This window comes from Amycolatopsis sp. cmx-4-83, from assembly GCF_046548815.1.
In the GTDB taxonomy this organism is placed as follows: Bacteria; Actinomycetota; Actinomycetes; order Mycobacteriales; family Pseudonocardiaceae; genus Amycolatopsis; species Amycolatopsis pretoriensis_A.
The window spans coordinates 227,044-342,386 of record NZ_JAEBEF010000006.1 but is presented as its reverse complement, the minus strand read 5'-3'; the positions used below and the strand labels follow the sequence as shown (position 1 = coordinate 342,386).

Sequence of the window (115,343 nt, the reverse complement as noted above, 5' to 3'; positions counted from 1 at the left end):
CGCCGATCTGCTTGCCGCCGAGCCGGGCGGGGTCGTCTTCGGGCGCAGCATGACCCAGCTGACCTACGACTTCTCCCGCGCGCTGGCCAAGAACTGGGGCGACGGGGACGAAATCGTCATCACCCGCCTCGACCACGACGCCAACATCCGGCCGTGGGTCCAGGCCGCGGCGGCCGCCGGTGCGACCGTCCGGTGGGCGGACTTCGACCCCGCCACCGGCGAACTCGCCACCGGGGCGATCACCGCCCTCCTTTCGGAGCGCACCAGGCTGGTCGCGGTCACGGCGGCGTCGAACCTGCTCGGCACCCGGCCGGACGTCCCCGCGATCGCCGCGGCGGTGCACGACGCCGGCGCGCTGCTGTACGTCGACGGCGTCCACCTGACCCCGCACGCGGCCGTCGACGTCACGGCGCTCGGCGCGGACTTCTACGCGTGCTCGCCGTACAAGTTCCTCGGCCCGCACCTCGGACTCGTCGCGGCGGCGCCGGCGCTGCTCGAGACCCTGCACCCGGACAAGCTGCTGCCCTCGACCGACGCCGTCCCGGAGCGCTTCGAGCTGGGGACGCTGCCGTACGAACTCCTCGCGGGCACCACGGCGGCCATCGACTTCCTCGCCGGGCTCGTGCCGGGAACGGGCGACCGCCGGTCGCGGCTGCTCGCGTCGCTGGAAGCCTTGGAGGAGCACGAAAACGCGCTGCTCGCCCGGCTCGACGCGGGCCTGGCCGCGATCCCCGGCGTGACCCGGTACGGCGCACCCGGACGCCACCGCACCCCGACGACCCTGTTCTCGGTCGACGGGGTGCGGTCGCAGGCGGTGTACGAGCACCTCGGCGCGCAGGGGGTCAACGCCCCGGCCAGCAGCTTCTACGCGATCGAGTGCTCGCGGCACCTCGGGCTGGGTGACACCGGCGCCGTCCGGGCCGGGATCGCGCCCTACACCACGGAGGCCGACGTCGACCGGCTGCTCGCCGGGCTGACGTCGCTCCCCCGCTGACTCACGGGTCTACTTGGGGTCCTGGTCCAGCTGGGTGGCCTTCACCGCGTTGCCGACCTGGGTGCAGTCGTCCGTCGTGATGCCGGCGGTGCCCGCCTTCGCGAGCGCCGCGCACGAGGAGTTCAGCGCCTCGCCGACGTCCTTGAAGGTCGCGCTCTGGGTGAGCGTGTTCTCGACGCCCCACCAGACCTGGACGGCCTTGTCGAGGCCGAGGCCGCGAACGGTCTGCCCGTTGAACGTGTCGCCGTCGGTGATGAGGTAGTCGGCCTTGTTCACGACGCCGTCGTTGATGTGCTCGTCCGGGTTGTTCGTGTCCCAGCCCGGGCCGTTGACCATGTCCGGCTGCGGGGACAGCGACGAGCGCGGGTCCTTCATGTTCCGGATCGCGCCGAGCGACGAGCCCGCGCCGAGCAGCCAGCGGTTGCCGCCGGTGTCGTTGGGGTCGTTCGACGTGATGCCGATGAACTTGCCGAAGACGTCCGACAGTCCCTCGTTGATCGAGTCGGCCTGGCCGCCGCTGAGCCCGGACGTGTGCTGCGTGACGCCGTGGGTGAGCTCGTGGCCGGTGATGTCGTCGGTGGTGACGCCCTCGCCGAACGCCATCTGCTCGCCGTCCCAGAAGGCGTTGGCGAACGGGCATTCGCCGTCGACGCAGATCCGGACGGTGCCGCGCAGCGCCTGGCCGGTGCCGTCGGAGTAGTCCGCGCCGATCAGCTTCGTGAGGTCGACGTTGACGTACTTCTGGTAGAAGTCCGACGCCTGCCCGAAGAAGGTGTAGACGTTGTTGACGTCCGCGACGCCCGACTCGGCGCCGCCTTCCTTGCGGGTGACGTCGAAGGCGGTGCCGCAGCGGACCGAATCGCTGCTGCCGCTGACCACCTTGTGGTTCGCGTCGCAGACGTCGCGGTTGGCCTCGCGGACCTCCGACCACGACGTGACGACGTCCTGCGTGCCGGCCTTGACGACCTCGGTCCACTTGTCGTCGAGCTTCTTGCCGTGCACGGTGACCTGGTAGGTCGGCACCGCGACGCCGTCGCCCTTCGCGCCGCCGAGGGTGGCGTCGTACCAGTACGCGCGGGGCGCGTCGGCCTTCAGCGTGTTCGCGGCCAGCCCGGTGCGCTTGGCGACGTCCGCGATGGCGGCGTCGGTGGCCCCCGCGGCGCTCGCCGGGAAGGACCCGGTGGTCTTCTTCGTGGTGCGGCCGTGCGTGGCGAGCACCGCGCCCGCCTTGTCGCGGACCTGGATCAGCTGGCCGCCGAACACCGGCACCCCGCCGATCTCCTGCTGGGACCGCAGCACGCTGCCGAACGGCATCGCGAGGGGGTTCAGCGCGTGCATCGACGGCTGGGCGATGGTCGCGTAGGCGGGCGAACCCGTCGTGAGCAGCGACACCGCGACGACGGTCGCGCTCACTGCCGCCGTCCCTGCGATGACCCGTTTGCGTGACACCCGGTACACCTCCGTGGAAGCTTGATCACCTGACGTGAAGTCCGAGCAGGCTCACATGCCCCGAAGGGGTCGCACACCGGTCGAAAGTAGGTAACTGACCAAGTCCAGCCGAGTTTCCGGTAGTTAATCACCGACAATTCGGACGATCAGGAACCAGCGGCGTCAGGGCCGGGCCGGTGGTGACGCGGGCGGGGCCACCACCCGCAGCTGCAGCATCGCCGCGAACCGGGCCTCCGGGTCCGTCATGTCGAACCCGCCCACTTCCGCCAGCCGCCGCAGGCGGTACCGGAACGTGTTGGGGTGCACGTGGACCGCGGCCGACGCGGCGATCACGTCGCCGAACGCGTCGAGCCAGGCCCGCAGCGTCTCGACCAGGTGCGCGTGGTGCTGCTCGTCGTATTCGATCAGCCGCGCGACCGGCCCGGTCGGGCGGTCGCCGCGGACGGCGACCAGGTCCTGCAGCTCCAGCAGCAACGCCTCGACGTGGACGTCGGCCAGCAACGCCACCCGGCGGCCCGCGCGGCTGCCCGACCGCAGTACCCGCAGCGCGCGGTCCGCGCTCGCACGGGCTTCCGGGAGTTCGGCCGCACTGCGCGCCACCGGACCGATGCCGACCACCGCCCGGACGCGGTCGCCCACCCGGTCCAGGAAGTCCTTCGCGATCCGGAGGGCGCGCCGCTCGCCGTCGGCGTCGCGGGTCACCGGGACCAGGCCGTACGCGGTGTCGCCGACGAGGGCCGCCGCGCAGCGTGGGTGCACCGCGCTCAGGTGCATCGCCAGGCCGTCGGCCAGCCGCTGCCGCTCGGTCGCGATTTCGGCGTCCTCGGCGCCGTTCTCCGACACCGCCAGCGCCAGCACGACGACCGGCTGGTCGGCCAGCCCCAGCCGGCTCAGCGCCTCGCGCGCGGCGGCCCCGCCCTCCAGTGCCGTGCTGAGCAGGTCCGCGCGCAGCCGCCGTTCGACGTCGGCGCCCGCCCGCACGCGCAGCAGGTGCAGCGCCACCAGGCGGGCCGCGTCGCAAAGGGCCTGGGTGCGGTCGGGCGTCAGCGGTTCGCGCACGGCGGCCCAGATCGAGCCGAGGATCTCGTCGCCCGCCCGCACCGCGACCGCCACCCGCGGGATCATGAAACCGTCGGGGCTTTCCGCCGGCCGGTCGACGAACACCGGCTGGTCGCTGCGGTAGAGCTCGCGGAACACCCCGCGGTCGGCCAGCATCCGCGAAAACCGCTCCGGCACCTGCCGCCCCAGGATGGTCTCGACCCGCGACGGGTCGGCCTCGTCCTGGTGGCCGGAGAACGCGAGCACGCGCGAGCGGCGGTCCTCGATCGTCACCGGCGCGTCGATGAGCGCCCCGATCGCGTTGGCCACCGCGAAGAGGTCGCCCGACGGCAGCCCGGCCAGCGTCTCCGGTTCGGCGTCGCCGACGTCGCCCTCGGCCAGCAGCGACCGCAGCATCGCGGCGAGCTGGGCCCAGGACGCACCGCGCGCCAGGCCCAGCAGGGCGACGCCGGTCTCCTCGACGGCGGCGGTGATCGCCGCGGTGACCGTGACCGGGGCGCGCAGCACGAGCCCGGCCGCGTCGTGGCGCGCCAGCGAGCGCAGCTGCCGCACGACTTCGCCGGGCTCGGCCAGACCGACCCCGAGCACCAGGGCGTGCTGCGGCAGCGCGGGTTCGTCGAGCGGGTCGTGGATGGCGACGCCGCCGATGCCGCCCGGGCGGTCGGGGTCGCCGAGGACCAGGTCCAGGAGGGTGCCGCCCAGGTCGTCGAGGACGCGGCCGAGGCTGGCGTGCGGGCGCAGGTTCACCGAAACGAGCACCTCCCGAAGCTAGGCGGGACGGCGCCAGCCTAGTTCGTCGGAGGGCACGAAATCAGCACCCGTTTTCGTCGGCGGGCACTAACTCGCGGTTTCGCGGCGCCGCGAGGAGTTGCCGGCCGCCGCCGCGGCGTAGAGCCACGCGAACGCGGCCCACATCCCGGCGAAGATCAGCCCGACCGCGACGTAGGCGACCGTCCACAGCACGAGCGGGGTGTCGGTCTTGCGTTCCCGCTGCAGGAACGAGATCTCCGAGACGAAGTCGCGCTTGCCGGACCCGGCCGTGATGGCCTGCGCGTTCGCCGCCGGGTCGGCGGGTGCGTAGATCGGCGCGAGCGCCATCAGCCGGTCGGCGACGTGCAGCCGGATCCCCGCCTTCCACTGCCCGAACACCGGCAGCGGCTCGGCCGTGCGGTAGACGCCGGGGCCGAGCTTCTCCAGCGGCGCGGAGTAGAAGTCCCCGCCCTGCCAGGCGAAGCCGGTGAGCCAGACGGCGTCGTCGGCGAGGTCGGGCCGGCTGATCGTCACGGTGGCGTCCACCCAGCGGGGCGTCCCGCCGCCGTGCGGGTTGGAGATCTCCTGGCCCGCCGCGGCTTCGGTCAGCCGGACGTCGGCGGCGAGCCCGGGCGGCGGGGCGAGCGGCGCCGCGACCGCCGCCATCAGCGCGACGACGCCGAGGGCGCCCACCAGCCCGGCGGCGTGCCGGGCCCCGAACCCCCGCCGGAGGCGGGAACCCGCGGCGACGTCCTCGATCCGCTGGTACTGCCACGCGCCGATCAGCGCGCCGCCGATGCTCGCGGCCGCACCGAAGGCGAGGAAGAGACCGAGGTCCGCGGCAGGCCACGGGTCCGGCATCAGCCACCGCGAGAACGCCCACTCGCCGAGCAGGCCGAGGGTGCCGCTCGCCAGCCCGGCCACGACCGGGAACAGCGGCCCACGCACGAGCAGCGCGACGACCTCGATCACGACGGCTTCGGCGGCGTACGGCAGCAGCGAAGCGACGTGCAGGTCGGCGACGAGCGGGATGATCGAGAACACGGCGCGGGAGACCAGCAGCACGGCGACCACGATGAGCGCGCCGCCCGGTCCCCACGAGAGGCGGCCGCAGACGAGCGTCCAGCTGCCGATCAGCCCGACCAGCACCACCTGCGCGAGCATCGGGAACTGCGGCACGCCGAGGTCGAACTCCATCAGGAACGCCGACGCGCCCATCATCCAGGCGCCGGCCAGCACCGGCCCGAGCAGCCGGACGAGCGGGCCGGTGGCGCCGGCCTGGCGGGCTTCGGCCAGCAGCAGCTGCAGGCCGATCACCACGCCGACGCCGCCGCCGATCATCAGCACGTGGGTGGGTCCCCACTCGGTGACGTCCTGGCCGAAGAGCCGGTGCCAGACGTCGTCGAGCGGGAAGCCGGCGATGCCGACCAGGCCGGTCAGCATCATCTGGACGCTGCCCATCGGCACCCGCCAGTGCGGGCCGAGCTTGAAGGTGCGCTTGGGCAGTTTCCCCTTGGCCAGCGCGGCGCTGAGCACGCCGCTGGCGAAGATGCCCATCAGGCCGAAGTAGATCGGGTAGTGCGACGGGTTGGCGAGCGGGCCTTCGTCGCGGCCGAGCTCCATGTGGATCGGGACGTCCCAGTAGACGCCGATCAGCGCGGACATCCCGGAGAGGAAGGCGACGAACATCGGCAGCGCGGCCCAGCGCGGCAGGCCGGACAGCTCGCCCGACCAGTCGGCGAGACGGCCCACGAGCGTCCGTTTGCCGGCCCGCTTCCGCAGGACGAAGATCGCCAGCGGGATGAAGACCAGCAGGAACATCAGCAGCGCGACGACGATCTGGCCGAATTGCGCGCCCCCGGCCGGGGGGCTGTTCTCCTGCGCCAGCAGCATCGCGTGCGCCTTCCTGATTCCGTGAACTGAAGTAACTGTTACTGTTCGTCACACGATAAGCCGGGCGAACCGCACCGGCAAGCCCGGGGTGGCCGCAACCGGACATCCCGCACGAGGAGAAGGACAACGATGCGGCGGATCCTGGTGCCGGTGACAACACTCGCGCTGCTGGCCGGCTGCGGCACTCCCGCGCCCCCGGCCCCGGCGGGCGAGCAGGTCGCGCAGTTCACCGTGCGGGGCGGCAAGCGGGTCGCCGGGCCCGACCGCGTCGAGGTCGCCCCCGGCCGCGCCGTCCGGCTCGAAGTCACCTCCGACACCGCCGACGAGCTGCACGTCCACGGGTACGACAAGGAGGTCGAGCTGACCGCGGGGCAGCCCGGCTCGGTGTCGTTCACCGCCGACGTCCCCGGCCTGTTCGAGGTCGAGCTACACCACAGCGGGGCGAAGCTGACCCAGCTGCGGGTCGGCGCGTGAGGATCGTCCTGACCCACGGGCTCGGCGGGCGCTCCGACCTGCCGGTCCCGCTCTGGCTCGCGCTGTACGCGGGCGCGGCGGCCGTGCTCGCGTCGTTCGTCGCACTGACCCTGTTGTGGAAGACGCCGCGGCTGCGGGGTGCCGAAGCCGGCCGTCCGCTGCCGTTCGCGCGCTTCCTCGACTCCCGGGCGCTTTCGTTCGTCCTCAAAGGACTCGGGCTGGTTTTCCTCGCCGGGTTCCTGGCGATGGCGTGGTTCGGGCCGGGTACGTCCGCGGCCAACCCGGCGCCCGCGTGGTTCTACGTGTGGTTCTGGGTGGGGCTGGTGCCGCTGTCGCTGCTGTTCGGCCCGGTCTGGCGGCGGATGAACCCGGTGCGCACCTTGGCGTCGCCGTTCCCGGGCCGGCGTCCGCTGCCCGCCCGGCTCGCTTACTGGCCCGCCGTCGTGAGCCTGCTCGCGTTCCTCTGGCTGGAGCTGGCTTCCGGCCACTCGGACTCGCCTCGGCTGATCGCCGGGTTCGTCACCCTGTACGTCGTTATACACGTGACCTGCGGCGCGGTGTTCGGGCCGCGGTGGTTCGATCGCGGCGACGGGTTCGAGGTCTACGCGGTGCTGATCGCCGGACTGTCCCCGGTCGGCCGCCGCGCCGACGGCCGCCTGGTCGTGCGCTCCCCGCTCGACGGGCTGCTTGCCCTCGGCGGCTCCCCCGGCCTGACGCCGCTGGTCCTGGTCGTCCTCGGCTCGACGGCGTTCGACGGCCTGACCCGGCTCCCGTTCTGGAGCGACCTGACCCCGTCGATCCCGCTCGCCACGGCCGGTTTGCTCGCGGCCATCGCCCTCACCGCGCTGGCGTACGCGGGCGGCATCCGGCTGACGCGGCCGTACCTGCGCAAGGGCACCGAGCCGTACGCGGGGTTCGCGCACACGCTGGTGCCGATCATGGTGGGCTACACGGTGGCCCACTACTTCTCGTTCGCCCTCTTCGAAGGCCAGCGCGGCTTCGACCCCGCGGTCGTCGACTACACGCTGGTGTCGACGGCGGTCATCGCCGTGGTCCAGGTGGGCGCGATCGTGCTGGGGCACGTGCTGGCGGTCGGCTCGGCGCACGACCGCGCGCTCGGCGTGCTGCGCGGCGGCTACCGGACGGTGGGCCAGTACCCGCTGCTGGCCCTGATGGTCGGCTACACCGCGGTCGGCATCTACCTGGTGTCGGGCGCATGACCACAGTGGACACCGCGGCGCGGGTGGTGATGATGCACCAGGGCGGCTGGGACGAGATCGCCCTGTTCACCGGCCCGGTCGCGATCATCGGCCTGCTGGTCTTCCTCGCCCGGCGGCAGGTGCCCCCACCGGACGAGGAAGACGACGACGAAGTCAGCTAGTCAGCTTCGCCGCCACGTTGTACGCCTCCACCAGCAGTTTCGCGTTCGGCACCCGGCGCCGCGGCTCGACGCGGATCGTGCGGGTCTCCCCCGGCAGCAGCCAGAAGTAGTTGTCGCCGTAGCGGGTCGGCAGGACGCGGTCGGTGCCGTTCTTCTCGCGCAGCGACAGCCGGATCATCGCCGCCACCGTGCGGCCGTCGTTGCGGACCGTCGCGGTGAACGCGTCGCCGTCCGGGCGCAGGGACGTCGTCAGGCGCGCGCCCGGGAGCTGGTTCAGCGCGCGCATCGCCGTGTCCGTCCGGTAGCGCCAGTACGTGTTCTCCGACAGCACCGCACCGTGGGCGTCGGTCAGGGTCAGCCGCAGCAGGTGCAGGTCGGGCTGCCCGTCGGCGAACGGGACCGTGAACGCCGCCGCGGCCGAAATCGGGGCCACGTCGAGCTTCTGCTGCTGCGCCGGGCCCAGCGCCGCGCCGTCGAGGCCGAACAGGCGGGCGGTGGCGGTCACCCCGCTCAGCGCGCCCGGCGTGTGGTTGACCACGCGGACCTGCCACGTCGTCAGGTCGGCCTGCACGTGGTGGTGCTCGCACCCCTTGCGCGCGCCGTAGTAGCTGCCGTTGACGTCGAGGTCGTAGTCGTAGGTCTGCCAGACCGTGCTGTGCCACGCCGGGTGCGACATCCACAGCAGCACGCCGGTGGCGTCGTCCCAGAGTTTCGCGTTCCACGCCTCGAAGATCGCGCGCATGCTCTCGTAGTTGACGAACTGCGCCTTGCGGCAGAACTCCGCCAGGCTCGTCGACGGCGCCAGCCGCGCGTCGATCGCCGCGAGGTAGCTCTGCGGCGACTGGTTGCCGCCGGTGGACCAGTCGTGCAGGAACCAGGGTGCGCCGATCGGCCAGCCCGGGTCGTCCTTCCCGACCAGGTTGCGCATGCTCTCGACGACCGACACCGTCGGCAGCCCGATCTCGCTCCAGAACCCGGCCTTGCCGCCGGTCGCCTCGCCGGTGAAGTACCGCTTCGGGTCCTGCCAGTAGTACGGGCCGTCGCCGGTGATCACGCCGCCCGCGGAGTTGCCCTGGTAGAGCAGGTCGGTGCTGGAGTGGACGATGTCGCGCAGGGCGTTGTCGATGACGGGCGGGGGTGTGCCTTCGTTGCAGCCGAACCAGACCGTCGCGCACGCGTGGTGGCGGTAGCGCAGCACGGTGTCCTTCGCCTGCGCCAGGAAGATGTCGTTGTTGGCCGGGTCGGTCGACCAGCCGTCCCAGAACTCGTTCCACAGCAGGATCCCGTACTTGTCGCAGGCGTCGAACAGCTCCCGCCTATACGACGAGCCCACCCAGTTGCGGATCAGCGTGAAGTTCATGTCCCGGTGCATCGCGACGACCGCGTCGGTGCGCTCGGCCGGCATCCGGCGCAGCAGCTCGTCCCAGCCCCAGCTGCCGCCGCGGGCGAAGATCTTGACGCCGTTGACCAGGAAGGTCAGCGGCTTCGGGCTGTTGTCGACCGAGGCCGCGTCGGTCCAGGTGCCGCCGTCCTGCGAGACCTGGATCTTGAAGGTCGCGGCGTACGCGGTTTCCCAGGTGAGCACGACCTTGTCGAACGCCGTCGCGGCGCCGAGGTCGACCTGCAGCCACTGGTTGTCGTCGTAGGCCGACGTCCAGCGGGTGTTCGGATCGCCGTCGAACGCGCGCTCGGGCGGGTTGCCGTCGGCCACCGACAGCGAGCTCGACGGCTTGCCCCGCGCGACGTCGGCGCCCGAGCTGTCGAGCACCGACATCGTCCAGAGCGAGAAGCCCCAGCTGGTCGCGCGCTTGAGCCCCTGCATCCGGACGAACCGGGCGGTCTGCGGAGCGAGGTCGACGGTCTGCGTGGCGCGGCCGTCGGCGATGACGATCGGCAGGTCGTACTGGTAGCCGATCTCGCGCAGGCCGATCTTGACGGTCCGGCGGTCGCTGGTGGCGGCGCCGATCGCCGCGGTGAGCGTCAGGTCGTACAGGTTCGGGTCGCCGTACCCGTTGGGCCACCACAGCTTCGGGTTCTTCACCACCTGTTTCGGGAAGACGACGTCGGTGGTCTGCCCGGCCGGGACGGTGACCGTGCTCGACACGCTGACCGGGCCGAACGCGGCGCTGACCTTGACGCGCTGGGCGGTCGCGGCGGCGTTGCGGACCGGGACGGTGAGCGTCACCTCGGCGGTGCCGGCGTCGGGCACCTTGGTGTCGGCGCGGACGTCACCGAGCACGGCGGCGCCGGTCGAGCGCAGGCGGACGTGGTCCCAGATGCCCGAAGCGCGGTCGCGGACCGCGGGCATCCAGTCCCAGCCGGACACCGCGAGGTAGGTCGGCGAGTTGTCGAACATGGTGCCGCCGGCGTCGACCCAGGAGCTGCCGTCGGCGCCCTTGTCCCCCGGGCTGCCCGGGCGCGGCATCGGCGAGATCTTGACGGCGAGGGCCTGGTCGCCGGAGCGGCGCAGCGCCGCGGTGACGTCGAAGGCGCCCCGGCCGAACGGGTGGCTCTGCGTGCCGATTTCGGCGCCGTTGAGCCAGATCCGCGCTTCGTGGTTGACGCCGTCGAACTCGAGCCAGACGTGCCGGCCGGGCGAGGTGTCGAGGCCGCGCGGGAGGCCGAACTGGCGGCGGTACCACCAGGCGTGCCGGGAAAGCGCTTCCGGGACGTGCAGGTTGTTCAGGCCGGACACCGGGTCGGGCAGCTGGCCCTGCTCGACGAGCGAGGCCAGCACGGTGCCGGGAACCGTGGCGGGCAGCCAGCCCCGGGTGTCCACGGTGGACGCGGAAAGCGCCTTGCCGTCGCCGGTCGGCGCCCAGTCGTCCATCGTGAGCACCCAGCCGGAGTCGAGCGGCACGGTGCCGTCGGGCGCCACGGCGAGCGCGGGCGGGTCGGCGTGCGGGCGGAGCGGGAAGCTGGTCCAGCCGTGCACCGCCGGGCGGTTCTGCGGGCCGCTGCCGAAGACCTGGAAGCCGTTGAGGCCCAGCGGGTTCGTGGTCGAGCGGCGGCTCGCGGTGAAGCGGACCCAGCGCGCGGTGACCGACAGCGGGATCGTCACGACACCGCCGGTGCCGGCGTCGGTGTGGTGGACGGTGCGCCAGGCCCGGCCGTCACCCGAGACGTCGAGGTCGAAGGCGGTGGCGTAGCTCGACTGGACCTCGGCGCCGCTGGTGCGGCTGCGGGACGCGGCGGCGTCGAAAGCCGGGTCGCCGGGCTGCGCCTCGAAGGTGAGGACGACGGAGTCGATGCGGCAGGCGGCCTGCAGGTCGACGACGATCCACTGCCCGTCTCCTTGGGCGGCGCGCCAGCCGGAGCCGCGGACGCCGACCTGCGCGAGGCCGTCGACGGCGAACTCGGCCGGGGTGGCGGCGTAGGCGGTCGAGGAGACCTGGACGGGCCGGAAGAGCGCGAGGTCGGTCTTCGGCGCCACCGCGGCGGGCGCGGCCGAGGCGACCCCGGGCAGCACGGCCGCGAGCCCGAACCCGGCGAGCAGCCCGGTCCCGGCCGCGAGAACGTGCCGCCGCGAGACAGCGGCGACTTCCGCGCGCTCGACATCCGGGGCGATGCCGTACTCCTCCGCCATTGCGAACTCCGTTTCCGGTGGGCTGACAACGTTGCCAGGAAGCTTCCGCCGAGCCCGTCGGCAGGGTCAAGAAGACAAGGTGGACAAGAATTAGGAAGAATGACATCGATGTCGGCGAACCGGTCAGCATGCCCCGCTGAGCGGTGCTGGGTACGGTTGCATCGAACCCGCACCGATCTTCCAGGAGGCGTCGTGGTCGAGGTCGAACGAACGCTCACGGTGCCCGTCCCGGTCGAGGCCGTCGCGGGTTACCTGCAGGACTTCGCGCACACGGAGGAGTGGGACCCGGGCACGAAGTCGTGCACCCGAACCGACGCGGGCCCCATCGAGGTCGGCGCGCGGTGGCACAACGTGTCGGAGTTCCGCGGCCGCGAGACGGAGCTGGACTACCGGTTGACGCGCCGCGAGCCCGGCCGGGTGACGTTCGTGGGCTCGAACAAGACGGCGACGTCGACGGACGACTTCACGCTGACGGCGGACGGCGGTGGGACGAAGGTGCGCTACCAGGCGAAGATCGAGTTCCACGGGCTGGCGAAGCTGGCGGGGCCGCTGTTGAAGCGCGAGTTCGAGCGGCTGGGTGACGAGGTGGTGCCGGAGCTGACGCGGGCGCTCGGGAAGCTGGCCTGACGCCTGCAGGGGTGGCGAGGAATCGCCTGGACCGGGCGGCGACGCTGGACCGGCTCGACGACCTTGCGGCGGCGGTCGCGAGGGGGCGACTCGCCCCGGCTGAGCCGGCCGCGATTTCGTCGGGGATCCGAACCTCGCTCACGGTGGCACCCACCGAGCCCGATCTGATCGGCCGGCTCCCGACCCCTGCTCGAGGCGACTTCCGCGGACCCGCTCCCGGCCGCCGGGCCGCGATCCCCTCAGCCGCTCCCCGGCTCACCCGCGAGACGGATTCCGCCGATCGGCTGCCGGCGGCCGGGCCGCGATCCCATGGGCCGGCTTCCGGCTCCGCCTGCGAGGCGAATTCCGCCGACCCGCTCCCGCCAGCCGGGCCACGATTCCATCGGGCCACCCGCACCCGCCACCTCGGCGAGCCACGCTTCCGGCAAGTCGCCCGCCTCTGCCGACCGGCAAGCCGCGACCCCACTGGCCCACCTGCAACCCGCTACCTCGGCGAGCGGCGCTACCGGCAAGTCGCCCGCCTCTCCCGACCGGCAAGCCGCGACCCCATTGACCCACCTGCAACCCGCCACCTCGGCGAGCCACGCTTCCGGCAGGTCGCCCGCATCGGCCAGCCGGCAAGCGGCGGCCCCACTGGCCCACTTGCAAACCCGCCACCTCGGCGAGCCACGCTTCCGGCAGGTCGCCCACATCGGCCGACCGGCAAGCGGCGACCCCACTGACCAGCTGCAAGCCCGCCACCTCTGCGAGCCGCGATTCCACCGCCGGCCGACTAGCCAGGCGAGGTGCCACGCCCGCCTACGGCCGAGCAGCGAGCCGACCGGGCTACACCTCGGCGTACTCCGCTGCCAGCTCCACCGCCGACTCGAGGTCGTTCACCCTCGGGTAGCCGCGGTCGCCCAGGTTGTCCCAGCCCGGGCCTGCCGTGCCGACCGGGCGGCCCAGCGCGCTCACCCGGGCCGCCAGGAGGTCGTCGGCTGTCGGTGGGCTCATCGACCACAGGACCACCAGCACCGGGTCCAGGCGGGCCGCCAGGTCCGCCAGTGCCTCCGCCGGGACCAGCTGGCCCAGGTACGCCACCGGGATGCCCGCCTCCGCCAGCGTCGCCCGCAGTGCCTCCATCGGCAGGGAATGCCGCTCGGCCGGACAGCACGCCAGCAGCACCGGCCGGCCCGGGACCGCCGCCGGGAAGCGGACGCTGAAGCGCTCGTACGCCAGGGAGATCTGCGTCGTCAGCGCCCACTCCGAGCCGAAGCACACGTCGCCGCGCTGCCAGCGGTCTCCCAATCCGCGCAGGACCGGGGCGAAGACGTCCGTCCAGGCCGCCGCCGGGCCGAGGGTGCCGAGGGTTTCGTCCAGGAGGCCGGCCATCGTCGCCGAGTGGAGTTCCTCCGCCGCGTCCGCGAGCTCGCGGGCCCGGTCGGCCGCCGGGATCTCGGGTGCGCCCGCTTCGCCGCCGAAGGCCGCGGCCGCCGCTTCGCGCACCGGCATTCCGCGCGCGACCAGGCGTTGCATCTGCTGGAGGCGGCGGACGTCGGCGTCGGAATAGCGGCGGTGGCGGCCTGCGCCGGCCGGGGGGCCGATCCCGTACCGCGCGCTCCAGCTCCGCAAAGTCACGGGCGACACGCCCAGCAGCTCGGCGACTTTGCCGGGTGCCCAGGCTCCTGCGTCGACGTTCTTGGCTTCCACCGCTTCCTTTCGCCTCACGGACGGCGAACCGCCGAAGCTTAGCGACGCCCGGCGCGCAGGGGGACGCGGCGGCGGGGCGAAGGCCTGCCGCGTCCCCCTGTCGGCGCCGCGGGGGCGCCGGTGATCCGGCCCGCGTCAGCCGGATCCGGCCGGCCGCGGGGCGTGGCATCCGACGCGACCGGCGAGGTGCCGGGGAAACGGTGGTGCTGCCCGAATACGGTATACCCGCGCGCAACGCTTGTGCATCGTTAACCCTCGAATGTCGTAGCGACCCGCCCCGGACGAGTGATTTCACGCCGACCGGGGTACCACTCGCCGCAAGGGGCGACTGGAGGGAACCGATGACCGAGCACCGCACCGCGCCCGAGCTCTCCACCAGGACGGACGCCGGGATCGTCACGGTCCGCTGCACCGGCGAAGTCGACCTGGGCACGGCGTGCCGCCTCCGCGACCGGCTGCTGGCCCCGATCCGCGCGGGGGCCCGAGGGGTCGTCGCGGACCTCACCGAGACGACCTTCTGCGACTCGACGGTCTTCAGCGTCCTGGTCGAGGCCCAGCGCGACGCCGACGAGCGCAACGTCGCCTTCGCGATCGCCCCGGGCGACACGGCGGTCTTCCGTCCCCTGCACATCCTCGGTCTGGACCGGACGCTGCCGCTGCACCGGGGACGCGCGGCCGCCCAGGCGGCGGTGGCGGAGGCGCCGGTCGTGAGCCGCCGGGTGTCCTGACTCGCGAAGTCGGTCGGCCGCCGAGGGAAGCCGCGGCGAAGGAGCCAGCAGGCCGCGCGGGATCGGCGGCCCCCCGGGCGACTGGCGCATGGCCGGGGCAAGGCGCGCGGGATCGGCGGGCCCATGTGCGACGGGCGCCGTGGCTTGGCAGGCGATGGCCGCACCGGCGGGCACCCGGGCGGCTGGCGCATGGCCCGGCAGGGCGCGCGGGATCGGCGGGCGCCGTCTGGCACGCCGCTTGGCAGGCGATGGCCGCACCGGCGGGCCCGCAGGCGGCTGGCACATGGCAGACAGGCCTCGCAGGATGGGCGGGCGCCGTCTGGCGCGGATTCGGAGGCTGGGCCGCACCGGCCGACCCCGGGCGGAGAGCGCGCCACTGAATAGCGGGCTGCGAGCGCACCACTAAAAAAACAGCGGCCCCAGTCGGCGGCGAGAGCAACTCCGGCGTCGCCCGGCAAGCCGTGTCACAACGGCCGGCCGCACCCGCGGACCCGACGACTGCGGACGCAAGTCGCCCAGCAGGCCACGGCCCACGCGCACCGACCGTGGCGGGCCACCCGCACAAGTCACCGATCGCGACACTCCCCGATCGGGTGGATAGCCGGGCACCCGTCCTGACCTGCCACTATCGTCCGGCACGGAAAGTCCACTGTGGACAGGGGGAGGTCCCGTGCGCGTGACCCATGCCGCCCTCGCGGCGCTGGCGGCCTGCGGGCTCGTGGTCCTTTCGATCCCGATCGGCCTGTCCGCGGCCGCCGATCCGCTGCCCGGCGGGCTCGGGCCGTGCGTGCCCGGGTCGTGTCCCGGGACTTTCCCGCCGGTCGGGAACGGGGCCTTCGCCGGGCGGGACAACGCCATCAACGTCTTCGCCGGCGGTGACATGCGCGTCACCGGGAGCGCCGCCGAGGCCGAAGGGCGGGTGGTCGTCGGCGGGGACTTCACGCTGCGGAAGACCTCCGGCTCGTCGATCTACAACGTCGGGGTCGCCGGGGTCGGCTCGCGCGTCCCGCCGCCGGACGGGGCCGACTTCCTGACCGTCGGCGGGGACCTCTCCGTGGCCGGTGGGCAGCGGCTCGACGCCGTGGGTGACTCCGGTGGCGGGGTCGTCCGGCACGCCGGGAACGTCAGCGGCACCGTGATCGGGACCGTCGTGCACGACACCGCCGCGATGAAGCCGTACGCGGGGCTGCGCGCCGAACTCACCGCCGCCAGCGAGTGCTACGCCCGGGCCGCGGCCACCGGGACCGTCGTGAACCAGAACTACCAGACGCTCTTCACCGGCGACGGGAAGTCCGCGCTGCAGGTCTTCACCGTCACCCAGGACATCGCCGGCCCGGGCGGTGCCACCCAGGGCATCGCGTTCGAGGGCATCCCGGCCGGGGCCACGGTGCTGGTCAACCTCACCGGCTCGGCCCGGGTGATCAACACCTACAGCGGCAGCCTCGACGACAACGACCCGCTCAACCGCCTGCGCCCCCGTCTGCTGTGGAACTTCCCCGACGCCCACGTGGTCCGCCTCACCGGCAGCGGCATGTTCCAGGGCAGCGTGCTCGCGGGCCGCCCGGACGGCACCACGACGGTCACCCTCCCCGGCACCAACGGCCGCTTCTTCACGGCGGGGAACCTGGTCCACGGCTCCGGGGCCGGCCAGGGCAGCGGGCAGGAATTCCACGCGTACCCGTTCACCGGCGACCTGCCCTCGTGCGCGAAGCCGCCCGAGCCGACCACCACGACCACGGTCACCACGACCTCGACGGCGCCCACGACCACGCCGACCAGCACCACCACACCCACCAGCACCACCACGACGCCGACCACCTCGACCACCGAGCCCTCCACCACCGAGCCGTCAACCACGACCCCGACCACACCCACGAGCACCACCGAGCCGTCGACCACCACCCCGAACACGGCCACCAGCACCACGACCCCGTCGGGCACCACCACGGTCACCTCGACCACGGTCACCACGCCCACCGGCACCGCGACGACCACCACCCCGACCAGCACGGAGACCTCCAGCACCACCCCGCCCGGCCCGAACCCGGCCCCGACCACCCCGGGCGGGCACGGACGGCTCCCGGGCACCGGCACCGACCTGGGTCCCGTCCTCGGCCTCGGCGCCCTGCTGCTCGCCGCCGGCATCGCGCTCGTCTTCCTCTCCTCCCGCCGCCGGACGCGCTGACGCTCCACAGTGGAGCGCGGCCACACTGCGGGCCGACACGAGCCGTGTCACGATCGGGTGACCTCCGGACGGGCCCGGCCCCCGGAGGGCATTCGATCGGGACGAGGCGGATCCCGCGCCGTCGGCGCGTCCGCGAGGTGGACAGGGTGCTGGCGGAGACTGACGCGGACAGAAGGACCGAAGAGCGGACGAGCACGCGCGGCCGGTGGCTGCCCGCCTACGGGGCGGTTCTGGGTGCCGTCGTCTTCCTCGTGGTGCGCGGGAGCCTCACCGACGACGCCTACATCACCCTCGCCTACGCCAAGAACCTCGCCGTCCACGGCGAGTGGGGCATCATCCCCGGCTCGCCCGCGAACTCCGCGACGTCGCCGCTGAACGTCCTGCTCCTCGGCGCGCTGACCCTTCTCACCCGGGTGGCCGGCGGGCCGCACCCGGTCGTCGCGCTCGGCGTGCTGACCATCGCCTGCGGCGCCGCGCTCGGGTGGGCGTGGCTGCGGCTCGGCCGGCGGCTGGCGCTGCCGCCCGCGGCCGGGGTGCTCGGGGTCGCGCTCGTGCTGCTGAACCCGTTCGTGCTGTCCGCCGTCGGCCTGGAGGTGCTGCTGATCCCGGCCGTGCTGCTGGTGCTCACGGTCCTCGCGCTCGAAGCCCGGCCGCTCTGGTTCGGCGTGGTGGCCGGCCTGGCCGTCCTCACCCGGATCGACCTCGGCGTGTTCGTGGTGGTCATCGCGCTCAGCGCGCCCGAGATCCGGCGGAAGCTGCTGCCCGCGGCCGGCGTCGCGGTGCTCACCTCGGCGCCGTGGTTCCTGGTCAGCTGGATCGCCTTCGGTTCGTTCGTGCCCGACACGCTCGCCATCAAGCAGACGCAGGCGGGGCTGTTCGCGCCGTGGAGCTACAGCACCGGCCCGGTGATGTACTACCTCGGCTGGCCGGTCACCGTGCTCGTGTCGTTCCTGCCCGCCCTGCTCGGCGTGGTCGCGCTCGCCGCGTGGGCGGCGGCGCGGTTCGCGGTCCGGTGGCCGCTCTTCCCCGCGCTCGGCCCGGTCGCGGCGCTGGCCGGCGGCGGGGTCCTCTACTACCTCGCCTACTCGTTCATCGGGGTCGGCCCGTTCCACTGGTACTACGTGGCGCCGGTGACCGCGGGGAGCGCTTTCGCGGTCGCCGCGTTCGGCACCTGGTACGCCCAGGCGCGCGAACGGCCGGAGCTGCGGACCGGGCCGCCGGTGCTCGCGCTCGGGCTCACCGGCGTGCTCGTGCTGAGCGGTGCCGCGGTCGACGGCGCCCAGGGCCTGCCGTGGCCGTCGCCGGTGGTGTTCGGGAACTGGGCCAGCGCCGACGACTACGCGCGCGTCGGCACCGAGCTCGGCGCGCGGCTCGACGGCGCCAGTGTGGCCAGCCCGGGTGAGATCGGCACCCTGGCCTACTTCTGCGAGTGCGCCATCCTCGACGAGTTCTCCGACCGCGGCGAGGCGGTGAAGCTGGTCGAGAAGCGGATCGCGACGGCGAACCCGCTGATGAGCCTGGCGCTGCGGGTGAACTACCACTGGCTGGACACCTCGGTGGCGCCGCGCAAACCGGACTTCCGGATGCAGTACGCGTCGGGCCCGGCGACCGGACCGGACGACTGGCAGGTCCGGTCCGCGGCGAAAGGTGTCGGCCACTTCGTCTTCACCCGGGAGCCGTGAGCACGCCGCTCATCTGAGCAGTGACGGAAAACTCTGGTATTTCCCCTGGACGCCAGACTGCGCGAAACCCCCGTGAGGCCATAGGGTTTCGGCATGAAGGTCGGCCTGCTCACCCGGGAGTACCCGCCGGAGGTCTACGGCGGCGCCGGGGTCCACGTGGAGTTCCTCGCCCGGGAGTTGCGGCCGCTGGTCGAGCTCGACGTGCACTGCTGGGGCGCGGACCGCGCCGACGCCACCGGGCACACGGATCCCCACGGCTACCGCCAGCCCGCGTTCACGACCATGGACATCGCGGTGTCCATGGCGAACGCCCTCGAAGGCCACGACCTCGCGCACAGCCACACCTGGTACGCGAACCTGGCCGGGCACCTGGCGAAGCTGACCCACGGCATCCCGCACGTCGTCACCGCGCACTCGCTGGAGCCGCTGCGGCCGTGGAAGGCCGAGCAGCTCGGCGGCGGCTACCGCGTCTCGTCGTGGATCGAGCGCGAGGCCTACGAGGCCGCGGACGCGATCGTCGCGGTCAGCGGCGGCATGCGCCGGGACGTCCTCGCCGCCTACCCCGCGGTGCCGCCCGAGCGCGTGCACGTGATCCACAACGGCATCGACACGGCGCTCTACCGCCCCGACCCCGGCACCGACGCGCTCGCGAAGCACGGCATCGACCCGGACCGGCCGTACGTGCTGTTCGTCGGCCGGATCACCCGCCAGAAGGGCGTCCCGCACCTGGTGCGGGCCGCGGCGAAGCTCGACCCGGGCGTCCAGCTGGTGCTGTGCGCGGGCGGCGCGGACACCCCCGAGCTGGACGCGGAGTTCCGCGGGCTGGTCGCCGAGCTGGAGCGGACGCGCACCGGGGTCCGCTGGATCCCCGAGATGCTGCCGCGCCCCGAGGTCGTGCAGCTGCTCACCCACGCGACGGTGTTCGCCTGCCCGTCGGTCTACGAGCCGCTCGGGATCGTGAACCTCGAGGCGATGGCGTGCGGCACCCCGGTGGTGGCCAGCGACGTCGGCGGCATCCCGGAGGTCGTCGACGACGGCCGGACCGGGCTGCTCGTGCACTACGACGAGCGTGACCCGGACGGGTTCGAGGCGGGCCTCGCGGCCGCGCTGAACGAGGTGGTGGGCGCCCCGGACCGGGCCGCCGCGATGGGTACGGCCGGCCGCGAGCGCGCGGTCGGCGAGTTCGGCTGGAGGGCGATCGCCGAGCGGACGGTCGCCCTCTACGAAGCGTGCGGGAGGTCGTCGTGAACACTGGAGCCGACGTGCTGGGCATCGTGCTCGCGGGCGGCGAGGGCAAACGGCTGATGCCGCTCACCGCCGACCGCGCCAAACCCGCCGTGCCCTTCGGGGGTGTGCACCGGCTGGTCGACTTCGTGCTGTCGAACCTGGTGCACGGCGGGTTCCGGCGGCTGTGCGTGCTGACGCAGTACAAGTCGCACTCGCTCGACCGGCACATCTCGACGACGTGGCGGCTCTCGGCGCTGACCGGCGAGTACGTGACGCCGGTGCCGGCGCAGCAGCGGCTGGGGCCGCGCTGGTACCAGGGCAGCGCCGACGCCATCCACCAGAGCCTCAACCTGGTCTACGACGAGGACCCCGAGTACATCGCGGTGTTCGGCGCGGACAACATCTACCGGATGGACCCCCGGCAGATGCTGGACGCCCACATCGCCTCCGGTGCCGGCGTGACGGTGGCCGGGATCCGCGTGCCGCGGTCGGAGGCGAGCTCGTTCGGCGTCATCCGGACCACCGACGGGCTGATGATCGACGCGTTCATGGAGAAGCCCGAAGACCCGCCGGGCCTGCCGGACTCCCCTGAGGAGTCGTACGTGTCGATGGGCAACTACATCTTCACGACCAAGGTGATGCTCGAGGCGCTGCACGCGGACGCCGACAACGCGGCCTCGCACCACGACATGGGCCGCGACATCATCCCGGCGCTGGTCAAGTCGGGTGAAGCGGCCGTGTACAACTTCAACGGCAACGTCGTGCCCGGTGAGACCGAGCGCGACCACGGCTACTGGCGCGACGTCGGGACCATCGACAGCTACTACGACGCGCACACCGACCTGATTTCGACGCACCCGATCTTCAACCTCTACAACCGGAAGTGGCCGATCCTCGCCCACCCCGGCCAGCGCGCGGCGGCGAAGTTCGTCGAAGGCGGCTCGGCGAACCAGTCGATCGTCAGCAACGGCTGCATCATCTCCGGGGCCCAGGTCGTGGACTCGGTGCTCTCCCCCGACGTGCTCGTCGAGCAGGGCGCCGTGGTGCAGGGTTCGGTGCTGCTCGACGGCGCCCGCGTCGGCCGCGGCGCGGTGGTGCGGCGGGCGATCCTGGACAAGAACGTCGTGGTGCCGCCGGGGGCGCACATCGGTGTCGACCTGGCCCGCGACCGCGGGCACTACCACGTCAGCGAAGGCGGGATCGTCGTGCTCGGCAAGGGCGAACGCGCGATCTGAGGAGCTCAGGAGCCGGCGGCGGCCGAAATCCGCTCGACCACCTGGCGGGGGTCGATCCCCCAGCGCTCGGCGAGCTCGGAGATGGTGGCGCCCGCAGCGTACTCGGCGGCGATCAAGCTGTTGACGACGCCTGCCACGGCTCACTCCTCGACTACCGGGTGCACGAGCACCCGAGATGCTACATGTTCACTGCGGACGTCGAACAAAGTGCCACACGTCCGGCGGGCCGGCGTCCGCTCACCGCCCGGCTTTGTCCGGTTCCTGCGCCGGATTACCCGTATTCGCCTTCGCGCGCGTGGCACTGAAGACCGCGTCGAAGATCGGTGTCGGTTCTCGTTCGTCGCGCTTCGGCCGTTCGTCGTTCGGCGCGCGCTTTTCCTCTCCCACGCGCCCAGTTTCTGCGACGGCGGCCGGTTTCGCTCGGGCAACACCGAAAATCGCCCGGCCGGGGGATCACCCGCGTGGCGCCGATTTCCGCTTTTCCCGGCGGGGAAAAACCGATTTCCCGTCGCGCGATTTCCGGGTGCGCGGGGAATAACCGCGGGTCGGGCGGGATTGCACCGGACATGAAAGCAGTCGTCTACCGCCGTCACGGCGGACCCGAGGTGCTGGCACTGACCGAGCGGGCCGCGGCGGACCCGGGTCCCGGTGAAGTCCGCGTCCGGATCGTGGTGTCCGCGGTCAACCCCACCGACTGGAAGGCCCGCGGCGGCGCCCGCGCCGAACCGGGTGCCGAGGTACCCGAGACGGTGCCCAACCAGGACGGCGCCGGCGTGGTCGACGCCGTCGGCCCGGACGTCACCGGCTTCGCGCCGGGCGACCGCGTGTGGGTGGTCATCGCCGGCGCGTACGGGCCCGGGTCGGGCACCGCGCAGGAGTACACGGTGCTGCCGGCGGCCAAACTGGTCCGGCTGCCCGATGGTGCGGGCTTCGACGAGGGTGCCGGGCTCGGCATCCCGGCGCTGACCGCGCACCGGGCGCTCACCGTCGCCGAAGACGGGCCGTCCCGGCTCGCCCCCGGCGCCCTCGACGGCCGCACGGTGCTGGTCAGCGGCGGCGCGGGCGCGGTCGGCAACGCGGCGATCCAGCTCGGCCGCTGGGCCGGGGCGACGGTGATCGCGACGGTCAGCAGCGACGAGAAGGCCGCCCTCGCCCGCGCGGCCGGCGCCCACCACGTGCTGCGCTACCCCGATCCTTCGCTGGGCGCCCGGATCCGCGAAGCCGCTCCCGACGGCGTCGACCTGGTGGTCGAGGTCGCGGCCGGGGTCAACGCGAAGCTGCACACCGAGGTGCTGCGCCCGCGCGGCACGGTCGCGATGTACGGCGACGACCGCGGCACGGGGACGGTGACCCTCGAGTTCGGCGCGAACGTGTGGCTGAACGCGCGGTACCAGTTCCTGGTGCTGTACACGGTGGGCGAGGACAAGCTGCGCGCCGGCACGGAGGACGTCACGGCGGCGCTGGCCGACGGCGCCCTGCGCGTGGGCGAGGACCGCGGCGTACCGGTCCACCGCTTTTCCCTTGCCGACACGGCGAAGGCGCACGCGGTCTCGGAGGACGGCGTCACGGGCAAGGTCCTGATCGACGTCACCGCTCCCTGACCCGCCGCTCGTGCGCGACCACGGCCGGTGGCAGGTGGTCGAGGACACGGTCACCGACGTCGTGGCCTGACCTGCGGGTGCGCCGGGCCGGGGGTCCCGGCGCACCCGGAGTGCGCGTTCCGTCCTTGCCCCGCGGTCCGACGTTCTACCATCGCCCGCGGAGGTGGGTGTGGAGCCGTTGGGACCGGGTGAACCGGCGCGGGCCGGGCGGTACCGGCTGCTCGCCGCGGTCGGCGCGGGCGGGATGGGACGGGTGCTGCTCGGCGTCGGCCCGGACGGCAGGCTCGCCGCCGTCAAGCGGGTCCACCGGCAGTTCGCGCACGACCCGGGCTTCCGCGAGCGGTTCCGCCGCGAGGTCGAGGTCTCGCGGCTGGTCTCGGGTGCCTACACCGCGGCGGTGCTGGACGCCGACCCGTTCGCGCCGGCGCCGTGGCTCGCCTCGGTCTTCGTCGCCGGGCCGTCGCTGCAGGAAGCCGTCGACGCGACCGGGCCGCTGCCGCCCGCCGCGGTCCGGCACCTCGCCGCCGGGCTCGCGGCCGCGCTGACCGGCATCCACCGCGCCGGGCTGGTGCACCGGGACCTGAAGCCGGGCAACGTCCTGCTCGCCGAGGACGGGCCCCGCGTCATCGACTTCGGCATCGCCCGCGCCGCGGAAGGCGCCACCGACCTGACGCACACCGGCGTCATCCTGGGTTCGCCGGCGTTCATGTCGCCGGAGCAGGCGGACGGGCGGCCGCTGACCCCGGCGAGCGACGTCTTCTCCCTGGGTGCCCTGCTCGTGCTCGCCGCCACCGGGCGCAGCCCCTTCGCCGGGGCGTCGGCGCCGCAGTCGCTCTACAACGTCGTCCACACGCACCCGGATCTGCGGGCCCTGCCGCCGGACCTGCGCGCGCTCGCCGAGTCGTGCCTCGCCAAGGACCCGGCCCGGCGGCCCACACCCGCGCAGCTGCTCGAACTGCTCGGACCGCTGCCGCCGGTGCAGCGCCCCTGGCCGCCCGCCGTGCACGCGCTGATCGCCCGCCGCCAGGCCGAGGTCTCGGCCGTCGTGGCCAAGCCGCCGAAGCCGCGCCGACGCCTGCGGGTCGCGCTCGCCGCCACCGCGGCCGCCGTCGTCCTCGGCGGCACGATCACCGCCGTCGCCCTGCTGAACGGCGACGACGGCGCGACCGCCGCCCCGGCGAACAGCACCCCGCCAGCACCGGCCACGACGACGTCCGCGCCGAACCCCGACCCGCTCGGCCCGGACAAGCTGCGCGGGGCCGACCCCTGCGCGGTGCTGCCGTCGGTGCCCGGGACCGGGAAGCTCACGCCGAAGATCGGCGTCCACTTCTTCGCCTGCACCTACGAGACGGCGCAGGGCCAGTGGCTGGAGCTGACGATCGGTGGCCCGGTCGCGGCCAAGGGGACGCCCGCCGGAGAGCTCGACGGCCGGCCGCTGAGCGTCGAGGACGAGACGACCCGCTGCACCGCGGCCTTGCCCGTCGTGGACCGCCCGGCCGCCACCATCGGCGTCGAGGCGAGTGACGCGGCCGGGAAGTTCGCCAAGCCGTGCGACACGGCGAAGGCCGCCCTCGGCGAAGCGGTGAAGCGGCTCCGGAGCTTCGATTCCCCTGTGCCGCAGGGAAGTCTCGCGCCGGTCGACCCGTGCGGGCTCGTCCCGGCGGCGACCGCCCAGCGGATCCTCGGCCCGGTCACCAAGGTCGAACCGACCGGGCTGCACGAATGCCACTGGCAGGTCGGCGGCGAAGTGACGCTGACGCTCGAACGCGGCAGCCGGCCGTTCGTGTCGAAGGATTCCTACTACGACTCGGCGGGCACCGTCGACCTCGACGGCGTCACCGCCTTCTTCACCACCAAGCGGTTCAACCCGGCGAAGGTGCTCTGCAGCCTGACCTGGCTGCACCGGCCGATCGACGAACGGATGTCGGAGAACGTGACCGTCGCCTACAGCACGTCCGCGGGCTCGCTGGGTCCCGACGAGACCTGCCGCCGCACGCGGGACTTCGCCAAGGCGGCCCGGCCGGGGCTGCCGAAGCCGTGAAGCCACTCGAAGCGGGCGAGGCCCGCACCGCCGGGAAGTACCGCCTGATCGCCGAACTCGGCGAGGGCGGCATGGGCCGCGTCCTGCTGGGCGTGGCCCCCGACGGGCGGCTCGTCGCGCTCAAGCAGGTGCACGCCGAGTTCGCGCGCGACCCGCACTTCCGCGGCCGGTTCCGGCAGGAAGTCGTGGCCTCGCAACGGGTCTCGGGAGCGTTCACGGCGGCCGTCATGGACGCCGATCCCGACGCCGAAACGCCGTGGCTGGCGTCGGTGTTCGTCACCGGGCCGTCGCTGAAGGAAGCCGTCGAAGCGACCGGGCCGCTGCCGGTCGAGGCCGTGCGCAGGCTCGCCGTCGGGCTGGCGACCGCGTTGACCGAGATCCACCGCGTGGGCCTGATCCACCGCGACCTCAAGCCCGGCAACGTGTTGCTCACCGGCGACGGGCCACGCGTCATCGACTTCGGCATCGCGCGCGCCGCCGAGGGCGGGGCGGACCTCACCGGGACCGGCGGCATCGTGGGCTCCCCCGCGTTCATGTCGCCGGAGCAGGCCGAAAGCCGGCCGCTGACCCCGGCGAGCGACGTCTTCTCCCTCGGCGGCCTGCTCGTCATGGCGGCCACCGGACGCGGGCCCTTCACCGGTTCGACGACGGCGCAGCTGCTCTACAACGTCGTGCACGCCGTACCGGACCTGACCGCGGTGCCGCCCGGGCTGCGGGCGCTGGTCGAGCCGTGCCTGGCCAAGGACCCGGCGCGGCGGCCGTCGCCGGCGCAGCTCCTCGACTTCCTCGGCTCGGTGCCGCCGGGGCCGTGGCCACCGCCGGTGCACCGGCTGATCGAGGCGCAGGACACCGCGGTCCGCACCGCGCTCGCGTGGCCGGCGCCCGAGCCGCTGCCCGCCCCGCCACGGCGGCGCCGCTGGGTGCCGCTCGTCGCGGTGGCGGCCGCCCTCGTCGCGCTCGCCACCGGCAGCCTGGTGGCGGTCGAGGTGTTCGGTGCCGATCCGCCGCCGCCGAGTCAGCACCTGGACCCGGTGAGCCTGGAAACGCTGCGGCGCACCGATCCCTGCCGGGTGCTCGACGGCGTCTCGGTCGCGGACGTCGGCAAGCTGCGGGCCGAGCCGGACCCGCTGTACTTCGACCGCTGCGACTTCAAGAACCGGTCCGGCGCCAGGATCGGCGTCAAACTGGGCGATCGGATCTACGTCGAGGGCGGCCGGCCCACCGAGGACCTCGACGGCCGGCCGGTGCTGTTCAGCGAGATCAGCGGCAGCACGTGCGACGCGAGCGTCCAGCTCCCCGCCCAGCCCGAACTCGGCGTGACGGCGCTGGCGAAGACGTGCGCGCTGGCGAAAACCGCGCTCGGGACGGTGCTCCAGCGCCTCCGCGACGGCGGGATCGGGTACGCCCTGCCGCCGGGCACGCTGCTCGCGCTGGACCCGTGCCAGGTGCCCGAGAAGCCCGAGGCGGTGCTGGGCCCGGTCCGCCAGGTCACGCTCAACCGCCTCCGCGAGTGCGAGTGGACGGCCACGACGTCGCTGCAGCTGACGTTCGAAAAGCTGACCGTGGTCCCGGAGGAGGGCACACCGGTCGACCTCGGCGGGGTGCCGGCCACCCGCCGCGAAACCGGCGACAGCTGCACGGTGACGTGGAACCACCGCCGGTTCGACGCGACGCAGGCGGAGCACGTCCGGCTCTTCGCGACGAAGCCGGGCGGCGGCGCCTGCGACGCGGCGGTGGCGTTCGGCAAAGCGCTGGTGGGCAAGCTGCCCCGGCCGTGAGTCAGCCGCGCAGCCCGCGGCGCAGGGCCTCGACCTCGTCGGCGAACATCCGGCGCGAGATCCCGGCCGCCTCGACCATGCCGGAGCCGTGGAACGTACCCGGGTAGTGGCGGAGCTCGACCGCGACACCCGCGTGGGCCAGGCGCTGGGCGTACTCGATGCCTTCGTCGCGCAGCGGGTCGAACTGGCACGTCGTCACGAACGCGGGCGGCAGGCCGGCCAGGTCGGTGGCGCGGGCCGGGGCCGCGTACGGGGAAACGCCGTCGCCGCCCGGTTCCGCGCCGAGGTAGCTCGTCCAGCTGAAGATCGCGTTCGGGCGGTTCCAGACCGGGGTGTCGACGTACGCCCGCATCGACGGGGTGGTGAGCCGGTCGTCCAGTTCCGGGATGCCGAGGTACTGGAAGGCGAGCGCGGGGCCGCCGCGGTCGCGGGCCAGCAGCGCGACCGCCGCGGAGAGGCCGCCGCCCGCGCTCTCGCCGGCGACGCCGAGACGGGCCGGGTCGACGCCCAGCTCGTCGGCCTTGGCTTCGAGCCAGGTCAGGGCCGCGTAGCAGTCTTCGACCGGCGCCGGGAACGGGTGCTCGGGCGCGAGCCGGTAGTCGACCGAGACGATCACGATGCCGAGCTCGTCGACCAGGCGGAGCAGGGAGGTGTGGAACATGTCGAGGTCGCCGAGGACGAACCCGCCACCGTGGATGTAGAGCAGTCCGGGCACGGCTTCGGTGCGCCCGGCCGGGGTGTAGACGCGCACCGGCACGTCCGGGGCGTCGGACGGGCCGGGCACCGCGGTGTCCCGGACGTCGATCGGGTCGGCCGGCTCGTAGCTCGGGAGGACTTCTCCCAGCTGCGACATCGAAGACCGCGCGGCCAGCAGGGATTCGTGGTCGGTCAGGGCCACCGCCGGCAGCATGTCCAGCCAGGGCAGCAGCTCGGGGTCGATCGCGTAGGTCATGCCCCCGATCATCGGCCGCCCGCCCGGCCCGGGCCACCGCCACGCGGCGGGCGTTGGTGCCGCGGAACTCGCCATCCGGCGGCGAGCGCGCCTATCGTGACGGCATGAAGGGGCTGCTGCTGCGGCTGTCCGGCCTCGACGCCGACGCCGAGAACGCCGTGCGGGTGATCGGGTTCTTCGACCGCTTGATCACCGCGCGAGCGGACCTCGACACCCTGGTCCGCACGACGGCCGACCTCGCGGGCTGCCCGGTCGGCGTGCACGCGCCGGGCCGCGGCCTGTCCCTGCGCGCGGCCCCGGGCGGCGAGGTTTCGGCGCCGGGGACGGCACCGACCGGGTCGGCGGTCCGCTCGCTGGAGGGCGGGGTGGCCGTGTGGGTGGCTCGCGCGGGCGCGCCGCTGCCGCTGGACGACATGCTGCTGGAGCGGTTCGCGATCGCGACGGCGATCTTGCTGGAGCACTCCGGCGTGCCGACGCCGGAACTCGGGGATCCGGCGCTGGTGGAGCTGGCCCTCACGGAGGACGCCGGGACGGCGGAGCGCTCCCGGGCACTGCACCTGCTGGGGTTCGGCCCGTCGGCCCGGCTGCGGGTGCTGGCCACGGTGGGCGGGGAGGTACCCGCGGGCCGGTCGGCGCTGCTCGGGAACGTGCGGGCGGTGCTGGTCGCGGATGCCCCGCGGTCGCCCGCCGGCTCCGGTGCGCAGGCGACCGCGACCCCGGCCGGTCACCGCGTGGGCGTCGGCCCCGTCGTACCCGCCATCGAGGTCGCTCGCTCCTGGGCCGCCGCGCGGACCGCGCTCAAGTTCACCTCCGACGGCGACCCCGTCGTCTCGTGGGAGCGGCTCGGCAGCCTCGCCGCCTTCGAGGGCGCGCTCTCCCCCGCCGGCCTCGCCGAACTCGCCGACGTCCGCGCGCTCGACCGGCTCGCCGCCGAGACCCACGGGGAAGACACCCTCGCCGCGCTCGAGGCCCTGTGCGCCACCGGGTCGGCTCGCAAGGCGGCCGCGGTGCTGCACCGGCACCACAGCACCATGCCGGCGCGGCTCGCGCGGGCCGAGGCCGTGCTCGGGTTCGACGTCGACTCCCCCGCCGGCCGCTTCCGGTTGCACCTCGCCTTGATGCTGCGGCGGTTGCGGGACAACGCCGAACTCAGCCGACCGTCCTGAGTGGACCGCGCACCAGGTCCGCCGCCGCGGCGGGCCAGGACGGGAAGGCGAACTCGAAACCGGCCTCCAGCAGCCGTCCCGGTACCACGAAACGGCTCTTCAGCAGCAGCTCCGGGTCGCTGCGCAGCACGAACGCGCCGAGCGCGGCCATCCACCTCGTCGCCGGCAGTCCGAACGGGACACCCGCGGCCGTGCGCAGTGACCGCAGGAACTCCTTGTACGGCAACGGTTCCGGGGCCGCCAGGTTCACCGGGCCGCTCAGCTCCTCGTGCTCGACGAGGAAGTCGATCGCCCGGAGCAGGTCGGCCTCGTGGATCCACGACATGTACTGCCCGCCGCCGGCGACCGGGCCACCGAGGCCGAGCCGCGTCAGGCGGAGCAGCATCTCGAACGCCCCGCCCGGTTCCGGGCTCATCACCATCGACGTCCGCAGCGCGACCTTGCGCGTGTGCGGCGTGTCGGCGAGCTCCTGCTCGCGCTCCCACGCCCGCGCGATGTCGACGCTGGAGGACCAGTACGCCGGCACGTCCGGCTCGGCGCCACCCAGGACGCCGGTGGCCTCGTCGTTCGGGGTGTCGTGGCGGTGCGCGTAGATCGTCGCCGTGCTCATCTGCAGCCAGAGCCGCGGCGGCCGCGCGGCGCGTTCGATCGCGCCGCCGACGACCCGCGCGGAGTCGACGCGGGAGTTCCACATCTCCCGCAGGTTCGCCCGGGTGTAGCGGCAGTTCACCGATCGGCCCGCCAGGTTGACGACCACGTCGCTGCCGTCGATCTCCGCCGTCCACGGCCCCGCGCTCCGCCCGTCCCAACCGGCGGTGCGCACGCCCGGCTCCGCGGCGGCCGACCCGCGCGTCAGGACGACGACCTCGTGCCCGCCGCCCGCCAGCGCCCGGCTCAGCACGCGCCCCAAGTGTCCGGTCCCGCCCGGTATCACGACCTTCATGACCCCACCGTACCGAAAGAGTTGAACGCGTTCAAATACTCTTCTCGACGAGGTCGAGCAGCGTCCGCAGCGCCCGGCTCGGCGGCTTGGCCGCGGCGGTGACCAGGTTGAGCGGCCAGTCCAGCCCGGCGCCGGCCAGCGGCCGGACCACGACGTCCGCGTCGGCCGGCGCGGGCGTGTCCGGGACGACCGCGACGCCGAGCCCGGCGCGCACGTACCCCGGGACCGGGCGCAGGTCGGCGACCTCGACGGTGACCCGCCGCGGCGAGCCGAGCGCGTCGAAGGCCCGGTCCAGCAGGACCCGGTTGCCGAACCCGCGCGGGGTGTCGATGAACGCCTCGCCGGCGAGGTCGGCCAGCCGGACGGCCTTCCGGGCGGCGAGCCGGTGCGTGGCCGGCAGCACCACGACGAACGGGCGCGTGTCGACCAGCAGCACGTCCAGCCCGGCGAGGTCGGTCTCGGGCAGGCCCACCAGAGCGACGTCGAGCCGGCCCTGGCGGACCTCGTCGGCCAGCCCGGTGGAGCCGGTGATCGACACCGTCACGTGGATGTCCACCAGCGGGTAGCGCCGGTGGAACGCGCCGAGCAGCGCGGGCAGGTCGACGCCGCCGATCGACGTCAGCGTGCCGATGCGCAGGCTGCCGCGCAGGCCCTCCGAGGCCTCCTGGACGGTCGCGCGCGCCCGTTCGAGGGCCTCGATCGCCGCTTTGGCCTCGGGCAGGAACGCGGCACCCGCGGCCGACAGCGCGACCCGGCGGGTGGACCGGTCGAACAGCCGCGTGCCGAGCTCGGCTTCGAGGGACCGCACGGCGGCGGACACGGTGGACTGCACCGCGAACACCCGCTGGGCGGCCCGGGTGAAGCTGAGTTCCTCGGCGACGGCGACGAAGTACTCGAGCTGACGCGTCTCCATCCACCCAATCTATCGGCTTGACCGATAACTGGGACCAGCACTTTTCGTTGGACTTGCTGAGTCGGCGGGGTGATCGTGGACAGCGGAAGATCCACTGGCGTTCTGGAAGGTCCCGATGTCCGTCACCCTGTCCCCCGCCCGGCTCCGCGTGAGCCACGGGCTGGGTTTCCGCGTCGTCGCGGTCGCGTTCGCGACGGCGCTCGCGTTCTCCACCCTGCCGACCCCGCTCTACGCGCTTTACCAGCAGCGGGACGGCTTCCCCGCTTTCCTCGTCACGGTGATCTTCGCCGCCTACGCGGTCGGCGTGATGCTCAGCCTTTACCTCGCCGGGCACGTCAGCGACTGGCTCGGGCGCCGCCGCGTCCTGCTCGCCGGGCTGCTCGCGGAAGCCCTCGCCGCCGCGCTCTTCCTGCTGTGGCCGGACGTTCCCGGCCTGATCGTCGCGCGGCTCCTCAGCGGCGCGGGGATCGGCGTCATCACCGCGACGGCCACCGCGCACCTGTCCGAGCTGCGGGCCCCCGCGCTCACCGCGACCGTCGTGAACGCCGGTGGTCTGGCCCTCGGCCCGCTCGTGGGCGGGGTGTTCGCGCGGTTCGCCGTCCACCCGCTGAGCACGCCGTTCGCGGTGTTCCTGGTCGTGCTCCTGCTCGAAGCGATCGCGGTGAGCCTGGTGCCGGAGACGGTCGAACGCCGGGAAGAGCGCCCGGCCTACCGCCCGCAGCGGCTCTCGCTGCCGCCTTCGGCCCGGCGCGAGTTCACCGGCGCCGCGATCGGCGCGTTCGCGGCGTTCGCGCTGAGCGGCCTGTTCATGGCACTCGCCCCGGCTTTGCTGGCGCACGAACTGCACGAGCCGTCCCGCCTGCTCGCCGGGCTCGCGCCGTTCACCATGCTGGGCAGCGCGACGCTCGCCCAGATCGCGTTCTCACGCCTCGGCACGCGCGCGCAGCTGCGGTCCGGCTACGTGCTGATGGGCACCGGCCTGGTGCTGCTGACGGCGTCGGCGTTCGCGGCCTCGCTCCCGCTGTTCTTCGCCGCCAGCGTGCTCGCGGGCGCCGGGTTCGGGCTGGGCTTCCGCGCGTCGGTCGGCACGGAGGCGGCGCTCGCGGACGACCTCACCCGCGGCGAAGTGCTGGCGGCGCTGTTCCTCGTGGCGTACGCGGGTCTGGTGCTGCCGGTGCTGCTCGTCGGGCTGGCGCTGCTCCTGGCGCCGGGTTCGGTGGCGCTGGCCGGGTTCGCGGTGCTGGAACTCGCGCTGCTCGCCTGGTCCGTTCACCGCTCGGTGTAGACGAACCCGATCTTGTCGACCTCGCCGCCGGCGCGCCCGTGGAAGCCGGCGAGCTGCCAGCCCGCCGGCGCCACGCGGGTCACGCAGTCCGCCGTCGCCGAGCCGCCGGCCAGGGTGCGGCCGGTGCTGGTCGTGAACGCCGCGGAGAAGATCCGCGTGTGGCCCTGGTAGCTGCCCTGGCACAAGGTCGCTCGCGTGACGTATTCGCCGGCGCCGAGGGTCAGCGCGGCCGCCGTCCCGCCGGTCCCGCCGTGGGTCAGCACCGTGCCGTTCTCGAGCGTGACGCCGAGCTGGTCCACCCGCGAGCCCGCGCGCAGCGAGAGCGTCCGGACGCGGGCGCCCGCTCCGACGGCGCCGACGTCGGTGAAGTAGTCGCCGTGGGGGCCGCCGAACTGCTCGGACAGGCGCAGCGCCGGGTTGCGCGTCCAGCCGAACCCGACGGTGACCGGGTCGTGGTCGGACAGCATCCGGCCTTGGTCGTCGAGGAACTTCGCGTGCTCGTTGTGGTAGGCCGTCGCGTCGAGGGAGACGAGCGGGCTGCCGCGGTAGAGGACCTTGTCGACGACTTCGCAGTCGTCGGTGACGTGCTGCGGGTCGCACACCAGCGCGGGACTGCCCGGCGCGGGCGCGGACCCGCCGCGGATGAGCTGCACCCAGGCGTCGGTGAGACCGTTGTCGGCGGCGAACGCCGCGATCGTGTCCGCCGCGCGGGTGTAGCGCGTGTTGGTGTCGCCCATGACGAGCACCGGGTTGCCCGCCGAGTGGGTGCGGATGAACGCGGTCAGCTGCGCCAGGTTCGACGCGCGCGACTCCTCGTCGCCGTCGTTCGTGCCCGCGTTGGTGTGCACGTTGTACGCGTCGACGTAGACGCCCTCGGCGAGCCTCAGCCGCATGAAGGTGAATCCCTTGGGCGTCAGGCAGTCCCCGGAGTCGAACTGGCACGAGTTCCAGCGCACGCGCTCGAAGTCGCCGGTGTCGTAGGGCAGCGACGACAGCGTGTTCAGGCCGCTGCCGATCCCCGCGCCGCCGCTCGTCGGGGTGCGGTACGGGTGGTGGTCGGCCGCGTAGAGCGTGGCGTGGTAGTTGAAGTCCTCCTCGACGTGCACCACGTCGTAGGGGCCCAGCCGCTGCCCGATGGCCGTCGTGGCCGGCTCGCGGGGAGTCGGCGCGCTCGAAATGCCTTCGGGCAGCCCGGCGACGTTGTAGCTCAGCACGGAGAAGGTGCCGCCGTCGGCGGAATCGGCGTGCGCGGCGGCCGGCACCAGCGCGGTGGCCGCGCACAGCAGGACCACGACGGCGAGGCGGATCTTCACGGAGTACCTCGTTCTCCCGGGGACGAGCGACCGGAATGATCGGGCGGCGCCGGGACGCGCGTCAAGGGCCCGCGGAGGAATTCGGCCGAAAGCCGGACCGTTCTTTTCGCCGCCACCGTGAATTCGTCGAATTCGACCGCCGCTCGCTGATTCCGGGACATCGCCGCACGGGTCCTCGCGGCGGCCTACAGTCTTGAGGATGACCGGACCGCCGATCGTCGCCGGGGTGGATGGGTCGGCCGAGTCGCTCGATGCCGTCCGCTGGGCCGCGCGGGCCGCGCGTTTGCGGGGCGCGCCGCTCGAAGTCGTGCATGCCCTCGATGTGCCCGCGCTGCTCGCCGGTGGGGTCGTGCCGCCGCCGGACGAGCTGGTGGACGGCCTGCGGGCGCGGGGCCGGCGGGCGTTGCGGATCGCGCGGGAGCTCGCCGCCGCGCAGGGTGTCGATGATGCGGCCACGCGGCTCGATCCCGATCGGGCGGCGCAGGCGCTGATCGACGCGTCGAGGTCCGCCGCATTGCTCGTCGTCGGCTCGGCCGGGCACGGGCGGCTCACCAGCCTGCTCGCCGGCTCGGTCGCCGCGGCCGTCGGGACGCACGCCCGGTGCGACACCGTCGTCGTCCGCGGGGACGGCTGGGACGAGCCGGACGCGGCGCAGCGCCCGGTCGTCACCGGGATCGACGGCAGCGAAGCCGGCAGCCGGGTCCTCGAAGCCGCGCTGGCCGAAGCGCGCACCCGCGGCGCCCCCCTCGTCGTGCTGCACGCCTGGGCGGACACGCCACCGCCGCGCGCGGATCCCCGGTGCGTCACCGAAGCCGGGCACCGGCTGCTCGGCGCGGGGGTGCTGGCCCACGACACCGGCGACGTCGAAGTCGAGCGCGTCCTGGTGCACGCCCACCCGCGGCGGGAGCTGATCGAGCGCAGCGGCGACGCCCAGCTCGTCGTCCTCGGCGACCGCGGCCGCGGCGGCTTCCCCGGTCTCCTGCTCGGTTCGACCGGCCAGGCCCTGCTGCACCACGCCGCCTGCCCGGTCCTGCTGGTCCGCACCGCCGGGTGAGGAGAAGTGAAACGGAAGTGCCGCCGTCCAGGATGGGGGCATGAAGACTGCGATCCGAGCCGGACTGGTGGCCGCGCTGGCGGGCGCCACGGTGCTGGCGGCCCCGGCCCAGGCGGCCACGATCACCCAGAAGACCGCCGTCTGCCATTCCGGCGACTTCGGCGGCTCGTTCACCCTGCGCTACGAAACCTCCGGCGGCTACCACCACATGCTCGGGGCGACGACGTCGTCCGGGCCGTACATCGGCGACGCGGGCAACCTGCTGCTGCGGATCTCCTACCGCGACGGCTTCACCACGCACACGATCTACACCCGGTCCGTGCCGACGTCCGGGACCACGAGCCTGACGCTGCCCCCGGGCGTCGACGTGCCGGCGACCGCGCTGGGGACGGCGTCGACGACCTTCAGCAACGGCACCGACTCCTGCATCGCGACGGTGCCGATCACGTAACCGGGTCGAGCGCCGCCCGCAGGATGGCCCGCGCGGAACCCGCCAGCACCTCGGCGGCCCGCGCGCGGTCGAGGCCGCCGATGTCGGTCAGCCAGACCAGCGACTCGATGCCGGACGCCGAGCGGATCGCCGTGGCCAGGCCGTGGACGTCCAGGTGCGGGTGCGTGTCCGCGAGCGGGACGAGGGCCTCCTCGATCCAGCGGATCGCCCGGCCCCGGCGCAGCACCGGCTGCCGGGCGCCGGGTTCCAGGGACAGCCGGAGCTGCGCGCGCAGCTGCGGCTCCCAGCGCAGGGTGAAGGCGATGAACTCCCGCATCACGAGCTCGAGCCGCGCGACGGGATCGGCGGGCGCGTCCGCGGGCAGCAGGCCGGCGTCGTCCTGGATCTCCGGGTAGGCGGCGAGCAGCAGCTCGCGCTGGTTGGGGAAGTACCGGTAGGCGGTGGTACGCGAAATCCCGGCCGCCGCGGCAGCGTCCTCGACGGTCGGCGACCCACCATCGGCGAGCAGCGCGTGCGCGGCCTCGACCAGCGCGGCCCGGGTCCGGCCCTTCTGCCGCTGCCTGCCGGTGGACTCGTATGGGACTGCCATGCCATCATGGTACTCACGTCCCACGAAGGAGGCGGCCATGACCGGTGACCCGGCCGAAACGAACCCCGAGCTGTACCAGGTGGTTTTCGAGAACGAGCGGGTGCGGGTGCTGGAGTACCGCGACCGGCCGGGCGATCGGACCGAGCCCCACCGGCACCCCGACACGGTGATGGTCACGTTGAGCGCCTTCAGCCGCCGCATCTCGTCGGGCGGCCGCGAGGTGGCGGTGGACTTGCCTGCGGGGGCGGTGCGCTGGGTGGGGGCGCAGGAGCATTCGGGCGAGAACGTCGGCACCACGCCTACGCACTCGCTGTTCGTGGAGTTGAAGGAACCCGGTGGGGCGGTGGCGGGCTCCGCGCTGGGGCCGGCCCCGGCTGGCGGGTAGGGAGTTTTGCGTGCGGGCAGCACGGTCGGGCTTGGGAGGCGTTTGTTGCGGTGCGCGGCTGGCTCGAGGCTGCCGCGAGTGAGGGCGCCGGGGGAGCTCGGCAGTTGCGGTGACAGGCCAGTGCAGTGAGGCCGCGGCTGAAGGGCCGCCACAGGAAGCCCAGCAGTTGCGGCGAACAGCCAGTCCAGTGACCCAGCGACAGAGGACCACCGCGGAAAGCTCGCCAGCTGAGCGAACGGCCAGCACAGCGATACCGCGACTGAAGGGCCGCCCTCGAGAAGCTCGGCAGTTGCGGCAAATGGCCAGTCCAGTGACCCAGCGAGGGAGGACTGCCGCGGAAAGCTCAGCAATTACGATGAACGGCCAGCGCAGCGATGCCCCGAGCGAAGGACCGCTGCAGGAAGCTCGGCAGTTGCGTGGAAAGGCCAGTGCAGTGAGGCCGCGGGTGAGGGGCCACCGCGGGGAGGCTGGGTGCCGCCGGTGCCAGGATTGGTGCGGGTCCGGGGATTGCTTGCGGCGGGTTCGCCGACCGATCGGGCGTCGGAGGATGGCGGGCTTCGTCGATCATGCGAGTGGTGTCGTGGGTGTAGGCCCGTAGCCGGTGGCTGCGGGCCTTTCCCGTGTTCGGTTGTGTCAGGCTGCGAATGGGAGTGGCTGGTGGATGTTATTGCGCCTGGGTTTTCGGTGCTTGTCCAGGAAGCGTGGAGGTAGGAATTCGGGGTGGCCGTCGGAGGCGAGGCGGACCTGCCAACCCGAGCGATGCATCAGCCGGTGATGATGAGCGCAGAGCAGCACCAGGTTGGCCAGGTCCGTGGGGCCGCCGTTGGCCCAGTGGCGGATGTGGTGGCCTTGGCAGTGCCGGGGTGGGCGGTGGCAGCCGGGGAAGGCGCAGCCTCGGTCACGGAGGAACAGGGCTCGGCGGAGGCCGGGTGAGATCAGGCGGCGAGCTCGGCCCAGGTCCAGGGGTTCGCTGGTGGCGCCGAGGACGGTGGGGATCAGTTTGCAGTCGCAGGCGTGGATGCGGGCTTCGACCGCGGAGATCAGGCCGGTGTCGCCCAGGGTCGCCTGGCCGAGGCCGGATTGCAGGTCCGACAGGGAGACGGCGACGAGGACGTGGGCGCGTTCACCGGCCTGGGTCGGGAGCTCTGGGGAGTTCAGGGCCAGGTCGATGGCGTCGGAGAAGGCGTCGCCGTAGCGTTCCTGTGGGGAACGGAAGTCTCCGCCGTCGTCGGCGGTGCGGCGTTCGGCCAGGGCGTCGAGCAGGGCGCTGGCTCGGGTGCCGGTTTCGTCGTCGAAGCGGCCGGTGAGTTCCCAGGTTCCGGTGCGCCTGCGGCGTAACGAGAGTTCGCGGGTCGGGGTGGCGGGCTCGACATCGACCGGCTCGGCGCCGTCGGGGTCGAGGTGGGACAGGATCCGGGTGCCGAGGGCGGCGACTTGTTTGTGGCCTGCGTCGGCGGCGAAGGCGAGCAGGTTCTGTTCGGCGGTGTCGCGGTGTTCGAGGGGGATGGGGGTGAGGGCGGTGATGATGGTGTCGATCATCGGGGTGCTCAGGGAGCCCGTCAGAGCGGCAGCGCCGGTGGCGGGGGCGACAGCGGGCGTGGCGTCGAGGGTGTGAGCAGAGGTGAGGGAGAGGGCTCGGGTGACGGTGCGTTGGGCAGCCGCGTGGGGAATGTCGGCGAGGTGCTCCAGTAAGCGGGAAGTGGAGCGGTAGCCGAACAGTTCCATGACCCCGCGGGATTCGATTTCCACCAGCAGAGTCCCGATTTCCGCCTCGGCAGACCGCACGACGGTGAGCAGCCCGCGGAGGCGGTCGGCCAAGGCCTCCGCGTCTGTCTGCCACACCGCTTCTCTGTCCACACAACAAGATTACCCGACACCCGAACATCTGTTCATCACTCGATCAGGCGAACAAAACCGGAGCGAGAATCGGAGCCAACCGGTCGGCGACCTTCGTGTGGCCCCCGTCGTTCGGGTGGCCGTCGCCGTCCGCGTAGTCCGTTCCCGTTGTCAGCCAGCCTTCCGTGGTGATGAACCGGACCTTCGGGTCGCCCGTCGCCGCGACCGCGTTCTTCGTCTCCGTCACGTACCGCTTCTTCAACGTCTCGAACGCGAACAGTGTCGCGTTCGGGTACTTCGCCCTGATGTCCCGCAGAAGCTTCGTGTACGCCGCCTGGAAAGCCGGTCCGCTGACACCGTGCCCGGCGTCGTTGGTGCCGAGGTTGATCACCACCGCCGTCGCCTGGTAGCGCGTGAAGTCCCAGGCCGTGTCGCCCGTGCTGTCCGTGCGGAAGAACTGCGCCGCCTGCCCGACACAGCCCGACGCCGCCACCAGGCAGTAGCCGGAACGCGCGATCTGCGTGTGGCGCACCCCGAGCCGCTCCCCCACCTGCCAGCCGTACGCGGAAAGCGCCAGTTTGCTCGTCAGCGCGCCGTACGTGATCGAGTCGCCGACGAACTCCAGCAGCTTCGGCGGCGGTGTCACCGGCGCCGTCGACGCTCCCGCGTCCAGGACCAGGCCCTGGAAGATCGTGTCGCCGGACCGGTAGGACAGCCGCAGTGAATGCGTGCCGGCGGGCAGTGCCGACGGCGTCAGCGGGACCGTCCCCTTCACCCCGGCGAAGAACACGTCGGGGCCGTTGTCGATGCTCGCGTAGAAGTTCACCGCCGCCCGGGCCTTCACCTTCACCGTCGTGCCGGTGACCTTCGCGGTGACGTACGCGCCGGCCCAGTGCGGGACCGCGCCGGCGGACTCGGTGGTCCACCGGCCGGTGTAGGCGAGGTTCGCGTCGGTGACCGGGACGTCCGCGGCCGCCGCCGGGGCGAGCGACACCGACGCCACCGCGGCGATCGTCAGGAACAGGCGCATGACGGGGACTCCCGAATTCAGTAGACGTAGGGCCAGCCGGCGCTGTCGTAGCCGATGAGGTTGATGCCGAGCTTGCCCGTCTGCGGCGTCGCGTCGGAGTAGTAATAGTGGTAGACCAGCACGTCCGCGTCGGTGTCGTGCAGCACAGCCACGTGGCCGGGGCCGTGGACGTCGCCGTGGCTCGCCAGGATCTGCGTGCCGCCGCCCGCGGTCAGCCGGACGCCGTTGCGGTCGGTGTACGGGCCGGTGATCGACGTCGACCGGCCGGCCATCACGCGGTACGTGCTCTTCGTGCCCTGGCAGCACGAGTCCCACGAAACGAACAGGTAGAAGTAGCTCCCATGCTGCACGATGTACGGCGCTTCCTCGGCCGTCGTGCTGCCCGTGCGCTGCGCGATGCTGCGCAACGCGGTGTCCGTCGTGCTGCGCTTCCCGGTCGCCGGGTCCAGCCGGTACACCTTGATGCCCGTCCACCACGAGCCGAAGCTCAGCCACCAGCGGCCGCCCGAATCGACGAACAGGTTCGGGTCGATCGCGTTGTAGTCGTCGCTGGTGCTCGTCTGTGTGACGATGCCCTGGTTGGTCCAGCTGCCCGGCAACCCCGTCGGGCTGGTGGCCAGGAAGATCGCCGAATTGCGCGAGCCGAACGTCGAAGCCGCGTAGTACAGGTAGTACCGGCCGTTGTGGAACGAGATGTCCGGCGCCCACAGGTAACCCGGGTGGGCCGGGTCGGTGAAGGGTGCCGTCCACGGCGCGCCGCCCGGCCACACCGAGCCGATCTTCGTGAAGTGGATGCGGTCGGTCGAACGGCGGATCTGCAAGTACTGATCGGTCGAGTAGAGCAGGTAGCTGCCGTCCGCCGCGCGGATCATCGACGGGTCGTGGACCGCCGTGACGTCCCCGGTGACGTACCCCGGGTCCGGGTAGGTGGCGGCCTGGGCGGCGGGTGCGCTCAGCAGGGCGGCGGCCAGGACGGCGAGCAGGCGGGGCAGGCGCATGAGGTGTCCTCGCAGTCGATGGGGTTTCCGGGTCAGTGCACGGGGTTCCACCCGTCGCCGCCCGCGAGGTAGCGCTGCGCGGTGAAGTTCGCGACCTGCGCGGCGGGGAGCTGCGGCCGGTCGGTGCCGGTGCCCGCGCCGGGTCCCGTGTTGCGGTATTCGAAGAACCGGGCGTCCTTCCACGAGAAGCCCGACATGTCCGTCCACGGCGTCGCCTTGATCGCCGCCGGCAGGGCGGTCTCGCGGATGACGACCTGCGCGATCGCGTCGACGTCGCCGCTCGGGTGCCACGGCCGCCCCAGGTAGAAGCTGGCGTTCGCGGCCGGGCTGAGCACCCGGCTGCCCACGATCAGGAAGCCGTACGGGTTGGTCCGGCGGGTGCTGGCCGCGGTCAGGTAGCCGTTCGGGTTCGAACCGCGGTCGAGCGCGGTGATCGTCGCCCGGTCGAACACCGCGGTCGCGCGCCCGAAGAGGAAGTCGACGTCGCCGCTGATCGAGCAGTTCCGGTAGTACTGGCGGCCGGTCGTGCCCACGGCCGCGGTGTCGGCGTAGAGCGTGTCCTGGTGCCCGAGGAAGGTGACGTTGTCGAAGACCATCCGGTCGCCGGTGGTCTTGACCGCGACGGCCTGGGTGGCGGTGATCTCCGGGTGGGCCTTGCGGTCGAAGGAGTTGCGGAAGGTCAGCGCCGTCGCGGTGAAGCCGTTCGCGGCGAGCGTCGCGGTCGCGCTGCCCGTCGTGCCGTAGGTCGAGCCGTCCGGCTTCTTCGTCCCGCTGGCGTTGTCGTAGTCGACGACGACGTCCGACGCCTTGCCGGTGGTGCCCCGCAGGGTCACCCCGGTCTTGGCCGCGGGCACGGTGATCACCTCGCGGTAGGTGCCGGGTTTCACCGACACGGTGCCGCCGGCCGATACGGCGTCGATCCCGGCCTGGACGGTGCTGTGCGTGCCGGTGCCGTCCTTGGCCACGACGACGTTGACGACCGCGGCCCCGGCCGGCGGGGCGGCCAGCGCCGCCCCCGCGAGCGCCGAAGCGACGAGCAGGGTCTTGAGCATGACGCCTCCCTGGGAGCGCCGCGGGTGCCGGACGGCGGCCGGCACCCGCGGCGCGGCTCGGACTACCGGTAGGTGATGTTGGCGCTGGTGTAGAGGCAGTTCGTCGCATCGGGGCCGCTGCCGGTCTTCGTCGGCTCGCCGCTGGTGACGCCCTTGTACTTCTGGCAGGGCTCGATCTTGCGGCTCGAGTCGCCGACGATGGTGATCCGCGTCAGCTTCGCGGTGTCGCCGTAGTTCGTGTTGATGCCGACCAGCGCCTTGCCCGGCACGGTGGCCGTGACGTTGTCGACGACGACGTTGCGCTTGTACTGCGTCTTGCAGTTGCCGCAGGAGCGGTACAGCTTGCCGAAGTCGTTGACCTCGAAGTTCCGGATGTACATGGTGCCCGGGCCGTTGTGCTGGAAGACCTTGTCCGACGCCTTGCGGGCACCGCCGCCGTCGATCGTCATGGTCTGCGAGGCGGAGGTGCCCTTGAAGGTCGCCGAGTCCTCGCCGACGTCCTCCCACCAGACGTTGAGCAGCGTGCAGGTGCCGAGGCAGTGCACGCCGTCGGCGGCCGGGCTGCCCAGGACGACGTTCTTCAGCGTGGTGCCGTTGGCGAGCTGGAACAACGGGTCCTGGCCCTCGTCCTGGCCGCCGGACCCGAGGTCGCCGGTGCCGTAGAACCGCTTGAGCCCGCCGTCGTAGGTGCCGCTGGTGACCTTGATCGTCGCGCCGACCGGCACGTTCGTGCTGGGGCTCGGCCAGGTGGCGGCCGACGCGGTCGCGCCGGTGCCGGCCGCCGCCGAAACCACGAGCGCGGCCACGGCGGCCACCCGGATCATCCGGGAAATCACTGGGGAAACCATTCATCACTCCCTGGTCTGATTCTTCAATCGGCGCTGACGAAACGTCCGACCGGGTTGTGAAAGCGCTTTCTCGCCACTGAGTTTCGGGTTGCGGACAGTCCGTGTCAATGTCGTTCGCCGCTGCGCCGGGCAAGTCGCCCGGATGGTCGCCGCCCGCGCGGGTTTTCAGAAAACACCGAAAGTGTCGAACGGTCAGCGCGCGGGCCCGGCGCCGGTGAGCACCCGCGCCGGGACCTGCCACGCCGGGTCGAGCCGGTCCACCAGGGCCGGCGTCCACCCGACGTCGGAGCCGAGGTCCGGGTCGTTGGCCGCGTTATACTCGGCCAGCAGGTCCACCGGCCGCGGCCACGCGGTACCCGTCGCGACCAGGGTGCCGGTCGCGTGCAGCACCGTGCCCTTCCAGTACTCGACGAGCGCGCCCAGCGGTACCGACGCCGGGATCCGGAAGAAGTTGTCCTCCGCGTAGATCCGGGATTCCACGCCGACCCCGAGCGAATACGTGTAGGCCGCCGCGTCCCGCACCGCGTACAGGTTGTCGTAGACGTGCACCTGCCCGTACCGGACCCGCGGCGCGCGCTGCCCGATCTCGGAAAAGAGGTTGTGGTGCACCGTGACGCGCAGCTTGCCCACGTCGTGGGTGGGCTTGTCGGTGTTGCCGATCAGCATCGTCTTGTCGTGGTCGTGCAGCCGGTTGTACGACACGGTCACCAGGTCCGACCCGTTCACGATGTCGAGCAGGCCGTCGTGGACCTCGTACTCGCGCCCGAAGTAGGTCGGCTGCCGGTCGTTCCCGCCGTCGCCGAAGTCGTTGTGGTCCACCCAGACGTGCGTCGCACCGACCAGGTCGACGTTGTCGTACTCGGAGTTCCAGTTGCCGTCGGCGCCGTCGAGCGGGTCCCACTGCGGGAAGCAGTCGTGCGCGTCGGCGAAGCCCAGGTTCCGCAGGATCACGTTGTCGCCGGTCACGCGCAGCGTCAGCCCGTGCAGTGTGGCGTGGTCGCCGATGATCGTCGTGTTCGGCCCGACGTCGAGGACCACCTGCGCCGCCTGGTTGGCCTGGGACCGGGCGCGTGCCTCCTCCAGGGGCCCGGACGGCTCGACCTTGCCCCAGGTGGCCGGGTCGTACGCCGCCAGGTACGCGGGCAGGGTGTAGCCGGGGTCGGCGAAATCGGTGCAGCTCATCGGCCGGTCCCGGTCGTCCACGTTGCCCTCGATCGTGCCGCGGACGCGGATGATCTTCGGCGCGCCCGGATCGGCCGCCAGCGCGGCGACGAGTTCGGAGCGCTTGGTCACCGTGCGGATGCCGGCGGCGGCCGCTCCCCCGGTCGTCCCGGTGGTCGCCGCGGCCCAGCCGTCGCGCGCGCCGAGCACGACGCGGCCGGGGTCGTGCCCGTGCGCGGACGCGGGCGCGGCCGCGCAGGTGAGTCCGATCAGGGCGAGGCACCCCGCGAAAGCTTTCCAGCGCATGGCAGTCCTTTCACTCGGCCGCCCGGGCCGCGAGCTCGGACAGCCGGGCGGGGTCCGGATCGCCGTCGACGACGACGAGGTGGTGGGTCAGCGTCAGTTCGCCGCCGGGTTCGAACAGCCACGGCCGGTGGTAGGTGGCGGCGAAGCTGACCACCGGGAACGGCTCGGCCCGGACGTACCAGGCCGTCGGGTACGCGGGGTTCGCCGGGCTGTCGGCGAACAGCAGCGTCGAGGTCCGCAGGCTGACGTCGTGCCGTCCGGTGAAGGCGAGCCACGGCGCCCGGTGCCCCATCGCGCCGGCCGCGCTCCGGCCGTCCGGGGTCCGGACTTCGCCGCCGACGAACGAGCGCGGCCCGCGCCAGAACAGCCCGCCGTAGCCGGCCGTGTCCCGCCCTTCGGTGACCGGGCTGCCCCAGCGCAGTTCGCGGCCGCTGGTGTTGCGCAGCCGGCTGGTCCAGGTGAGCGTCCAGTGCCCGCCGTCGACGTCGACGTCCCCGAAGCGCAGCGTGCGGTGCTCGGTGAGCCAGCGACGGCCGGCCGCGGTGCGCCAGGCCAGCTCGTGCCGCAGTTCGCAGTGCCCGGGCGCGGACACCCGGCTCTCCCAGCGGACGTGACCGACGGTGCCGTTGTTGTCGAGCGGGGTGTACCCGCGGCCGCGCACGTAGGTGCGCCCGCCCCAGAAGTTCTCGCCCGAGAGGTGGGCCATCGTGAACTGCAGGCCGTTGTGCCAGGTGTGGTCGTGCGGCCGGACCGCGGTCACGACCTCGCCCGCGGTGGTGCGCAGCGGGTGCAGGTACGGCTTCGGCGAGTCCCCCGCCGGGGTCGGCGGCGCGACCACGTACTCGGCGAGGTCGAGCTCGCCGAGGCGGACCCGCACCCGGCCGTCGCCGGCTTCGGCCGGCGCGAGCGTCCCGTCCCCGACCACCGCCCGGCTCACGCCGGGTCCCCGAGCTCGGCGAGCAGTTCCGCGACGGCGACCGGCCGTCCGGTCGCCAGTGACCGGTTGGCGGCCAGCCCGGTGAGCAGCGCCGCCAGCCCGGCGTCGTGGCCGGCCGCGCAGCCGAGCGCGTCCGGCTCGGCGTCCCCGAGCAGCTCGGCGAGCATCCGCTCGTCCCCGCCACCGTGCCCGTCGCCGAGGACCTGGTCGAGCACGACTTCGGGCGGTGCCCAGAGCCGTTGCAGCGTCAGCCGGGCGCGGCCGGGTTCGGGCACCACGCCGGGCGGGAGGTCCGCGACGGATTTGGCCGCGCCCACGGCGTGCTCGTTCTCGCGGACGTCGAGTTCCAGCCGTCCCTCGCTGCCGGCGAAGGCGACCCGGTAGCCCTCGCGGGGTGAATACGCGTGGAGGTGGTAGTTCAGCACCGCACCGCCCTGGTGGCGGACGAGCACCGACAGGTCGTCCTCGATCGTGATGCCGGGCGCGAAGACCGTGCGGTCGCGGAGATAGCCGTCCTCGGCCTCGGCGTCGCGGTAGAGCGCGCGCAGCCGGGGCGAGCGGTCGAGGTCGAGCGCGAACGGGTCGCCGGTGGTCCCGGTGCCCCGCGCGTAGTCCGTCCGCTGTCCGTGCCGCCGCCCGTTTTCCTCGCCGTAGAAGAACAGCCCGCCCAGTGCGAAGACCGTCTCGGGCCCGCGGCCGAGCCACCAGTTGACGAGGTCGAAGTGGTGCCCGGACTTGTGCACGAGCAGGCCGCCGGAGTTCGCCTTGTCGCGGTGCCAGCGGCGGAAGTAGTCGGCGCCGTGCGCGGTGTCGAGCAGCCAGCTGAACTCGACCGAGCCGATCTCCCCGATCGCGCCCGCCACCAGGAGTTCCCGGACCCGGCGGTGCACCGGGTTGTAGCGGTAGTTGAAGGTGACGCGCACCGAACGCCCCGTTTCGCGCCGGGCATCGAGGATCCGGCGGGCGCCGTCGACGTCGGTGGTCATCGGCTTTTCGGTGACGACGTCGCAGCCTGCCTCGAGCGCGGCGACGACGTAGTCCGCGTGCGTGTGGTCCGGGGTGCACACCACGACGATGTCGATGCGCTCCTTCGCGAGCATCGCGGTGAAGTCGCCGGGCCGGTAGCCGGGCACCGCCGTGCCCAGCCAGCCGTTGTGGACGCGCATGCGGGTCTCGTTGGTGTCGCAGAAGGCGGCGAGTTCCGCCCGCGGCGACCCGGCCAGCGCACCGGCGAACAGCCCGGCCCGCGAGCCCAGGCCGACGATCGCGTACCTACGCACCACCATCACCTCTCTTCCCGGCGCGGGTCCCGGCGCCGGTCCAGGGCAGAGCGAGTTCGGAGAAGAGGGCGAGCCGCCCGGCGGCGGCGTCGACCGCGGCGTCGACGCCCGGGACGACGTAGTGCCGGTCGGGGCCGGTGCCGGCGGTCCGGACCCACTCGGCCGGCAGCGGCCGCGGTTCGGGTGCGTCGCGGACCGCCTCGACCAGCGCGGTGAAGGCGCGGGTCGCGGCCAAGGGCGCCCGCAGGGCAACGCCGTCGCGCAGGTGCTCGACGAGGTTGACCAGGAGGTCTTCGGGCGGCTCCACCGGCACCGGGGTGCCGCGGATCTCGACGACGTCGGTCTTGTAGTCCCAGCGGATCCGCCCTTCGGTGCCGTGCACGAGGACGTAGGGCTGGTGGTCGGCCTCGGCGGCGAGCGTGGCCGCGACGACGACGTCCGGCGCGCCGGCGAAGGCGAGCCGCGCGCAGGCGGTGTCGTCGGATTCGATGGCGCGGGCCCGGTACAGCTCGACGCCGAGGTGGTCCGGGAGCAGTCCGGCGGTGCCGTTGAGCAGCAGAGCGGTCGCCACGGCGTGCGCGAAGGGGTTGGTCAGGGAGCCGTCCACGACCGGCTGCCCGCCGACGCGCCGCCGTCCCGCCCACTCGGCCCGCCCGAAGTACCGGTCCCGCCGGATCCACGCCCCGGCGGCGGCGATCCCGGTGACCGTCCCGATCTCACCGCGCCCGATCGCCGCGCGGATCAGCGGGACGGCGGCCGAGCCGAAGCTCTGGAACCCGGTCTGGCAGGCGAGGCCGCGGTCACGCGTGAGCCGCTCGAGCTCGCCGAAGCCCGCGAGGTCGAGCACCGGGGGCTTCTCGACCAGCAGGTGACAGCCTGCTGCGAGCGCACGCCGGGCGAGGGCGAGGTGGGTGTGCGGCGGCGTGGCCACGACGGCGATGTCCGCCCCCGCGACGAGGTCCCCGGGATCGGTGGTCAGCTTCGCGTGGTCCGGGAGCAGCGCGCGGGCTTCGTCGGGCGGTTCCCGGACGTCGCAGGCCCCGGCGAGGACGATCTCGCCGCGGTCGTGGAGCGCGCGGGCCCGGCGCAGGTGGGTGAGTGCGTGCCCGGCGGTCCCGAAGACGACGACGGCGGGGATCACGATCGCCTGCCGGTCGCGACGGCGGCGAGGCACAGCGGCCCGGGGACGACGAACGCGAGGATGGGGAGCATCCAGACGAGGACCGCGGAGAGGAGGATCGCCCCGGCGAGGAGCGCGGCGCTGCCGGGAGCGGCCAGGGTTTCCCGCGCGGCGGCGAGGCCGGCGCGGAGCCAGGACACGGACCCGCGCCGAGCCGCGGCCGGGCCATTCGCGCCCGCCTCTCCCGGCGCCGGGGCACCGGCCATCGCCGGCGAGACCGCTGCCGAGTCGCGGGTGGCCACCACCTCACAGGTCCGCACCGCGATCACCAGCGCCACGCCGGCCAGCACCCCCAGTACCGGCCGGAGCACGCGCCCTCCCGGCAGCGAGCCCGCCACCTCCAGGTCCACCGCGAACAGCACGGCCGCCAGCACCGCGAGCCCGCCGAACACCACCCCGCCGCGGGCGGCCGCGCGGAAGTCGGCCCAGAACGTCGTCCACAGTGGACCGCCCACGCCGCGCCCGGACCGCTCGATCGCGCGGCAGCCCGCCGCCAGGGCCGGGGCCGCCGTCACCACCGGCACGGACGCCAGTGCCACCAGCACCCCCGCCAGGAGGCAGTCCGAGAACTCCCCCAGTCCACCCCGCCAAGTCGCTTCGCGCATCCTCACCCCTTCAGGCCGCTCGTGCTCACGCCCTCCACCAGCAGGCGCTGGAAGGCGAGGAAGAAGAGCACGATGGGGACCAGCGCGAGCGCGGACATCGCGAACATCGCGCCGAAGTCGGACTGGCTGCTGGTGTCCACGAACAGCCGCAGCCCCAGCGGAACCGTGAACTTCTCCGTGTCGTTCAGGTACACCATCTGCGTGAAGAAGTCGTTCCACGTCCAGATGAACGTGAAGATCGACGTCGTCACCAGCGCCGGTTTCGACAGCGGCAGCACCACGTGCCAGAACGTCCGGTACACCGAACAGCCGTCGATGATCGCGGCTTCGTCGAGCTCCCGCGGGATGCCGCGCATGAACTGCACGATCAGGAACACGAAGAACGCCTCGGTCGCCAGCAGCTTCGGCAGAATCAGCGGGACGAACGTGTTGACCAGGCCGGCCTGCTGGAAGATCACGTACTGCGGGATCAGCGTCACGTGGTAGGGCAGCATCAACGTCGTGATCATGAACGCGAACAGCGCGCCGCGGAACCGGAAGTTCAACCGGGCGAAGGCGTACGCCGCCAGCGAGCACGAAAGCACGTTGGCCACCACCGACAACCCGGCCACCAGGAAGGAGTTCAGGAAGAAGCGGCCGAACCCGACGTCCGCCGCGCCCTCCCAGCCCTTCGTGTAGCCGTCGAAGACGAAGCGGGTCGGCAGCAGCGCCAGCCTCGAGAGGATCTCGTCCGGCGGCTTGACCGACGCGAACGCCAGCCACACCAGCGGGTACAGCACCACGGCCACGATCACCAGGCACAGCACGTGCCGGCCGAACGAGCGGGCCGGGCGGGGCAGTGTGGTCATCGGCGCTCCCCCGTGCCTTCCGCGTCGTCGTAGAACACCCACAGCTTCGCGGTGCGGAACACGATCGCCGTGACGATCGCGATCACCACCAGCAGCACCCACGCCATCGCCGACGCGTAACCCATCCGGAAGTCCTGGAAGCCGACCTCGAACAGGTAGAGGGTGTAGAACAGGTCCGCGTCGGCCGGGCCGCCGCGGCCGCCGCCGATGACGAACGCCGGGGTGAACGCCTGGAACGCGTGGATGGCCTCCATCACCAGGTTGAAGAAGATCACCGGCGAGAGCATCGGCAGCGTGATGTGCCGGAAGCGGCGGAACGCGCCCGCGCCGTCGATCGCCGCCGCCTCGTGCAGCTCCGCCGGGATCTGCTTGAGCCCGGCCAGGAAGATCACCATCGGCGCGCCGAACTGCCACACCCCGAGCAGCACGATCGACGCCAGGCTGAACTGCGGGTCGTCGACCCAGCTCGGCGTGTGCCAGCCGAAGAACGCCAGCGCCTCGTTCACCGGGCCGCCGCCCATGAACAGCGCCCGCCACACGAGCGCCGCCGCGACGCTCGCGCCGAGCAGCGACGGTGCGTAGAACGCGGCCCGGTAGAAGCCGTTGGCCCCGCGGCGGGTGTTGAGCAGCATCGCCACCAGCAGCGACACCGTCAGCTTCAGCGGCACCGAGACCAGGACGTAGATCAGCGTGACCTTCACCGACTGCAGGTAGCGGTCGTCGTCGGTGAACATGTGCGTGAAGTTGCCGAAGCCGACCCAGTCCGGTGCGGTGAACATGTCGTAGTCGGTGAACGACAGGTACAGCGAGACGACCATCGGGCCGACGGTGAGCGCCACCGCGCCGAGCAGCCACGGCGTCAGGAACGCGAAGGCCTCCGGCTGGCTCTTGCGACGTCGGCCCGGCCGGTCCCGGCGCCGGGGGCGCACGGTCGCCGGGGCGAGCGGCGGGTCCGGGGTGCGCACGGTCGTCATCGGTTAGGACAGCCCCTTCTCGGCTTCGGTCATGAACCGGTTCACGGCGTCGTCGATGCTCATCCGCCCGAACGCGACCTCTTCGTAGGTGCGCTGGAGGAGCTTCTGGATCGCGCCGGCACCCTTCGGCGGCACCGGCGGTGCGGCCCCGAGCTTCGGTTCGAGCGCGGCTTCGAAGTCGTAGAGGGTCTTGTCGTTGCCGGTCGCCGACCCCGCCAGCTGCGCGCGGACCTTGAGGTTCGGGGCCAGCCCGCGGTCGGTGCCGACGATCTTGCCCACCTCGGCGTCGTTCACCAGGAAGTCGACGAGCTTCGCGGCCGCCTCCTGCTGCGCGCTGCGGGCCGAGACGGCCAGGAACATCGACGGCCGCCGGTACTGCCCGGTGTCGCCGGCCTTGTCGCTCGGGTACGGCGCGACGTTCAGCGGCTTGCCGTTCGCCTTCTGGTACGCGGGCAGCAGGTTGTCGTAGGCGAACTCCGAGCTGGTCAGCTTCTTGCCGAGCGGGGCCTGCTCGGGCGAGGTGTTGTACGACGCCGTGACGTCCGCGGGCGAGGCGCCCTTGGCGTCGCGGAACCCGCTCGCGAGCTGCCAGTAGCGGCGCAGGTCGTCGGCGGCGAAGCCGAGCTTGCCCGCCGGGGTGTAGAACTGCTTGCCCTGCTGGCGCAGCCAGATCTCCAGCGTCGTGTCGAGGATGCCGAAGTCGGTGGTCCCCCGTGCGGAGAACCCGCTCGCGGCGCTCACCTTCCGCGTCGCGTCGGCGTACTGCTGCCAGGTCAGGCCCTTGGCCGGGTCCGCGCCCGCCGCGGTGAACGCGGCCGGGTCGTAGATCATCGCCGGGGTGTTCTGCGCCCACGGCACGGCGTACCGCTTGCCCTGGTACACCCCGGTCGCGGCCAGCTCCGGGTTGACGTCGGCGAGCGAAACCGCCTTGCCCGCGCCCTGGTTCAGGTCGGCCAGCACGCCCCGGCCGCCGTACTCGGCCAGGTAGCGCGTGTCGACGTTGAGCACGTCCGGCGGCTTGCCACCGGCCGTCTGCGTCGCCAGCTTCTCCCAGTAGGCCGCGTACGCCGAGAACGACGTCTGCACCTTGATCTTCGGGTTCTTCTGCTGGAACAGCTCCACGGCCTTCTTCGTCAGGTTCGCGCGCCCGTCGCTGCCCCACCAGACGAAGGTGATGGTCACGTCCCCGTCGCCGGTCCCGGAGCCCGAGCCGCACGCGGCCACCCCGGTCAGCAGCAGGGGAACCACCACGGCCAGCGCGGCGACCCCGCGCCCGGTCCTACGCACCGTTGTCCGCACCATCGAATTCTCCGTCCTCAGCCGGTCAGCACTTTCTGAAAACGCTGTCAGCGCGCTCACGGTAGGCAGTGCGCGACACCGGTGTCAACGGTCGATTCGCAACCACAACCCTTGTGCCGCAACGGTTCCGACGATTGGCGGGCACGCTGAGAAAGCGCTTACAGCAACCGGGTGAAGGTCCGGGCCGCCAGCGCGATGGGCACCGGCGCGGGTTATCCGGTGCGTTGGGCGGTCCCCGCGGCGCTCGCCCACGGGACACCGATTTCCGAGAACAGCGCCAGCCGGTCCGCGGCCACGGCGACCTCTTCGCCGATCCCCCGCACCACCGGGTGCCGGCTCGCGCCTTCGCCCGCCGTGCGGATCCAGCCCGCCGGGATCCGCGCCGGCGACGGCGCGTCCCGGACCGCTTCGACCACCGAGGCGAACGCCCGGGTCCGCGCCAGCGGCGCGAGCAGCGGCACCCCGGCCGGGTCCCGGTGGTGGGCGACCAGGTTGCGCAGCAGGTCGGCCGGCTCCCCGAGGTGGACGCGCTCGTCGTCGACCTCCAGCCGGTGGCTCTTGTACCAGAACTTCGCGCGCCCCTTCGTGCCGTGCACGACGACGTAGGGCTCGTGGTCCTGCTCCGCGCACAGCGACGCGGCGACGACGATCTCGGGCCCGCCGTCGAACCGGATGCGCAGGCACGCGGTGTCGTCGGCTTCGATGTCGCGCGTGCCGTAGAGCTCGAGCGCGATCTCCGCCGGGTCGAGGGCGGCGACCCCGCCGACGAGCAGTGCGGTGGCCACCGCGTGGGAAAAGGGGTTGGTCAGCGCGCCGTCGACGACGGCCTCGCCGTCGAGCCACCGGCGGCCCGCCCACGGGTTGCGGCGGTAGTAGGCGTCGGTGCGGATCCACGCCCCGGCCGCGCCGACGCCCGCGACCGCCCCGAGCCGGCCGGCGGCGATCGCCGCGCGGAGGACGGGCAGGGCCGGGGAGCCGAAGCTCTGAAACCCGGTCTGGCAGGCCGCGCCGGACTCAGCGGCCAGCCGGGTCAGCGTGGTGAACCCGGCGAGGTCGAGCACCGGCGGGGTTTCCAGGAGCAGGTCGCCGCCCGCCCGCAGCACCGCGCCGGCGACCTGGACGTGCGCGTGCGGCGGGGTCGCGACCACGGTGATGTCGGGACGGCAGCGGCGGAGCAGGTCGTCGACGCCGAGGTGCGCGGTGGCCCCCTCGGGCAGCAGCGCGACCGCGGCGGCCGAGGGCACCCGGACGTCGGCCATGCCCGCGAACCGCACCAGGCCCTCGTCGTGCAGGATGCGCGCGCGGTGCAGGTAGCTGAACGCGTAGCCGGACGTGCCGACGACGGCCAGCCTCGGCGGGTCCGCGGCGGTGCGGCTCCGGCTCCCCGACATGGGTCTCCGATCGGCGGGGCCCGGCCGGGCCCCGCGGAAGGTGACGAACTGGGTCAGGCGTTCGGGAGAAACTTCAGGTCGTCACGGTAAGGCGTTCCCGACAAGGGTGTCAATGTTCGTCGAATTCATCGAAACAAAGGTACTCCGAACGGCGGCGAGCGATTCGAGATAGCGCTTACTGGAAACGTGGCACGGGTTTGCAGCATTTGTTGACAACACTGCCGGGCGTTTTCATCATGGTGCAGGAGCCCGAGGAGTTGCCGTGACCGTCACGATTCACGACGTCGCCCGCCGCGCCAACGTGTCGATCTCGACGGTGTCGCGGGCGTTCACGTCACCGGATCTGGTCCGCCGGCAGACCCGCACCCGGGTACTGGCCGCGGCGACCGAACTGGGCTACCACGCCGCGGGCGCGCCCCAGCCGGTGCCCGCCGCCCGCACCGGGCACATCGGCATCGTCGTCTCGGACCTGGGCAACCCGTTCTTCACCGGCGTGCTCAACGGCGTCCAGGCCCGCGCGCGCCAGGACGACATCGCCGTGCTCTTCGCCAACAGCGACGAGGACCCGGCGACCGAGCAGAACCTCGTCCGCCGGATGGCGAAGCAGGTCGACGGCGTCGTGCTGTGCAGCCCGAGCATGACCGACGACCAGCTGCGCGCGCTCGCCGGGCAGACCACGCTGGTGCTGCTCAACCGGGAGGTGGAAGGGATCCCGTCGATCGTGATGGACGCCGCCGACGGGATGCGGCAGGCGGTCCAGCACCTGGCCGCGCTGGGGCACCGCCGGTGCGCCTACCTGGGCGGGCCGCGGGCGTCCTGGGCGAACCGCGCCCGGCGCCAGGGCCTGGCGGAGGCGGCCGAGCGGCACGGCACCGACGTGGTCGAGTTCGGCCCGTTCCCGCCGGTGTTCGAGGGCGGGCTGCAGGGCGCGGACCTGGCGCTGGCCGCGGACGTGACGGCGATCGTCGCCTACAACGACCTCGTCGCGTTCGGCGCGCTCGCGCGGCTCAACGCCCGCGGCGTGCCGGTGCCGGACGAGATCAGCCTGGTCGGCTTCGACGACCTGGTCTTCGCGGCCATCTCCGCGCCGCCGCTGACGACGATCGCGATGCCGACCGAGGCGGCGGGCCGCGCGGCGGTGACGATCCTGCTGGGCCTGCTCGAGGGCGAGGCCGACGAGCGCACGGCGCAGGTGCTCGACACCTACCTCATCGTGCGCGCCACGACGGCTCCTCCCGCCGCGGCCGGTCGTGAGTGAGAAACAGTGTTCTGAGCCTGTTTCCCCCTCACGACCGCTTGTCGGCCGGGCCGAAGACGTGGCGGTCGAGGAACGGGTTCCGGAACTTGCCGCCGGGGTCGAGGCTCGCCGCGAGCTCCCGGAAGCCGGCCAGCCGTGGGTAGTCGCCGCGGACGGCGTGGAAGAGCTTGCCCCAGTGCGGCCGCGCGCCGAAGGGCGCCAGGCGCTCCTCGATGACCGGCAGGAGCGCCTCGACCTCGGGCTGGCGCGGCTGCCAGGTGAAGTGCAGCGCGACGCGGTCGCCGCCGTGGCACGGGCTGAGCCACAGCTCGTCGCCCGCGATCGCGCGGATCTCGGACACCAGCAGCAGCGGCGCGATCCGGCCGGCGAGCTCGCGGATCGCCGCGATCGCCGCCGTCGCGTGCTCGTACGGCACGAAGTACTCCGACTGCAGCTCGTCCCCGACGCTCGGGGTGAACGCGAGTGCGAAGTGCGGCAGCCGCTCGTGCCAGGGGCCCGGAACCCCCTGCTGCGGCGTGCAGTTGCCCGCCGTGATCCCGGCGGCGTGCGCCGGGTGCCGCGGCCCGTCGGCGGGGACCGCGCCGAACAGCTCGCGCCGCTCGGTGAAGGCGTCCGCGCGGCTCTTGACCCACGCCAGGTCGATCGTGTCGTTCGCCCAGTTCGTGAACAGGCTGACGCTGTAGCCGGCGTCTTCGATCTCGTCGAAGTGCCGGTCCGCCGCTTCCCACGGCAGGTGGTCGAAGACGTCCTGGCGGACGTCGAACGCGGGCACGACGTCGAGCGTCAGCCGGGTGACGATCCCGGTCGCGCCGAGCCCGACGACCAGGCCGGGGAACTCGGCGTCGGCGCGGGTGAACGTCCGCAGGCCGCCGTCGGCGGTGACCAGCTCGATCGCCGAGACGGCCGAGGCCAGTCCCGGCTGGCGGCGCCCGGAGCCGTGGGTGCCGGTCGCGACGCTGCCGGCCACCGTGATGTGCGGGAGCGACGCGAGGTTCGGCAACGCGAACCCGGCGGCGTGCAGCTGTTCGGCGAAGTCGCCGTAGCGCGCGGCCCCGCCGACGGTCACCGTGCCCTCGCCGATCTCGACGCCGGCGTCGAGCGCGCTCAGGTCCAGCAGGGTGCCGCCCGGGGAGTCCGCGATGTCGTTGAAGCAGTGGCGGCTGCCGAGGGCCTTGACGCGGCTCGCGCCGGCCACGGCTTCGCGCACCTCGTCGACCGTGCGCGGGGTGTGGACGGCGGACGCGGCGTAGGTGTGGTTGCCCGCCCAGTTCGATTCGCCCACCCGTACGTCCTTCCACCGCGCCGGAAATCCCGTCTCCGACCCTACGCTCAGCGGGCGGGGATGATCGCCTGGTGGGTGCCGCCGAGGCCGTGCGGGCTCAGCAGGCGGCCCATCCGCTTCGGCATCCGCAGCGTGATCGCGCGGTCGACCACGCGCGAGCCGGGCGCCGCGGTGGCGAGCGCCGACTCGTAGGCCGTGCAGCCGGCCGGTTCGCGCAGCCAGGCCGACACGACCAGGTTGCCCTCCCCCACGACCGCCGCCGAGAGGCGGGTTTCCGGGAGGTGCGCGATCGCCGTGCCGGCCCGGTCGAGGTCCACCGCGGGGATGTCGAGGCGGTAGCCCGCGATCACCGGCCAGCCCGCCGGGACGTGCGCGAGGTCGCAGCGGAAGTCGAGTTCGTGGTTGCGCACCATCCGCGCCAGTGCCCGCCGGACCGCCGACTCGCTCATCCGGCAATCACGGGCCAGCTCGGCGTAGCTGCGCCGCCCGTCCTCGCCGAGGGACTCCACGAGCGCGCGCAGGTCGCGGTCGTTCCACTGCTGCGGGACGACCAGCCGGGCCTGCTCCGCGGTGTCGTCCAGCACCGCCCGCTGCTCCGGGGCCAGCGCGTTGACCAGCCACCCGCTGCCCTCGCGGTAGACGCGGGTGGCGACGGCGAACCGCACCTCCACGACGCCGGGCAGCGCGCCGATGCGGCCGGTGACCAGCGCGTCCAGCGCGTCGAGGTCGCGCGCGGCCAAGGACAGGAACAGCCCGAAGCGGCTGGTCGTGCGCTCGACGCTGAACACCGCCGGCCAGCCGCAGAGCTCCTGGGTGAGCGCGCTCAGCGCGTCCGGACGGCAGGCGACGTCGACGTAGCCGACCGTCGTGGTCGGGGCGGTGACGTACGCGGTCAGCCAGGCGAGCCCGGCCGCCTGCAGCCGGTCCCAGCGGCGGGCCGCCGTCGTGGCGTCGGTGCCCACGGCGGCGGCGATCCGGGTCCACGGCGCCCGCGGGTCGCGCTGCAGCGCCTCCACCAGCGCGAGGTCCGAACCACTCGGCCGCGCCGGTTCCGGCGGGGCCGAAGGAACGGGCATGGCGCATTGTGCCCCGATCATGATCACCTGCCAAGGGCCGCCGGTCCGGACGTCATGAACGAGTCGTTCACCGCGTCCGGCGTGGTGAACGACTCGTTCATGACGTTGCGGGCCGTCCTACTGGCGCCGCAGCCGCGGGGCCACGACCGCGCCGGCCGCCAGCAGGAGGACACCGCCGAGCGCGAACGGGAGCACCGGGACGTCGCCGGAGTCCGTGGCCGGGACGGCGCGTTCGCGGCCGCCGTAGCCGCCGCCCGCGCCGTCGCGGTCGTAGGCCGAACCCGGCAGCTTGTCCGCGTACCGCCGGTGCAGCGCCGCCCGGTAGTCGGTCAGCGCGAGCTTCGTGCCCGCGGCCAGGCCGGTGACCGAGCCGTCGAGGACGGTCACGGCGTCGCCGTGCACCGCGTACCAGGCGTTGACCTGCGGCTCGTGCAGGAGGTAGCCGCCGGCCGCGGCCTGGGCGTACCGCTGCTCGTAGTCGCCGGACGCGACGTTCACGACGGTCCAGGCCGGGCCCTGCCGCTCGGCCCAGACCGTCGCTTCCGCACCGTCGCCGGTCCGCGCCGGGACCGCGACGTAGGCGAGCTCGGCGGGGACGTCCGACTTGCCCTCGACGAACGCCGCCGTCGGCTCGTACACCGCGACCTGGGTACGCGGGTCGGCCTTCGCGGCGTTCACCGCGGCCGCCGCGCGGGCCCCGGGGAACTTCGTCGAGGCCAGCCGGCCGAGCGTGGCCTGGCTCCCGGTCAGCTGCCCGATCGCGGCGGTGTCCGCGGCGGTCGGGGTGCCGGTGGGGCCGTCCGCCGCACTCGCGGCCCCGGTCGTGGCGAGCATCGCGGCGCCGGCCAGCACGGCCGCGCCCATCGCTTTCCGCAGCACGCTCATCCCTCGATTCCGTACACGGTGTGGGTCCACTGGAACTGGGTGTTCGAACGGTAGGTGTCGTAGTTCATCGAGTTGTAGCGGCTGTTGTTCGGCCACGGGTCGCCGTATTCGACGCGGGTGGCGCCGCCGGAATTGTCGTAGCCGTAGAGCACGTGCATGTGGCCGCCGCCGGAACGCCAGCCGATGCGGGTGCCGATCGGCTGCCCGGCGTCGATCTGGTTCTTGATGCCGGTGAACGACAGGACCTGCCCGTTCGAGTTGTACGTGCCGGCGCTGGAGAAGCCGAGGTAGCGGAACACCCGCTGCTGGTCGGACAGGTAACCCTGGTTGTTGGCGCAGTCGCTGCCGGATTCGTTGTGCGCGATCTGGCAGAACCGGGTCTGGGTCAGGGAACTGCCCCAGTAGGCGGCGATGGTGTTGCCGCTGGCGTCCCAGCACCACTGGTCCTTCTGCTGGGCCTGCATGGAGATGCCGAGGTCGGTGCGCGCGGCGGCCGCGGTGGCCGGCGCCTGCAGCGCGACGGCCGCGGCCGTCGCGGCCGAAAGGACCGCGAGTCCACGTAGGACTCCTGGAATGGTTTTCACGGAGGGGACCTCCAGCCGGGGAGAGCGATCTGGTGGCACGGAATACTCCGCGCCCGGCCCGTGCACCCGATACCTACTAAGGGAGGAACCCGTTGGGAAGGAACGGTTTCGGGTGGATCCCGGCATTTCCCGGGTGCCGGATTCCGGCATCGGCTCACCCCCGCCGGACGGATTCCGGCGGGGGTGGCCGGGCGCCCGCGTCAGCTGACGGTCGTGGTGCCCAGGGTGGCGTCCTGGTCCGGCGGGTCGAGCGTCAGGTCGACGTCGAACTCGCCGAGGCTGCTGTCGGTGACGACGTGGGTGGCCGCCGCCGCGTCGACGCTGCTGGTGGCTTCGCCGGCCGGGGTGCCGGCCGGGACGGTGAAGTCGACCTGGCCCTGCGCGGTGAACTTCAGGGAGCCTTCGCCGGGCACGGGCGTTTCGGGGATCGGGAGCTCGATCGGGATCGCCACCGACTGGCCGGCGATGGCGACGTTCACCTTCGACTTGATGGCGCCGGAGACCTTCGTGGCGCCGACGAGCCGCAGGCCGTCACCGGCGGCCTGGCCGGCGTCGACGTCGAGGCTGAACGGCACCGAAACCGGCGTGCCCGCGGTGGCGGTCGCCGGGATGTCGGCCTTGACCACCACCGAGACCTGCTGGTCCCCGATCAGCGGGAACCCGCCCTTGTAGGTGAGCGTTTTCTCGGCCGCCGCGGCCGGCCCGGCGGCCACCACGGCGACCGCGCCCGCCAGCAACGCGGCCATCCCCATTCCGAGGAATCGGCGGCCGGTTTTCCGAACGAGGGTTTCCGTCATATCGGATCCTTTCATCGTCGAACGGACTTTCGGATCGTAGGTGGAAACTACCCAACCGGCCATTCTCCTTTTCCGTTGCCGGGGAATTTGTCACGCCTGTTTGGGCGCGTGGACTCGTTTTTTGTCACCACCCCGATGGCACGTGACAATTCCTGGCCGGCGGGCACTCATTCGCGTCAGCACCGGCGAGAGCGGCGGTGTAGTGGCGGTGTAGCGGCCACCCGCAGGGTTCTCCCCGACACCGGGGCACGCCGTCCCGGTCCACCGAGGGAGACACCCATGCGAACCATCTGCCAGGCGGCCGCGCTGTCGGCCGCCCTGCTCTTCGGCGGCGCCACCGTCGCTTCGGCCGCCACCGCCCCGCCGTCGGAGGTGTACTCGGAGGTCACCGCGGCCGACATCGCGGACCCGGGCGCCGTCCTCACCGACTCGGCCGCCGACCTCGCCGCGGCGCGCACCGCGAACCAGGCGATCGCGTGGTACTCGAGCCGCAACGGCAGCACGGCCTACCAGGGCTACTGCGAGAAGGCGGCCCGCCTGTCCTGGAACCGCACGACCCACCACGCGAGCGCGATCGAGCACTGGCGCTCCTCGGACGGCGCCCGCCACACCACGGGCACCCCGCCCCGCGGCGCGTTCGTGTTCTGGAACATCTCGGCGTACGGCCACGTGGGCATCGCGGACGGCAGCGGCGGCGTGTGGGCGACGAGCGTCAACGGCGCGATCGGCCACGCCCGGCAGGGGTACTTCGCGAACTACCTGGGCTGGAAGCCGGGCAACAGCAACTGATCGCGGGTCGCCGGGCGTGCCTGGGGGTTGCGCCCGGCGCCGGGTTCGGCAGGGACGGCGAGGACCGGCGGTGCGGCTGTGCGGCTGTGGTGCGGCTGTGGTGCCGGCCCACCACCGCTGCCGCACGCCCCGCCACGCGAGACTCCGGCTGGGCGCACCGGCGACCAGGCGAGCGAAGTCCCACGCCTGCCCGCCACGCCCGGGACCGGCGGGCGGCAGCACCGGTGGTCCCGGGCGCGGTGCGGGCTTACACCGGCCCTGGCGCACACGGCCACCGCACCCGATCGCGCACGGCTTCGACCGCCGCTCTTGCCCACCCCCGGGAGCCGGCAGGATCCCGCAGCCGAACATGCCGGCCGGCTGCCGCCCGCCCGGCGACCGCCGCCCGCCCGACGGGCGAATTGCCGCTCGCGGGCGGGCACGGACTGCGGCGTGCCGGCCGCACCGCGCGCGATCGCGGCCGGGCGCACATGGACGCCGGGCGACCGTGCTGCCTTGCCACCCGACCGGCGGGCGCGCGAACTGCGCTGCCGTGCCCGCCGCACCGCCCACCCCTGCGCGATTCCGGCCGCCGGGCGAGTGAACCGCGCTGCCCTACCCGCCGCACACCCCACCCTGCGCGACTCCCGGCCGCCAGGCGAACGAACCGCGCTGCCCTACCCGCCGCACACCCCACCCTGCGCGCCCCCCGGCCACCAGGCCACCGAACCGCGCTGCCCTACCCGCCACACACCCCACCCTGCGCGACCCCCGACCGCCAGGCGAACGAACCGCGCTGCCCTACCCGCCACACACCCCACCCTGCGCGACCCCAGCCACCGGGCGAACGGCTGCGGTACCGGCGTCCACCGCGTGCCGGCTCTCAAGCGTGCGTCGCGGTCGAAGGGGTGCGTCGGCGCTGTGCCTGCTCCAGCAACGCCAGCCCCGTCGTCTCCCCCTGCCGGTTCCCCGTCTCCCGGAACACCCGCAGCGCCCGGTCGCACACCCCGCGGGCCTGGACCGGCTCCCCCGCCGCCAGCAGCGTCTGGCCGATGCCCAGCAACGCGTACGCGCTGCAGCGCTCGTCGTCCAGCTCCTCCAGGATGCTCAGCGCCAGCCGCAGGCACGCCAGGGAATCCGGCAACCGGCCGGCGTCCCGGTGCAGGGTGCCCAGTTCCGTCAGGACCTTCGCCTCCCGGTGCGGGTCCTCGATCTCGCGCGCCAGATCCCGTGCCCGCCGCAGCCACGTCTCGGCCTCGGTGAACTCCCCCAGCAGCGCGTACGTCGAGCCGATCGCGTTGCGCATCTGGGCGACGCCGGTGCGGTCGCCCGCCCGGTCCAACCCGGACAGTGCGCGCCGGTAACACCCGAGGGCCTCGCGGGGGCGGTCGCGGACCCGGGCGACCGTGCCGAGGCCCGCCACCGCCAGTGCTTCGCCGCGGATGTCGCCCAGCGAACGGAACAGCTCCGCCGAGCGGTCCATGTCGGCGACCGCCGCCTCGTACTCGTCGTGGTAGAGCCTGACCTGGCCGAGGCCGCGGTGCAGCACCGCCGCGCCCGCCGTGTTCCCCGCCGCCTCGACGGCCGTGAGGGCGGCCAAATGGCTTCGGCGCCATTCGTCGTACGCGCCGCGCAGGTCGTAGAACGGGACCGCCGCGGCTGTCAGCTGCCAGGCCAGTTCGTCGAGGCCCGCGTCCGCCGCGAGCTGGACCGCGCCGGCCAGGAGCTTGCGTTCGGCTGTGAACCACTCGAGCGGCGCGGCGGGCAGCTTCGGGGTCGCGGCGGGCAGTGCGGGTCCCGTCATCGCGCCGAACGCCGGGGGCAGGCCCGCGGCCGCCGTCTTCGCCAGGGCCAGCAACACGGACAGCACGCGTGACAGCGTTTCCCGCCGCGTCGACGCCGGTTCCGCCGCCAGCAGTTCCGCCGCGTAGCACCGCAGCAGGTCGTGCAGCCGGTAGCGCGGCTGGCCGCCGGCGTCGCGGCCCGCGAGCGAAACCAGGTTGGCGTCGACGAGCACGTCGAGCACCTCGTGCGTGTCCTCGCGGCCGAGCACCGCGTCGACCACCCAGCTCGGGAAGTCCTGCGCGCCCAGCACCGCCGAGCGGCAGAACGCGGTCCGCGCGCGGGCGGGCAGCTGCCGCAGGCTCAGCTCGAAGCTCGGCCGGACGCCGAGGTCGCCGACGCGCAGCTCGCTCAGCCGGCTCGACTCGTCGGCGAGCCGGTCGTGCAGCGTCCGCAGGCTCCACGCCTGCCGCCCGGCCAGCCGCGCCCCGGCGATCCGGATCGCCAGCGGCAGGTACCCGCAGCAGCGCACGATCGCCGCGGCCTCGGCCGGTTCGCCGACCACCCGGTCCGCGCCCGCGACCCCGGCCAGCAACGCGGAAGCCTCGCGCTCGCCGAACACGCCGAGCTCGACGTGCTTCGCGCCCGCCAGCTCCGGCAGCCGCCCGCGTGTCGTCACGAGCACGGCGCACCCGGCGTCGGCGGGCAGCAGCGGCCGGACCTGCGCGGCGGTGGCGGCGTCGTCGAGCACGAGCAGGAGCCGCCGTCCGGCCAGCCGCGAGCGGAACAGCGCGGCCCGCTGGCCGAGCCCGGCCGGCACGGTGTTCCCGGTGACGCCGAGGGCGTGCAGGAAGTCGGCGAGCACTTCGGCCGGGTCGCGCGGGGTGCCGGTGCCGGCCAGGTCGACGTAGAGCTGGCCGTCCGGGTACCGCTCGGCGAGGCGGTGGGCGACGTGCATGGCCAGCGCCGTCTTGCCGGTGCCGGGCGCACCGGTCAGCACCACCGGCGCCGGGCCGACGGCGGCCTCCAGGTCCCGCACGTAGTCGTCGCGGCCGGTGAAGTCCGGCAGGTCCGCCGGGAGCTGCCGCAACGGCCGCGGATCCGCCGAAGGCACCTGGAGCGGCTCACCGGAAAGGATCGCGGCCTGCAGCGCCCGCAGTTCCGGCCCCGGTTCGACGCCGAGCTCGGTGACCAGCCGCTCCCGCGCGGTCGAGTACGCCTGCAGGGCTTCGGCGCGACGTCCCGCGCCGTTGAGCGCGAGCAGGTACTGCTGCCACAGGCGTTCCCGGTACGGGTGTTCGGCCAGCAGCCCGGTCAGCTCGGCGATCGCGGGGTCGTGCCGGCCGAGCGACACCTGCAGCGCGAGCCGTTCTTCGACGGCGGCCAGCCGGTTCTCGACGAGCCGGCCGAGTTCGGCGTCCCACGCCGGCGCGGTGGGCAGGTCCGCCAGCGGATCGCCGCGCCAGAGGGCTTCCGCCTCGGCCAGCAGCGTCAACGCGACTTCGGGGCGGTCCGCCCGTTTCGCGTCGGCGACAAGCCGGGTGAACCGGTGCGCGTCAACGGCTCCGGGGTCGGCCACCAGGGAGTACCCCGGGCCGTGCGTGCGCAGGAGCGTGTCCGGCAGCAGGCGGCGCAGGCGCCAGACGTAGGTCTGCAGGTTGGCGGTGGCCGACGTCGGTGGTTCCCGCGGCCAGATGGTCTCGACGAGCTGCCCGGGCGTGACCGTCCGGTTCGCGTTGAGCAGCAGGTGGGCCAGCAGCACCCGCTGCTTCGCCCCGCCGAGCGGCACCGGGCACCCGCCGACCGTCACGGTCAGCGGTCCGAGCAGCTGAAACCGCACTTCAGGCCCCATCGTGCACCCCGTTTCCGAGGCCGCCCCCAGGCGGCCGGCACCCAGCAGCCGGACTCTAACCAGGGGGCGCGGCGCCCGTGGGCGATTCGCCGACATCCGGGACATCGCGGGCACCGCTGTCACTCGCTTGGCAGCAGGCTGCGCCGGACGGCCCACGACGAAAGTCGTGTCCTTGATCAACCGACTAACGGCGGGTTTCGGAGATTCACCCACAGCCGTGACGGTAGGTGTGTCCTTGACCACCCCGTCACCGCGAGGCCCCGGTCCGCGGCTGGAGGTTGATCGTAAAGTGCGTATCGCGCGAACCGGCGTAGTCGTCTCCGGTGTTTTCCTGTCGGCGTTCGTGGCCGCGGCGCCCGCCATGGCCGCCCAGCCGGCCATCATCGACGGCAGCAACGCCGACTCGCTCCACTCCGCGGCCCGGATGTTCGCCGGCGGCCAGGAGATCTGCTCGGCGACGATCATCGCGCCGGACTGGATCCTCACCGCCCGCCACTGCACGCAGGGCGCGGACGGCCAGCCGATCAGCTTCCACGTCGGCGACCTGGACCAGACGAAGGGCACCACGGTCAACGCGACCTCGGTGCACGAGGCGCCGGACGCGGACATCGCGCTGGTGCAGATCGACCAGCAGGTGCAGACGGACTACGCGCCGCTGGGCAGCGAGGGCGACGTCAAGGTGGGCGACCAGGCCGAGGTCTACGGCTGGGGCGCGACCTGCACCGACAAGCCGGAGATCGAGTGCCAGTCGCAGCTGCTGAAGGTGGCGAAGGTCAGCGTCAGCTCGATCGACTGCCCGGACGGTGCGGCGGGCGTCTCGGTCTGCGCGAACCGCGGCGACGGCATCACGGCGGGCGGCGACTCCGGCGGCCCGATGTACGCGAACGGCAAGCAGGTCGGCGTCGCTTCGACCAGTGACCGGCAGTCCTACACCGCCTACATCAACATCACGAAGTACCGCGACTGGATCTCCACCACCGCGGGCGTCTGAGCCCTCCGGACAAGCCCCCGGACCACCGGGGGCTTGCTTCGCGGACGAGAGTGAGTGTACAGTCACTCACATGACGAAGCGCGGTGCGACCCTCTCCACCTCCGACGCCCGGCGGGACGTCGTCGTCGACGCCGCCATCGCCGAGTTCGCCCGGGGCGGGTTCCACGCGACGCCGATCAGCGCGGTGGCCGAGCGGGCCGACATCTCCCCCGCGTACGTCTTCAAGTTGTTCCCCGGCAAGGTTTCCCTCTTCGTCGCCGCGCTGGACCGCTGCTACGAACTCGTCACGCACGCGCTGTCGAACGGCGCCGCCCGCGCCGAGGACGGCGACCCCGAAAAGCTCCTCTACGCAATGGGGGGCGCCTACGCCGAGCTGATCGCCGACCGGAACCTGCTCATGCTGCAGGTGCACGCCCAGTCAGCGGCCGACACGCCGGAGATCGCCGACGCCGTGCGGCGCGGGCTGGCCAAAGTGACCGAGTTCGCCCGGTCCCGCTCCGGCGCCGAGGACGAGCAGGTCCAGCGGTTCATCGCCTACGGCCAGCTCTGCCACCTGATCGCCACCCTCGACCTCGGCGAGCACACCGGCGAGTGGGCCGCGGTCCTCTCCACCGGCATCCGCCACCCCGGCAAAAACTGACCCCTGACCAGCCGGTCCTCTTTCATGCCCATCGAGTGATTGATCAGTCACTCACACTCGGAAGGAAGCACCATGAACGTCACCGAAATCGTCCTCCCCGGCCTCGTGGAGCCGGACGGCCTGCGCGTCGAGCACCGCGAGCTGCCGCCCCTGGCCGCCGGCGAAGCCCTGGTCCGCGTCGAGGCGAGCGGGATCTCCTTCGCCGAACAGCAGATGCGGCGCGGCAAGTACTACGACCAGCCGCCGTTCCCGTTCGTGCCCGGCTACGACGTCGTCGGCACAGTGGCCGAAGCCGACGACCCCGCGCTGGCCGGCCGGCGCGTGGCCGCCATGACCAAGATCGGCGGCTGGAGCAGCCACCTCGCCGTCGCCGCCGCCGACCTCGTGCCGGTGCCCGACGGCCTGGACGCCGCCGACGCGGAGACGTTCGTGGTCAACGGCATCACGGCGTGGCAGATGCTGCACCGGCACGCGAAGGTGAAGCCGGGCGGCACGATCCTGGTCCACGGCGCGAGCGGCGGCGTCGGCACCACGCTCGTGCAGCTGGCCCGCGCGGCCGGGATCACGGTCATCGGCACCGCTTCGGCCCGCAACCTCGACGTCGTGACCGCGCTCGGCGCCACCGCGCTCGACTACCGCGGGGACGTCCCGGCCCGGGTGCGCGAGCTGGCACCAGGCGGGGTCGACGCCGTCTTCGACCACGTCGGCGGGCCCGGCATCGTCGACTCGTTCCGCCTGCTCGCGCCCGGCGGCGCGCTGATCGCCTACGGCAGCGCGTCCACGAAGGACACCGGCGGCAACCCGAAGCCCGCGGTGCTGAAGCTGGTCGCCCGGCTGGTGTGGTGGAACGTCGCCCCGAACCGGCGCCGCGCGCACTTCTACAACGTCTGGGGCGGCAAGCGGAACCTCGCCCGGTTCCGCGCGCGGCTCGCCGAAGACCTCACCGCCGTCTTCGCCCTGGCCGCGAAGGGACAGCTCAAGGCGCAGGTGGCCGCGCGGATCCCGCTGGCCGACGCCGGGAAGGCGCTGGCACTGGCCGAATCCGGCACCGTCACCGGCAAGGTCGTGCTCGTCCCCTGAACGCACCGAAGGCCACCACGGTGACCGTGGTGGCCTTCGGGAACGCGGGAATCAGTCGGTGCCGAACTCCATCGCGGCGCTGTCGAGCAGCTCCACGTCGTCGGTCTTGCCGCGCGAGGCGATCACCTGGGCGCCGCCCTCCGGCATCGCGCCGATGAGGCCGGTCGACGCGGCCTGCGCGGCGCCGATCAGCTTCGGGTTCGAGCCGCCGACCATGCCGAGGCTCGCGTACTGCTCCAGCTTCGCCCGCGAGTCGGCGATGTCGAGGTTGCGCATGGTCAGCTGGCCGATCCGGTCCACCGGGCCGAACGCCGAGTCCTCGGTGCGCTCCATCGACAGCTTGTCCGGGTGGTAGCTGAACGCCGGGCCGGTCGTGTCGAGGATCGAGTAGTCCTCGCCGCGGCGCAGCCGCAGCGTCACCTCGCCGGTGATCGCGGTGCCGACCCAGCGCTGCAGCGACTCGCGCAGCATCATCGCCTGCGGGTCCAGCCAGCGGCCTTCGTACATCAGGCGGCCGAGGCGGCGGCCCTCGTTGTGGTAGCTGGCGAGGGTGTCCTCGTTGTGGATGGCGTTGACGAGCCGCTCGTACGCGGCGTGCAGCAGCGCCATGCCCGGCGCTTCGTAGATGCCGCGGCTCTTGGCCTCGATGATCCGGTTCTCGATCTGGTCGGACATGCCGAGGCCGTGCCGGCCGCCGATGGCGTTGGCCTCCAGCACCAGGTCGACGGCGCTGGCGAACTCCTTGCCGTTGATCGTCATCGGCCGGCCGTGCTCGAAGCCGATCGTGACGTCCTCGGCCGGGATCTCGACGGCGGGGTCCCAGAACGCCACGCCCATGATCGGCTTGACGATCTCGATGCCGGTGTCGAGGTGCTCCAGCGACTTCGCCTCGTGCGTGGCGCCCCAGATGTTGGCGTCGGTCGAGTACGCCTTCTCGGTGCTGTCGCGGTAGGGCAGGTCGTGCGCGACCAGCCACTCCGACATCTCCTTGCGGCCGCCGAGCTCGGTGACGAAGTCGGCGTCGAGCCACGGCTTGTAGATCCGCAGGGAGGGGTTGGCCAGCAGGCCGTAGCGGTAGAACCGCTCGATGTCGTTGCCCTTGTAGGTGGAGCCGTCGCCCCAGATCTGGACGTCGTCCTCGAGCATCGCGCGCACCAGCAGCGTGCCGGTGACCGCGCGGCCGAGCGGCGTGGTGTTGAAGTAGCCGCGGCCGCCGGAGCGGATGTGGAATGCGCCGCAGGTCAGCGCGACGAGCCCCTCTTCGACGAGTGCTTCCCGGCAGTCGACCAGCCGGGCGATCTCGGCGCCGTACTGGCTCGCGCGCCCGGGCACCGAGTCGATGTCGGGCTCGTCGTACTGCCCGATGTCGGCGGTGTAGGTGCAGGGCACCGCGCCCTTGTCGCGCATCCACGCGACCGCTACGGAAGTGTCGAGGCCACCGGAGAAGGCGATACCGACACGCTCGCCGACGGGCAGGGAAGTGAGCACCTTGGACATGCGAATGATTATGCACGGCTATGCATCACCGTGCAATCCGGGGTGCCTGGTGTCACGGAAACCCGGTTGACGTGCGTGGTTGCGTGCTCACATGGGCCGGATGCACGCCGACGAGCACGCGATCGACACCGCGCTGGTCCGGCGGCTCGTCGACGGCCGGTTCCCGCGGTGGGCCCGGTCGCCGCTCATCCGCCTGGCCTCCGGTGGCACGGTCAACGCGGTGTACCGGCTCGGCACCAGCCTCACGGTCCGGCTTCCGCTGACCGCCGGCGGCGCGTCCGACATCGCGAAGGAGCGCCGGGTGCTCGCCGCGCTCGGCGGGTTGCCGGTGGCGGTCCCGGCCGTCGTCGCGGTGGGCGAACCGGCCGAGGGCTATCCGTGGCCGTGGGCGGTGCACCGCTGGCTCGACGGTGCGCCCGCCCTCGAAGGGCGGCCCGCACCGGCCCACGACCTGGCGGAGTTCGTCCGCGCCCTCCGGTCGCGGCGAGCGGACGGTCCCCCGGCTTACCGCGGCAAACCCCTGGCACTGGTCGACCGGGCCACCCGCCGGGCGATCGACGAGCTGAGCCGCACCGATGAGCCGTTCGACGCGGACGCGGCCCTCGCCGTCTGGTCCGAAGCGCTCGAAGCTCCACAATGGACCGGACCGCCGTGCTGGGTCCACTCCGACCTCATGCCCAGTAATCTGCTGCTGCGCGACGGCCGCCTCAGCGGCGTCCTCGACTGGGCGACCGCGGGCCTGGGCGACCCGGCCTGCGACCTGATCCCCGCGTGGAACTTGCTGTCCGCGGCCACGCGCCCGGCCTTCCGCGACGCCCTCGGCGCCGACGAAGCGACCTGGGCCCGCGGCCGCGGCTGGGCGTTGTCGATGGCCGTGATCCAGCTGCCGTACTACCGGCACACCAACCCGGTCATCTCCGCCAACGCCCGGTACGTGCTCACCGAGCTTGGTTGCCGACCGGCTCCCCGAAGCGCCACAGCACCGCGTGGGAGTTCTGGCCCGGCAGCGAACACGACCCCGTGACCTCCCAGTCGTTCAGCCCCTTCGCGAAGCAGATCCCGCCGTCGGGCACCGGCAGCCGCAGCACCCGGCCGGCCCGGTCCCACACCACCGGCGTCCCCGCGTCGAGCTGCCCGAGCACCGCGCCCGACGGGCTCACGGCGGTGAACCGGCTTTCCCCGCCGTCCGGGAGCACGGTGAGCGTGCCCGCCGCGTCCCAGCGCGCGATCCGCGTGGTGGAGTCCTTGTCGCGCACCTCGCCGACGATCGACCCGTCGGCGGCGATGGCCAGCGCCTCGCTGGCCTCCCAGGTGGTGTCGAGCACCGTGGGACGGCCCGTCGAGTCCCACTTCGCCGCGTGGACGCCGATGCTGCCGACCACGGTGCCGGCGTTGTCGAGGTCGTGCAGTGAAACACCGTCGGTCAGCGCGACGACGTTGCCCGCGGGGTCCCAGTACGTGGACTCGCTGATCACCGCGCCCGCGTCGTTGACCGCCCTGGCCCGGCCGAGGCCGAGGACGGTGACCTTGCCCAGGCTGTCCCACCGCACCGCGGCGTCCGGGCCGGGCGCGCCGTAGGCGGTCCCGGCGACCACGCCGCTCTCGTTGATCGCGACCGGCGTGGACCACGGGTAACCCGGGAAACCGGTCGGCTGTTCCAGCTCGACCGGCATGCCGGAGGCGTCCCAGCGGGTGGCCCGCCCGGTTGTGAAGTGGTTGGTCGAATCCCCGACCGCGACGCCGGCCTCGTTGAGCGCGGTGGCTTTCACCGTGCGGTAGCCGTCCAGCGGCCGCAGCTCGCTGATCCGGCCGGCCGGGTCCCAGCGGGCCCCGTGCACGTCGAACGCCTTGTCGTACGCCTCGCCGAACACCGTGCCGTGGTTCGTCACCAGCAGTCCCGAGCTGGTCAGCCCGCCGGGCAGCGTGCCGAGGTCGACCGGCCCGGTCACCTCGTCCGCACTCGCCGGGACCGCGGCGAGCACAGTCATCGCCACCGCCGTCGCGAGAGCACCTCTGAACATCCCCTGCTCCTCCCCTGTCAGGTGGGTTCCGGGGTGTCCACGCGCGGCGGCGGCGATCGGTTGAGTCAGCCCGGCAAGAGCGCCGGCGCCGCGAGGCGGGTGGCGTTCGCCGCCTCGTCGTCCGGGGCCTCCTGGGCCGAGCGCTCGGCCGCCACCCGCGCGAGGTAGTTGGCCACCTCGCGCTCGGTGCGGTGCGCGTCCCAGCCCAGCACCGGGGCCATCAGCGCCGCGACCTCGGGGGCCGCCGTGACACCGCGGTCGCGCTCCTCGATCGAGATGCGCGTCCGGCGGGTCAGGACGTCCTCCAGGTGCAGCGCGCCTTCGTGCGAAGCCGCGTACACCGCTTCGGCACGCAGGTACTCCGAAGCGCCCGGGATCGGCGAGCCCAGCTCGGGCTCGTCGCGGATCAGGTCCAGGAGGTTCCAGATCCGCGTGCCGTAGCGCTGCAGGAGGTGCTCGACCTGCGGCACCGTGAGGCCCGCCCGCGAAGCGACGCCGAAGCGGTCGTCCCACAGCTCGTGGTAGCCGGCCGCGCCGACGATCGGGAGGCGGTCGGTCCACGAAGGCGGGGCCGGGCGGCCGACGTCCTCGACCACCACGTCGACCGTGTCCGCGGCCATCACCCGGTACGTCGTGTACTTGCCGCCGGCCACGATCACCAGGCCCGGCACCGGGTGCGCCACCGCGTGTTCCCGCGACAGCTTCGTCGTCGCGGCCGCCTTCGCCGCGAGCAGCGGTCGCAGGCCCGCGTAGACGCCCTCGATGTCGTCGTGCGTCACCGGGGTCCGGAGCACCTTGTTGAGGTGCTCCAGCACGTAGTCGACGTCCGCGCGGCTCGCCGCCGGGTGCTCGCGGTCGAGGTCCCACTCGGTGTCGGTGGTGCCGACGATCCAGTGGCGGCCCCACGGGATCACGAAGAGGACGCTCTTCTCGGTGCGCAGGATCAGCCCGGTGTCGAGGTCGATCTTCTCCCGCGGCACCACCAGGTGGATGCCCTTCGAGGCGCGGACGGTGAACGGCGCGGGGATCCCGGCCGCCTCGGCCATGTCGTCGCTCCACACGCCCGTCGCGGCGACGACCGTGCGAGCCCGGACCTCGAACTCGACGCCGCTTTCGCGGTCGACCACCTTCGCACCGACCACGCGAGGACCCTCGCGAAGCAGCGAAGTCACGCGAGCCCGCGTCAGCACCGAAGCGCCCTGCTCGGCGGCCGTCCGCGCGATCGTCATCGTGTGGCGGGCGTCGTCGACCTGGGCGTCGTAGTACTGGATGGCGCCGATCAGCGCGTCGTCGGCCAGTGCCGGCGCCGCCTTGAACGCGCCGCGCTTGGACAGGTGCCGGTGCCGCGGGAGGGCGCGGGCGCCGCCGAGCGTGTCGTACAGCGTGACGCCGGCGCCGATGTACCCGCGCTCCCACACCCGGTGCTGCAGCGGCACCAGGAACTTCACCGGCCGCACCAGGTGCGGCGCGAGCTTCTGCAGCAGCAGCCCGCGTTCCTTGAGGGCCTCGCGCACCAGCTTGAAGTCGAGCTGCTCCAGGTAGCGCAGGCCACCGTGGATCAGCTTCGACGACCGGCTGGACGTGCCGGCGGCGAAGTCACGCGCCTCGACCAGCGCGGTCGACAGGCCCCGCGACGCGGCGTCGAGCGCGACGCCGGCCCCGGTCACTCCCCCGCCGACGACCAGCACGTCGACCTCTTCGCGCGCCAGCTTCTTCAGCGTCTCCGCCCGGTACAGCGGGGACAGCGGCACGGCTTCCACCGAACTCCTCTTCATCGGATCCTCACTCCACATCGACCCAGTCGAGCGTGCGGCCGACGGCTTTCTGCCAGCCCGCGTAGCCCTCGGCGCGCTGCTCGTCGTTCCACGACGGCGTCCAGCGCTTGTCTTCGTTCCAGTTCTGTTCCAGCTCGTCGGTCGACCGCCAGAAGCCGACGGCCAGCCCGGCCGCGTACGCGGCACCGAGCGCGGTGGTCTCGGCGACGACCGGCTTCGACACCGGCACGCCGAGGATGTCCGCCTGCAGCTGCATGCACAGTTCGTTGGCGGTGACACCGCCGTCGACCCGCAGCACGTCGAGGGTGACGCCGGAGTCGTTCTGCATGGCCTCGACGACGTCGCGGGTCTGGTAGCAGATCGCTTCCAAGGTGGCCCGCGCCAGGTGGGCGTTGGTCGTGGCCCGGGTCAGGCCGACGATCGCGCCGCGCGCGTCGGACCGCCAGTACGGCGCGAACAGCCCGGAGAACGCCGGGACGAAGTAGACGCCGCCGTTGTCCTCGACCTGGCGGGCCAGGCTCTCGCTCTGCGACGCACCGCTGATGATGCCCAGCTGGTCGCGCAGCCACTGCACCGCGGACCCCGTGACGGCGATCGAGCCTTCGAGCGCGTAGACCGGCTTCTCGTCGCCGAACTGGTAGCACAGCGTCGTCAGCAGGCCGTGCTTCGAGCGCACCAGCTCCTGGCCGGTGTTGAGCAGCAGGAAGTTGCCGGTGCCGTAGGTGTTCTTGGCCTCGCCGGGCCGGAAGCAGACCTGGCCGACGGTGGCCGCCTGCTGGTCGCCGAGGACGCCGGTGATGGCGACCTCGCCGCCGAGCGGGCCGTCCGCCCGGGTGACCCCGAAGAAGCCCGGGTTCGACGACGGCCGGATCGCCGGCAGCATCGCGCGCGGGACGGTGAAGAACGACAGGAGCTCGTCGTCCCAGTCGAGGGTCTCCAGGTCCATCAGCATGGTGCGCGAGGCGTTGGTCGGGTCGGTGACGTGCACGCCGCCGTCCGGGCCGCCGGTCAGGTTCCAGATGAGCCACGAGTCGGTGGTGCCGAAGAGGGCGTCGCCCTTCTCCGCGTCCTCGCGCACGCCGTCGACGTTTTCGAGGATCCACTGCAGCTTGCCGCCGGAGAAGTACGTGGCGGGCGGGAGGCCGGCCTTGCGGCGGATGACCTCGCCCTTGCCTTCGCGCTCCAGTGCGGAGGCGATCCGGTCGGTGCGCGTGTCCTGCCAGACGATCGCGTTGTGGTACGGGCGGCCGGTGCGGCGGTTCCACACGACCGTGGTCTCGCGCTGGTTGGTGATGCCGAGCGCGGCCAGGTCCCCCGCCGTCAGGTTGGCCTTGTTGAGCGCGGTCGCGATGACCGAGCGGGTGCGTTCCCAGATCTCGGTGGCGTCGTGCTCGACCCAGCCCGGCTTGGGCAGGATCTGCTCGTGTTCGAGCTGGTGGCGGGCGATTTCGTTGCCGCCGTGGTTGAAGATCATGAAGCGGGTGCTCGTGGTGCCCTGGTCAACGGCGCCGACGTAGTCAGGCATGCGGGTACTCCTCACTCAGTTGGCGGGCTCGAGGTCCTTGGCGGGCATGGCGTCCAGCGGGTCCCCGGCGGGCAGGAAGCGCTCGATCAGGTACTTGTAGATCGCGCCGCCGACGAGGGCGCCGATGATCGGGCCCACGATCGGGATCCACCAGTAGGGGAAGCCGTACTGGTCGGACCACGCTGTGTCGTAGCCGGTCAGCCAGGACGCCAGGCGCGGGCCGAAGTCGCGGGCGGGGTTGATCGCGTAGCCGGCGTTGGTGCCCCAGGCCATGCCGATCGCGACGACCAGGAAGCCGACGACGACCGGGGCCAGGTTCGCGCCCGGCGAGGTGTTGCGCAGGTCGGTGATGGCGAAGAGGACGATCAGGAGGATCGCGGTGCCGATGATCTGGTCGCGGAAGGCGCCCCAGTCGCCCACCGGGAGCGTGCCGTTGCCCGGCAGGGTGGAGAAGACGCCCTGGGTCTTGATCGTGAGGCCGGGGTCCTTGGCGTTGAGCACCTCGGTGTAGTTCCAGCGCACCAGCAGGGCGGCCAGGAACGCGCCGGCGGTCTGCGCCACGGCGTACGGGGCGACCTTGCGCCACTCGAAGCCCTTGAACACCGCGAGCGCGATGGTCACGGCCGGGTTCAGGTGCGCGCCGCTGATCCGCGAAGCGACGTAGACACCGAGCGTGACGCCGAGCCCCCAGGCCCAGGCGATGCTGTCGTGGTCCCCGATGCCCGCGGCGGCGACCTGCGCCACCACCCCGCACCCGAACAGGATGAGGATCATCGTTCCCACGAACTCGGCGGCCATCTCGCCGCCGAGCCCGCGGGCCTTGAGGTTTCGCACCATTGCTTTCCTCCACAAAGGACCGTTGTTCCCCCTGGTGGGTTCCAGCCAAGCTCGCCGGTCACAGCCGGTCAACGGACGGCGGTCGGCATTGTCGAACGGCCGATGTGGATGTTCGACATTGTCGAATCAGGGCCGGTCGGGTTAGGTTGGCGGCGTGCCCGGTCCGATCCAGTCCATCGAGCGCGCCGCCGCGATCCTGCGGTTGCTGGCGCGCGGTTCGGGGCGTCTGGGCGTCGGCGAGATCGCCGAGTCGCTCGAGCTGGCCAAAGGCACGGCGCACGGGATCCTGCGCACGCTGCAGGGCGTCGGGTTCGTCGAGCAGGACCGCGACACGGGCAAGTACCAGCTCGGCGCGGCGCTGCTGCACCTGGGCACGAGCTACCTCGACGTCAACGAGCTGCGCTCCCGCGCGATCAACTGGGCGGACGCGCTGGCCTCGCGCAGCGGCGAGGCCGTCCGGATCGGCGCGCCGCTGGAGGGCCGGGTGCTGGTGGTGCACCACGTGTTCCGCCCCGACGACAGCCTGCAGAGCCTCGACGTCGGCACGCTGCTGCCGCTGCACGCGACCGCGCTCGGCAAGGTCCTGCTGGCCTACGACACGACGTTGAAGGCGGACCCGGAGTCCTACACGCGCCGGACGCTGGTCACCCAGACGGCGATCAAGCGGGCGTGTGCGAAGGTACGGGAAGCGGGCTGGGCGGCGGAGAACGGCGAGATGATCTCCGGCGAGGCGGGGATCGCGGCCCCGATCCGCGGCCACGGCGGCATCGTGGTCGGCGCGATCGGCGTGTCCGGCGCGGTGGAGCGGATCTGCGAGCCGGACGGCAGCCCGAGCCCGAGGTTGCTGGGCCACGTCCGCGACGCGGCGCGTGCGGTGTCGCGCGACCTGGGTGCGTCGCGATGGTGAAGGAGGTGCCCGGCATGGACCCGGCCTCAGCGGGACTTGGCCGGGCCCGGCCACCCGGCCCGGCCGGTACGGAGGTGAGCACGTGGTCCAGCGGTACGTGATGTCCATCGACCAGGGCACCACCTCCACCCGGTGCATCCTGTTCGACGCCCGCGGCCGGCTCGTGTCGGTCGTGCAGCGCGAGCACCAGCAGCACTTCCCGCGGCCCGGGTGGGTCGAGCACGACGCCGTCGAGATCTGGCGGAACGTGTCGCGGATCGTCCCGCAGGCGCTGGCCGACGCCGGGGCGGGCGCCGAGCAGGTGGTCGGGCTCGGGATCGCCAACCAGCGCGAGACCACCGTGCTGTGGGACCGGCGGACCGGCAACCCGGTCGGGCGCGCGATCGTCTGGCAGGACACCCGCACCGACGCCATGCTCGAACAGCTCGCCCGCGAGCCCGGCGCCGACCGCGTGCGGCAGCTGTGCGGCCTGCCGTTGGCGACGTACTTCTCCGCACCGCGCATCCGCTGGCTGCTCGACCGCACCCCCGGCCTGCGCGAACGCGCCGAGCGCGGCGACGTCCTCTTCGGCACCATCGAGAGCTGGCTCATCTGGAACCTGACCGGCGGCGCCGAGGGCGGCGTGCACGTCACCGACGTCACCAACGCCTCGCGCACCATGTTGATGAACCTGCGCACCCTCAGCTGGGACGACGAGCTCCTGGACTTCTTCGACGTCCCGCGCGCGATGCTGCCGGAGATCCGGTCCTCGACGGAGGTCTACGGCACGACGTCGCGGGTGGTGCCCGGGATCCGCATCGCCGCGGCGCTGGGCGACCAGCAGGCCGCGCTGTTCGGCCAGACGTGCTTCGCGCCCGGCGAGGCGAAGTGCACCTACGGCACCGGCAGCTTCCTGCTGCTCAACACCGGCCCGACCCCGGTGCTGTCGACCCACGGCATGCTCACCACGGTCGGCTTCAAGATCGGCGACGAGCCCGCGGTGTACGCGCTGGAAGGCTCGATCGCCGTCACCGGGTCGCTGGTGCAGTGGTTCCGCGACGGGCTGGAGCTGATCGGGAGCGCCCCGGAGATCGAGACGCTGGCCAGGACGGTCGAGGACAACGGCGGCTGCTACATCGTGCCCGCGTTCTCCGGGCTGTTCGCGCCGCACTGGCACAGCGAGGCCCGCGGGGTGATCGCCGGCCTGACGTCGTACATCACGAAGGGCCACCTCGCGCGGGCAGTGCTGGAGGCGACCGGCTGGCAGACCCGCGAGGTCGTCGATGCGATGAACGCGGACTCCGGGCTGGCGCTGTCCTCCCTGAAGGTCGACGGCGGGATGACCGCGGACAACCTGCTGATGCAGTTCATCGCCGACGTCCTCGACGTCCCGGTGGTCCGCCCGATGGTGGCGGAGACGGTGTCGCTGGGCGCGGCCTACGCGGCCGGGCTGTCGGTCGGCTACTGGCCGGACCTGGAGGGCCTGCGCCGCAACTGGCACCGCGCCGGCCAGTGGCTCCCGGCGATGGACCCGGCCCGCCGGACCTCCGAGTACGGCCACTGGCGCCAGGCGGTGGAGCTGACGTTCGGCTGGATGCGCCCCGGCCCGGCCGCGGCCCCGCCCGGCTCGGACCTGGTCGAGGTCCTGCTGGCCGACCACCGCCGGTTCGAGCAGCTGCTGCGCGACCTGCGCAACACGGAAGCGGACCGCGCGGCTTCGGTGGCGGAGCTGGCGGCTCTGCTGGTCGCCCACGCGACGGCGACCGAGCGGATCGTCCGGCCGGACTCCCCGGGTTCGCCGTTCGCCGACGACCTTCTCGCGGTGCTGGAGAGCGAGGACTTCGAGAAGGCGTTGCCGCACTTGGAGAACATCGTGGACGCGCACGTGCGGAGCGAGGAACGCGGCCTGCTGAACGACTTGCGCCGCACGATGTCCACTTCGGACCGCACCGGTCTGGGCCGGGTGTTCGTCGCGGAACGGCGCCGCCAGCTGGACCTGGACTGCGGGAACGCGGACCACATCCGCGAGCTGGGCGACCGGCTCACCCTTTGAGGACGCGTCCTGGGGATCTTCATCGGGCCGGCGTCGAAAGCCGGTGGTCGGCCACCCGCACTTGGGTGTAGGCCTTGTCGGCCAGCACCCGTCCGACCCGCACCCGTTGCCCGTTCACGTCGAGATCCTGGATCTCGTCCAGCAGCGGCGGCCCTCGGCGTCGACGGCCAGGTGGAGCTTGGCCGTCAGTCCTGCGCGGGTGCCCGGACGGCCGTGGATCGACGCTGACCACGAACGCGACGTTGTCCTCCAGCGTCCCGAGGTAATCGTCTTTGACGATCGCCTGCTCGAGGATCGGGTCCCGCGTCCCCGTCCGCGCCGGCAGCGACGGCGCGATCCTCGCCCCGGCCTTGTCCGTCAGCTCACCGCGTCCGTCCACGCCTCGTCTGCACACGATCATGAGAAAGATCCGCCGGACACGCTCTAGACGGTTTTCAGGCAGCGGCTGCTCTCCCGCACCACCAGCTCCCCCTCCACCGTGCCCCGCGCCGGTCCCGCCACCCCGTCGATGCGGGCCGCCAGGGCCGCGAGTGTCTGGCGGCCCGCCGCCACGAAGTCCTGGCGGACCGTCGTCAACGGCGGAGCGAAGAACGCTGCCTCCGGGACGTCGTCGAAGCCGACCACGTGGGCGTCGCGGGGAACCCGCATTCCTGCCTCGCTGAACGCCGCCAGCAGGCCCAGTGCCATGTGGTCGTTGGCCGAGAACACCGCTCGCACACCGGGTTCCGCCGCCAGGGACTGGCCCGCTCGGTAGCCGGACTTCGCGGACCAGTCGCCGCGGACCACCGGCGGGACTTCCGCGCCGTGGCGTTCCAACGTTTCTCGCCAGCCTCGCTCGCGGGCGCGGGCGGCCGGGCCGTCTTCCGGGCCGCCCAGGTGCCAGACCGTCAGGTGGCCGAGGTCCAGGAGGTGCTCCGTGGCCCGGCGGGCGCCCGCGTACTGGTCGGTCGACGCCGCCGGGACGAGGGGGATCGGGGCCGGGTCCGGGACGAACCGGGCGTCGAGCACGACGATGCCCGCCACGCCCTGCAGCAGCAGGCCGGCCACCGCGGCCGGGACCGCCGCGCCGTCGCGGCCCGGGACGCTGAAGACGGTCAGCGCGTACCCCTGCTCCCGGGCGGCCGAACGAAGGCCGTTCAAGGTCGCGCCGGAGGCGGTGGAGCCGGTCGCGATCACGCCGAGCGTGCCCCGGCGGGCGGGCAAGGGGCCGTCGTCCAGGGACATGGGGCGATGTTAGCGATCACACCACCGGACGTGAACTTTGTTCGCCTTCCATAAATAACGAAACGATAACGCGCCCTTCGCCGCTTGAACCACCCCTCGGCGGGAGCCGTTTCTGCCAGTGCCGGAACCAAGTGCCCCGGACGCGGTGGCACTCCCCCGGGTTCCGCGCGTCTCCCACCGGGTACGCAGCCCTCTCCGGCGTGCCCGGAAAACCGAACGAGGTGACCATGGCCCGGAAAACCACCCGCACTCCCGCCACGGGCAGGCATCGCATCACCCGCCGCACGAAGATCGCGACCGGCGGCCTCGCCCTCGCGCTCGCTGTCGGCGGCATCGTCGTCGCGACCACCGCCGGGCGCACCGGCGAGGCCAGCGCCGACGAGGCAGACCCGTCGTTCTTCCTCGGCATCGCCAAGGTTCCCAGTGGTGTTAACGTGAACAAGGCGCTGCAGCGGCAAGGCGCGCGCGGCACGTTCACCGTGGACTGCGGCCGCAACGAAAACCAGCACTTCAACCCCGACAACTTCATCGCGCAGCCCGGGATCCGCAACGGCGCGCAGCACCTCCACGACTACGTCGGCAACCTCTCGACCAACGCCGACTCGAACAACAAGAGCCTGGTGAAGGCCGGCACGACCTGCCGCAACGGCGACAAGTCCGCGTACTTCTGGCCCGTCGTCCGGATCGACACCGGCGAGGAGGAAGCGGCGAACCCGCCCGCCACCCAGCCCGACCGCGCCGGCAGCGCCAAGGACAAGGCGAGCACCCAGGTCGACTGCCCGGACGTCGCCAGCAAGCTCCCCGACGTCCCCGACCAGGCCATGGACGAGGTGAACCGCAACCTCGACCTGCTCGACAAGCAGATCGACGAGGCCAACCAGCGGATCGCGAACGGCGACCTCAAGACGCCGCAGGACGTCCAGAACGCCGTCGTCGGCCCGCTCAAGGACAAGCGGGCGGCGACCATCGACCGGATCGCCATCGCGATCGGCCGCCGCGCCGCGAAGCCGACCGACCTCGGCGGGCTCGCGGCGTGCGCGCTCAAGCAGAACGGCCAAGGCGGGCTCGACAACGGCGGCCAGAACAGCGGTGGCGGCCAGGCGACCGAACTGCCGGGCGTCAACGACCAGAACGAACTGGCGGGCAACGACGGCGACATCCAGCGCGTCCGCTCGGCGACGATCACGTTCACCAGCGGTGGCGCGAAGCGGGTCGTCGCGATGCCGCAGTTCCTCCGCGTCCTCTACGGCGACGCCAAGCAGAGCACCAACGGCCCGGCCAACGCCCGGCCCAGCTGGACGTGCACCGGGTTCGAAGACCGGCTGACCGACCACTACCCGATCTGCCCGCAGAACAGCCGGGTCGAGCGGATCCACGCGTTCCCGAACTGCTGGGACGGCAAGAACATCGACAGCGCCAACCACCGCACGCACATCGTGTTCGCCGACCAGCAGGGCAAGTGCCCGCAGGGCTTCAAGAACGTGCCGCAGCTGGTCATCAAGCTGGTCTACGACATCCCGCACGACATCCAGGTGAAGGGCCAGTACAAAGTGGACGCCTTCCCGCAGGAGAGCCACAACCCGCGTTCGGACCACGACGACTTCGCCAACGTCATGGGCCAGCGCCTGATGAACCAGGTGGTCAACTGCATCAACACCGGCAAGCGCTGCAACCAGTAGCTCAGGACGTGGTGACGGAGTAGCTGTTCGCGGCGAAGTCCAGTCCACCGGCGGACGAGGTGATCTCGAAGCCGAACTGGACTTCGCCGAGCGTCACGTCGCCGAACCAGCCGCGGGCCCGGATCCAGTTCAGCACCGCCAGGACGTCGACCGTGCCCGCGTTCGTGTTCGACGTGCGCACGAACGAGAACACCGCGTTCGACCCGTTCGATCCCTTGTAGACGTCCCAGGTGTGGCCGCCGACGGACACGGTGGCCTGTTTGCTGCCGAGCGGGCCCACCGCGCCCTGCTTGTTCATCCACAGCATGGTCTCGTAGGCGTTGTTGTCCGCCCAGATGTCGTACGCGGTCTCGTAAGCGCCGCTGCCCGGCCGGTTGACCGAGAAGCTGCTGGAAACCTTCCCGAGCGCGCTGAGCTTCTTGCCGACGTTCTTCGCCGAATGCGGGTACGACTTCACGCCGCCGGTGTTCGGCTGGTTCGACCAGACTCCCCAGTTCGAATACGAATTCGCCCAGATGGTCTGCGGGCCCGCCCCACCGCCCCAGACGTCGTTGCGGATCGTGTACCCGCCGTTGGACCAGGTCGCCCATTGGTCCGAAGACGACCACGTCGCAGCTGTTGCGACACCGGCCGAGGTGGCCACGGAAGCGGCCACGGTCAAGGAAACCACGAGGGAACGCACGGCTTTGTGCATGGGATGGGGCCTCCACTGGTGAGGGATTCACCAGCACTATGACCGTCCCGTTACCGCCCGGTCAAGCAATTCGAGAACTTCGAAAAAGAAAGGGGCTTTCCCCGTGCGGGAGGCACGGGGAAAGCCCCTTTCGACGCCGTCGCTCAGGAAGCCGCGCGGCGTTTCGTCCAGATGTCGTAGGCCACCGCGGCCAGCAGCACGACGCCCTTCACGAGCATCACCCGCTCGCTCGGCGCGCCGATCAGGGACATGCCGTTGTTGATGACCGCCATGATCAGGCCGCCGGTGATCGCGCCGACCACCTTGCCGACGCCGCCCTGCACCGCCGCGCCGCCGATGAACGCCGCCGCGATCGCGTCCAGCTCGAAGTTGACGCCCGCCGTCGGGCCGGCCTGGTTGAGCCGGCCCGCGAAGATGATCCCGGCCAGCGCCGCCAGCACGCCCATGTTGACGAAGATCCAGAACGTCACCGACTTGACCTTGACGCCCGAGAGCGTCGCGGCCTGGAGGTTGCCGCCGACGGCGTAGATGTGCCGCCCGAACACGGACTTCCCGGCCACCAGCGAGTAGCCGAGCACCAGCACCGCCAGCAGGATCAGCACCCACGGCAGGTTCTTGAACCGCGCCAGCTGCACGACCAGCGCGAGGACCAGCACCGCGATCCCGGCGAGCTTGAGGACGAACATCGGGAACGGGTCGACGTCCTGCCCGTAGCCCAGCCGCGCCGAGCGCTTGCGCCACTGCGTGAACCCGATCCCGGCCACCGCGGCGACGCCGGCGAGCAGCGACACCAGGTCGGCGCCCCCGAGCGGCCCGAGGCCGATGTTGCCCAGGTAGCCGTCGGTGAAGCCGTTGGACAGCGTGCGGATGGCGTCCGGGAACGGCCCGATGCCCTGGTTGCCCAGCACCGTCAGGGTCAGCGCCCGGAACGCCAGCATCCCGGCGAGCGTCACGATGAACGCCGGGATCCCGAAGTAGGCGACCCAGTAGCCCTGCCACGCGCCGATCACCGCGCCGACGACGAGGGTGATCAGCACCGCCCAGAACCACGGCAGGTGCCAGTTCACCATCAGCACCGCCGACACCGCGCCGGTCATCGCCACGACCGACCCGGCGGACAGGTCGATGTGCCCGGAGATGATCACCAGGATCATCCCGATCGCGAGGATCAGCACGTAGCTGTTCTGCACGATGATGTTGGAGATGTTCTGCGGTTCCAGCAACGCGCCGCCGGTGAGCACCTCGAACAGGACCACGATCAGCGCGAACGCGACGTAGATGCCGCTCTGGCGCGGGTTGATCGAGATCCGCCGGGCGGAGCGCTCGGCCGGGGGCGCGTCGGGCCGCGCTTCGGTCGTGGTCATTGCCGTTCCTTGGTCATGTACTGCATGAGCAGTTCCTGGGTGGCTTGTTCGCGGGTCGCCTCGCCGGTGATGCGCCCCGCCGAGAGCGCGTAGATCCGGTCGCAGAGCCCGAGCAGTTCCGGCAGCTCGGAGGAGATGACCAGGACGGCCTTCCCCTGGGCGGCCAGTTCGTTGATGATCGTGTAGATCTCGAACTTCGCGCCGACGTCGATGCCGCGGGTCGGCTCGTCGAGGATCAGCACGTCCGGGTCGGTGAAGATCCACTTGGCCAGCACGACCTTCTGCTGGTTGCCGCCGGAAAGCTTCCCGGTGACGCTGCGCACGGACGGCGCCTTGATCCGCAGGTCGCGGTGGTAGCGGGCGGCCGTGTCGTGCTCGGCGTGCTCGTTCACCCACCCCCGCTTCGCCAGCTTGCCCAGCCCGGCCGCGGACACGTTGCGCTGGATGTCCTCGATCAGGTTGAGCCCGTAGCGCTTCCGGTCCTCGGTGGCGTAGGCGATGCCGTGGCGGACGGCGTCCTGCACCGACCGGACCTCGATCTCCTTCCCGTGCTTGACGATCCGCCCGGAGATGTCCTTGCCGTAGGACCGGCCGAACACGCTCATCGCGAGCTCGGTGCGGCCCGCGCCCATCAACCCCGCCAGTCCGACGATCTCCCCGCGCCGCAGGGAAAGCGACGCGTTGTCGACGACGACGCGCCCGGCCTGGCTCGGGCTGTGCACGGTCCAGTCCTCGATCCGCAGCACCTCTTCGCCGATGTCCGGCTCCCGGGGCGGGAAGCGGTGCTCGAGGTCGCGCCCGACCATCCCGGTGATGATCCGCTCTTCGGTCAGCCCGGCCGCGTCCAGCGTCTCGATGGTGCGGCCGTCGCGCAGGATCGTGACGGTGTCGGCGATCGCGGTCACCTCGCCCAGCTTGTGCGAGATGATCACGCAGGTCACGCCCTCGTCGCGCAGCCCGCGCAGCAGGTCGAGCAGGTGGGCCGAGTCGTCGTCGTTGAGCGCCGCGGTGGGCTCGTCGAGGATGAGCAGCTTCACCTCCTTCGAAAGGGCTTTGGCGATTTCGACGAGCTGCTGCTTGCCGACGCCGAGTTCCTGCACCGCCCGGGTCGCGTTTTCGGCGAGGCCGACGCGCCGCAGGAGCGCGTCGGCCTCGTGGTTGGTGCGGTTCCAGTCGATCCAGCCCCGCTTGTGCTGTTCGTTGCCGAGGAAGATGTTCTCCGCGATCGACAACTGACCGCACAGCGCGAGCTCCTGGTGGATGATCACGATCCCGCGCCGTTCGCTGTCGCGCACCGACCCGAACTCGCACCGCTGCCCGTCGAAGGTGATCTCGCCGTCGTAGGTCCCGTGGGGGTAGACACCCGAGAGCACCTTCATCAGGGTGGACTTCCCGGCGCCGTTCTCCCCGCAGATCGCGTGGATCTCCCCGTGGCGCACGGAAAGCGTGACGTCGGACAGCGCCTTGACCCCGGGGAAGGTCTTGGTGATCCCGCGCATGCCGAGTAGTTCGGTCATTTCAGCTGACCTGCCGTGTAGTAGCCGGAGTCCACGAGCTCCTTCTGGTAGTTGGCCTTGTCCACGGTGACCGGCTGCAGCAGGAAGGACGGGACGACCTTCTTGCCGTTGTCGTAGTCGGTGGTGTTGTTGACCTCGGGCTTGCCGCCCTTGAGCACCGCGTCGGCCATCTTCACCGTGGTGTCGGCGAGGATGCGGGTGTCCTTGAAGACCGTCGAGTACTGCTCACCGGCGATGATGGACTTGACCGAGGCGACCTCGGCGTCCTGCCCGGTGACGATCGCGTACGGCTGGCCGGCGGTGCCGTAGCCGTTGCTCTTCAGCGCCGACAGGATGCCGATCGACAGGCCGTCGTACGGCGAAAGCACGCCCGCGACCTTCGCGCCACCGGTGTAGGTCTTGGTGAGCAGGTCCTCCATGCGCCGCTGCGCGGTGGCCGGGTCCCAGCGCAGGATGGCCGCGCGGGCGAAGTCGGTCTGCCCGCTCTTGACGACCAGCTTGCCGCTGTCCATCAGGGGCTTCAGGACGGACATCGCGCCGTTGAAGAAGAACGTGGCGTTGTTGTCGTCCGGCGAGCCGGCGAACAGCTCGATGTTGAACGGTCCCGGGCCGGTACCCAGGCCCTTGACCAGCGAGTTCGCCTGCTCGACGCCGACCTTGAAGTTGTCGAAGGTGGCGTAGTAGTCGACGTTGGGCGAATTGCGGATCAGCCGGTCGTAGGCGATGACCGGGATCTTCTTGTCCGCCGCCTCCTGCAGCTGGGTGGTGATGGCGGTGCCGTCGATCGAGGCGACGACCAGGAGCTTCGCGCCCTTGGTGATCTGGTTCTCGATCTGGTTCACCTGGGTCGGGATGTCGTTCTCGGCGTACTGCAGGTCGACCTTGTACCCGAGCTTCTCCAGCGCCGACTTGATGTTGTCGCCGTCGTGGATCCACCGCTCCGACGACTTGGTCGGCATGGTGACGCCGACCAGCGCGCCCGCCGCGCTCGCGGTGCCGGCCGGCGCCGCCTGGTCGGCGGTCTTCTGGCTCGACCCGCACGCGGAGAGCGTCAACGCGAGTCCCGCGGCCGCGAGCGCCGCGATTCCTCTGGTGAACTTCATTGTTCCGTTTTCCTTTCTCAGAAACCCTGGGCGAGGCGGTGGTACGCCTGGTTCCAGCGGATGCGGTCGGCGAAGCCGTGCGGCGTGGTGTCTTTGTCGATCACCAGCAGCTCGACGCCGAGCAGGTTCGCGAAGTCGCGAAGGGATTCGGTGCTGACGGCCTGGGTGAGCACGGTGTGGTGCGGGCCGCCGGCGGTGATCCACGACTCCGCGGAGGTCGACAGCGACGGCGCCGGCTCCCAGACCGCCCGCGCCACCGGCAGGTTCGGCAGCGGCTCGTCCGGCGCGACGACCTCGATCTCGTTGGCCACCAGACGGAACCGGTCGCCGAGGTCGACCAGGCCGAGCGTGACGCCGGGCCCGGGCTGGGCGTCGAAGACCAGCCGGACCGGGTCCTCGCGGCCGCCGATGCCGAGCGCGTGGATCTCGCACGACGGCTTCGCGGCGGCGATGCTCGGGCAGACCTCGAGCATGTGGGCGCCGAGGATCTTCGGCGTGCCCGGCCCGAAGTGGTAGGTGTAGTCCTCCATGAACGACGTGCCGCGGTCGGCGCCGACGCCCATCGCCTTGACCGCGGCGAGCAGCGCCGAGGTCTTCCAGTCGCCCTCGCCGCCGAAGCCGTAGCCGTCGGCCATCAGCCGCTGGACGGCCAGGCCGGGCAGCTGGCGCAGGCCGCCCAGGTCCTCGAAGTTCGTGGTGAACGCGCCGAACCCGCCGTCGGTGAGGAACTTCCGCAGCCCGGCCTCGATCTTCGCCGCGTACCGCAGCGACTCGTGCCGCGCTCCCCCGGCCGCCAAGTCGGCGACAACGTTGTAATCCTGCGCGTACTGCGCCACGAGGGAGTCCACTGTGTCCTTTTCGGACACGGCGTCCACGACCTCGACCAGGTCGTTGACGCCGTAGGTGTTCACCGAGACGCCGAACCGCAGCTCCGCCTCGACCTTGTCCCCTTCGGTGACGGCGACGTCGCGCATGTTGTCGCCGAACCGGGCCAGCCGCAGGTTCCGCAGGTGGTCGGCGCCGATCGCGGCCCGCGCCCACGCGTCGATCCGCGCGACCACGGCCGGGTCGCCGACGTGCCCGGCGACCGTCTTGCGCGGCACGCCCAGGCGCGTCTGGATGAACCCGAACTCGCGGTCGCCGTGCGCGGCCTGGTTGAGGTTCATGAAGTCCATGTCGATGGTCGACCACGGCAGGGCTTCGTTGAGCTGGGTGTGCAGGTGCAGCAGCGGCTTGCGCAGCGCGTCCAGCCCGGTGATCCACATCTTCGCGGGCGAGAAGGTGTGCATCCACGCGATCACGCCGACGCAGGCCGCGTCGGCGTTGGCTTCCTGCAGCACGCGCCGGATGGACGCGGACTCGGTGAGCACCGGCTTGCCGACGATCTCGGCGGGGAGCCCGCCGGAGGCGGCCAGCAGCTGCTGGATGCGCAGGGACTGGCCGGCGACCTGTTCGAGGGTCTCCTCGCCGTAGAGGGCCTGGCTCCCGGTGAGGAACCAGAGCTGGGGTTTCGACGCGCGGGTCATCGTTCTCCTTGAAATCAGTGCTGGCCGTAGACGTTCTGGTACCGGGCGTAGAGCCGGTCGACGTCCTCGGGCGACAGGGGTTCGGGCGTGCCCAGCTCGAAGGCCTTGTGCACGGTGCGGGCCACGTCCTCGACCATCACCGCCGCCTTGACGGCGTCGCGGGCGGTGCGGCCGACGGTGAACGGGCCGTGGTTGCGCATCAGCACGGCCGGCGAGCGGCTGGCGCGAAGCGTTTCGACGATGCCGCGGCCGATGGAGTCGTCGCCGATCAGGGCGAACGGCCCGACCGGCACCTCGCCGCCGAACTCGTCGGCGATCATCGTGAGCACGCACGGGATCGGCTGGCCGCGGGCGGCCCACGCCGTGGCGTAGGTCGAGTGCGTGTGGACGACGCCGCCGATCTCGGGCATGTGCCGGTAGACGTAGGCGTGCGCGGCGGTGTCCGACGACGGCGCGAGCTCGCCGTGCACCAGCTCGCCGTGCAGGTCGGTGACGACCATCGTGTCGGCGGACAGGTCGTCGTAGGACACCCCCGAAGGCTTGATGACCATCAGCTCGCGGCCGGGCACGCGGGCCGAGACGTTGCCCGCGGTCCAGATGACCAGCGCGTTGCGGGTCAGCTCGCCGTGCAGGTTCGCCACGGTCTCCCGCAGTTCCGCGACGGTGTCGAGAACCTCGTCGGTCAGGGACATCAGGACCGTCCTTCCGCGACAGCTCGGGAAACGGCGCGGCGGCGGGCCGCGAGGCGGTGCATGACATCGTTGCCGCCGCGGCCGAAGTAGTCGTGCAGCGTCGTGTACTCGGCGTACAGCTCGTCGTAGGCGGCGACGTGCGCGGGGACCGGCTGGTACACCGCGCGGCGCACCGAACCCATCGCCTCCGCGGCCGCGCGGATGTCGGCGTGGGCGCCGGCGGCGACGGCCGCGTGCATGGCCGACCCGAGCGCGGGGCCCTGCTCGGAGCCGATCACCGACAGCGGGAGGTTGGTGACGTCGGCGTAGATCTGCATGAGCAGCGCGTTCTTGACCAGGCCGCCCGCGATGATCAGCTCGGTGACCGGGACGCCGGCCTCGCCGAACGTCTCGATGATCTTGCGGGTGCCGAACGCGGTGGCCTCGAGCAGCGCGCGGTAGACGTCCTCGGGGCGGGTGGCGAGGGTCTGGCCGACGATCACGCCGGACAGCTCGTGGTCGACGAGCACCGACCGGTTGCCGCTGTGCCAGTCGAGGGCGACCAGGCCGTGTTCGCCGATCTCCTGCTGGGCGGCCAGCCGGGTGAGCTCGTCGTGCCCGTCGCGGGCGAAGTGCCCGGTGAACCAGCCGAAGATGTCGCCCACGCCGCTCTGCCCGGCTTCGTAGCCCCAGAGCCCGGGGACGATGCCGCCTTCGACGACCCCGCACATCCCGGGGACCTCGCGCAGTTCGGCGCCGTTCATGACGTGGCAGGTCGAGGTGCCCATGATCGCGACCATCTGCCCGGGTTCGACGGCGTTCGCGGCGGGCGCGGTGACGTGGGCGTCAACGTTGCCAACGGCGACCGCGATGCCCTCCGGCAGCCCGGTCCACGCCGCGGCCTCCGCCGTCAGCGACCCGGCCCGGGAGCCCAGCTCGCCCAGCGGGTGTTCCAGCTTGTCGGCGACGAAGGACTCGAAGCCCGGCGCCAGCTCGCGGAGGAAGTCGCGGCTCGGGTACTGGCCGTCCTGGAGGATGCCCTTGTACCCGGCGGTGCAGGCGTTGCGGACGTAGACCCCGGCGAGCTGCCAGACGATCCAGTCGGCCGCTTCGACCCAGTGCCGCATGGCGCCGTAGACCTCGGGCGCCTCTTCGAACACCTGGAGTCCCTTGGCGAACTCCCACTCCGAGGAGATCAGCCCGCCGTAGCGCGGCAGCCACTTCTCGCCGCGGGTGCGGGCCAGCTCGTTGATCCGGTCCGCCTGCGGCTGGGCCGCGTGGTGCTTCCACAGCTTGACGTAGGCGTGCGGATCGCCGGCGAACTCGGGCAGTTCGCACAGCGGCGTGCCGTCCGCGGTCGTCGGCACCATCGTGCAGGCGGTGAAGTCGGTGGCGATGCCGATGACGTCGGCCGGGTCCGCCCCGGCCGCGGTGAGCGCGGCCGGGACGGCGGTGCGGAGCACCCCGACGTAGTCCGCGGGCACCTGCAGCGCCCAGTCCGGCGGCAGCGCGCGGCCGGTGGCCGGCAGCGTCTCGTCGAGCACGCCGTGCGGGTACTCGAAGACCGCGCTGCCCAGCTCGGCCCCGTCCGCCACGCGCACGACCACCGCGCGGCCCGACAGCGTGCCGAAGTCGACGCCGACGGTTAGTGGTTCTCCCACGGTGTCCTCTCTCCTGGTGTTGTTCAGCGGCCGGTCATGACCAGGGTGGTCACGGAGTTGGCGGGCAGGGTCAGCTTCGACGTCGCCGCCAGCCCGGTGAGCTCCCTCGTCTGCGGCACGATGGCGGCCGGCGCGGCGAGGCTGTTGCGGCCCGCCGGGTCGCCGGTGAGCGTGGTGAGCGTCCCGGTGCCGTCGACCGCCGTGACGCCGGTGAGCGCCAGCCGCGCGGTCTGCACCTGGCCGGTCGGGTTGACGAGCTTGACCGTGAACGTCTTCTTCCCGCCCTTGGTGGTCACGTTGACCACCTGCCGCAGCGGGCTGCCCTGGTTGAGGCGGCTGGTCACGATCTGCTTGCCGAGCGTGCTGGAGAACATCTGCTGCACCCAGTACGACGGCGAGGCGTAACTCGTCCCGGCGTCGAAACCGATCAGGTTGACCGGCCAGTTCGACTGGTTCTCCTGCACCAGCACCGGCGCGTACATCGAGCCGATGACGACGTCGCTGTTGCGTTCGAGCCCGGTGAGGAACGCGGCCTCGCCGATGGCGGCGGCCAGGGTGCCGGTGGGCCGGCCGTCCTGGGCGCCGTACTCACCGACGAGGATGTCCGGGCCGGAGCGGTCCGCGGTGTCGTAGCGGGTCGAGTTGTCGGTGAACCACTGCGGCGACTGGTAGTAGTGGTCGTCCGCGGCGTCCGGGCGCACCCCGGTCGAGGTGCTCGACGCGGCCCCGCCCTGCAGGCCGCCGGTCGTGGCGATGACCGTCAGCTGCGGGTACTTCGCCTTGATCGCGTTGTACATGTCGGTGAAGCGCCAGGCGTAGCTGCCCGAGCCGTCGAACCAGTCCTCGTTGCCGACCTCGACGTAGTGCAGGTCGAACGGCGCCGGGTGCCCGTCGGCGACCCGTTTCGCGCCCCACGTCGTGGCGGCGTCGCCGATGGCGTACTCGATCTCGTCGAGGGCTTCCTGGACGTACTGCGGGTAGTCGGCCTGGCTGACGTGCCGGCCGTCGAGGGTGTAGCCGGCGAACAGGGCCAGGAGCGGCTGGGCGCCGATGTCCTCGGACAGCTTGAGGTAGTCGAGGATGCCGAAGCCGTCGGTGGACCAGTAGCCCCACGCGGAGTTCTGGTGGCCGGGCCGCTCTTCCGGCTTGCCGATGGTGTTCTTCCACGCGAACCGCGTGTCGAGCGTGTTGCCCTCGAGGAAGTTGCCGCCGGGGACGCGGAACAGGCCGAGCTTCATCGCGGCGAGCTTCTGCCCGAGGTCGAGGCGGACGCCGTGGTTCTTGAAGGTGGGCGGGAACAGCGACACCTGCTGGAACCAGGCGTCGCCGGCCAGCGCCTTCTTGGTCTTGTTCACCAGCGACACGACGATCCGGTTGTCCGTGGACGTCGTGATGGTCGACGGCGTGGTGAAGCTGAACGTCTGCTGCGCCCAGGCCGCGCCGGCCGGCTGGACGTCCTTGCTCGCCAGCACCGTGCCGTCCGGCTTCTCCAGGCTCACGCGGACGGCGCCCGCCCAGGTTCCGCGAGCGAAGAAGCTGCCGGTGTACTTGGTGGACGGCTTCGCGGCGACGCCGTAATAGCCGACGTTCGCGGCGGCCACGCGCCCGCCGGCCGGGACCGCGTCGGCGTGCAGCTTCAGCGATCGGTCGAGGGCGGCGTTCAGCGGCGTGGCGGTGTCGATGGCGTAGGTGCCGGTGGCGCCGGCCGACGTGACCAGCGACCAGTACGGCACCGGGGTGTCGCCCGCGCCGCTGCCGCGCTGGTAGGCCTCCTTGAAGGTGCGGTTGCGGACGAGTTCCGCGTACAGCCCGCCTTCTACGGAGTGGCTGATGTCCTCGAGGATCGAGCCGTAGGTGGTCGGGCGGGTGTTGGCGCGGACGACGTTGGCGTCCACCGCGAGCTGGTTGGCGCCCGCGAGGGTGCCGATCTGGGCGGCGGTGAGCGGGAAGCGGCGCAGCTCCAGCTCGTCGACCGCGCCGGTGAACCCGGCGCCGACAGTCAGGGGTGCCGCCGCGGTCCCGGAGGCCGGGCACGCGGAGACGTCGAGGGTGGTGCCGGTGGGGGTGCCGCAGGTACTGGTGACCGCGGCCGCGTCGCCGTCGGCGTAGACGGTGAGCCGCTGGGACGCGCGGTCGAGGACCAGGGCGGCGTGGTGCCAGGTGCCGTCGGCGAGCCCGCCGCCGGTGGTGGTCACCCGGAGGGTGCCGACGCGGGCGGTGAGCTTGCCGCCGGTAACGCCGAGCGCGTAGCCGTCGCCGTGGTCCACCAGGGTTCCGTCCGCTGCCGTGCGGAACCAGGCGGCCAGCGAGAGCGAGCCGGTGCCGGCGTCGAATGCGGGCGAGGTGCCCATGTCCACAGTGGACTTGCCGTCGAGCTGGACGGCCTTGCCCGCCGCACCCGCGGTCCAGGTCGCGCCGCGAAGCGTGCCGTCGGCCGCGTTCGCCGACGAATCACGCGCGACGGTGCCGGCACCTTCTTCGAAGTGCCACGAGCCGCTCGCGGCCAGTGCGGCGACGGCGGACGCGGTCAGCGGCGTCGGGTACGCGCGGACGTCGTCCACTCCCCCGGCGAACCAGTCGGCCGGGGCGCCCGCCCACTTGCCGCGCCCGATGACCAGGTGCCCGGCGGCGGTCCACGGCGTGGTGAACGGGACGCTCTGCTGCAGGGTTCCGTTGACGTACAGGGAAAGCGTGCCGGCGGCGCGGTTGTAGACGCCGACGACGTGCTGCCACTGGCCGGCCTGTGCGGGCAGCGTCGACACCGCGGCGGAGGACGCCGAGTCGCCGTCGCCAGCCCGGCGGGTGAAGGCGAACCGGCCGTCGGCGGCGCGCTGGAGGTAGAAGCCGCTGATCGCCGAGCCGTCGACGCTGACCGCGGTCCGGAAGCCGGGGCCCGCGGTCGGTTTCACCCACGCGGACACCGAGAAGCTCTGCCCGGTGTCGACGACCGGGGCGGGGACGTCGACCGCGGCGTCGGTGCCGTTCAGCACCACGCCGTGCGGGCCGACCACGCCGTCGCCCCAGCTCGCCCCGCCGGCCAGGGTGGCGGTGCGTGCGTCGAGGGAGTCGTCGGCCGCGGTGGTGCCGGTGCCCTCGTCGAGAGCCCAGTGGCCGGCGATGGCCAGGCGGCCGGCGTCGGCCGCGGTCAGCGCGCCCGAGTAGGCGCGGACGTCGTCGATCGAGCCGTCGACGTAGTCCACCGGGTTGCCGCCGTACTTGCCGCGGCCGATCACCAGGTGCCCGGTGCCGGCCCAGCCCGCGGGTGCGGAGACGGTGGCCTGGCGGGTGCCGTCGACGTACAGCGAAAGCGTCGACGCGGCCGAGTCGAAGACGCCGGTCAGCTGGTACCACTGGCCGGCGACGGGGTCGAAGTTCGCGGCTGCGACGACGCCGTCGGCGGGCGCGTCCCCGGCGAGGCGGGTGAAGGCGAACCGGCGCGAGTCGTCGCGGAACTGCAGGAAGAAGTTGCTGACCTGATTGCCGTCGATGCTGACGAACGTCTGAAAGCCCGACGTCTTGTCGAGCTTGACCCAGCTGCTGACGGAGAAGCTCTCGGTGGTGTCCAGCACGGGCGCGCCGGCGTCGGCGAACCCGCTCGTGCCGTCGGTCGTCAGCGCGCCGCCGCGGATGCCCGGGCCCCAGCCCGCGCCGGGGTTCAGGGCGGCGGGGTGCTCGCCCGCGGTGTCGGCGGCGGTCGTCCCGCTGCCGTCGTCGAACGTCCAGTGCCCGGCCAGGCCCGGCTCGGGGCCGGCCGCGGCGGTGGTGACGGGCAGGGCGCAGAACAGGGTCAGGGCCGTGAGGAGGGCCAAGGGGCGCCGGAGGGAAGGGATCATCGGTGGCTCCCCCGGGTCACGAGGCGCTGCAGGACGATGAAGACGAAGAGGAGGGCGCCGGTGATGATCGAGGTCCACCAGGAGTTCAGGGTGCCGTCGAAGGTGATCAGCGTCTGGATGATGCCCAGCACCATGATCCCGAGCACGGTGCCCAGCACGTAGCCGGAGCCGCCGGTGAGGATGGTGCCGCCGATGACGACCGCGGCGATCGCGGTCAGCTCGAGGCCGACGCCGTTGAGCGGGTCGCCGGAAGACTTGTACAGCACCAGCAGCAGCCCGCCCAGCGCCGAGCAGAACCCGCTGATCGTGTACACGGCGATCTTCGTGCGGCCGGTCTTGAGCCCCATCAGCATCGCCGACTGCGCGTTGCCGCCGATCGAGTAGACCGTCCGCCCGAACCGCGTGAAGGCCAGCACGTACACCGCGACCGCGACGACGACCAGCGCGGCGACCACGCTGATCGAGATGTGCAGCTCCCCGCCGAGCGGGATCTGCGTCTGGGCGAGGGTCGCGATCGTCGCGTTGTCGATCGAGTACGCCTCGGTGCTGATCGTGTAGCAGAGCCCGCGGGCGAAGAACATCCCGATCAGCGTCGCGATGAACGGCTGGATCTCGAAGAAGTGGATGAGCGCGCCCATCCCGGCGCCGAGCAGCGCGCCGACCACCAGCACCACCGCGATCGCCGCGTACGCGGACCAGCCGTGCTTCTGCATCAGGTCGCCGGAGACCACAGTGGACAGTGCGACCACCGAGCCGACGGACAGGTCGATGCCGCCGGTGAGGATCACGAACGTCATCCCGACCGCGACCACGAGCAGGAAGGCGTTGTTGATGAACAGGTCGAGCACGACCTGCCCGGAGCCGAACGCGTCGTAGCTCGATGCGCCGAAGATGTACGCCCCGATCAGCAGCGCCATCGTCGCGAGGATCGGGAGGTGCCGCTGCTGCGGCCGGTAGCCCTTGATGCGGGTGAGCGTGGTCACGCCGTGACCTCCACCTTCTCCGGAGCGGATGCGGGGGCCGGCGCGGCCGGGCGGGCCTTGCGGCGGCGGAGCTTGCGGCGGAAGGCGGGCGACTGCAGCAGGCACACCGCCAGCACGACCACGGCCTTGAACAGCATGATCGCCTCGGGCGGGATGCCGAGGGCGTAGACGGTGGTGGTCAGCGTCTGGATGAGCAGCGCGCCGATCACCGCGCCGCCGATGGAGAAGCGGCCGCCGGTCAGCTGCGTGCCGCCGACGACGACGGCGAGGATCGCGTCGAGCTCGATGAACAGCCCGGCGTGGTTGGCGTCGGCGCTGTGCACGTTCGCGCTGATCATCAGCCCGGCGATGCCCGCGCACAGCGCGCAGAAGACGTAGACGAGCCAGGTCAGCCGCGCCGAGCGGAGCCCGGCCAGCCGGCTGGCCTCGGGGTTGCCGCCGACGGCCTCCACGAGCAGCCCGAGGGCCGAGCGGCGGACCAGCAGGGACGCGAGCACGAACACCGCGAGGGCGATGAGGATCGCGCTCGGCAGCGTCAGCACGAACCCGCTGCCGATCCACTCGTAGGGCGCGGAGTTGATCGTGATGATCTGACCGCCGGAGATCAGCTGCGCGATCCCGCGCCCGGCGACCATCAGGATGAGCGTGGCGATGATCGGCTGGATGCCGAGCGCGGCGACGAGCCAGCCGTTCCACACCCCGAGCACCAGGGAAAGCCCCAGCGCCAGCCCGACCGCGACGAGCGTGGCGCCCACGCCGTCGGGGTGGTCGGCGATCCACAGGCAGGCCAGCGAGCCGCTGATCGCGACCACCGCGCCGACCGAGAGGTCGATGCCGCGGGTGGCGATCACGAGCGTCATGCCGATCGCGATGAGGATCAGCGGGGCGCCGTTCTTCAGGATGTCGACGAGGTTCCCGTAGAGGTGGCCGTCGCGCAGTTCGATCGAGAAGAACGAGGGGCTCGCGATCAGGTCGCCCAGCAGCAGCGCGAGCAGCGCCACCACGGGCCAGAACAACCGGTGCTTGGTCATGAGACGGCTCCCTCGGCCATCGTGGCCATGATCTCGTCCGCGGTGAGTCCCTGGTTGTCCCGCTGCGCCACGACCTTCCGGTCGCGCAGCACGACGACGCGGTGGCTCAGCCGCAGCACCTCGTCGAGCTCGGCGGAGATGAACAGCACGGCCATCCCCTCGGCGGACAGCTGCGTGACGAGCCGCTGGATCTCCGTCTTGGCACCGATGTCGATGCCGCGGGTCGGCTCGTCGAGGATCAGCAGGCGGGGTTCGGTGATGAGCCAGCGGGCCAGCAGGACCTTCTGCTGGTTGCCACCGGAGAGGTTGCCGACCAGCGCTTCGGGGTCGGCGGGGCGGATGTCGAGCGTCTTGATGTACTTCTCGGCGATTTCGTCCTGGCGGCGCCGGGACAGCGGGCGCGCCCAGCCGCGGGAGGCCTGGAGCGCGAGGACGATGTTCTCCCGGACGGTGAGTTCCTCGACCAGCCCTTCGGTCTTGCGGTTCTCCGAGCAGAACGCGATCCGGTGGTCGAGCCCGGCCCGCGGCGTGCGCAGGTTCGTGGCCTCGCCGTCGACGCGTACGGAACCGTGGTCGGCGTGGTCGGCGCCGAAGAGCAGCCGGGCGAGTTCGGTGCGCCCGGACCCGAGCAGGCCGGCCAGCCCGACGACCTCGCCGGCGTGGATGTCGAGCGTGAACGGCTCGACCCCGCCCTTGCGGCCGAGTTCCTCGGCGGCCAGCAGCACCGGCGCACCCGCGACCTCGGCCCGGCTCGGCCCGGAGTCCTCCAGGTCTTCGAGGACCTGCAGCTCCTTGCCGATCATCCGGGTGACGAGCTCGACCGGCGTGATGTCGGCCGTGCGGTACTCGCCGATCAGCTTCCCGTTGCGCAGCACGGTCATCCGGTCGGCGACGGCGAAGACCTGGTCGATGAAGTGCGAGACGAACAGGATCGCCAGCCCCTGCTCGCGCAGGGACCGGACGACCTTCAGCAGCTGCTCGACTTCGCCGGCGTCCAAACTGGACGTCGGCTCGTCGAGGACGAGCACCCGCGCCTCGACGTCGAGGGCGCGGGCGATCGCCACCAGCTGCTGCACCGCGATCGAGCAGGTGCTCAGCTCGGCCGAGACGTCCACGTGGACGTCCAGCCGGGCCAGGAGCTCCTCGGCCCGCCGCCGCATCGGGCCCCACTGGATGCGGCCGAAGCGGCGGGGTTCCCGCCCGAGGCAGACGTTCTCCGCCACGGACAGGTTCGGGCAGAGGTTGACCTCCTGGTAGACCGTGCTGATGCCGGCCTGCTGGGCCTCGCCGGGACCGCCGAAGGCGACAGCGGTCCCGGCGAGCGTGATCGTGCCCGCGTCCACCCCGTACACCCCGGTCAGCACCTTGATCAGGGTGGACTTGCCGGCGCCGTTCTCCCCCATCAGCGCGTGGACCTCGCCCGGGAACAGGCGGAAGTCGACGCCGTCGAGGGCGAGGACGCCGGGGAACTCCTTGCGGATCCCGGTCATGGTCAGGATTTCGGCGGGCATGCGGTGACCTCTCAGTACTGCCGCTGCGGCAGGGCGGCCTTGGCCGACGCCTGGTCGAATTCGGTTTCCTGGGTCTCGATGCGGGCGGGCACCTGCTCGCCGGCGGACACCTTCTTGACCAGGTCCATCAGCTGCGGGCCGAGCAGCGGGTTGCACTCGACGACGTGGTTGATCTTGCCGTCGGCCAGTGCGGTCAGCGCGTCCTTGACGCCGTCGACCGAGACGATCTTGATGTCCTTGCCCGGGACCTTGCCCGCGGCTTCGATCGCCTCGATGGCGCCGAGGGCCATGTCGTCGTTGTGCGCGTAGAGGACGTCGATCTTGGGCTGGGACTTCAGGAAGGCCTCCATGACCTCCTTGCCCTTGGCGCGGGTGAACTCACCGGTCTGCGAGGCGACGATCTTGTACTTCGGGTCCGCCGCGATGACGTCCGCGAAGCCCTTCTTGCGGTCGTTGGCCGGCGCCGAACCCGTGGTGCCCTGCAGCTCGACGATGTTGACCTGGCCGGTGGCGCTGCCGTACTCCTTGGTCAGCCACTCCCCCGCCTTCTTGCCCTCGGCGATGAAGTCCGAGCCGAGGAAGGTCTTGTAGAGCGACTTGTCCGGCGAGTCGATCGCGCGGTCGGTGAGGATGACCGGGATGTTGGCGGTCTTGGCTTCCTTGAGCACGGTGTCCCAGCCGGACTCGACCACCGGTGAGAAGGCGATGACCTTGACCTTCTGCTGGATGTAGGAGCGGATCGCCGAGATCTGGTTCTCCTGCTTCTGCTGCGCGTCGGAGAACTTCAGCTCGATGCCCGCGGTCTTGGCCGACTCCTGGATGGACTTGGTGTTCGCCGTCCGCCACCCGCTCTCGGCGCCCACCTGCGCGAAGCCGAGCGTGATCGCCCCGCCGGAGCTTCCGGAGGAGCCCCCGCTCCCGCAGGCGGTGAGCAGCACGAGTCCGGCTGCCGCGGCCGCCGCGGCGGCCCATCGCTTCTTCAGCACGTTCACTCCTCGATCGACGGTGATCAAATCTGTTAGCGTTAACATTCGGAGCTGGTCTTCTTCGGGTTTCGCGCGTGCGCCGCTAGCGCGGGCCGGTGCTTTCGCGGACGATCAGCTCGGGGACGACCAGGGCGCGCGCGTGCTGGTCGCCTCCGTCCATCCGCTGGGTGAGCAGGCCGAACGTGCGCCGGCCGACTTCGATGAAGTCCTGGCGCACCGTGGTGAGCGGCGGCGTGAAGTACGCCGCCTCCGGCACGTCGTCGAAGCCCGCGACGCGCACGTCGCGCGGCACCGAGATGCCCGCCTCGGCGAAGGCGCGCAGCAGGCCGAGCGCCATCTGGTCGTTGCCGGCGAAGACGGCGTCCGGCTTCGGTTCCGCGGCGAGGGATCGCCCCGCCTCGTAGCCCGACCGCGAACTCCAGTCGCCGCGGATCACCCGCGGGGCCGCGACCCCGTGGCGTTCCAGGGTTTCGCGCCAGCCGAGCTCGCGGTCGCGGGCCTCCAGCCAGTCCTCCGGCCCGGCGACGTGCCAGACGGTCCGGTGGCCGAGGGCGAGCAGGTGCTCGGTGGCGCGGCGGGCGCCGTCGCGCTGGTCGACGGAGATGACCGGCACCGGCGCGGTCTCCCCGCCGCCGACGGCGACGACCGGGAAGTCCGCGGGCGCGGCTTCCAGTGCACGGCCCGCACTGACGTGCGGGGCGATGACGATGATGCCTTCGACCGCCTGACGGCGGAGGTTCTCCACCGCGTCGGCGATCGACGACCGGCCGGGCCGGCTGACGCTGGAGATCGTGATCGCGTACCCGGCTTCGCGGGCGGCGTTCTCGATGCCGTACAGCGTGCTGGCCGGACCGTACAGATTGGACTCGAGCGCGACGACGCCGAGCGTCCCGGTCCGCCCGGTGACCAGCGCGCGGGCCGCGGAATTGGGCCGGTAGCCCAGTTCCTCGATCGCCGCGAGCACCCGGGCCCGCGTCTCGGGGCGCACCGGGCCGGTCCCGTTGATCACCCGGGACACGGTCATGTGGGACACGCCGGCCACGCCCGCGACGTCGGTCAGGCTCGGCTGCCGCGTCCCGGCCGCGGTCACTCGCACGGGTCCGCCGGAGCGGGGTCGTTCGGCCACCGGCGTCCCCTTTCCGTCCGCGCCGACTGGGTCTGCGTCACCTGTTCCGGTGACGGCGAGGAGTAGTGTTAGCGATAACACCCTCGCGGTCAACCCTGGGTCGCGTAACGGTGTGGTCACGTGCCCCGGCCGCGGCCCGGCTCGGGCTTCGGCGCCCCGGCCTGCGGAAAGCTTCGTCCGTGATTCACCAGCTGCCCGGTGACCTCGGTGTTCAGCCGCATGTTCGCGGTCTCACCCGAGCGCGATCGTGGCCGCCACGGGCAGGTGGTCGCTCCCGGTCGCGGGCAGCGTCCAGGCCGCCACCGGCCGGACCCCGCCGACGAAGATCTGGTCGATCCGCGCCAGCGGCAGCGACGCGGGCCAGCTGAACCCGAACCCGTCCCCGGCTTCGTCCTGCGCGGCCCGCAGGCGCGCGGTGATCGGCGCGAGCGCCCGATCGTCGGTGGTGCCGTTGAAATCGCCGACGAGCACGGTCTTCTTCGCGGAATCCGCGGCGACGTAGGCCGCGAGCCGCTCGACGGCCGCGTCCCGGCCGTCGGCGGTGAACCCCGCGTCGAGGCGCACCCGCACCGACGGGAGGTGCGCGACGAAGACCGCGACGGGCCCCTGCGGAGTGTCCACTGTGGTCCGGAGGGCACGCGTCCACGGCATGATTTCGAGCGGCTGGGTGTCCCGGAGCGGGTAGGTGCTCCAGACCCCGACGGTGCCTTGGACGGTGTGGTGCGGGTACCGCGCGGCGAGGGCGTCTTCGTACTTCGGGACCTCGGACCGCTTGAGCTCCTCGAGCGCGACCACCTGCGCGTTCGAGGCGGCGAGCGCCCGCGCGGTACCGGCCGGGTCCGGGTTTTCGTCGTTGACGTTGTGCGAGACCACGGTGAAGTCCCCGCCGGTGCCGCGCTGGTCGAAGAGCCTGCCGCCGAAGGAGGCGCCCCAGCCGAGGGTGGGCAGGAGGAGCACGACCAGCGCGAGGGCCGAGCGGCGGAGCACGGCGGCGACGAGCAGGAGCAGGATCGGGACGCCGGTCCACGGGAGGAAAGTTTCGAGGAGGCTGCCCGCGTTGCCCGGCCAGTTGGGGACGAGCGGGTGCGCGAGCAGGAGCAGCGCGGTGAGCACGGCGAAGGCGGCGATGACGCGGCCGCGGCGCCAGACCCCCGAGCGCCGCGCCACCGGCACCGCGATCGGCTCCGTCGCCTGGTCGGTGGTCGCCGTCATCGGGTGGCCGCCGCGGGGAGCTCGTGCTGGATGGCCGCGATCAGGCGCCGGCTGTTCTCCAGCGCCGCCCGCAGGCCGGACGCCGGGCTGCCGCCGGGACTCTGGTGGAGCACCACGCCGAGGATCAGCTTGCCGCCCGGAGCCTGCGCCGCCCACATCAGGGCGCCGCCCGCCGCGGTGGACGAGCCCGTCTTCAGGCCGATCACGCCGTCGCGGCCGAGGAGGGTGTTGGTGTTGACCACCTCGCCCGGGACGCCGTCGACGCGCAGGTTCGGCGTGGCCACGATCGCGCGCAGCACGGGGATCTTCATCGCCTCGCGCGCCAGCCGCAGCTGGTCGGCGGCGGTGCTCGTGGTCGAGTCCTCGACGCCGCTCGCGCCGGTGTACGTCGTGCTCGTCATGCCGAGCGCCGCGGCTTCGCGGTTCATCTTGGCGACGAACGCTTCCTGGCTCCCGGCGTCCCACCGGGCGAGCAGCCGCGCGATGTTGTTGCCGGACGGCACCAGCATCAGGGCCAGCAGGTCGCGTTCGCTGATCCGGCGTCCCGCGCGCACCTGGGCGGTCGACTCCTCCGCCGACGTCGACTCGGCGTCGGCCTGCTCGTCGACGGTGATCTGCGGGCCCGCCTCGTCCGCGTCGAGCGGGTGGTCCTTGAGGACGACGTAGGCCGTCATCACCTTGGTGACGCTGGCGATCGGCACCGGCTGCTGCTCACCCCGGCTGCCGAGCGAGCCCAGCCCGAGCACCTCGGCGCTGGACTGCCCGTCCGACGGCCACGGCAGCGCCAGGTCGATCGACGGCCGCGAGGCGCTCGCCCGCCCGGCGAGCTCCGGCGGGAAGAGCACCCAGCAGGTCACGGCGACGGCGACGGCCACCGCGGCGGCGACCCCGCCGACGGCGGGTGGGATGCGGGTACGGGACATGCTCTCCTCCGGGTGCCGGGGCACGCTCCACCGAGCGCACTCCGGCCACTCTCTCCGGGGAAGATCGCCGGCCCGTCGGGGTTGTTCGACAGGTTCGAACCAGAAGTGTCACAGGTCTGTACCAAGACGCCGCGACGAACGTCCCCGCCGGCCGGCCGCGGGCGACGTCATGAACGAGTCGTTCATGACGTCCGGCGAGGTGAAAGGGTCGTTCATGACGTCCGGCGCCAGGGCTCCGGCAAAGTCGCGGTGGCGGCAGGTTCGGCGGCCGGCGTGCGGCTACGTCCGGGCTCGCACCACCGGACCCGGCCCGTCACACCGGTCACGCTCCCTCCGGCTGGACCTGAGCCGACGGGCCGGCCCGCTCGTTCGTCCTGCGCCCACCGCCGGCCGGGCCGCCGCCGGCCGGAAAGAAGCGGGACCGGTCCGCTCCCCGCCGCGCACGGGGAGCGAACCGGTCCCGCCGGTCCGGGCCGCTCAGCTCACGTGGACGTAGTCGACCACCAGCTGCTGCGGGAACTGCGTGCTGCCGTCCGGGTCGCCCGGCCAGTAGCCGCCGACCGCGAGGTTCAGGATCACGAAGAACGGGTGGTTGAACGCCCACGCGTTGCCGCCGACGTCGGCCGGTGTGCGGGTCTGGTAGACGTTGCCGTCCACCGACCACACGATCTTGTCGGTCGACCAGTCCACGGCGTAGGTGTGGAAGTCGTCGGAGAAGTTCGGGCCGGTGTAGGCCGCGCCGATGCCGCCCGAACCCGAGTAGCCCGGGCCGTGGATGGTGCCGTGCACGGTGTTCGGCTCGAAGCCGACGTTCTCCATGATGTCGATCTCGCCGCAGTTCGGCCAGCCGGCACTGCCGATGTCGGTGCCGAGCATCCAGAACGCGGGCCACATGCCCTGCCCGCGCGGCAGCTTCATCCGGGCTTCGACGTGCCCGGACGACGTGGAGAACTTGCCGGAGGTGTTCAGCCGCGCCGAGGTGTACTCGCACGCGCCGTACCAGCAGTTGTTGCCGCTGTTCTCCTTCTTCGCGGTGATCACGAGGTGGCCCTGGCCGTCGAGGGCCGCGTTGGCGGTCCCGTCGGTGTACCACTGCCGTTCGTGGTTGTTGACGTTGTCGCCGGTCTCGTGGACCCACTTCGAACCGTCGACGCCGCTGCCGGCGGCGCCGTCGAAGTCGTCGGAGAAGCTCGCGAGAACCGAAGCGGCCTGGCTCGGCGGGGCGGCCACCACGGCGCCGAGCACGAGCAGAGCGGCGGGGGCGGCCAGCAACCGGGCCGTCCGGCGCCACCGGGTGGGGATCCTGGTCGACGTCATTGTCGCCTCTTCTTCTTCCGCGGGCGACGGCTGGCGGCTCACCGGCGCCCTATTTGTTGTGGATCGCAACAAAGTATGGGCGCCCCGGTGGCGAAGAACAAGGATAACCGGTCGGACATTTTCCGACGTACCCGATGGTACGGACCACCGGGTACTTTCGGGCAACTTCAGCGCTGGATGCAGTCGAGCCCGATCCCGGCGGCAGTGAGGACGTACTGGCAGATGTGCGACGCATGGGCGACATCGGTCCGGGTGCACGCCAGCGGGACGCCGAGCAGGTCGACCGAGCAGTAGGCGTAGAACTGGTTCGCGCTGCCGGGCACCGGATCGGCCGATGCCGGGGCGGCCGCGGCCACCACCGCGGAAACCGCGAGCGCACCGGCCGCCGCCAGGGAAGCGATTCGGGTCTTCATCGTGCTCTCCTCCCGCTTTCTCCCCCCGCCTGTCAGGGGTTTCGTGCTGATCAAGATTCCCCGCGCCGCGCCCGCTCAGCTTCGCGTCACCGGAAAGTGTCACGCGGGCGGACCGCGAACCGAACAGCCGATGAACACCAGAGTGCGTGATTACGTCCGAACGTAGGTACTTCCGAACACCTTCGATCATCTACCCTGGGCGCCGCTGCCCCCTCGAGGCCCCTGGAGGCTCCCGTGATGGCCGACCCGCACAAGCTCACCCGACGCGGTTTCCTCGGCGGGGTCGCCGCCGCCGGTGCCCTCGGCGCCCTGCCGCCCGGCATGGCCGAAGCCCTCGCCGAACCACGCGCCACCGGCAGCCTTTCCGACGTCCAGCACGTCGTGGTCCTGATGCAGGAGAACCGGTCCTTCGACCACTACTACGGCACGATGCGGGGTGTCCGCGGCTACGGCGACCGATCGGCGATCGTCCAGCCGAACGGCCAGGACATCTTCCACCAGCCCGATTCCGGACGCTCCGACGGGAAGTACCTCCTGCCGTTCCGGGTGGACACGACCAAAGTGGACGGTCAGGACCTCGGCGACCTCGGCCACGGCTGGGCCGACCAGCACCAGGCGATCGCCGGCGGCGCCACCGACGCGTGGGTCCCCGCCAAGGGCGAGATGACCATGGGCTACTTCGACCAGGGCGACATCCCGTTCCACCGCGCGCTCGCCGACGCGTTCACCGTGTGCGACCACTACTTCTGCTCGGTGCAGGGCCCGACCACGCCCAACCGGCTCTACCTGTTCACCGGCACCATCGACGCCGCCGGCCAGGCCGGCGGCCCGGCGAACTACAACCCGGCCGACTACAAGCCGGTCTTCCGCTGGACGACCTACCCGGAACGCCTGCAGCAGCACGGGGTGTCGTGGAAGGTCTACGCCAACAAGGAGGTCGGCGACGCGGGCGGCTCCTTCGTCGGCGACTACGGCGACAACCCCCTGTGGCTCTTCCAGGCCTACCACCAGGACTACACGAGCGAACTGTCCCGGCGGGCCAGTGTGTTCAAGACCTGGGGCCCGGATTCGGGACGGGGCAAGGACGTCGACCACGTGCTGGCCGAGTTCAAGGCGGACTGCGCGAGCGGCTCGCTGCCGAAGGTGTCCTGGATCGTCGCGCCCTACGGCTACTGCGAGCACCCCGAGGCCCGGCCGGTCGACGGCGCCGCGTACACCCAGACCGTGCTGAACGCCTTGTGGGCCAACCCGAAGCTGTGGGAATCCACCGTGGTCCTCATCAACTACGACGAGAACGACGGCTTCTTCGACCACGTCGCCCCGCCGATCGCGCCGTCCGGCACCACCGGCGAATACATCGGCGGTCAGCCGATCGGCCTCGGCGCGCGCGTGCCGATGACGGTGATCTCGCCGTGGAGCCGCGGCGGCTGGGTCAGCTCCGAGGTCACCGACCACACCTCGGTGATCCGGTTCCTGGAGCGCTGGACCGGCGTCGCCGAGCCGAACATCAGCGCGTGGCGCCGCGCGGTCTGCGGCGACCTCATGACGTGCCTCGACTTCCGCACGCCGGCCACGCAGATCCCGCTGCTGCCGGACACCGCCGCGCTGCGCAAGCAGGCCGACGACACCCAGAAGAAGCTGCCGAAGCCGGCCCCGCCCGCAACCGGGAAGCAGCAGGTCCCGGTCCAGGAGCCGGGGACGCGGCCCGCCCGCGCGCTCCCCTACCGGCCGCTGGTCACGACGTCGCTGAGCGCCGATCGCAAGATCCTCACCACGACGTTCGCCAACCAGGGCACGGCGGCCGTCCAGCTGCTGGCCCACCGCAACGACGGCCAGACCGACGGCCCGTGGCCCTACGACGTCGCACCCGGGGCGCAGGTCAGCGACACGTGGCGGGTCCAGCTCTACGGCGGCGGCAAGTACGGCGTGGCGGTGCACGGGCCCAACCGGTTCCGCTGGGTCCTGGCCGGGGACGCGAACAGCGCCGGCGCGGGCGTCGACGTCCTCGGCAGCTACACCGCGGAGAACAAGCTGCGGCTGACCATGCGCAACAGCGGGACGACCGCGGTCAAGCTGACGATCACCGCGAACCACTACCGCACCGACGGCCCGTGGACGTACGCGCTGGCCGCCGGCCAGACGGTGACCGACGACTGGAACCCGGTCGCGTACGGCTCCGGCTGGTACGACCTGTCGGCCACCCTCGACGCCGACCCGAAGTTCCTGCGCCGGTTCAGCGGGCACCTCGAAACCGGCGCGCCGAGCATCACCGGGTAGACGTTCACACTCTTGACTGTTGTTCAGCCCATTGACGGGCCGGACCGTGGTCGCCTATAAAGAGAACGTCCGGGTGTACGCCGCAACACCTCCGCTGTCCCCTTTTCCGGAGGCTTCCGGTGTCCCCACGAAGTGCCGTTTTCCTCGGTACCGCAACCGTTTCCGCCGTCGCGGTCGCCCTCGCCCTGACCGGCGGGGTGACCGCGCAGGCGGCCGCGGCGAACCTCTCCGCCGCCTTCGCGCAGTCGTCGGTCTGGACCGGCGGTTACGGCGGCGGCTACACGATCGCCAACCGCGGTGACGCGCCCGCCGTCGGCTGGGCGGTCGAGTTCGACCTGCCCGCCGGCTCGGCGGTGACCAGCTCGTGGAGCTCGGTGAAGACGCAGACCGGGCAGCACTACAAGTTCACGAACGCCGGGTTCAACGGCACGATCGCCCCCGGCGCCACCGCGAGCTTCGGCTTCAACGTCTCCGGCGCGGGCCTGCCCGCCGCGTGCACGGTGAACGGCGCCGCGTGCACCGGCGGCGGCCAGGTCACCACCACGCCGACGACGACGGCCACGCGCACGAGCACCAGGCCGCCGGCCACGACCACCACTCCCCCGCCGAGCGGCGACGTCGTGAGCGTCTCGACTGCCGCCCAGCTGCAGGCCGCGCTGGCGAACGCGGCGCCGGGCCAGTCGATCAAGCTGGCGGCCGGCACCTACCGCGGCTCCTTCGTCACGACGAAGCCCGGCACGGCCGCGAAACCGATCACCCTTTCGGGGCCGTCGAACGCCGTCCTGATCAACGACGGCCCGTCCGGTGACGCGCCCGACTGCCCGGCGCCCACCGCGGGCTGGGACTCGGGCTACGGCCTGTGGCTCTCGGGCGCGCCGTACTGGAACCTGACCGGGTTCACGGTCCAGGAGTCCAAGAAGGGCATCGTCGTCGACGACTCGCCGCACACCACCATCGACGGTGTCACCGTGCACCACGTCGACGAAGAGGCGATCCACTTCCGCCGTTCGTCGGCCGACAGCGTGCTGAAGAACTCCACGATCACCTACACCGGGCTCGTGCAGCCCGGCTACGGCGAAGGCGTCTACCTGGGCTCCGCCAACTCGAACTGGGCCTGCCACGGCAACTCCGGCGGCGTCGACCGCGGCGACCGGATCCAGGTGCTGGACAACCACATCGGGCCGTTCATCGCGGCCGAGCCGATCGACGTCAAGGAAGGCACGTTCAGCGGTGTGATCCGCGGCAACACCTTCGACGGGCGCGGGATCAGCGGCGAGAACTCGGCCGACTCCTGGATCGACGTCAAGGGCATCGGCTACACGATCGAGGACAACACGGGCACGTTCTCCGCGCCCGGCACGTTCGCCAACGGCTACGAGAACCACAACACCAGCACCAGCCCGTCGTTCGACAACGGCTGCGGGAACGTCTGGCGCGGCAACAAGTCCGACCTCGGCGGGGCCGGCGACTACGCGATCAAGATCAGCTCGGTGTCGAAGTGCTCGGCGAACCCGAACGTGGTGTACGCGTCGAACACCGTGGCGAACGCCAGGTCGGGCCTGACGAACATCCCGGTCACGCCGTAGTCCTTCCCCTTAAAGGTGCATGGCCAGCCACAGCGCCACCCACGCGGCGGCGGCGATCAGCGCGCCCGCCGCCGCCGCGAGGAGCACCCGGTGCAGGCCGCGGGCGGGTTTCGCCGGTGTCTCGATGTGGTCCATAGAGTCGATCATGAACCACGCGGGCCGATCACGACAGCCGGCGCGCTCGTCCGGGCGACCCCTGCGCGGGGTACCCCGGGCGACGCACGTCACCCCCGGAACCCGGAACACCCGCCCGCCCGGCTCGTTGTAAAGGGTGTCAGGGCGGCGATCCGCCCGGTCCCCCGAAACCCCCGTTCCCTCCCGGGGTTCCCCCGTGCTCCTGGGCGGGAACGGGCCTCACGGCACGATCGCGTCGACGTACCCGCCGTCGACGCGCACCGCCGCGCCGGTGGTGGCCGACGCGAACGGGGAACTCAAGTACACCACCAGGTGCGCGATCTCCTCGGGCTCGATCAGCCGCTGCAGCAACGACTGCGGCCGGTGCCGCTTCATGAACTCGCGCTGCGCCTCTTCCCACGGCAGGTCCTTGTCGACCAGCTCGTAGACGAAGTCCTCGACGCCGCCGGTGTGCGTCGGCCCGGCGATCACGGCGTTGACCGTGACGCCGGTGCCCGCCGCGTGCTTGGCGAACCCGCGGGAGACGCCGAGCAGCGCCGTCTTCGACACTCCATAGTGGATCATCTCGGCCGGGATCACGATCGCGGAATCGCTGGCGATGTACTGGATCCGGCCCCAGCCGCGTTCGATCATGCCGGGCAGGTAGGCGCGGGTGAGGCGCACCGCGGCCAGGACGTTGACCTCGAAGTAGCGGCGCCAGTCGGCGTCGGTGATGTCGAGGGGTTCCTGGGCGCCGAAGATGCCGAGGTTGTTGACCAGGATGTCGGCGTCCGGCACCTCTTCGACGACCTGTGCGGCGCCGGCCTCCTCGGAGACGTCGCCGGGGGCCGGGAGGAAGTCCGCGTCCGGCAGTTCTTCGCGCAGCCGCGCGATGGCCTTGAGGACGCCGGTTTCGCTCCGGCCGTTGATCGCGACGCGGGCACCCGCGGCGGCGAGGCCCGCCGCGATCGCCGAGCCGATGCCCTGGGTGGACCCGGTGACCAGTGCCGTCTTCCCGCTCAGGTCGACCCGCATCGTGAAAGCCCTCTCTCCGCTCGGCGTCCCGCTCCCCGGCCGATTCAAGCACAGCCGGGGGGTGCGCACCGGCTGGAAAACCGGTTGCCCCTTTTGCCCGGTGACCACACCATCTGCGCATGACTTCCCGCCGCACACCGCTCCCGACGGCCGCCGCGACCCCCGCGCCGGTCCAGCGGCAGCGCGGCCCCCGGAGGCCGATCCCGCCGGCGCTGTGACCGCCGCGCTCGTGGCCGGCCTGGTGGCCGGCTACGGCATCGCGATCCCGGTCGGCGCCGTCGGCACCCACCTGGTCGCCCTCACCGCCCGGACGTCGCTCAAGACCGGCTTCGCGGCCGCTCTCGGCGTCGCCACCGCCGACGGGGTGTACGCGCTGGTGGCCGTGCTCGGCGGCGCCGCGATCGCGGGGGTGATCACGCCGATCGCCGGAGCGCTGCGGCTGGTTTCGGCGGGGATCCTCGTCGTGCTCGCGGCCCGCGGCGCGGTACTGGCCCTGCGGTCGCACCGGGACGTCACCGAACAGCCCGTGCCACCGCTCACCCCCGGCCGCGCCTACGCCGGCTTCCTGGGCATCACGCTCGTCAACCCGGCGACGGTCGTCTACTTCGCCGCGCTGGTGGTCGGCGGCCGGGCCGGGACCGCGGTGCCGGTCCTCGACCAAGGGGTGTTCGTGCTGGCCGCGCTCGCCGCCTCGGCGAGCTGGCAAGTCCTCCTCGCGGGCGGCGGTGCGCTGCTCGGCCGGGTGCTCACCGGCCCGCGCGGCCGGCTGGTGACAGCGCTGGTGTCGAGCGCGGTGATCACCGCACTGGCCGTCCGACTTGTCCTGACTTGAGCGAAACCCATTGTCCTGTAACGGTTTGTCTGAGCCACCGGCGCACACGGGAAGACGTTTCCCGCCCCGTGACGGCGTTAGGCTCGGCCTCGACGACAGGAGGCGGTCATGGACATGCCGATGACGGGGATGTCGGGCTGGGACACCGCGGGAGCCGTCCTGATAGTCCTCTGGGCGCTGGCCATGTGGGCCGCGGTCGGTGTCCTGGCGTACGCGAACCGCGGCCCGGTGCGGCCGTGGGTCTACCGCGGCTCGGTCGCGGTGATCGGCATCGGCGTGCTCGGGCAGCTCGGGCACGTGCAGGAGCACATCGCCCAGGTCGGGTACTGGCTCGGCCACCCGAACGCGCCCGCGTGGATGACACCGTGGGGCACCGGGCTCGCGAACGGGCTGCAGGCGGTGCTGCCGAACCGGCCGACGTTCGGGATGGAGCTGCTGCACCTGACCGGCAACTTCATCTTCCTGGCCGGCCTCGCCGGCGTCATGGTGATCACGCGGCGGGCGCTCAAGACCCGCGCCCGCCGCTGGGCGAAGATGGGCGTGTGGATGCAGGGCCTGCACGGGCTCGAGCACCTCGTCCTCACGCTGTCGGTGGCGTTCGGCTCGCGCGCGATCGGCCTGTCGACGTTCTTCGGGCTCGTCGACCCGGGCCCGGGCCTGACCACCTACCGCGTCTGGTGGCACTTCATCGCGAACGTCGCGGGCTCGATCATCTTCGGGCTGGCGTTGTACCACCTGGGGAAGGAACGCCGGGAGGTACGGGCGACGTTCTTCGTGCGCCCGCTCCCCGAGGTCACCCGGCGGGCGGCGTAGCGCAGGTCAGCGTCGGCACCGCCCAGTCCGCGTGGTCGTTGCCGTTGCCGTCCCCGCCGTCGTTCACCAGCAGGTCCAGGACCTGGGCGCCGGTGACGTCGACGTCGATCGGCACCGCGGCCTGGCCGCCGCGGACGACCGGCGTCGTGACGCGGGTGGCGCCGTCCACCGACACGCTGAAGGCGACGCTGCCGCCGGTACCGGTTTCGCCGTCGACACCCACCGAGGCCGTCAGCCGGGTGCACGTGCCCGCCAGGTAAAGCTGGACGTCGCCGGCCGCGTGGGCGCCGAGGCCCTTCGCGTACGCCACCCCGCCGATGGTCATCGGCTTGCCGTCGCCCGCGCCCGCCTCGCCGTTGCTGGTGTCGCGTTCGACCGGGCCCCAGCCGTTCGTCGCGGTCAGGAAGGGCAGCGAGCTCACCGCGACCTGGCCCGCCGGTGGCGCGGGCGGCACCGCGCCGACGATCCGTTCCCCGGTCACCGAGCCCGGGCGCCCGGCCTGCCGGTAGGCCACCGCCACCTTCAGCGCCGCGGTGTCCACTGTGGATGGCGGCGTCACGGTCCAGGTGAACGTGGCCGAGCCCCCGCCGTCGATCCGGGCGACCGAGGGCGGTGAAGCGGAACCGGCCGTCCACCCGGCCGGGAGGGTCAGCGCCGGCTTGACGTCGAACGCCGGCGGCGCGCCCGCCGGAACCCGCACGGTCGCCGACGCCGTGAACGGCTGCCCGCCCGAGGCCGTGTCCGGCGCGGTGAGCGACACGCCCGCGGTCGGCGCCGGCGGCATCGCGTACCGCACGGGGTCGTAGCCGGGCGAGGCGTTCGGCCGGACTATCAGCGGCGAGCGGTGGCTGCCGTAGTTCGTCCAGGCGATCTTCCCGAGCCCGCCGGTGCTGCCGTCGAGGTTCCACACGGCGACGGCGATCGTGTTGTGCCCGTTGGGGTTCAGCACGCCGTTCGGGATCGGGAAGCTGTGCTGTGGTCCGAGGTGGTTGATGTACTGGCCGAGCTGCCAGCCGTTGACGAACAGGAGCGCCCGGTACTGCCGCGCGGGGTCGTCGGTGATGGTCAGGCCGAGCGAAGTGTCCTGGCCGCGCGGTAGGTCGAGGTCCGCGGTGGTCCGGTACCACGAGACGCCCGGCGTGGCGTCCTTCGCCGGCAGCGACGCCGGTGCCCACTTCGCGTCGGGGAAGCCGGGCAGGGACCAGCCGGCGCGCTCGCCGTAGAGGCCGCCGGTGTTGAGCGGGCCGCGGACCGGGTCGAGGCCGGTCTCGCCGCCGCGGACGCCCTGCAGCCGCCAGGTGACCGACGTCAGCGGCGCGCCGGTCAGCCGGGCCGCGGTGAGGCCGCGGGCCGCCTTGTTGCCGTTGTTCGCGCCGTAGTCCTCCTCGTGGCCCATGTTCACGGTCAGCACGGAGATCTCGTTCTCGCCCGGGCGCAGGGCGCCCGCGGGGAAGGTGAACGTGTGCTGCGGGTCGGTCGAGCTGCCGAGGAAGACTCCGTTGAGCCACGCCGAGAAGGCGCCGGCCGGGCCGCCGCTCTGGCTCGAGAGGGTGATCCCGGTCTGCTTGCCGTCGCCGGTGAACCGGCCGCGGTACCAGGTGTTGCCGGTGTGGAAGCCGTAGTCGTCGGCGAAGAGCACCGGTTTCGTGCCGAGGGTGGTCGAGCTATTGCTGGTGTCCTTGTCGGCCACCGGCCACGCCGAGTCGTCGAACCCGGGCCGGCTCTCGGGCGACTCCTGCTGGTGCTTCCACCCGGTCAGCGCGGGCAGGGTGACCGGCGCGGCGGTCGGCGCGGTGCTCGTGAGGCTGCCGCTGGACGTCGGCTTGACCGGCACCGGGGAACCGTTCCACAGCAACGACTTCGCCGCCGTGAAGACTTCGAACGCGCCGTCGGTGCCGGTGTCACCGGTGAGGGCGAGGGTGCCGTTCCGCGTGGCCGCCGTGCGGACCAGATCGGTGCCGCGGACCAGGACCGGGCCCGCGGCGGTGTCCTGGCGCCAGAACGTGGCCGCCGTCGCCTTGTCGGCGAGCAGCAGGAGCAGCGGCCGCGCGCCGGGGGCGGTGACGAGCACGCGGGCGAGGCCGTCGTGGGTGTAGTTCAGCCGCAGGTCGCCGCGGGCGGCGTCCCAGGTGGACGTCGCGGCGCCGCCGAGGACCTGCACGGACGGCTGCTTCGCGAACCGCAGGACGGTCTCCCCCGGCCCGCCGTGGTCGCCGTAGAGGACGGCGACGTCGCGGCCGCCGATGGCGGCGGACGTCATGACTTCGGACGTCGAGTACTGCATCCGGGTCTGCCCGAGGTCGTAGCCGGCGACGAGGATCTTCGACTGGCGGCCGTTCAGCGTGAGCCCGGTGCCCGCCTGCTGCGGCACGACCGGGTAGTAGTCGGTGCTGCCGGAGAGCAGGTCGACGGCGTCGACCACGACGAACGGGCCGGTGGCCTTGGCGTTGCGCTGCCCGGTGACGGTGATCTTCAGCGTGTGTGCCCCGGCGGGCAGGTCGCGGACCTGGTAGCCGGTGACCTGGTTCTGCTTGCTCGCCGCGTAGAGGTCGACCGTGTCCACTTTGGACCCGTCCAGGGAGACGTCGGCGATGCCGTGGCTCGGGTCCTTCGACGTCACCCAGCGGATCCCGGTTCCGGTGAAGGGAATGCTGACGCTGTCGCCGGTGACCTCCGAAAAGGACTCCGTGTGCTGGTAGTCCCCGCCGGTGTAGTCGACCTCCGGGCCGACGTGGCTCCAGGTGCCGGCGTAGCCGACCTCGGCCGCCCGGTCGTCGTAGGTGTAGCCGGCGCGCGCGGCGAGGTCGAGCGCGATGCTCGTGGTGTTCGTGGCGGTCGACGTCGAATCGGTGTGCCGCAGGGTGTGGAACTGCGTGCGGGTGTCGGGGTTGATCCGCGCGGTGTCGGTGAGCGCGGGATCGGTGAGCGGCGCGGCGGCCAGCCCGTCGGTCTTGGTCAGCGGGGCGACGGACTGGGTGAAGGAGCCGATCAGCTTGTCCTCGGCGTACTTCGGGTCGAACTGGCGGCCTTCGGTGATCGCGGCGCCGTAGTCGTAGGAGGTGTAGTTCTGCGGGATCGCGCTCCAGCCCCACGACGTGCCGCCGTGCAGCATGTAGAAGCTCTGCCCGGTCGCGCCGACGGCGATGTTCTGCTTGTAGAAGACGTTCGCGAACTGGTCGTTGATCAGCTGCGCGCACTTCTCGTAGCCGGGACCGCCCCACGGGTCGAAGGCCCCGCCCTGGAACTCGGCGGTGATGAGCGGCTTGCCGGGGACGTGGTCGTAGCTGATGTCGGGGACGCCGTTCCACCGCGTGGGGTTCGAGCAGTCGAAGCCCTGCGGGTAGGAGTCGGCGGCGTCGACGTCGAGCGCGGCCTCCCCGGCGTTGAAGGTGCCGTTGTTGTTGCCGACCAGCGGGACGGTGATCCCGTCGGCGCGGGCCTTGTCCTCGAGGTGCTTCATGTACGCGCGGCCGTCGGCGTTGCCGTTGTAGTACTCGTTTTCGACCTGGTAGGCCAGGACGCTGCCGGTGCCGTCGGTCAGCTGGTGGCGGGCGATGATCCGGTCGATCTGCGTCTGCCACTCGTCGGAGTACTTCAGGTAGCCGGGATCGGCGCTGCGGGTGTGGCCCGGAGTGGTGGACAGCCAGGTCGGGAAGCCCCCGCCGTCGACCTCGGCGTTGATGTAGGGCCCGGGCCGCGCGATGACGTAGAGCCCGGCCTGCTGCGCCATGTCGAGGAGCTTGTCGAGGTCCCGGATCCCGCTGAAGTCGTAGACGCCCTGACGCGGCGAGTGGTAGCCCCAGTCGAAGTAGAGCGAGGTCGAGTTGAAGCCGGCGGCCTTCATCTTCTGGAAGATGTCGAGCCACAGGTCGGGGCTGGGGAGGCGGTAGGAGTGGAACTCGCCGGACCAGAGGTAGGTCCGCTGCCCGTCGACGAGGAAGGAGTAGCCGTCGTAAGTGACGGTGTGCCCCTGCTTCGGTGGCGCGGCCGCGGCGGCTTGCGGGACGGTCACCCCCGCGACCGCGAAGACCATCGCGAGCAGAGCGGTCAGCAACGTCCGGACGCGGCGCATGTGGCCTCCTGACACTTCCTGGCACGGCGGGGGACCAGAATCGAACACGATCCTTTGCTGATCACACAGAAGCGGTCAAGATACAACACCGAGATGGATCAGTGCCGAGGTCGTGTTAGCGCTAACAATACGTGGGCGAATGTCGTGAACGGGTCATTCGAGACGATTCAGCGCGGCCCGGTGCTCTCCCGGACGATCAGCTCGGCGGGCACCAGGTGCCGGGCCCCCGCGTCGCCGCCTGCCATGCGTTCCTCCAGGAGACCGAACGTCCGGCGGCCGACCTCGATGAAGTCCTGGCGGACCGTCGTCAGCGGTGGGGAGAAGTACGCCGCCTCCGGGACGTCGTCGAAGCCCGCCACGTGGACGTCCTCCGGCACCCGGATCCCCGCCTCGGTGAACGCCCGCAGCAAGCCCAGGGCCATCTGGTCGTTGGCCGAGAAGACCGCCTTGAGCCCGCGCTTGCCGGCCAGCGCGCGGCCGGCTTCGTACCCCGAGCGCGGGCTCCAGTCGCCGCGCACCAGGGCCGGGACTCGCAGGCCGCGGGCCTCCAACGTCTCCCGCCAGCCGCGTTCGCGGTCGCGGGCCTCGAGCCAGTCCTCCGGGCCGGCGAGGTGCCAGACCGTCCGGTGGCCCAGTGCGAGCAGGTGCTCGGTGGCGCGGCGGGCGCCGTCGTACTGGTCGACCGAAAGGACCGGGACCGGGGCCGACTCGCCGCCGCCGACGGCCACCAACGGGATGTCGGACGGGGCCGCCGCCAGTGCGCGGCCGGCCGTCACGTGCGGGGCGATCACGACGATGCCTTCGACCGCCTGGCGGCGCAGGCTCTCCACGGCGTCGCCGATCGACGTCCGGCCGGGGCGGGTCACGCTGCAGATCGCGACGCCGTAGCCGGCCTCGCGCGCCGCGTTTTCGATGCCGTACAAGGTGCTCGCCGGCCCGTAGAGGTTCGACTCCAGCGCGACCACGCCGAGCGTGCCCGACCGGCCGGTGACGAGCGTGCGCGCGGCCGTGTTGGGCCGGTACCCGAGCTTCTGCACGGCGGCGAGCACCCGCTCGCGGGTCTCCGGGCGCACCGGCCCGCTCTCGTTGACCACGCGTGAGACGGTCATGTGCGAAACCCCGGCCATGCCGGCGACGTCGGCCAGGCTCGGCTGCCGCGGCCCGGGTGCCGCCGCCCTCGTCTGCTCCCCCGCCTTCGCCCGGTCCACCACCCTGGCCCCTTCCACCTCGCGCCTTGTCCCCACGTCCGAGACGTTACCGCCGAATCGGCGGCCGCCGGGCTTCCCGCGCCGGGCCGGGACCAGCCGAGCGGACCGGACCACGTGCGGTTACCGTCGGCGGGTGGAGAACGCCCGGTTTCCCGAGCGGTTCGGGCGGTGATCGCCGTCCTGCTCGTCGCGGTCCCGGTGGGGATCTGCATCGGGATCGTCGGCATCGGCGGGGTCCTGCTGCCACCCGCGCTCACGTGGCTGGCGGGCCTCGACATCCACGCGGCGGCCGGCACGAGCAGCTGGTGCTTCCTGTTCACGGGCATCGCCGGCACGCTCGCGTACGCCCGCAACCAGGCGATGCCCTGGCGTTTCGGCGGCTGGCTCACCCTCGGCGCGGCCCCGGCGGCGGCCGCGGGAGCCCTGGTGAACGGCGCGGTACCGGCAACGGCGCTGTGGCTGGTGCTGGCAACGCTCACGGCGGGGTCCGGAGCGTTCAACCTCTGGGGACGGCCACGCAAGGGACTCTCGGACGGGTCCGGGACGGCGGCGAAGCTCGGCCCGGCTCACCCCGCAACAACGGCAACGCCCGAGGCGCTACCGGCCGAGCCTGGCGACGCGCCACCCGCCGAGCCCGGGTTACCCGCCGCAGCACCGCCAGCCGAGGCCGCGCCAACGGCCAAGACACCACCGGCCGAGCCCGAGTTGCCCACCGCAGTGCCGCCGGCTGAGCCCAAGCTGCCCACCGGAGAACTACCACCCGAGCCCGAGCCACCCGCCACAACGCCAGCCGCCGAGCCCGAGTCACCCGCCGCAGCACCGCCGACCGAGCCCAAGCTGCCCACCGGAGAACTACCACCCCAACCCGAGCCACCCGCCACAACGCCAACCGCCAAGCCCAAGTCACCCACCGCAGCACCGCCGACCGAACCCGCACTGCCCACCGGAGAACTACCACCCCAACCCGAGCCACCCACCACAACGCCAACCGCCGAGCCCGTGACGACCCGGACGCCAGCACAACCCAAGCCCGCCGACCCCTCACCAGGCGAGCTCGGGCGTAGGCGCGAGCTGCCGCCCCTCGCCGCAGTTGCCGTCGGGGTCTTCGTCGGGTTCGGGTCCGCTCTCACCGGGACCGGCGGGCCCGTGCTGCTCGTTCCCGTCCTCCTCGCCCTCGGCGTGCCCGTGCTCACCACCGTCGCCGCCGGGCAGCTCATCCAGTTGCCGCTCGTCGGGTTCGCGACCGTCGGCTACGCCCTGCACGGCTCCGTCCACTTCGGACTCGGGAGCCTCCTCGGCGTCCTCTCCGCGGCCGGCGTCCTGCTCGGCACGCGCTGGGCACGAAGGCTCCCCGGCCGCCACCTGCACCGCGTCGCCTCGGCCGCGCTCGTCGGCTTCGGCGCCGTTCTCTTCGTGCTCCCGTTCCTCCCCCGCTAGGCAGGACCGAGGCGCACGCAGCACAGCCCCGGCCCCGGTGCCAGCCGGGCACGCAGCCGGTCGTCCCCCACGCCGGCGAGCATCCCCTCGACCAAGCCGAGGTTCATCTCGCAGACCAGCCGCTGGTGCGTCCGGGCCAGCTGGTGGAACGGGCAGTTGCCCAGCAGCACCTCGGCCCCCTCGACGCGCGGTTCGAAGCCGTTTTCTTCGAGCGTGCCGACGATGTCCGCCCCGTGCGCGAGTTCCGCGCCCCGCTCACGGGCTCGCCGGACCAGGATTTCGCGGGCCGGGTCACCCGTCTCGTCGGCCTCCTCGACCGCGGTCGCGAGCAGCTGACCGGCCAGTTCGTACTGCCTCTCCGGCAGGGAGACGCTCACCTGCCGGTCGGACCTGCGGTACAGCTTCGCCGGCCGTCCGGCGCCCGGGCCGGTGCGGCCGGTGCGGCGTTCGTGGCCGACCGCCAGCAGCCGTTCGTCCACCAGGCGGTCGAGGTGGAACGCGACGGTCGCGCGGGGCACGCTGAGGGCGGCGGCGACGTCGTCGCGGCTCACCGGCTCCGGCTGGCGGACGACGAACTCGTACAACCGGCGCCGGGTCGGCTCGTCGAGCGCCGCGACCGCGGCCAGCGCACCGGCCTGGGGTTCCTGCATCACCGCATTCTAAAACACAAAACTGTTGACGAAAACCTCGGAGAGCTTCTAACGTCGGCTCGACTTGATTTTAGAAGGAGGCACGCCCGTGAGCGTCGAACCCGTCCCGCTGCGGCACCTCGGTGTCGTCCACGACCGCGACGCCGTCGACCTGCACGCGGCGGAACGAGCGGTCGCCGATCTGCTGCGGGCGCTCGGCAAGGACCCGACGTCGGAGCACCTGGGCGACACCCCGCGCCGGGTCGCCCACGCCTACGCGGAGATGCTGCGGCCCCGCGACTTCCAGCTGACGACCTTCCCCAACGACGAGGGCTACGACGAGCTCGTGCTGGCGAAGAGCATCCCGGTGCAGTCGCTGTGCGAGCACCACATGCTGCCCTTCCGCGGCGTCGCGCACGTCGGCTACCTCCCCGGCGACCGGATCCTCGGCCTGTCGAAGCTCGCCCGCGTCGTCGAGCTGTTCGCGCGCGACCTGCAGGTGCAGGAGCGGCTGACCAAGCAGGTCGCGGACTGGCTGCAGGAGCACCTCTCGCCGAAGGGCGTCGGCGTGGTGATCGAGGCCGAGCACCTGTGCATGTCGCTGCGCGGGGTCCGGGCGACCGGCGCGCTCACCGTCACGTCGTCGCTGCACGGCCTGCTGCGCGAGGAACCCAAGACGCGCCAGGAGTTCTTCGCGCTGACCGGGGTGAGCGCATGACCGACACCTTTGTCGTGATCGGCGCCGGGCTGACCGGCGCGAAGGCCGTGGAAACCCTGCGCGCGGAAGGGTTCGCGGGCCGGATCGTGCTCGTCGGCGCGGAACCGGACCTGCCCTACGAGCGGCCGCCGCTGTCGAAGGGCTACCTGCTCGGCCAGGACGACCGCGCGTCGGTGTTCGTCCACGACGAGAAGTGGTACGCCGAGCAGGACGTCGAGGTGCGGACCGGACAGCGGGCCACGGCGCTCGACCGCGCCGCCCACGAGGTCGAGCTGGCCGGCGGCGAGCGCCTCGGCTACACGAAACTGCTGCTGGCCACCGGATCCTCGCCGCGACGGCTGCGGGTGCCCGGCAACGACCTGGCCGGCGTCCACTACCTGCGCCGGCTGTCCCACGCCGACCAGCTGCGCTCGGCGCTCTCGGCGGGCGGCCGGGTCGTCGTGGCCGGCGCGGGCTGGATCGGCTTGGAGACCGCCGCGGCGGCGCGCACCTACGGCTGCGAAGTGACCATCGTGGAGCCCGGTCCCTCGCCGCTGCACGCCGCGCTCGGCCCGGAACTGGGCGGGTTCTTCGCGGACCTGCACCGCGGCCACGGCGTCGAGCTGCGGCTCGGCACCGGCGTGACCGGGTTCGCCGGCGACGACGCGGTTTCGGCGGTGCTGACCGACGACGGCGAGATCCCGGCCGACGTGGTCGTCGTGGGCATCGGCGCGCGGCCGGAGACGCAGCTCGCGGAAGAAGCGGGCCTGACCGTCGACGACGGCGTCCGCGTGGACGTGGCCCTGCGCACCGAAGACCCGGACGTCTACGCGGCGGGCGACGTCGCGAGCGCGTGGCACCCGCACTACGGGCGGGCGATCCGCGTCGAACACTGGGCAGCGGCCACGAACGGCGGCCCCGCGGCGGCGCGCTCGATGCTCGGCCAGGCGGTCGAATACGCCGAGCTGCCCTACTTCTTCTCGGACCAGTACGACGCGGGCCTGGAGTTCACCGGCTGGTTCCCGCCGGGTGGCTACGACCGGGTCGTGCGCCGCGGCGACGTCGAGGCGTTCCACGCGTTCTGGCTGGCCGGGGACCGGGTGGT

The 115,343-nt window shown here is 72.3% G+C and carries 94 protein-coding genes and 1 pseudogene (2 of these 95 only partly in view); 34 read left to right on the top strand and 61 right to left on the bottom strand.

Translation table 11 applies throughout. From position 1 onward, the window contains the following. Positions 1-994, top strand: partial view of a cysteine desulfurase-like protein gene (locus ACLJQM_RS20390; protein ID WP_410632378.1) — the 3' portion only. Its footprint begins 212 nt before the window's first position; 994 of the gene's 1,206 nt are visible here — the last part of the coding sequence; its start codon lies off the left edge, out of view; the stop codon is at positions 992-994. Between the two features lie 9 nt (positions 995-1,003). Here the strand turns inward: ACLJQM_RS20390 and ACLJQM_RS20385 are convergent, their stop codons facing one another. The 3 genes from ACLJQM_RS20385 to ACLJQM_RS20375 all read right to left on the bottom strand — a co-directional run bounded on the left by ACLJQM_RS20385 (position 1,004) and on the right by ACLJQM_RS20375 (position 6,145). Next, positions 1,004-2,407: a M4 family metallopeptidase gene (locus ACLJQM_RS20385; RefSeq protein ID WP_410632377.1), complete on the bottom strand. Its 1,404-nt coding sequence runs from the start codon at positions 2,405-2,407 to the stop codon at positions 1,004-1,006. Between the two features lie 198 nt (positions 2,408-2,605). Next, complete coding sequence (locus tag ACLJQM_RS20380) at positions 2,606-4,261, bottom strand: PucR family transcriptional regulator (protein WP_360769178.1); 1,656 nt, start codon at positions 4,259-4,261, stop codon at positions 2,606-2,608. A gap of 78 nt (positions 4,262-4,339) precedes the next feature. Next, positions 4,340-6,145, bottom strand: coding sequence for a hypothetical protein (locus tag ACLJQM_RS20375; RefSeq protein ID WP_410632375.1), 1,806 nt, complete (start codon positions 6,143-6,145; stop codon positions 4,340-4,342). A 129-nt stretch (positions 6,146-6,274) separates the two neighbouring features. Between ACLJQM_RS20375 and ACLJQM_RS20370 the strand changes: the two genes are divergently transcribed. Genes ACLJQM_RS20370 through ACLJQM_RS20360 form a run of 3 tightly spaced genes read left to right on the top strand, consistent with a single transcriptional unit; the run spans position 6,275 to position 8,000 of the window. Next, on the top strand, positions 6,275-6,619 hold the full coding sequence (locus tag ACLJQM_RS20370; RefSeq protein ID WP_247023623.1) for a cupredoxin domain-containing protein: 345 nt from the start codon (positions 6,275-6,277) through the stop codon (positions 6,617-6,619). Beyond that, a complete protein-coding gene (locus ACLJQM_RS20365; RefSeq protein WP_410632374.1) occupies positions 6,616-7,839 on the top strand; it encodes a hypothetical protein in 1,224 nt (407 codons plus the stop codon). The genes ACLJQM_RS20370 and ACLJQM_RS20365 overlap by 4 nt, the downstream gene beginning before the upstream one ends. Further along, the gene (locus ACLJQM_RS20360; RefSeq protein ID WP_360769190.1) at positions 7,836-8,000 is read left to right on the top strand and encodes a hypothetical protein; all 165 of its coding nucleotides are present in this window, start codon (positions 7,836-7,838) and stop codon (positions 7,998-8,000) included. Before ACLJQM_RS20365 ends, ACLJQM_RS20360 begins: the two co-directional genes overlap by 4 nt. Here the strand turns inward: ACLJQM_RS20360 and ACLJQM_RS20355 are convergent. Then, on the bottom strand, positions 7,993-11,586 hold the full coding sequence (locus tag ACLJQM_RS20355; RefSeq protein ID WP_410632373.1) for a discoidin domain-containing protein: 3,594 nt from the start codon (positions 11,584-11,586) through the stop codon (positions 7,993-7,995). The genes ACLJQM_RS20360 and ACLJQM_RS20355 overlap by 8 nt on opposite strands. Before the next feature lie 192 nt (positions 11,587-11,778). Here ACLJQM_RS20355 and ACLJQM_RS20350 point away from each other — a divergent pair, with 192 nt between their 5' ends. Beyond that, on the top strand, positions 11,779-12,213 hold the full coding sequence (locus ACLJQM_RS20350; RefSeq protein ID WP_247023627.1) for an SRPBCC family protein: 435 nt from the start codon (positions 11,779-11,781) through the stop codon (positions 12,211-12,213). 825 nt (positions 12,214-13,038) lie between these two features. On the opposite strand, the gene ACLJQM_RS20345 is transcribed toward ACLJQM_RS20350, so the two are convergent. Then, positions 13,039-13,920, bottom strand: a complete 882-nt coding sequence (locus tag ACLJQM_RS20345) for a MerR family transcriptional regulator (protein WP_410632372.1) — start codon at positions 13,918-13,920, stop codon at positions 13,039-13,041. 323 nt (positions 13,921-14,243) lie between these two features. Here ACLJQM_RS20345 and ACLJQM_RS20340 point away from each other — a divergent pair, with 323 nt between their 5' ends. The 5 genes from ACLJQM_RS20340 to glgC all read left to right on the top strand — a co-directional run bounded on the left by ACLJQM_RS20340 (position 14,244) and on the right by glgC (position 20,959). Next, positions 14,244-14,630 (top strand): STAS domain-containing protein, encoded by a 387-nt coding sequence (locus ACLJQM_RS20340; protein ID WP_360769199.1) that lies wholly within the window; start codon positions 14,244-14,246, stop codon positions 14,628-14,630. A 670-nt stretch (positions 14,631-15,300) separates the two neighbouring features. Continuing rightward, a complete protein-coding gene (locus ACLJQM_RS20335) occupies positions 15,301-16,815 on the top strand; it encodes a choice-of-anchor A family protein (protein ID WP_410632371.1) in 1,515 nt (504 codons plus the stop codon). Positions 16,816-16,961: 146 nt separating this feature from the next. Further along, positions 16,962-18,497, top strand: coding sequence for a hypothetical protein (locus ACLJQM_RS20330; RefSeq protein WP_410632370.1), 1,536 nt, complete (start codon positions 16,962-16,964; stop codon positions 18,495-18,497). Positions 18,498-18,590: 93 nt separating this feature from the next. Then, positions 18,591-19,745, top strand: a complete 1,155-nt coding sequence (gene glgA, locus ACLJQM_RS20325) for a glycogen synthase (RefSeq protein WP_410632369.1) — start codon at positions 18,591-18,593, stop codon at positions 19,743-19,745. Then, positions 19,742-20,959 (top strand): glucose-1-phosphate adenylyltransferase, encoded by a 1,218-nt coding sequence (gene glgC, locus ACLJQM_RS20320; RefSeq protein ID WP_247023631.1) that lies wholly within the window; start codon positions 19,742-19,744, stop codon positions 20,957-20,959. Before glgA ends, glgC begins: the two co-directional genes overlap by 4 nt. Before the next feature lie 5 nt (positions 20,960-20,964). Here the strand turns inward: glgC and ACLJQM_RS20315 are convergent, their stop codons facing one another. Next, positions 20,965-21,096: a hypothetical protein gene (locus ACLJQM_RS20315; protein ID WP_281506299.1), complete on the bottom strand. Its 132-nt coding sequence runs from the start codon at positions 21,094-21,096 to the stop codon at positions 20,965-20,967. A gap of 100 nt (positions 21,097-21,196) precedes the next feature. Beyond that, on the bottom strand, positions 21,197-21,346 hold the full coding sequence (locus ACLJQM_RS20310; protein WP_247023632.1) for a hypothetical protein: 150 nt from the start codon (positions 21,344-21,346) through the stop codon (positions 21,197-21,199). Between the two features lie 179 nt (positions 21,347-21,525). Between ACLJQM_RS20310 and ACLJQM_RS20305 the strand changes: the two genes are divergently transcribed. The 3 genes from ACLJQM_RS20305 (at position 21,526) to ACLJQM_RS20295 (ending at position 26,379) form a co-directional block, all read left to right on the top strand. Beyond that, entirely contained in the window at positions 21,526-22,560 is a 1,035-nt protein-coding gene (locus ACLJQM_RS20305; RefSeq protein WP_410632368.1) for an NADPH:quinone reductase, read from the top strand. A gap of 169 nt (positions 22,561-22,729) precedes the next feature. Further along, positions 22,730-24,601: a protein kinase domain-containing protein gene (locus ACLJQM_RS20300; RefSeq protein ID WP_410632367.1), complete on the top strand. Its 1,872-nt coding sequence runs from the start codon at positions 22,730-22,732 to the stop codon at positions 24,599-24,601. Further along, positions 24,598-26,379, top strand: coding sequence for a serine/threonine-protein kinase (locus tag ACLJQM_RS20295; protein ID WP_410632366.1), 1,782 nt, complete (start codon positions 24,598-24,600; stop codon positions 26,377-26,379). The genes ACLJQM_RS20300 and ACLJQM_RS20295 overlap by 4 nt, the downstream gene beginning before the upstream one ends. A gap of 1 nt (position 26,380) precedes the next feature. On the opposite strand, the gene ACLJQM_RS20290 is transcribed toward ACLJQM_RS20295, so the two are convergent. After that, positions 26,381-27,331 (bottom strand): alpha/beta hydrolase, encoded by a 951-nt coding sequence (locus tag ACLJQM_RS20290; protein ID WP_410632364.1) that lies wholly within the window; start codon positions 27,329-27,331, stop codon positions 26,381-26,383. Between the two features lie 104 nt (positions 27,332-27,435). On the opposite strand from ACLJQM_RS20290, the gene ACLJQM_RS20285 reads away from it, so the two are divergent. Further along, positions 27,436-28,497, top strand: coding sequence for a PucR family transcriptional regulator (locus ACLJQM_RS20285; protein ID WP_247023637.1), 1,062 nt, complete (start codon positions 27,436-27,438; stop codon positions 28,495-28,497). On the opposite strand, the gene ACLJQM_RS20280 is transcribed toward ACLJQM_RS20285, so the two are convergent. Then, positions 28,481-29,440 (bottom strand): TIGR01777 family oxidoreductase, encoded by a 960-nt coding sequence (locus ACLJQM_RS20280; protein ID WP_410632363.1) that lies wholly within the window; start codon positions 29,438-29,440, stop codon positions 28,481-28,483. The two genes, ACLJQM_RS20285 and ACLJQM_RS20280, sit on opposite strands and share 17 nt — an antisense overlap. Before the next feature lie 31 nt (positions 29,441-29,471). Next, positions 29,472-30,353 (bottom strand): LysR family transcriptional regulator, encoded by an 882-nt coding sequence (locus tag ACLJQM_RS20275; protein ID WP_410632362.1) that lies wholly within the window; start codon positions 30,351-30,353, stop codon positions 29,472-29,474. A gap of 115 nt (positions 30,354-30,468) precedes the next feature. On the opposite strand from ACLJQM_RS20275, the gene ACLJQM_RS20270 reads away from it, so the two are divergent. Then, positions 30,469-31,638 carry an MFS transporter gene (locus tag ACLJQM_RS20270; protein ID WP_410632361.1) on the top strand — a complete coding sequence of 390 codons (1,170 nt, stop codon included), beginning with the start codon at positions 30,469-30,471 and terminating at the stop codon, positions 31,636-31,638. On the opposite strand, the gene ACLJQM_RS20265 is transcribed toward ACLJQM_RS20270, so the two are convergent. Further along, positions 31,623-32,951, bottom strand: a complete 1,329-nt coding sequence (locus ACLJQM_RS20265) for a jacalin-like lectin (protein ID WP_410632360.1) — start codon at positions 32,949-32,951, stop codon at positions 31,623-31,625. The genes ACLJQM_RS20270 and ACLJQM_RS20265 overlap by 16 nt on opposite strands. Before the next feature lie 199 nt (positions 32,952-33,150). Between ACLJQM_RS20265 and ACLJQM_RS20260 the strand changes: the two genes are divergently transcribed. Then, the gene (locus ACLJQM_RS20260) at positions 33,151-34,005 is read left to right on the top strand and encodes a universal stress protein (protein ID WP_360769234.1); all 855 of its coding nucleotides are present in this window, start codon (positions 33,151-33,153) and stop codon (positions 34,003-34,005) included. A 40-nt stretch (positions 34,006-34,045) separates the two neighbouring features. After that, entirely contained in the window at positions 34,046-34,456 is a 411-nt protein-coding gene (locus tag ACLJQM_RS20255; RefSeq protein ID WP_410632359.1) for a hypothetical protein, read from the top strand. Here the strand turns inward: ACLJQM_RS20255 and ACLJQM_RS20250 are convergent. After that, positions 34,449-35,045, bottom strand: a complete 597-nt coding sequence (locus tag ACLJQM_RS20250; RefSeq protein ID WP_410632358.1) for a TetR/AcrR family transcriptional regulator — start codon at positions 35,043-35,045, stop codon at positions 34,449-34,451. The two genes, ACLJQM_RS20255 and ACLJQM_RS20250, sit on opposite strands and share 8 nt — an antisense overlap. 37 nt (positions 35,046-35,082) lie before the next feature. Here ACLJQM_RS20250 and ACLJQM_RS20245 point away from each other — a divergent pair, with 37 nt between their 5' ends. Next, the gene (locus ACLJQM_RS20245) at positions 35,083-35,430 is read left to right on the top strand and encodes a cytoplasmic protein (protein WP_247023645.1); all 348 of its coding nucleotides are present in this window, start codon (positions 35,083-35,085) and stop codon (positions 35,428-35,430) included. Between the two features lie 633 nt (positions 35,431-36,063). On the opposite strand, the gene ACLJQM_RS20240 is transcribed toward ACLJQM_RS20245, so the two are convergent. From ACLJQM_RS20240 to ACLJQM_RS20175, 14 genes are all read right to left on the bottom strand, one after another. After that, positions 36,064-37,287, bottom strand: coding sequence for a DUF222 domain-containing protein (locus ACLJQM_RS20240; RefSeq protein ID WP_410632357.1), 1,224 nt, complete (start codon positions 37,285-37,287; stop codon positions 36,064-36,066). Between the two features lie 43 nt (positions 37,288-37,330). After that, on the bottom strand, positions 37,331-38,296 hold the full coding sequence (locus ACLJQM_RS20235; protein WP_410632356.1) for a GDSL-type esterase/lipase family protein: 966 nt from the start codon (positions 38,294-38,296) through the stop codon (positions 37,331-37,333). 17 nt (positions 38,297-38,313) lie between these two features. Further along, a complete protein-coding gene (locus tag ACLJQM_RS20230; RefSeq protein ID WP_410632355.1) occupies positions 38,314-39,294 on the bottom strand; it encodes an arabinan endo-1,5-alpha-L-arabinosidase in 981 nt (326 codons plus the stop codon). Positions 39,295-39,326: 32 nt separating this feature from the next. Beyond that, positions 39,327-40,346 (bottom strand): pectinesterase family protein, encoded by a 1,020-nt coding sequence (locus tag ACLJQM_RS20225; RefSeq protein WP_410632354.1) that lies wholly within the window; start codon positions 40,344-40,346, stop codon positions 39,327-39,329. Positions 40,347-40,408: 62 nt separating this feature from the next. Further along, positions 40,409-41,179 (bottom strand): pectate lyase, encoded by a 771-nt coding sequence (locus tag ACLJQM_RS20220; protein WP_410632551.1) that lies wholly within the window; start codon positions 41,177-41,179, stop codon positions 40,409-40,411. A 207-nt stretch (positions 41,180-41,386) separates the two neighbouring features. Further along, complete coding sequence (locus ACLJQM_RS20215) at positions 41,387-42,661, bottom strand: polysaccharide lyase family 1 protein (protein ID WP_410632353.1); 1,275 nt, start codon at positions 42,659-42,661, stop codon at positions 41,387-41,389. A gap of 10 nt (positions 42,662-42,671) precedes the next feature. Next, positions 42,672-43,598, bottom strand: a complete 927-nt coding sequence (locus ACLJQM_RS20210; RefSeq protein WP_410632352.1) for a PmoA family protein — start codon at positions 43,596-43,598, stop codon at positions 42,672-42,674. After that, positions 43,595-44,884 (bottom strand): Gfo/Idh/MocA family protein, encoded by a 1,290-nt coding sequence (locus ACLJQM_RS20205; protein WP_410632351.1) that lies wholly within the window; start codon positions 44,882-44,884, stop codon positions 43,595-43,597. The genes ACLJQM_RS20210 and ACLJQM_RS20205 overlap by 4 nt, the downstream gene beginning before the upstream one ends. Further along, the gene (locus tag ACLJQM_RS20200; RefSeq protein WP_410632349.1) at positions 44,871-46,019 is read right to left on the bottom strand and encodes a Gfo/Idh/MocA family protein; all 1,149 of its coding nucleotides are present in this window, start codon (positions 46,017-46,019) and stop codon (positions 44,871-44,873) included. Before ACLJQM_RS20200 ends, ACLJQM_RS20205 begins: the two co-directional genes overlap by 14 nt. Further along, on the bottom strand, positions 46,016-46,663 hold the full coding sequence (locus ACLJQM_RS20195) for a DUF624 domain-containing protein (protein WP_410632348.1): 648 nt from the start codon (positions 46,661-46,663) through the stop codon (positions 46,016-46,018). Before ACLJQM_RS20195 ends, ACLJQM_RS20200 begins: the two co-directional genes overlap by 4 nt. Before the next feature lie 2 nt (positions 46,664-46,665). Further along, a complete protein-coding gene (locus ACLJQM_RS20190) occupies positions 46,666-47,511 on the bottom strand; it encodes a carbohydrate ABC transporter permease (protein WP_247023656.1) in 846 nt (281 codons plus the stop codon). Beyond that, the gene (locus ACLJQM_RS20185; protein WP_360769268.1) at positions 47,508-48,485 is read right to left on the bottom strand and encodes a carbohydrate ABC transporter permease; all 978 of its coding nucleotides are present in this window, start codon (positions 48,483-48,485) and stop codon (positions 47,508-47,510) included. The genes ACLJQM_RS20190 and ACLJQM_RS20185 overlap by 4 nt, the downstream gene beginning before the upstream one ends. 3 nt (positions 48,486-48,488) lie before the next feature. Beyond that, complete coding sequence (locus ACLJQM_RS20180) at positions 48,489-49,772, bottom strand: ABC transporter substrate-binding protein (RefSeq protein ID WP_410632347.1); 1,284 nt, start codon at positions 49,770-49,772, stop codon at positions 48,489-48,491. 224 nt (positions 49,773-49,996) lie between these two features. Continuing rightward, entirely contained in the window at positions 49,997-51,175 is a 1,179-nt protein-coding gene (locus ACLJQM_RS20175; protein WP_410632346.1) for a Gfo/Idh/MocA family protein, read from the bottom strand. Positions 51,176-51,437: 262 nt separating this feature from the next. On the opposite strand from ACLJQM_RS20175, the gene ACLJQM_RS20170 reads away from it, so the two are divergent. Next, positions 51,438-52,433 (top strand): LacI family DNA-binding transcriptional regulator, encoded by a 996-nt coding sequence (locus ACLJQM_RS20170; RefSeq protein WP_410632345.1) that lies wholly within the window; start codon positions 51,438-51,440, stop codon positions 52,431-52,433. Positions 52,434-52,461: 28 nt separating this feature from the next. Here ACLJQM_RS20170 and ACLJQM_RS20165 read toward each other — a convergent pair whose 3' ends face one another. The 5 genes from ACLJQM_RS20165 to ACLJQM_RS20145 all read right to left on the bottom strand — a co-directional run bounded on the left by ACLJQM_RS20165 (position 52,462) and on the right by ACLJQM_RS20145 (position 57,057). Further along, positions 52,462-53,715, bottom strand: coding sequence for an FAD-binding protein (locus tag ACLJQM_RS20165; RefSeq protein WP_410632344.1), 1,254 nt, complete (start codon positions 53,713-53,715; stop codon positions 52,462-52,464). A 47-nt stretch (positions 53,716-53,762) separates the two neighbouring features. After that, complete coding sequence (locus ACLJQM_RS20160) at positions 53,763-54,791, bottom strand: Lrp/AsnC family transcriptional regulator (protein ID WP_410632343.1); 1,029 nt, start codon at positions 54,789-54,791, stop codon at positions 53,763-53,765. Between the two features lie 117 nt (positions 54,792-54,908). Further along, a complete protein-coding gene (locus ACLJQM_RS20155; protein ID WP_360769284.1) occupies positions 54,909-55,676 on the bottom strand; it encodes a hypothetical protein in 768 nt (255 codons plus the stop codon). Continuing rightward, positions 55,673-56,260 carry a papain-like cysteine protease family protein gene (locus tag ACLJQM_RS20150; protein ID WP_247023664.1) on the bottom strand — a complete coding sequence of 196 codons (588 nt, stop codon included), beginning with the start codon at positions 56,258-56,260 and terminating at the stop codon, positions 55,673-55,675. Before ACLJQM_RS20150 ends, ACLJQM_RS20155 begins: the two co-directional genes overlap by 4 nt. Before the next feature lie 200 nt (positions 56,261-56,460). After that, entirely contained in the window at positions 56,461-57,057 is a 597-nt protein-coding gene (locus ACLJQM_RS20145) for a DUF6801 domain-containing protein (protein ID WP_410632342.1), read from the bottom strand. A 279-nt stretch (positions 57,058-57,336) separates the two neighbouring features. Here ACLJQM_RS20145 and ACLJQM_RS20140 point away from each other — a divergent pair, with 279 nt between their 5' ends. Then, positions 57,337-57,846, top strand: a complete 510-nt coding sequence (locus ACLJQM_RS20140) for a hypothetical protein (protein WP_247023666.1) — start codon at positions 57,337-57,339, stop codon at positions 57,844-57,846. An 862-nt stretch (positions 57,847-58,708) separates the two neighbouring features. Here ACLJQM_RS20140 and ACLJQM_RS20135 read toward each other — a convergent pair. After that, entirely contained in the window at positions 58,709-61,447 is a 2,739-nt protein-coding gene (locus ACLJQM_RS20135; RefSeq protein ID WP_410632341.1) for a BTAD domain-containing putative transcriptional regulator, read from the bottom strand. A 301-nt stretch (positions 61,448-61,748) separates the two neighbouring features. On the opposite strand from ACLJQM_RS20135, the gene ACLJQM_RS20130 reads away from it, so the two are divergent. The 3 genes from ACLJQM_RS20130 to ACLJQM_RS20120 all read left to right on the top strand — a co-directional run bounded on the left by ACLJQM_RS20130 (position 61,749) and on the right by ACLJQM_RS20120 (position 64,170). Beyond that, positions 61,749-62,450, top strand: coding sequence for a S1 family peptidase (locus ACLJQM_RS20130; protein ID WP_360769293.1), 702 nt, complete (start codon positions 61,749-61,751; stop codon positions 62,448-62,450). 70 nt (positions 62,451-62,520) lie between these two features. Further along, the gene (locus tag ACLJQM_RS20125) at positions 62,521-63,090 is read left to right on the top strand and encodes a TetR/AcrR family transcriptional regulator (RefSeq protein ID WP_410632340.1); all 570 of its coding nucleotides are present in this window, start codon (positions 62,521-62,523) and stop codon (positions 63,088-63,090) included. 72 nt (positions 63,091-63,162) lie between these two features. After that, positions 63,163-64,170, top strand: a complete 1,008-nt coding sequence (locus ACLJQM_RS20120; RefSeq protein ID WP_410632339.1) for a medium chain dehydrogenase/reductase family protein — start codon at positions 63,163-63,165, stop codon at positions 64,168-64,170. Positions 64,171-64,221: 51 nt separating this feature from the next. Here ACLJQM_RS20120 and argG read toward each other — a convergent pair whose 3' ends face one another. Then, positions 64,222-65,667 (bottom strand): argininosuccinate synthase, encoded by a 1,446-nt coding sequence (gene argG / locus ACLJQM_RS20115; RefSeq protein WP_410632338.1) that lies wholly within the window; start codon positions 65,665-65,667, stop codon positions 64,222-64,224. A gap of 91 nt (positions 65,668-65,758) precedes the next feature. Between argG and ACLJQM_RS20110 the strand changes: the two genes are divergently transcribed. Then, entirely contained in the window at positions 65,759-66,691 is a 933-nt protein-coding gene (locus tag ACLJQM_RS20110) for an aminoglycoside phosphotransferase family protein (protein ID WP_410632337.1), read from the top strand. Here ACLJQM_RS20110 and ACLJQM_RS20105 read toward each other — a convergent pair. The 4 genes from ACLJQM_RS20105 to ACLJQM_RS20090 all read right to left on the bottom strand — a co-directional run bounded on the left by ACLJQM_RS20105 (position 66,606) and on the right by ACLJQM_RS20090 (position 71,825). Continuing rightward, positions 66,606-67,688 (bottom strand): hypothetical protein, encoded by a 1,083-nt coding sequence (locus ACLJQM_RS20105; RefSeq protein ID WP_410632336.1) that lies wholly within the window; start codon positions 67,686-67,688, stop codon positions 66,606-66,608. The genes ACLJQM_RS20110 and ACLJQM_RS20105 overlap by 86 nt on opposite strands. 65 nt (positions 67,689-67,753) lie before the next feature. Then, the gene (glpD, locus tag ACLJQM_RS20100; protein WP_410632335.1) at positions 67,754-69,463 is read right to left on the bottom strand and encodes a glycerol-3-phosphate dehydrogenase; all 1,710 of its coding nucleotides are present in this window, start codon (positions 69,461-69,463) and stop codon (positions 67,754-67,756) included. A gap of 7 nt (positions 69,464-69,470) precedes the next feature. After that, entirely contained in the window at positions 69,471-70,988 is a 1,518-nt protein-coding gene (gene glpK / locus ACLJQM_RS20095; protein WP_410632334.1) for a glycerol kinase GlpK, read from the bottom strand. Between the two features lie 15 nt (positions 70,989-71,003). Beyond that, positions 71,004-71,825, bottom strand: coding sequence for an MIP/aquaporin family protein (locus tag ACLJQM_RS20090; RefSeq protein WP_247023674.1), 822 nt, complete (start codon positions 71,823-71,825; stop codon positions 71,004-71,006). A 154-nt stretch (positions 71,826-71,979) separates the two neighbouring features. Between ACLJQM_RS20090 and ACLJQM_RS20085 the strand changes: the two genes are divergently transcribed. Next, entirely contained in the window at positions 71,980-72,732 is a 753-nt protein-coding gene (locus ACLJQM_RS20085; protein ID WP_410632333.1) for an IclR family transcriptional regulator, read from the top strand. Positions 72,733-72,814: 82 nt separating this feature from the next. Next, entirely contained in the window at positions 72,815-74,764 is a 1,950-nt protein-coding gene (glpK, locus tag ACLJQM_RS20080) for a glycerol kinase GlpK (RefSeq protein WP_410632332.1), read from the top strand. A 19-nt stretch (positions 74,765-74,783) separates the two neighbouring features. Here glpK (ACLJQM_RS20080) and ACLJQM_RS20075 read toward each other — a convergent pair whose 3' ends face one another. Further along, on the bottom strand, positions 74,784-75,143 hold the full coding sequence (locus ACLJQM_RS20075; protein WP_410632331.1) for a hypothetical protein: 360 nt from the start codon (positions 75,141-75,143) through the stop codon (positions 74,784-74,786). A gap of 44 nt (positions 75,144-75,187) precedes the next feature. Continuing rightward, complete coding sequence (locus ACLJQM_RS20070; RefSeq protein WP_247023678.1) at positions 75,188-75,988, bottom strand: substrate-binding domain-containing protein; 801 nt, start codon at positions 75,986-75,988, stop codon at positions 75,188-75,190. Positions 75,989-76,215: 227 nt separating this feature from the next. On the opposite strand from ACLJQM_RS20070, the gene ACLJQM_RS20065 reads away from it, so the two are divergent. Continuing rightward, the gene (locus tag ACLJQM_RS20065) at positions 76,216-77,667 is read left to right on the top strand and encodes a DUF1996 domain-containing protein (protein ID WP_410632330.1); all 1,452 of its coding nucleotides are present in this window, start codon (positions 76,216-76,218) and stop codon (positions 77,665-77,667) included. 1 nt (position 77,668) lies between these two features. Here ACLJQM_RS20065 and ACLJQM_RS20060 read toward each other — a convergent pair whose 3' ends face one another. The 17 genes and pseudogenes from ACLJQM_RS20060 to ACLJQM_RS19980 form a co-directional block, all read right to left on the bottom strand. Further along, entirely contained in the window at positions 77,669-78,361 is a 693-nt protein-coding gene (locus tag ACLJQM_RS20060; protein ID WP_410632329.1) for a glycoside hydrolase family 12 protein, read from the bottom strand. Between the two features lie 143 nt (positions 78,362-78,504). Then, a complete protein-coding gene (mmsB, locus tag ACLJQM_RS20055; RefSeq protein ID WP_360769326.1) occupies positions 78,505-79,725 on the bottom strand; it encodes a multiple monosaccharide ABC transporter permease in 1,221 nt (406 codons plus the stop codon). Further along, complete coding sequence (gene mmsA, locus ACLJQM_RS20050) at positions 79,722-81,242, bottom strand: multiple monosaccharide ABC transporter ATP-binding protein (RefSeq protein WP_360769329.1); 1,521 nt, start codon at positions 81,240-81,242, stop codon at positions 79,722-79,724. Before mmsA ends, mmsB begins: the two co-directional genes overlap by 4 nt. Beyond that, the gene (gene chvE, locus ACLJQM_RS20045; protein WP_247023683.1) at positions 81,239-82,345 is read right to left on the bottom strand and encodes a multiple monosaccharide ABC transporter substrate-binding protein; all 1,107 of its coding nucleotides are present in this window, start codon (positions 82,343-82,345) and stop codon (positions 81,239-81,241) included. Before chvE ends, mmsA begins: the two co-directional genes overlap by 4 nt. Positions 82,346-82,362: 17 nt before the next feature. Beyond that, positions 82,363-83,871 (bottom strand): L-arabinose isomerase, encoded by a 1,509-nt coding sequence (araA, locus tag ACLJQM_RS20040; protein ID WP_410632328.1) that lies wholly within the window; start codon positions 83,869-83,871, stop codon positions 82,363-82,365. Positions 83,872-83,885: 14 nt separating this feature from the next. Beyond that, on the bottom strand, positions 83,886-84,563 hold the full coding sequence (locus ACLJQM_RS20035) for an L-ribulose-5-phosphate 4-epimerase (RefSeq protein ID WP_410632327.1): 678 nt from the start codon (positions 84,561-84,563) through the stop codon (positions 83,886-83,888). Next, positions 84,563-86,203 (bottom strand): ribulokinase, encoded by a 1,641-nt coding sequence (gene araB, locus ACLJQM_RS20030; protein ID WP_360769336.1) that lies wholly within the window; start codon positions 86,201-86,203, stop codon positions 84,563-84,565. The genes ACLJQM_RS20035 and araB overlap by 1 nt, the downstream gene beginning before the upstream one ends. Before the next feature lie 23 nt (positions 86,204-86,226). Further along, positions 86,227-90,036, bottom strand: a complete 3,810-nt coding sequence (locus ACLJQM_RS20025; RefSeq protein WP_410632326.1) for a LamG-like jellyroll fold domain-containing protein — start codon at positions 90,034-90,036, stop codon at positions 86,227-86,229. After that, positions 90,033-91,019: a galactofuranose ABC transporter, permease protein YjfF gene (gene yjfF / locus ACLJQM_RS20020; RefSeq protein WP_247023688.1), complete on the bottom strand. Its 987-nt coding sequence runs from the start codon at positions 91,017-91,019 to the stop codon at positions 90,033-90,035. The genes ACLJQM_RS20025 and yjfF overlap by 4 nt, the downstream gene beginning before the upstream one ends. Beyond that, positions 91,016-92,050, bottom strand: coding sequence for an ABC transporter permease (locus ACLJQM_RS20015; protein WP_360769341.1), 1,035 nt, complete (start codon positions 92,048-92,050; stop codon positions 91,016-91,018). The genes yjfF and ACLJQM_RS20015 overlap by 4 nt, the downstream gene beginning before the upstream one ends. Further along, on the bottom strand, positions 92,047-93,561 hold the full coding sequence (locus tag ACLJQM_RS20010) for a sugar ABC transporter ATP-binding protein (RefSeq protein WP_410632324.1): 1,515 nt from the start codon (positions 93,559-93,561) through the stop codon (positions 92,047-92,049). The genes ACLJQM_RS20015 and ACLJQM_RS20010 overlap by 4 nt, the downstream gene beginning before the upstream one ends. A gap of 11 nt (positions 93,562-93,572) precedes the next feature. Then, a complete protein-coding gene (locus tag ACLJQM_RS20005; RefSeq protein ID WP_396126806.1) occupies positions 93,573-94,592 on the bottom strand; it encodes an ABC transporter substrate-binding protein in 1,020 nt (339 codons plus the stop codon). Between the two features lie 37 nt (positions 94,593-94,629). Then, positions 94,630-95,673: a LacI family DNA-binding transcriptional regulator gene (locus ACLJQM_RS20000; protein WP_410632323.1), complete on the bottom strand. Its 1,044-nt coding sequence runs from the start codon at positions 95,671-95,673 to the stop codon at positions 94,630-94,632. 231 nt (positions 95,674-95,904) lie between these two features. Continuing rightward, the gene (locus ACLJQM_RS19995) at positions 95,905-96,885 is read right to left on the bottom strand and encodes an endonuclease/exonuclease/phosphatase family protein (RefSeq protein WP_360769347.1); all 981 of its coding nucleotides are present in this window, start codon (positions 96,883-96,885) and stop codon (positions 95,905-95,907) included. Further along, complete coding sequence (locus ACLJQM_RS19990) at positions 96,882-97,808, bottom strand: D-alanyl-D-alanine carboxypeptidase family protein (RefSeq protein WP_410632322.1); 927 nt, start codon at positions 97,806-97,808, stop codon at positions 96,882-96,884. Before ACLJQM_RS19990 ends, ACLJQM_RS19995 begins: the two co-directional genes overlap by 4 nt. Before the next feature lie 480 nt (positions 97,809-98,288). Further along, a pseudogene (locus tag ACLJQM_RS19985) lies at positions 98,289-99,125 on the bottom strand (family 16 glycosylhydrolase); the annotation flags it as partial. Between the two features lie 167 nt (positions 99,126-99,292). Beyond that, complete coding sequence (locus tag ACLJQM_RS19980; protein WP_410632321.1) at positions 99,293-99,538, bottom strand: hypothetical protein; 246 nt, start codon at positions 99,536-99,538, stop codon at positions 99,293-99,295. A gap of 237 nt (positions 99,539-99,775) precedes the next feature. Between ACLJQM_RS19980 and ACLJQM_RS19975 the strand changes: the two genes are divergently transcribed. Together ACLJQM_RS19975 and ACLJQM_RS19970 are read left to right on the top strand one after the other, a co-directional pair. Further along, positions 99,776-101,815 (top strand): phosphocholine-specific phospholipase C, encoded by a 2,040-nt coding sequence (locus ACLJQM_RS19975; protein WP_410632320.1) that lies wholly within the window; start codon positions 99,776-99,778, stop codon positions 101,813-101,815. 119 nt (positions 101,816-101,934) lie between these two features. Continuing rightward, positions 101,935-103,401 carry a cellulose binding domain-containing protein gene (locus ACLJQM_RS19970; protein ID WP_410632319.1) on the top strand — a complete coding sequence of 489 codons (1,467 nt, stop codon included), beginning with the start codon at positions 101,935-101,937 and terminating at the stop codon, positions 103,399-103,401. A gap of 9 nt (positions 103,402-103,410) precedes the next feature. Here the strand turns inward: ACLJQM_RS19970 and ACLJQM_RS19965 are convergent, their stop codons facing one another. Together ACLJQM_RS19965 and ACLJQM_RS19960 are read right to left on the bottom strand one after the other, a co-directional pair. After that, positions 103,411-103,536 (bottom strand): hypothetical protein, encoded by a 126-nt coding sequence (locus tag ACLJQM_RS19965; protein WP_264086318.1) that lies wholly within the window; start codon positions 103,534-103,536, stop codon positions 103,411-103,413. Between the two features lie 219 nt (positions 103,537-103,755). Next, entirely contained in the window at positions 103,756-104,550 is a 795-nt protein-coding gene (locus ACLJQM_RS19960) for an SDR family NAD(P)-dependent oxidoreductase (RefSeq protein WP_247023698.1), read from the bottom strand. A gap of 214 nt (positions 104,551-104,764) precedes the next feature. Here ACLJQM_RS19960 and ACLJQM_RS19955 point away from each other — a divergent pair, with 214 nt between their 5' ends. Together ACLJQM_RS19955 and ACLJQM_RS19950 are read left to right on the top strand one after the other, a co-directional pair. After that, positions 104,765-105,382 (top strand): LysE family transporter, encoded by a 618-nt coding sequence (locus ACLJQM_RS19955; protein ID WP_410632318.1) that lies wholly within the window; start codon positions 104,765-104,767, stop codon positions 105,380-105,382. A 108-nt stretch (positions 105,383-105,490) separates the two neighbouring features. After that, entirely contained in the window at positions 105,491-106,195 is a 705-nt protein-coding gene (locus tag ACLJQM_RS19950; RefSeq protein ID WP_410632316.1) for a DUF6008 family protein, read from the top strand. On the opposite strand, the gene ACLJQM_RS19945 is transcribed toward ACLJQM_RS19950, so the two are convergent. Together ACLJQM_RS19945 and ACLJQM_RS19940 are read right to left on the bottom strand one after the other, a co-directional pair. Continuing rightward, complete coding sequence (locus tag ACLJQM_RS19945; protein ID WP_410632315.1) at positions 106,176-110,267, bottom strand: beta-galactosidase; 4,092 nt, start codon at positions 110,265-110,267, stop codon at positions 106,176-106,178. The two genes, ACLJQM_RS19950 and ACLJQM_RS19945, sit on opposite strands and share 20 nt — an antisense overlap. Before the next feature lie 167 nt (positions 110,268-110,434). After that, a complete protein-coding gene (locus ACLJQM_RS19940) occupies positions 110,435-111,478 on the bottom strand; it encodes a LacI family DNA-binding transcriptional regulator (protein ID WP_360769511.1) in 1,044 nt (347 codons plus the stop codon). On the opposite strand from ACLJQM_RS19940, the gene ACLJQM_RS19935 reads away from it, so the two are divergent. After that, positions 111,377-112,912, top strand: a complete 1,536-nt coding sequence (locus ACLJQM_RS19935; RefSeq protein ID WP_410632314.1) for a TSUP family transporter — start codon at positions 111,377-111,379, stop codon at positions 112,910-112,912. The two genes, ACLJQM_RS19940 and ACLJQM_RS19935, sit on opposite strands and share 102 nt — an antisense overlap. On the opposite strand, the gene ACLJQM_RS19930 is transcribed toward ACLJQM_RS19935, so the two are convergent. Further along, the gene (locus ACLJQM_RS19930; RefSeq protein ID WP_360769373.1) at positions 112,909-113,562 is read right to left on the bottom strand and encodes a helix-turn-helix transcriptional regulator; all 654 of its coding nucleotides are present in this window, start codon (positions 113,560-113,562) and stop codon (positions 112,909-112,911) included. The two genes, ACLJQM_RS19935 and ACLJQM_RS19930, sit on opposite strands and share 4 nt — an antisense overlap. A gap of 88 nt (positions 113,563-113,650) precedes the next feature. Here ACLJQM_RS19930 and folE point away from each other — a divergent pair, with 88 nt between their 5' ends. Next, entirely contained in the window at positions 113,651-114,259 is a 609-nt protein-coding gene (folE, locus tag ACLJQM_RS19925) for a GTP cyclohydrolase I FolE (protein ID WP_247023702.1), read from the top strand. Continuing rightward, a protein-coding gene (locus ACLJQM_RS19920; RefSeq protein WP_410632313.1) for an NAD(P)/FAD-dependent oxidoreductase crosses the window boundary here: on the top strand, positions 114,256-115,343 show its 5' portion. The gene runs 124 nt beyond the window's last position; 1,088 of the gene's 1,212 nt are visible here — the first part of the coding sequence; it begins with the start codon at positions 114,256-114,258; the stop codon falls past the right edge of the window. The genes folE and ACLJQM_RS19920 overlap by 4 nt, the downstream gene beginning before the upstream one ends.

Coding starts and splice junctions, on each gene's coding strand:
- ACLJQM_RS20285 (WP_247023637.1), top strand. CDS start 27,436: ATGAAGGGGCTGCTGCTGCGGCTGTCCGGCCTCGACGCCGACGCCGAG.
- ACLJQM_RS20280 (WP_410632363.1), bottom strand. CDS start 29,440: ATGAAGGTCGTGATACCGGGCGGGACCGGACACTTGGGGCGCGTGCTG.
- glgA (WP_410632369.1), top strand. CDS start 18,591: ATGAAGGTCGGCCTGCTCACCCGGGAGTACCCGCCGGAGGTCTACGGC.
- ACLJQM_RS20370 (WP_247023623.1), top strand. CDS start 6,275: ATGCGGCGGATCCTGGTGCCGGTGACAACACTCGCGCTGCTGGCCGGC.
- ACLJQM_RS20305 (WP_410632368.1), top strand. CDS start 21,526: ATGAAAGCAGTCGTCTACCGCCGTCACGGCGGACCCGAGGTGCTGGCA.
- mmsA (WP_360769329.1), bottom strand. CDS start 81,242: ATGACCGAACTACTCGGCATGCGCGGGATCACCAAGACCTTCCCCGGG.
- ACLJQM_RS20065 (WP_410632330.1), top strand. CDS start 76,216: ATGGCCCGGAAAACCACCCGCACTCCCGCCACGGGCAGGCATCGCATC.
- ACLJQM_RS20250 (WP_410632358.1), bottom strand. CDS start 35,045: ATGGCAGTCCCATACGAGTCCACCGGCAGGCAGCGGCAGAAGGGCCGG.
- araA (WP_410632328.1), bottom strand. CDS start 83,871: ATGACCCGCGCGTCGAAACCCCAGCTCTGGTTCCTCACCGGGAGCCAG.
- ACLJQM_RS20230 (WP_410632355.1), bottom strand. CDS start 39,294: ATGCGCCTGCCCCGCCTGCTCGCCGTCCTGGCCGCCGCCCTGCTGAGC.
- ACLJQM_RS20270 (WP_410632361.1), top strand. CDS start 30,469: ATGTCCGTCACCCTGTCCCCCGCCCGGCTCCGCGTGAGCCACGGGCTG.
- ACLJQM_RS20145 (WP_410632342.1), bottom strand. CDS start 57,057: ATGACGGAAACCCTCGTTCGGAAAACCGGCCGCCGATTCCTCGGAATG.
- ACLJQM_RS20215 (WP_410632353.1), bottom strand. CDS start 42,661: ATGCGCTGGAAAGCTTTCGCGGGGTGCCTCGCCCTGATCGGACTCACC.
- ACLJQM_RS20090 (WP_247023674.1), bottom strand. CDS start 71,825: ATGGTGCGAAACCTCAAGGCCCGCGGGCTCGGCGGCGAGATGGCCGCC.
- ACLJQM_RS20070 (WP_247023678.1), bottom strand. CDS start 75,988: ATGTCCCTGGACGACGGCCCCTTGCCCGCCCGCCGGGGCACGCTCGGC.
- ACLJQM_RS20185 (WP_360769268.1), bottom strand. CDS start 48,485: ATGACGACCGTGCGCACCCCGGACCCGCCGCTCGCCCCGGCGACCGTG.
- glpK (WP_410632334.1), bottom strand. CDS start 70,988: ATGCCTGACTACGTCGGCGCCGTTGACCAGGGCACCACGAGCACCCGC.
- ACLJQM_RS20175 (WP_410632346.1), bottom strand. CDS start 51,175: ATGTCGGGGAGCCGGAGCCGCACCGCCGCGGACCCGCCGAGGCTGGCC.
- ACLJQM_RS20060 (WP_410632329.1), bottom strand. CDS start 78,361: ATGCACAAAGCCGTGCGTTCCCTCGTGGTTTCCTTGACCGTGGCCGCT.
- ACLJQM_RS20110 (WP_410632337.1), top strand. CDS start 65,759: ATGGGCCGGATGCACGCCGACGAGCACGCGATCGACACCGCGCTGGTC.
- chvE (WP_247023683.1), bottom strand. CDS start 82,345: ATGAAGTTCACCAGAGGAATCGCGGCGCTCGCGGCCGCGGGACTCGCG.
- ACLJQM_RS20035 (WP_410632327.1), bottom strand. CDS start 84,563: ATGTCCCTGACCGACGAGGTTCTCGACACCGTCGCGGAACTGCGGGAG.
- ACLJQM_RS20355 (WP_410632373.1), bottom strand. CDS start 11,586: ATGGCGGAGGAGTACGGCATCGCCCCGGATGTCGAGCGCGCGGAAGTC.
- ACLJQM_RS19980 (WP_410632321.1), bottom strand. CDS start 99,538: ATGAAGACCCGAATCGCTTCCCTGGCGGCGGCCGGTGCGCTCGCGGTT.
- ACLJQM_RS20375 (WP_410632375.1), bottom strand. CDS start 6,145: ATGCTGCTGGCGCAGGAGAACAGCCCCCCGGCCGGGGGCGCGCAATTC.
- ACLJQM_RS20260 (WP_360769234.1), top strand. CDS start 33,151: ATGACCGGACCGCCGATCGTCGCCGGGGTGGATGGGTCGGCCGAGTCG.
- ACLJQM_RS20290 (WP_410632364.1), bottom strand. CDS start 27,331: ATGACCTACGCGATCGACCCCGAGCTGCTGCCCTGGCTGGACATGCTG.
- ACLJQM_RS20005 (WP_396126806.1), bottom strand. CDS start 94,592: ATGTTAACGCTAACAGATTTGATCACCGTCGATCGAGGAGTGAACGTG.
- ACLJQM_RS20205 (WP_410632351.1), bottom strand. CDS start 44,884: ATGGTGGTGCGTAGGTACGCGATCGTCGGCCTGGGCTCGCGGGCCGGG.
- ACLJQM_RS19950 (WP_410632316.1), top strand. CDS start 105,491: ATGGACATGCCGATGACGGGGATGTCGGGCTGGGACACCGCGGGAGCC.
- ACLJQM_RS20160 (WP_410632343.1), bottom strand. CDS start 54,791: ATGCCCGTTCCTTCGGCCCCGCCGGAACCGGCGCGGCCGAGTGGTTCG.
- ACLJQM_RS20105 (WP_410632336.1), bottom strand. CDS start 67,688: ATGTTCAGAGGTGCTCTCGCGACGGCGGTGGCGATGACTGTGCTCGCC.
- ACLJQM_RS19965 (WP_264086318.1), bottom strand. CDS start 103,536: ATGGACCACATCGAGACACCGGCGAAACCCGCCCGCGGCCTGCACCGG.
- ACLJQM_RS20245 (WP_247023645.1), top strand. CDS start 35,083: ATGACCGGTGACCCGGCCGAAACGAACCCCGAGCTGTACCAGGTGGTT.
- ACLJQM_RS20275 (WP_410632362.1), bottom strand. CDS start 30,353: ATGGAGACGCGTCAGCTCGAGTACTTCGTCGCCGTCGCCGAGGAACTC.
- ACLJQM_RS20340 (WP_360769199.1), top strand. CDS start 14,244: ATGACCGAGCACCGCACCGCGCCCGAGCTCTCCACCAGGACGGACGCC.
- ACLJQM_RS20120 (WP_410632339.1), top strand. CDS start 63,163: ATGAACGTCACCGAAATCGTCCTCCCCGGCCTCGTGGAGCCGGACGGC.
- ACLJQM_RS20155 (WP_360769284.1), bottom strand. CDS start 55,676: ATGAGCGTGCTGCGGAAAGCGATGGGCGCGGCCGTGCTGGCCGGCGCC.
- glpD (WP_410632335.1), bottom strand. CDS start 69,463: ATGAAGAGGAGTTCGGTGGAAGCCGTGCCGCTGTCCCCGCTGTACCGG.
- ACLJQM_RS20010 (WP_410632324.1), bottom strand. CDS start 93,561: ATGCCCGCCGAAATCCTGACCATGACCGGGATCCGCAAGGAGTTCCCC.
- ACLJQM_RS20360 (WP_360769190.1), top strand. CDS start 7,836: ATGACCACAGTGGACACCGCGGCGCGGGTGGTGATGATGCACCAGGGC.
- ACLJQM_RS19930 (WP_360769373.1), bottom strand. CDS start 113,562: ATGCAGGAACCCCAGGCCGGTGCGCTGGCCGCGGTCGCGGCGCTCGAC.
- ACLJQM_RS20225 (WP_410632354.1), bottom strand. CDS start 40,346: ATGCTCAAGACCCTGCTCGTCGCTTCGGCGCTCGCGGGGGCGGCGCTG.
- ACLJQM_RS20190 (WP_247023656.1), bottom strand. CDS start 47,511: ATGACCACACTGCCCCGCCCGGCCCGCTCGTTCGGCCGGCACGTGCTG.
- ACLJQM_RS20025 (WP_410632326.1), bottom strand. CDS start 90,036: ATGATCCCTTCCCTCCGGCGCCCCTTGGCCCTCCTCACGGCCCTGACC.
- ACLJQM_RS20255 (WP_410632359.1), top strand. CDS start 34,046: ATGAAGACTGCGATCCGAGCCGGACTGGTGGCCGCGCTGGCGGGCGCC.
- ACLJQM_RS19990 (WP_410632322.1), bottom strand. CDS start 97,808: ATGTCCCGTACCCGCATCCCACCCGCCGTCGGCGGGGTCGCCGCCGCG.
- ACLJQM_RS19945 (WP_410632315.1), bottom strand. CDS start 110,267: ATGCGCCGCGTCCGGACGTTGCTGACCGCTCTGCTCGCGATGGTCTTC.
- ACLJQM_RS20195 (WP_410632348.1), bottom strand. CDS start 46,663: ATGCGCGAAGCGACTTGGCGGGGTGGACTGGGGGAGTTCTCGGACTGC.
- ACLJQM_RS20235 (WP_410632356.1), bottom strand. CDS start 38,296: ATGCGCCTGTTCCTGACGATCGCCGCGGTGGCGTCGGTGTCGCTCGCC.
- mmsB (WP_360769326.1), bottom strand. CDS start 79,725: ATGACCACGACCGAAGCGCGGCCCGACGCGCCCCCGGCCGAGCGCTCC.
- ACLJQM_RS19975 (WP_410632320.1), top strand. CDS start 99,776: ATGGCCGACCCGCACAAGCTCACCCGACGCGGTTTCCTCGGCGGGGTC.
- ACLJQM_RS19960 (WP_247023698.1), bottom strand. CDS start 104,550: ATGCGGGTCGACCTGAGCGGGAAGACGGCACTGGTCACCGGGTCCACC.
- ACLJQM_RS20125 (WP_410632340.1), top strand. CDS start 62,521: ATGACGAAGCGCGGTGCGACCCTCTCCACCTCCGACGCCCGGCGGGAC.
- ACLJQM_RS20015 (WP_360769341.1), bottom strand. CDS start 92,050: ATGACCAAGCACCGGTTGTTCTGGCCCGTGGTGGCGCTGCTCGCGCTG.
- argG (WP_410632338.1), bottom strand. CDS start 65,667: ATGTCCAAGGTGCTCACTTCCCTGCCCGTCGGCGAGCGTGTCGGTATC.
- ACLJQM_RS19995 (WP_360769347.1), bottom strand. CDS start 96,885: ATGACGGCGACCACCGACCAGGCGACGGAGCCGATCGCGGTGCCGGTG.
- ACLJQM_RS20140 (WP_247023666.1), top strand. CDS start 57,337: ATGCGAACCATCTGCCAGGCGGCCGCGCTGTCGGCCGCCCTGCTCTTC.